The organism is Quadrisphaera granulorum, from assembly GCF_003149145.1.
GTDB classification, from domain to species: Bacteria; Actinomycetota; Actinomycetes; order Actinomycetales; family Quadrisphaeraceae; genus Quadrisphaera; species Quadrisphaera granulorum.
The window spans coordinates 1-115,343 of the sequence record NZ_QGDQ01000004.1 but is presented as its reverse complement, the minus strand read 5'-3'; the positions used below and the strand labels follow the sequence as shown (position 1 = coordinate 115,343).

104 protein-coding genes and 2 tRNA genes (1 of these 106 running past the window's edge) are annotated in these 115,343 nt (G+C 72.7%); 50 read left to right on the top strand and 56 right to left on the bottom strand.

Features of this window, described 5'->3' with window-relative positions:
* From ligD to BXY45_RS05210, 3 genes are all read right to left on the bottom strand, one after another.
* On the bottom strand, positions 1-108 hold the 5' portion of the coding sequence (ligD, locus tag BXY45_RS05220) for a non-homologous end-joining DNA ligase (RefSeq protein ID WP_211319241.1). 843 nt of this gene lie to the left of the window's left edge; the window shows 108 of its 951 coding nt (coding positions 1-108); it begins with the start codon at positions 106-108; its stop codon lies off the left edge, out of view.
* Between the two features lie 40 nt (positions 109-148).
* Positions 149-832, bottom strand: a complete 684-nt coding sequence (locus BXY45_RS05215) for a fasciclin domain-containing protein (RefSeq protein ID WP_109773264.1) — start codon at positions 830-832, stop codon at positions 149-151.
* A gap of 230 nt (positions 833-1,062) precedes the next feature.
* A complete protein-coding gene (locus BXY45_RS05210) occupies positions 1,063-2,646 on the bottom strand; it encodes a molybdopterin-dependent oxidoreductase (RefSeq protein WP_109773263.1) in 1,584 nt (527 codons plus the stop codon).
* An 81-nt stretch (positions 2,647-2,727) separates the two neighbouring features.
* Between BXY45_RS05210 and ku the strand changes: the two genes are divergently transcribed.
* From ku to BXY45_RS24475, 4 genes are all read left to right on the top strand, one after another.
* Positions 2,728-3,546: a non-homologous end joining protein Ku gene (ku, locus tag BXY45_RS05205; RefSeq protein WP_109773311.1), complete on the top strand. Its 819-nt coding sequence runs from the start codon at positions 2,728-2,730 to the stop codon at positions 3,544-3,546.
* A 78-nt stretch (positions 3,547-3,624) separates the two neighbouring features.
* Positions 3,625-4,758: a type III polyketide synthase gene (locus tag BXY45_RS05200; protein WP_109773262.1), complete on the top strand. Its 1,134-nt coding sequence runs from the start codon at positions 3,625-3,627 to the stop codon at positions 4,756-4,758.
* Positions 4,755-5,285, top strand: a complete 531-nt coding sequence (locus tag BXY45_RS05195) for an isoprenylcysteine carboxyl methyltransferase family protein (protein WP_109773261.1) — start codon at positions 4,755-4,757, stop codon at positions 5,283-5,285. The genes BXY45_RS05200 and BXY45_RS05195 overlap by 4 nt, the downstream gene beginning before the upstream one ends.
* A gap of 184 nt (positions 5,286-5,469) precedes the next feature.
* On the top strand, positions 5,470-5,595 hold the full coding sequence (locus BXY45_RS24475; RefSeq protein WP_281270553.1) for a hypothetical protein: 126 nt from the start codon (positions 5,470-5,472) through the stop codon (positions 5,593-5,595).
* 32 nt (positions 5,596-5,627) lie between these two features.
* On the opposite strand, the gene BXY45_RS05190 is transcribed toward BXY45_RS24475, so the two are convergent.
* Positions 5,628-6,338, bottom strand: a complete 711-nt coding sequence (locus tag BXY45_RS05190) for an IclR family transcriptional regulator (protein WP_146211090.1) — start codon at positions 6,336-6,338, stop codon at positions 5,628-5,630.
* Positions 6,339-6,483: 145 nt separating this feature from the next.
* Between BXY45_RS05190 and BXY45_RS05185 the strand changes: the two genes are divergently transcribed.
* Complete coding sequence (locus BXY45_RS05185) at positions 6,484-6,864, top strand: GlcG/HbpS family heme-binding protein (protein WP_109773259.1); 381 nt, start codon at positions 6,484-6,486, stop codon at positions 6,862-6,864.
* A 1-nt stretch (position 6,865) separates the two neighbouring features.
* Positions 6,866-8,041 (top strand): MFS transporter, encoded by a 1,176-nt coding sequence (locus BXY45_RS05180; RefSeq protein WP_109773258.1) that lies wholly within the window; start codon positions 6,866-6,868, stop codon positions 8,039-8,041.
* Positions 8,042-8,072: 31 nt separating this feature from the next.
* Here BXY45_RS05180 and BXY45_RS05175 read toward each other — a convergent pair.
* Positions 8,073-8,147 (bottom strand) — tRNA-Arg (locus BXY45_RS05175).
* A gap of 146 nt (positions 8,148-8,293) precedes the next feature.
* Here BXY45_RS05175 and BXY45_RS05170 point away from each other — a divergent pair.
* Entirely contained in the window at positions 8,294-12,106 is a 3,813-nt protein-coding gene (locus BXY45_RS05170) for a DUF4011 domain-containing protein (RefSeq protein ID WP_146211089.1), read from the top strand.
* Positions 12,099-12,305, top strand: coding sequence for a hypothetical protein (locus BXY45_RS05165; protein WP_109773256.1), 207 nt, complete (start codon positions 12,099-12,101; stop codon positions 12,303-12,305). The genes BXY45_RS05170 and BXY45_RS05165 overlap by 8 nt, the downstream gene beginning before the upstream one ends.
* 1 nt (position 12,306) lies before the next feature.
* Here the strand turns inward: BXY45_RS05165 and BXY45_RS05160 are convergent, their stop codons facing one another.
* The 4 genes from BXY45_RS05160 to BXY45_RS05145 form a co-directional block, all read right to left on the bottom strand.
* Positions 12,307-13,032: an SAF domain-containing protein gene (locus BXY45_RS05160; RefSeq protein WP_170131321.1), complete on the bottom strand. Its 726-nt coding sequence runs from the start codon at positions 13,030-13,032 to the stop codon at positions 12,307-12,309.
* 110 nt (positions 13,033-13,142) lie between these two features.
* Complete coding sequence (locus BXY45_RS05155) at positions 13,143-13,499, bottom strand: FmdB family zinc ribbon protein (protein ID WP_109773254.1); 357 nt, start codon at positions 13,497-13,499, stop codon at positions 13,143-13,145.
* 168 nt (positions 13,500-13,667) lie between these two features.
* Complete coding sequence (locus BXY45_RS05150) at positions 13,668-15,212, bottom strand: potassium/proton antiporter (RefSeq protein WP_109773253.1); 1,545 nt, start codon at positions 15,210-15,212, stop codon at positions 13,668-13,670.
* Between the two features lie 99 nt (positions 15,213-15,311).
* Positions 15,312-15,917 carry a 5-formyltetrahydrofolate cyclo-ligase gene (locus BXY45_RS05145; protein ID WP_211319240.1) on the bottom strand — a complete coding sequence of 202 codons (606 nt, stop codon included), beginning with the start codon at positions 15,915-15,917 and terminating at the stop codon, positions 15,312-15,314.
* 63 nt (positions 15,918-15,980) lie between these two features.
* On the opposite strand from BXY45_RS05145, the gene galU reads away from it, so the two are divergent.
* The 8 genes from galU to BXY45_RS05105 all read left to right on the top strand — a co-directional run bounded on the left by galU (position 15,981) and on the right by BXY45_RS05105 (position 22,568).
* Complete coding sequence (galU, locus tag BXY45_RS05140; RefSeq protein ID WP_109773252.1) at positions 15,981-16,949, top strand: UTP--glucose-1-phosphate uridylyltransferase GalU; 969 nt, start codon at positions 15,981-15,983, stop codon at positions 16,947-16,949.
* Positions 16,950-16,955: 6 nt separating this feature from the next.
* On the top strand, positions 16,956-18,188 hold the full coding sequence (glp, locus tag BXY45_RS05135) for a molybdotransferase-like divisome protein Glp (RefSeq protein WP_109773251.1): 1,233 nt from the start codon (positions 16,956-16,958) through the stop codon (positions 18,186-18,188).
* Positions 18,185-18,664 carry a cyclic pyranopterin monophosphate synthase MoaC gene (gene moaC / locus BXY45_RS05130; protein WP_109773250.1) on the top strand — a complete coding sequence of 160 codons (480 nt, stop codon included), beginning with the start codon at positions 18,185-18,187 and terminating at the stop codon, positions 18,662-18,664. Before glp ends, moaC begins: the two co-directional genes overlap by 4 nt.
* 25 nt (positions 18,665-18,689) lie before the next feature.
* Complete coding sequence (locus BXY45_RS05125; RefSeq protein WP_109773309.1) at positions 18,690-19,193, top strand: MogA/MoaB family molybdenum cofactor biosynthesis protein; 504 nt, start codon at positions 18,690-18,692, stop codon at positions 19,191-19,193.
* Positions 19,194-19,200: 7 nt separating this feature from the next.
* Complete coding sequence (locus BXY45_RS05120; RefSeq protein ID WP_109773308.1) at positions 19,201-19,794, top strand: GNAT family N-acetyltransferase; 594 nt, start codon at positions 19,201-19,203, stop codon at positions 19,792-19,794.
* 193 nt (positions 19,795-19,987) lie between these two features.
* Complete coding sequence (locus BXY45_RS05115; RefSeq protein WP_146211088.1) at positions 19,988-20,743, top strand: hypothetical protein; 756 nt, start codon at positions 19,988-19,990, stop codon at positions 20,741-20,743.
* Between the two features lie 34 nt (positions 20,744-20,777).
* Positions 20,778-20,850 (top strand) — tRNA-Ala (locus BXY45_RS05110).
* Between the two features lie 125 nt (positions 20,851-20,975).
* On the top strand, positions 20,976-22,568 hold the full coding sequence (locus tag BXY45_RS05105) for a GGDEF domain-containing protein (protein ID WP_109773248.1): 1,593 nt from the start codon (positions 20,976-20,978) through the stop codon (positions 22,566-22,568).
* Positions 22,569-22,575: 7 nt separating this feature from the next.
* Here BXY45_RS05105 and BXY45_RS05100 read toward each other — a convergent pair whose 3' ends face one another.
* The gene (locus tag BXY45_RS05100) at positions 22,576-23,604 is read right to left on the bottom strand and encodes an LLM class flavin-dependent oxidoreductase (RefSeq protein WP_109773247.1); all 1,029 of its coding nucleotides are present in this window, start codon (positions 23,602-23,604) and stop codon (positions 22,576-22,578) included.
* Positions 23,605-23,678: 74 nt separating this feature from the next.
* Between BXY45_RS05100 and BXY45_RS05095 the strand changes: the two genes are divergently transcribed.
* Both BXY45_RS05095 and BXY45_RS05090 read left to right on the top strand, forming a co-directional pair.
* On the top strand, positions 23,679-24,542 hold the full coding sequence (locus BXY45_RS05095) for an SGNH/GDSL hydrolase family protein (RefSeq protein ID WP_109773246.1): 864 nt from the start codon (positions 23,679-23,681) through the stop codon (positions 24,540-24,542).
* Positions 24,543-24,598: 56 nt separating this feature from the next.
* A complete protein-coding gene (locus BXY45_RS05090) occupies positions 24,599-25,084 on the top strand; it encodes a hypothetical protein (RefSeq protein WP_109773245.1) in 486 nt (161 codons plus the stop codon).
* A 12-nt stretch (positions 25,085-25,096) separates the two neighbouring features.
* Here BXY45_RS05090 and BXY45_RS05085 read toward each other — a convergent pair whose 3' ends face one another.
* The 3 genes from BXY45_RS05085 to BXY45_RS05075 form a co-directional block, all read right to left on the bottom strand.
* A complete protein-coding gene (locus tag BXY45_RS05085; RefSeq protein ID WP_109773244.1) occupies positions 25,097-26,746 on the bottom strand; it encodes a dolichyl-phosphate-mannose--protein mannosyltransferase in 1,650 nt (549 codons plus the stop codon).
* A gap of 164 nt (positions 26,747-26,910) precedes the next feature.
* Complete coding sequence (locus BXY45_RS05080; RefSeq protein WP_109773243.1) at positions 26,911-28,275, bottom strand: ammonium transporter; 1,365 nt, start codon at positions 28,273-28,275, stop codon at positions 26,911-26,913.
* Positions 28,276-28,388: 113 nt separating this feature from the next.
* A complete protein-coding gene (locus BXY45_RS05075; protein ID WP_109773307.1) occupies positions 28,389-29,537 on the bottom strand; it encodes a pyridoxal phosphate-dependent aminotransferase in 1,149 nt (382 codons plus the stop codon).
* A gap of 54 nt (positions 29,538-29,591) precedes the next feature.
* On the opposite strand from BXY45_RS05075, the gene rsmI reads away from it, so the two are divergent.
* A complete protein-coding gene (gene rsmI, locus BXY45_RS05070; protein WP_109773242.1) occupies positions 29,592-30,443 on the top strand; it encodes a 16S rRNA (cytidine(1402)-2'-O)-methyltransferase in 852 nt (283 codons plus the stop codon).
* On the opposite strand, the gene BXY45_RS05065 is transcribed toward rsmI, so the two are convergent.
* From BXY45_RS05065 to BXY45_RS05045, 5 genes are all read right to left on the bottom strand, one after another.
* Entirely contained in the window at positions 30,429-31,547 is a 1,119-nt protein-coding gene (locus BXY45_RS05065) for a hypothetical protein (RefSeq protein WP_146211087.1), read from the bottom strand. The genes rsmI and BXY45_RS05065 overlap by 15 nt on opposite strands.
* Positions 31,548-31,557: 10 nt before the next feature.
* On the bottom strand, positions 31,558-32,733 hold the full coding sequence (locus BXY45_RS05060; protein ID WP_109773240.1) for a sensor histidine kinase: 1,176 nt from the start codon (positions 32,731-32,733) through the stop codon (positions 31,558-31,560).
* A gap of 51 nt (positions 32,734-32,784) precedes the next feature.
* On the bottom strand, positions 32,785-33,435 hold the full coding sequence (locus BXY45_RS05055; RefSeq protein WP_170131320.1) for a LuxR C-terminal-related transcriptional regulator: 651 nt from the start codon (positions 33,433-33,435) through the stop codon (positions 32,785-32,787).
* A 284-nt stretch (positions 33,436-33,719) separates the two neighbouring features.
* Positions 33,720-34,091, bottom strand: coding sequence for a MerR family transcriptional regulator (locus BXY45_RS05050; protein WP_281270551.1), 372 nt, complete (start codon positions 34,089-34,091; stop codon positions 33,720-33,722).
* A gap of 148 nt (positions 34,092-34,239) precedes the next feature.
* Entirely contained in the window at positions 34,240-34,947 is a 708-nt protein-coding gene (locus BXY45_RS05045; RefSeq protein ID WP_170131319.1) for a DUF732 domain-containing protein, read from the bottom strand.
* Between the two features lie 147 nt (positions 34,948-35,094).
* Here BXY45_RS05045 and BXY45_RS05040 point away from each other — a divergent pair, with 147 nt between their 5' ends.
* Entirely contained in the window at positions 35,095-35,772 is a 678-nt protein-coding gene (locus BXY45_RS05040) for a GtrA family protein (RefSeq protein ID WP_109773236.1), read from the top strand.
* 22 nt (positions 35,773-35,794) lie between these two features.
* On the opposite strand, the gene BXY45_RS05035 is transcribed toward BXY45_RS05040, so the two are convergent.
* Both BXY45_RS05035 and BXY45_RS05030 read right to left on the bottom strand, forming a co-directional pair.
* Positions 35,795-38,011 (bottom strand): FHA domain-containing protein, encoded by a 2,217-nt coding sequence (locus tag BXY45_RS05035; RefSeq protein ID WP_109773235.1) that lies wholly within the window; start codon positions 38,009-38,011, stop codon positions 35,795-35,797.
* 136 nt (positions 38,012-38,147) lie between these two features.
* Positions 38,148-38,816 carry a helix-turn-helix transcriptional regulator gene (locus BXY45_RS05030; RefSeq protein ID WP_170131318.1) on the bottom strand — a complete coding sequence of 223 codons (669 nt, stop codon included), beginning with the start codon at positions 38,814-38,816 and terminating at the stop codon, positions 38,148-38,150.
* Positions 38,817-39,148: 332 nt separating this feature from the next.
* On the opposite strand from BXY45_RS05030, the gene BXY45_RS05025 reads away from it, so the two are divergent.
* Positions 39,149-40,411 (top strand): glycosyltransferase, encoded by a 1,263-nt coding sequence (locus tag BXY45_RS05025; RefSeq protein WP_109773233.1) that lies wholly within the window; start codon positions 39,149-39,151, stop codon positions 40,409-40,411.
* A 2-nt stretch (positions 40,412-40,413) separates the two neighbouring features.
* Here the strand turns inward: BXY45_RS05025 and BXY45_RS05020 are convergent, their stop codons facing one another.
* The 3 genes from BXY45_RS05020 to BXY45_RS05010 form a co-directional block, all read right to left on the bottom strand.
* Entirely contained in the window at positions 40,414-42,315 is a 1,902-nt protein-coding gene (locus BXY45_RS05020) for a glycosyltransferase family 2 protein (RefSeq protein ID WP_146211085.1), read from the bottom strand.
* 227 nt (positions 42,316-42,542) lie between these two features.
* Positions 42,543-43,532 (bottom strand): glycoside hydrolase family 16 protein, encoded by a 990-nt coding sequence (locus tag BXY45_RS05015; RefSeq protein WP_109773231.1) that lies wholly within the window; start codon positions 43,530-43,532, stop codon positions 42,543-42,545.
* The gene (locus BXY45_RS05010) at positions 43,529-43,777 is read right to left on the bottom strand and encodes a hypothetical protein (RefSeq protein ID WP_109773230.1); all 249 of its coding nucleotides are present in this window, start codon (positions 43,775-43,777) and stop codon (positions 43,529-43,531) included. The genes BXY45_RS05015 and BXY45_RS05010 overlap by 4 nt, the downstream gene beginning before the upstream one ends.
* A 14-nt stretch (positions 43,778-43,791) precedes the next feature.
* On the opposite strand from BXY45_RS05010, the gene BXY45_RS05005 reads away from it, so the two are divergent.
* The 8 genes from BXY45_RS05005 (at position 43,792) to BXY45_RS04970 (ending at position 53,179) form a co-directional block, all read left to right on the top strand.
* Positions 43,792-44,415: a hypothetical protein gene (locus BXY45_RS05005; protein WP_109773229.1), complete on the top strand. Its 624-nt coding sequence runs from the start codon at positions 43,792-43,794 to the stop codon at positions 44,413-44,415.
* Positions 44,416-44,456: 41 nt separating this feature from the next.
* Complete coding sequence (locus tag BXY45_RS05000) at positions 44,457-44,843, top strand: hypothetical protein (protein ID WP_109773228.1); 387 nt, start codon at positions 44,457-44,459, stop codon at positions 44,841-44,843.
* Complete coding sequence (locus BXY45_RS04995; protein ID WP_109773227.1) at positions 44,840-46,387, top strand: hypothetical protein; 1,548 nt, start codon at positions 44,840-44,842, stop codon at positions 46,385-46,387. The genes BXY45_RS05000 and BXY45_RS04995 overlap by 4 nt, the downstream gene beginning before the upstream one ends.
* On the top strand, positions 46,371-47,966 hold the full coding sequence (locus BXY45_RS04990) for an alginate O-acetyltransferase AlgX-related protein (RefSeq protein ID WP_109773226.1): 1,596 nt from the start codon (positions 46,371-46,373) through the stop codon (positions 47,964-47,966). The genes BXY45_RS04995 and BXY45_RS04990 overlap by 17 nt, the downstream gene beginning before the upstream one ends.
* Before the next feature lie 145 nt (positions 47,967-48,111).
* Positions 48,112-49,689, top strand: a complete 1,578-nt coding sequence (locus tag BXY45_RS04985; protein WP_146211084.1) for a hypothetical protein — start codon at positions 48,112-48,114, stop codon at positions 49,687-49,689.
* A 15-nt stretch (positions 49,690-49,704) separates the two neighbouring features.
* The gene (locus BXY45_RS04980; protein ID WP_109773224.1) at positions 49,705-50,730 is read left to right on the top strand and encodes a lytic transglycosylase domain-containing protein; all 1,026 of its coding nucleotides are present in this window, start codon (positions 49,705-49,707) and stop codon (positions 50,728-50,730) included.
* A 73-nt stretch (positions 50,731-50,803) separates the two neighbouring features.
* Positions 50,804-52,369 carry a hypothetical protein gene (locus BXY45_RS04975; RefSeq protein ID WP_146211083.1) on the top strand — a complete coding sequence of 522 codons (1,566 nt, stop codon included), beginning with the start codon at positions 50,804-50,806 and terminating at the stop codon, positions 52,367-52,369.
* A gap of 105 nt (positions 52,370-52,474) precedes the next feature.
* Entirely contained in the window at positions 52,475-53,179 is a 705-nt protein-coding gene (locus tag BXY45_RS04970) for a helix-turn-helix transcriptional regulator (protein WP_146211082.1), read from the top strand.
* Here BXY45_RS04970 and BXY45_RS04965 read toward each other — a convergent pair.
* A complete protein-coding gene (locus tag BXY45_RS04965; RefSeq protein WP_211319238.1) occupies positions 53,176-53,661 on the bottom strand; it encodes a helix-turn-helix domain-containing protein in 486 nt (161 codons plus the stop codon). The genes BXY45_RS04970 and BXY45_RS04965 overlap by 4 nt on opposite strands.
* Before the next feature lie 177 nt (positions 53,662-53,838).
* On the opposite strand from BXY45_RS04965, the gene BXY45_RS04960 reads away from it, so the two are divergent.
* Complete coding sequence (locus tag BXY45_RS04960; protein WP_109773220.1) at positions 53,839-54,447, top strand: helix-turn-helix transcriptional regulator; 609 nt, start codon at positions 53,839-53,841, stop codon at positions 54,445-54,447.
* Positions 54,448-54,484: 37 nt separating this feature from the next.
* On the opposite strand, the gene BXY45_RS04955 is transcribed toward BXY45_RS04960, so the two are convergent.
* Together BXY45_RS04955 and BXY45_RS04950 are read right to left on the bottom strand one after the other, a co-directional pair.
* Positions 54,485-55,507: an endonuclease/exonuclease/phosphatase family protein gene (locus BXY45_RS04955; protein ID WP_146211081.1), complete on the bottom strand. Its 1,023-nt coding sequence runs from the start codon at positions 55,505-55,507 to the stop codon at positions 54,485-54,487.
* A 52-nt stretch (positions 55,508-55,559) separates the two neighbouring features.
* The gene (locus BXY45_RS04950) at positions 55,560-56,603 is read right to left on the bottom strand and encodes an acyltransferase family protein (protein WP_109773218.1); all 1,044 of its coding nucleotides are present in this window, start codon (positions 56,601-56,603) and stop codon (positions 55,560-55,562) included.
* A 123-nt stretch (positions 56,604-56,726) separates the two neighbouring features.
* Here BXY45_RS04950 and BXY45_RS04945 point away from each other — a divergent pair, with 123 nt between their 5' ends.
* The 3 genes from BXY45_RS04945 (at position 56,727) to BXY45_RS04935 (ending at position 59,740) form a co-directional block, all read left to right on the top strand.
* A complete protein-coding gene (locus BXY45_RS04945; protein WP_109773217.1) occupies positions 56,727-57,644 on the top strand; it encodes a glycosyltransferase family 2 protein in 918 nt (305 codons plus the stop codon).
* Positions 57,645-57,646: 2 nt separating this feature from the next.
* Positions 57,647-58,624, top strand: coding sequence for a glycosyltransferase family 2 protein (locus tag BXY45_RS04940; RefSeq protein ID WP_109773216.1), 978 nt, complete (start codon positions 57,647-57,649; stop codon positions 58,622-58,624).
* 123 nt (positions 58,625-58,747) lie between these two features.
* Positions 58,748-59,740, top strand: coding sequence for a glycosyltransferase family 2 protein (locus BXY45_RS04935; RefSeq protein ID WP_109773215.1), 993 nt, complete (start codon positions 58,748-58,750; stop codon positions 59,738-59,740).
* A gap of 23 nt (positions 59,741-59,763) precedes the next feature.
* On the opposite strand, the gene BXY45_RS04930 is transcribed toward BXY45_RS04935, so the two are convergent.
* Positions 59,764-61,830 (bottom strand): DUF7402 domain-containing protein, encoded by a 2,067-nt coding sequence (locus BXY45_RS04930; RefSeq protein WP_146211080.1) that lies wholly within the window; start codon positions 61,828-61,830, stop codon positions 59,764-59,766.
* 219 nt (positions 61,831-62,049) lie between these two features.
* On the opposite strand from BXY45_RS04930, the gene BXY45_RS04925 reads away from it, so the two are divergent.
* Genes BXY45_RS04925 through BXY45_RS04915 form a run of 3 tightly spaced genes read left to right on the top strand, consistent with a single transcriptional unit; the run spans position 62,050 to position 66,016 of the window.
* Positions 62,050-63,450, top strand: a complete 1,401-nt coding sequence (locus BXY45_RS04925) for a hypothetical protein (protein ID WP_109773213.1) — start codon at positions 62,050-62,052, stop codon at positions 63,448-63,450.
* A 17-nt stretch (positions 63,451-63,467) separates the two neighbouring features.
* The gene (locus tag BXY45_RS04920; RefSeq protein ID WP_170131317.1) at positions 63,468-64,664 is read left to right on the top strand and encodes a glycosyltransferase; all 1,197 of its coding nucleotides are present in this window, start codon (positions 63,468-63,470) and stop codon (positions 64,662-64,664) included.
* On the top strand, positions 64,664-66,016 hold the full coding sequence (locus tag BXY45_RS04915) for a tyrosine-protein kinase domain-containing protein (RefSeq protein ID WP_109773211.1): 1,353 nt from the start codon (positions 64,664-64,666) through the stop codon (positions 66,014-66,016). Before BXY45_RS04920 ends, BXY45_RS04915 begins: the two co-directional genes overlap by 1 nt.
* A gap of 4 nt (positions 66,017-66,020) precedes the next feature.
* Here the strand turns inward: BXY45_RS04915 and BXY45_RS04910 are convergent, their stop codons facing one another.
* Positions 66,021-67,442, bottom strand: coding sequence for a lipopolysaccharide biosynthesis protein (locus tag BXY45_RS04910; protein WP_109773210.1), 1,422 nt, complete (start codon positions 67,440-67,442; stop codon positions 66,021-66,023).
* 200 nt (positions 67,443-67,642) lie between these two features.
* On the opposite strand from BXY45_RS04910, the gene BXY45_RS04905 reads away from it, so the two are divergent.
* Together BXY45_RS04905 and BXY45_RS04900 are read left to right on the top strand one after the other, a co-directional pair.
* The gene (locus BXY45_RS04905; RefSeq protein WP_146211079.1) at positions 67,643-68,473 is read left to right on the top strand and encodes a hypothetical protein; all 831 of its coding nucleotides are present in this window, start codon (positions 67,643-67,645) and stop codon (positions 68,471-68,473) included.
* Complete coding sequence (locus tag BXY45_RS04900) at positions 68,470-69,759, top strand: hypothetical protein (protein ID WP_109773208.1); 1,290 nt, start codon at positions 68,470-68,472, stop codon at positions 69,757-69,759. Before BXY45_RS04905 ends, BXY45_RS04900 begins: the two co-directional genes overlap by 4 nt.
* Here the strand turns inward: BXY45_RS04900 and BXY45_RS04895 are convergent.
* From BXY45_RS04895 to BXY45_RS04885, 3 genes are all read right to left on the bottom strand, one after another.
* Positions 69,717-70,790: a glycosyltransferase family 4 protein gene (locus tag BXY45_RS04895; protein WP_109773207.1), complete on the bottom strand. Its 1,074-nt coding sequence runs from the start codon at positions 70,788-70,790 to the stop codon at positions 69,717-69,719. The two genes, BXY45_RS04900 and BXY45_RS04895, sit on opposite strands and share 43 nt — an antisense overlap.
* A gap of 171 nt (positions 70,791-70,961) precedes the next feature.
* On the bottom strand, positions 70,962-71,864 hold the full coding sequence (locus BXY45_RS04890) for a hypothetical protein (RefSeq protein WP_146211078.1): 903 nt from the start codon (positions 71,862-71,864) through the stop codon (positions 70,962-70,964).
* A 20-nt stretch (positions 71,865-71,884) separates the two neighbouring features.
* On the bottom strand, positions 71,885-73,237 hold the full coding sequence (locus BXY45_RS04885; protein WP_109773205.1) for an FAD-dependent oxidoreductase: 1,353 nt from the start codon (positions 73,235-73,237) through the stop codon (positions 71,885-71,887).
* A 151-nt stretch (positions 73,238-73,388) separates the two neighbouring features.
* Between BXY45_RS04885 and BXY45_RS04880 the strand changes: the two genes are divergently transcribed.
* A complete protein-coding gene (locus BXY45_RS04880) occupies positions 73,389-76,037 on the top strand; it encodes a GMC oxidoreductase (protein ID WP_109773306.1) in 2,649 nt (882 codons plus the stop codon).
* A 111-nt stretch (positions 76,038-76,148) separates the two neighbouring features.
* Here the strand turns inward: BXY45_RS04880 and BXY45_RS04875 are convergent, their stop codons facing one another.
* From BXY45_RS04875 to BXY45_RS04865, 3 genes are all read right to left on the bottom strand, one after another.
* Complete coding sequence (locus BXY45_RS04875; RefSeq protein WP_109773204.1) at positions 76,149-77,564, bottom strand: acyltransferase family protein; 1,416 nt, start codon at positions 77,562-77,564, stop codon at positions 76,149-76,151.
* A complete protein-coding gene (locus BXY45_RS04870; protein WP_109773203.1) occupies positions 77,561-78,748 on the bottom strand; it encodes a glycosyltransferase in 1,188 nt (395 codons plus the stop codon). Before BXY45_RS04870 ends, BXY45_RS04875 begins: the two co-directional genes overlap by 4 nt.
* Positions 78,749-79,000: 252 nt before the next feature.
* Complete coding sequence (locus tag BXY45_RS04865) at positions 79,001-80,137, bottom strand: glycosyltransferase family 4 protein (RefSeq protein WP_211319237.1); 1,137 nt, start codon at positions 80,135-80,137, stop codon at positions 79,001-79,003.
* Positions 80,138-80,205: 68 nt separating this feature from the next.
* On the opposite strand from BXY45_RS04865, the gene BXY45_RS04860 reads away from it, so the two are divergent.
* From BXY45_RS04860 to BXY45_RS04845, 3 genes are all read left to right on the top strand, one after another.
* The gene (locus BXY45_RS04860) at positions 80,206-81,399 is read left to right on the top strand and encodes an aminotransferase class I/II-fold pyridoxal phosphate-dependent enzyme (RefSeq protein ID WP_109773202.1); all 1,194 of its coding nucleotides are present in this window, start codon (positions 80,206-80,208) and stop codon (positions 81,397-81,399) included.
* 163 nt (positions 81,400-81,562) lie between these two features.
* Complete coding sequence (locus BXY45_RS04850; RefSeq protein WP_170131316.1) at positions 81,563-83,293, top strand: glycoside hydrolase family 16 protein; 1,731 nt, start codon at positions 81,563-81,565, stop codon at positions 83,291-83,293.
* Between the two features lie 251 nt (positions 83,294-83,544).
* Complete coding sequence (locus BXY45_RS04845) at positions 83,545-87,099, top strand: protein kinase domain-containing protein (protein ID WP_109773199.1); 3,555 nt, start codon at positions 83,545-83,547, stop codon at positions 87,097-87,099.
* Between the two features lie 30 nt (positions 87,100-87,129).
* Here the strand turns inward: BXY45_RS04845 and BXY45_RS04840 are convergent, their stop codons facing one another.
* Both BXY45_RS04840 and BXY45_RS04835 read right to left on the bottom strand, forming a co-directional pair.
* Positions 87,130-87,918, bottom strand: coding sequence for a hypothetical protein (locus BXY45_RS04840; RefSeq protein WP_109773198.1), 789 nt, complete (start codon positions 87,916-87,918; stop codon positions 87,130-87,132).
* 31 nt (positions 87,919-87,949) lie between these two features.
* Complete coding sequence (locus BXY45_RS04835) at positions 87,950-88,684, bottom strand: PP2C family protein-serine/threonine phosphatase (protein WP_170131315.1); 735 nt, start codon at positions 88,682-88,684, stop codon at positions 87,950-87,952.
* 291 nt (positions 88,685-88,975) lie between these two features.
* Between BXY45_RS04835 and BXY45_RS04830 the strand changes: the two genes are divergently transcribed.
* Complete coding sequence (locus BXY45_RS04830) at positions 88,976-89,584, top strand: response regulator transcription factor (RefSeq protein ID WP_170131314.1); 609 nt, start codon at positions 88,976-88,978, stop codon at positions 89,582-89,584.
* A 209-nt stretch (positions 89,585-89,793) separates the two neighbouring features.
* On the opposite strand, the gene BXY45_RS04825 is transcribed toward BXY45_RS04830, so the two are convergent.
* The 3 genes from BXY45_RS04825 to BXY45_RS04815 all read right to left on the bottom strand — a co-directional run bounded on the left by BXY45_RS04825 (position 89,794) and on the right by BXY45_RS04815 (position 93,091).
* Positions 89,794-90,573, bottom strand: a complete 780-nt coding sequence (locus tag BXY45_RS04825; RefSeq protein ID WP_146211077.1) for a DUF3472 domain-containing protein — start codon at positions 90,571-90,573, stop codon at positions 89,794-89,796.
* Positions 90,574-90,677: 104 nt separating this feature from the next.
* The gene (locus BXY45_RS04820) at positions 90,678-91,502 is read right to left on the bottom strand and encodes a polysaccharide pyruvyl transferase family protein (RefSeq protein ID WP_109773194.1); all 825 of its coding nucleotides are present in this window, start codon (positions 91,500-91,502) and stop codon (positions 90,678-90,680) included.
* A gap of 440 nt (positions 91,503-91,942) precedes the next feature.
* Positions 91,943-93,091 carry an acyltransferase family protein gene (locus tag BXY45_RS04815; protein ID WP_170131313.1) on the bottom strand — a complete coding sequence of 383 codons (1,149 nt, stop codon included), beginning with the start codon at positions 93,089-93,091 and terminating at the stop codon, positions 91,943-91,945.
* A gap of 156 nt (positions 93,092-93,247) precedes the next feature.
* Here BXY45_RS04815 and BXY45_RS04810 point away from each other — a divergent pair, with 156 nt between their 5' ends.
* Complete coding sequence (locus BXY45_RS04810) at positions 93,248-94,195, top strand: hypothetical protein (RefSeq protein WP_109773192.1); 948 nt, start codon at positions 93,248-93,250, stop codon at positions 94,193-94,195.
* A 54-nt stretch (positions 94,196-94,249) separates the two neighbouring features.
* Entirely contained in the window at positions 94,250-95,680 is a 1,431-nt protein-coding gene (locus BXY45_RS04805) for an ATP-binding protein (RefSeq protein ID WP_211319236.1), read from the top strand.
* Between the two features lie 153 nt (positions 95,681-95,833).
* On the opposite strand, the gene BXY45_RS04800 is transcribed toward BXY45_RS04805, so the two are convergent.
* The 7 genes from BXY45_RS04800 to BXY45_RS04770 all read right to left on the bottom strand — a co-directional run bounded on the left by BXY45_RS04800 (position 95,834) and on the right by BXY45_RS04770 (position 102,186).
* On the bottom strand, positions 95,834-97,288 hold the full coding sequence (locus BXY45_RS04800; RefSeq protein ID WP_109773191.1) for a DUF2786 domain-containing protein: 1,455 nt from the start codon (positions 97,286-97,288) through the stop codon (positions 95,834-95,836).
* Positions 97,289-97,367: 79 nt separating this feature from the next.
* Entirely contained in the window at positions 97,368-97,943 is a 576-nt protein-coding gene (locus tag BXY45_RS04795) for a Uma2 family endonuclease (RefSeq protein ID WP_170131312.1), read from the bottom strand.
* A gap of 305 nt (positions 97,944-98,248) precedes the next feature.
* Positions 98,249-98,692 carry a type II toxin-antitoxin system RelE family toxin gene (locus tag BXY45_RS04790; RefSeq protein WP_109773189.1) on the bottom strand — a complete coding sequence of 148 codons (444 nt, stop codon included), beginning with the start codon at positions 98,690-98,692 and terminating at the stop codon, positions 98,249-98,251.
* A complete protein-coding gene (locus BXY45_RS04785) occupies positions 98,689-99,201 on the bottom strand; it encodes a hypothetical protein (RefSeq protein WP_109773188.1) in 513 nt (170 codons plus the stop codon). The genes BXY45_RS04790 and BXY45_RS04785 overlap by 4 nt, the downstream gene beginning before the upstream one ends.
* 130 nt (positions 99,202-99,331) lie before the next feature.
* A complete protein-coding gene (locus BXY45_RS04780) occupies positions 99,332-100,477 on the bottom strand; it encodes a hypothetical protein (RefSeq protein ID WP_146211076.1) in 1,146 nt (381 codons plus the stop codon).
* A gap of 393 nt (positions 100,478-100,870) precedes the next feature.
* The gene (locus BXY45_RS04775; protein WP_109773186.1) at positions 100,871-101,581 is read right to left on the bottom strand and encodes a hypothetical protein; all 711 of its coding nucleotides are present in this window, start codon (positions 101,579-101,581) and stop codon (positions 100,871-100,873) included.
* Positions 101,578-102,186, bottom strand: coding sequence for a hypothetical protein (locus tag BXY45_RS04770; RefSeq protein ID WP_146211075.1), 609 nt, complete (start codon positions 102,184-102,186; stop codon positions 101,578-101,580). The genes BXY45_RS04775 and BXY45_RS04770 overlap by 4 nt, the downstream gene beginning before the upstream one ends.
* 610 nt (positions 102,187-102,796) lie before the next feature.
* Here BXY45_RS04770 and BXY45_RS04765 point away from each other — a divergent pair.
* Both BXY45_RS04765 and BXY45_RS04760 read left to right on the top strand, forming a co-directional pair.
* Positions 102,797-104,020, top strand: a complete 1,224-nt coding sequence (locus tag BXY45_RS04765; RefSeq protein ID WP_109773303.1) for a hypothetical protein — start codon at positions 102,797-102,799, stop codon at positions 104,018-104,020.
* Between the two features lie 117 nt (positions 104,021-104,137).
* On the top strand, positions 104,138-104,335 hold the full coding sequence (locus BXY45_RS04760) for a PIN domain-containing protein (RefSeq protein WP_109773184.1): 198 nt from the start codon (positions 104,138-104,140) through the stop codon (positions 104,333-104,335).
* Positions 104,336-104,481: 146 nt separating this feature from the next.
* Here the strand turns inward: BXY45_RS04760 and BXY45_RS04755 are convergent, their stop codons facing one another.
* The 6 genes from BXY45_RS04755 to BXY45_RS04730 form a co-directional block, all read right to left on the bottom strand.
* Complete coding sequence (locus BXY45_RS04755) at positions 104,482-104,916, bottom strand: type II toxin-antitoxin system VapC family toxin (protein ID WP_109773183.1); 435 nt, start codon at positions 104,914-104,916, stop codon at positions 104,482-104,484.
* Positions 104,913-105,170 carry a type II toxin-antitoxin system Phd/YefM family antitoxin gene (locus BXY45_RS04750; protein ID WP_109773182.1) on the bottom strand — a complete coding sequence of 86 codons (258 nt, stop codon included), beginning with the start codon at positions 105,168-105,170 and terminating at the stop codon, positions 104,913-104,915. The genes BXY45_RS04755 and BXY45_RS04750 overlap by 4 nt, the downstream gene beginning before the upstream one ends.
* Positions 105,171-105,336: 166 nt before the next feature.
* Positions 105,337-105,570 carry a fibronectin type III domain-containing protein gene (locus BXY45_RS04745; RefSeq protein ID WP_109773181.1) on the bottom strand — a complete coding sequence of 78 codons (234 nt, stop codon included), beginning with the start codon at positions 105,568-105,570 and terminating at the stop codon, positions 105,337-105,339.
* A 339-nt stretch (positions 105,571-105,909) separates the two neighbouring features.
* On the bottom strand, positions 105,910-106,305 hold the full coding sequence (locus BXY45_RS04740) for a hypothetical protein (protein ID WP_109773180.1): 396 nt from the start codon (positions 106,303-106,305) through the stop codon (positions 105,910-105,912).
* Positions 106,306-106,487: 182 nt separating this feature from the next.
* Positions 106,488-108,089, bottom strand: a complete 1,602-nt coding sequence (locus BXY45_RS04735) for a hypothetical protein (protein WP_146211074.1) — start codon at positions 108,087-108,089, stop codon at positions 106,488-106,490.
* 197 nt (positions 108,090-108,286) lie between these two features.
* On the bottom strand, positions 108,287-109,396 hold the full coding sequence (locus tag BXY45_RS04730) for a hypothetical protein (RefSeq protein WP_109773178.1): 1,110 nt from the start codon (positions 109,394-109,396) through the stop codon (positions 108,287-108,289).
* A gap of 575 nt (positions 109,397-109,971) precedes the next feature.
* Here BXY45_RS04730 and BXY45_RS04725 point away from each other — a divergent pair.
* Positions 109,972-110,214: a hypothetical protein gene (locus tag BXY45_RS04725; protein WP_146211073.1), complete on the top strand. Its 243-nt coding sequence runs from the start codon at positions 109,972-109,974 to the stop codon at positions 110,212-110,214.
* Positions 110,215-110,235: 21 nt separating this feature from the next.
* Here BXY45_RS04725 and BXY45_RS04720 read toward each other — a convergent pair whose 3' ends face one another.
* On the bottom strand, positions 110,236-110,736 hold the full coding sequence (locus BXY45_RS04720; RefSeq protein ID WP_146211072.1) for a hypothetical protein: 501 nt from the start codon (positions 110,734-110,736) through the stop codon (positions 110,236-110,238).
* A gap of 364 nt (positions 110,737-111,100) precedes the next feature.
* Between BXY45_RS04720 and BXY45_RS04715 the strand changes: the two genes are divergently transcribed.
* Both BXY45_RS04715 and BXY45_RS04710 read left to right on the top strand, forming a co-directional pair.
* A complete protein-coding gene (locus tag BXY45_RS04715; RefSeq protein WP_109773175.1) occupies positions 111,101-111,322 on the top strand; it encodes a hypothetical protein in 222 nt (73 codons plus the stop codon).
* 104 nt (positions 111,323-111,426) lie between these two features.
* Positions 111,427-112,410: a curculin (mannose-binding) lectin gene (locus BXY45_RS04710; protein ID WP_109773174.1), complete on the top strand. Its 984-nt coding sequence runs from the start codon at positions 111,427-111,429 to the stop codon at positions 112,408-112,410.
* A gap of 274 nt (positions 112,411-112,684) precedes the next feature.
* Here BXY45_RS04710 and BXY45_RS04705 read toward each other — a convergent pair whose 3' ends face one another.
* From BXY45_RS04705 to BXY45_RS04695, 3 genes are all read right to left on the bottom strand, one after another.
* On the bottom strand, positions 112,685-113,122 hold the full coding sequence (locus BXY45_RS04705; RefSeq protein WP_211319235.1) for a phosphomannose isomerase type II C-terminal cupin domain: 438 nt from the start codon (positions 113,120-113,122) through the stop codon (positions 112,685-112,687).
* A gap of 60 nt (positions 113,123-113,182) precedes the next feature.
* Complete coding sequence (locus tag BXY45_RS04700; protein WP_109773172.1) at positions 113,183-113,731, bottom strand: hypothetical protein; 549 nt, start codon at positions 113,729-113,731, stop codon at positions 113,183-113,185.
* A 63-nt stretch (positions 113,732-113,794) separates the two neighbouring features.
* Entirely contained in the window at positions 113,795-115,021 is a 1,227-nt protein-coding gene (locus BXY45_RS04695) for an IS110 family RNA-guided transposase (protein WP_109773302.1), read from the bottom strand.
* Positions 115,022-115,343 lie beyond the last annotated feature (322 nt).

The following is a 115,343-nucleotide window of genomic DNA, read 5'->3' as shown; positions in this document are numbered from 1 at the left end:
GGTGGTCGCGCGCCTGCCGGGTCCGCCCGGCCACAGCTCGCGGTCGAGGTGCGTGAGCTTCACACGCCGCCCCGCGATCTGGACTACCTGCGCCGCCGCGTCCACCACGCGCCCAGCCTGCCCCAGGCCGGACGCGTGGTGGTGTGCATCAGCTGGCGGGCGGGGTGAGCACGCCGTCGATGAGGTAGACGGTGGCGTTGGCGGTCTTCACGCCGCCGCAGATGACCTGCGCGCCGTTGACCTTGAGGTTGTCCGGGGTGCCGGTCACGTCCACCTGCTGACCCTCGACGGTGGTCTGCATGCCGATGACCTGCTCGGGCGTGAGCTGGCCGGGCACCACGTGGTAGGTCAGCACCTTCTGCAGCAGCGCCGAGTCGGTCTTGAGGGTCTCGATGGTGGCCGGGTCGACCTTCGCGAAGGCGTCGTCCACGGGCGCGAAGACCGTGAACTGGCTGCCGTTCAGCGTGTCGACGAGGTTGACGTTCGGGTTGAGCTGGCCGGAGACGGCCGACACGAGCGTCTTGAGCAGCGGGTTGTTGCTCGCGGCGGTCGCGACGGGCGCGGTCGCCATGCCGGACACCGAGCCGGCGCCGCTCGGGACCGCCGCGGCGTAGTCGGCGCAGCCCGGGCCCACGGGGCCGGAGGCCATCGCGGCGTCGGAGCTCATCGAGTCCGATGGCGCGGCCGAGGTCATCGAGTCCGACGGCGCCGTCGAGCTCATGTCGCCGCCGGACGTCGAGCCGGGGTCTGCGGAGCCGCCGCACGCGGCCAGGCCGAGCACCAGGAAGGCGCTGGCGGAGACGGAGAACGCGGTGGTGAGGCTGCGCTTCATGGGGGTACCTCCGTGTCGGGCCGCCGGGTGGGCGGCTCGTTCGCTCTGACACGGGTGGTTCGCAGCCGGTGGGCAGATGGATGGGTCACGATCAGGTCACGAGTTGTTCAACGGCATCAGAGCGCAGTGAGGCCCCAGCCTCCCGCGCGGTGCGGGAGGCCGGGGCCTCGCGGTGCTGGTCAAGCTGTCGGTGCGAGTTCGGAGCTGGCGCCCGCCCGGACTGGTGCCGGCTACTGCACGGTGACGGAGACCGAGTGCCAGCCCGTCGCGCCGTCGGGGGCGGGAGCAGCACGCTCCCCGACCTGGACCGCTCCCGTCCCGTCGACGGCCCGGACCCGCAGCGTGTGCGCCCCCGGCCCGGCCGCCGCGGCGTCCCACGCGTACGACCACTGCCGCCACGTGTCCAGGCCGTCTTGCGCGGCGAGCGTCGCGGGCTGCCAGGGCCCGTCGTCCACCTGCACCTCGACCGCGCTGATGCCGCGGGTCTGCGCCCACGCCACCCCGCCGACCGGAACGGTGCCCTGCGCGACCTGCGCGAACCCCTTCGGCACGTCGATCCGCGATGCCGTCTTGATCGGGCCTTGGTCCGACCACCCACGGGTGGTCCAGTACGCCGTCGCGTCGGCGAACCGCGTGACCTCCAGGTCCACCACCCACTTCGTCGCCGAGACGAAGCCGTACAGCCCCGGCACCACCATCCGCACCGGGAAGCCGTGCTCCAGCGGTAGCGGCTCGCCGTTCATGCCGACGGCCAGCAGCGCCCCGCGGTCGCGGTCGGTGAGTGCGCTCAGCGGCGTGGAGGCGCTGAACCCGTCGCTGCTGCGCGAGAGCACCATGTCGGCACCCGCCTGCGGCCGCGCCCGCTCCAGCACCGCGGCGATCGGCACCCCCAGCCACGTCGCGTTACCCGCCAGCCCACCACCGACCTCGTTGGAGACGCACGTCAGCGTCACGCGCGACTCGGCCATCGGCAGGGCGAGCAGCTCCTCGAAGGAGATCTCCACCTCCTCCTCGACCAGGCCGTGCACCCGCAGCGACCACGTGGCCGGGTCGATCGACGGCACGGTCAGCGCGGTGTCGATCCGGTAGAAGTCGGCATTCGGCGTCAGGTATGGCGTGGTGCCCACCACCCCGTTCTCCACGCCGGCTGGCACCGCGCTCGCGGGGACGGCCGGGGCGGGCAGCCGCAGCCCGGCACGCGCCGCCACCGCATCACGGGCGGCGCCGCTCAGCGCCCGGCCCGCGGCCGCCGCCGAGGCAGCCGCGGCGGCCACCCACGCGGTCGCCGCGAGCACCGACCGCCGGGTGGGGGAGGACGACGACGGCGAACCGTTGGCACCGTCGACCGCGCGCAGGCGCTCGACGAGCAGCCGCAACGCCACTCCGCCCGCGGCGAACCCGATCACCGACGGCGCCGCATCGAAGGGCCCGGCGCCCGCTCGCGTCACCGCCGCGCCCACGGCCACCACCCCGAAGAGCACCACGAGCGCCAGCCCGACGCCGCGTCGCCACCGTTCGGCCACGCCCGCCAGCGCCGCGAGCAGGGTGACCACCAGCGCCATCGAGGCCAGCAGGACGAGCTTGTCGTTGGTCCCGAACAGCCGGATGGCCGTGTCCTTGAGCCACGGCGGCACCCTGTCGATGAACGCGGAGCCGATCGCCAGCACCGGTGCGGACTGCGGCCTCACGAAGGCCGCCACGAGCTGGGCAACCCCCAGCGCCAGCCCCGCGCTGACCACGCCCACCAGCGCGGCGATCCCGGTGGACGCACGGGGACGCGCCTGCGTCGCGGCGGGTGAGGAGATGCTGGTCATGACCGGTGTTCGTCCCTCGTGGGCGCTCGGATGGGTGAGCGGGGCTGGTGGCGTCCGATCGGCCGCCGCACCCTGACCAGCATGCGCGCCATCTGGAAGGGAGCGGTGTCGTTCGGGCTGGTCAACGTGCCCGTCCGCGTGTACGCCGCCACGGGCACCAAGGACGTGTCCTTCCACCAGGTGCATGCCGCCGACGGTGGGCGCATCAGGTACCAGCGCACCTGCAGTGTCGACGGTGAGCCCGTCGCGTACGGCGAGATCGCCAAAGGGTACGAGACCGACGACGGCGACCTCGTCGTCCTGTCCGACGCCGACCTGGCCGCCCTGCCGCTGACGACGGGCCGCGAGATCGAGGTGGTCGAGTTCGTGCCCGAGGCGCAGGTCGACCCGCTGCTGTACGACAAGGCCTACTACCTGGAGCCCGACCGCACCGCCGCCAAGCCGTACGCGCTGCTGCGCGAGGCGCTGGTGCAGACGGAGCGCGTGGCCGTGGTGAAGGTGGCCCTGCGCCAGCGCGAGACCCTCGCCGTGCTGCGCGTGCGCGGCCAGGTCATCTGCCTGCAGACGGTGCTGTGGCCCGACGAGGTCCGCGAGCCCGACTTCGAGGTCCTGAGCGCTGCCGTCACGCTCAAACCTGCCGAGCTGGCCATGGCGGCCTCCCTCGTGGAGTCGCTCGCGGCCGACTTCGACCCCACCCAGTACACCGACGGCTATCGCGAGGCGGTCCGTGTGCTCGTGGAGGAGAAGATCGCCTCCGGGGACGTGCGCCGCGCTCCCGCGATGACGGAGGGGGCCGGTGGCACTGACGACGACGGCGAGGTGGTCGACCTGCTCGCGGCGCTGCGTCGCAGCGTCGAGCGCGCCCAGGCCCGCCGCGGCGAGGCCCCCGAGTCCGCCTGACAGCGCAGATCACGCCCGCAGCGGGAGCGGGGTGGCGTCGTGGAGTGCCGCCCCGCAGGCTGAACGGGTGGAGAGCACGTGAGCCGGATCGTCGCCGTGGCGCCCGTGCTCCCCGAGCACAGCTACCCCCAGGAGCAGATCACCGAGGCCCTCGTCGACCTCGTCTGCCCGCCGGGCTCGCCCGCCGCCGCGAAGGCGCCGCTGCTGCGACGCCTGCACCGCTCCGCCGGAGTGCAGCGCCGCCACCTCGTGAGACCACCGCACGAGTACGCCCACCTCGACGGCTTCACCGGCGCCAACGAGGCCTGGCTGCACGACGGCGCCACGTTCGGCCTGCGCGCCGCTCGCGAAGCGCTCGAGGCGGCGCGACTCGCCCCCGACGACGTCGACCTCGTCCTGTTCACCACCGTCACCGGCATCGCCGCGCCGTCGCTGGACGCCCGGATCGCTGGCCCGCTCGGACTGCGCCCGGACGTCAAGCGCCTGCCGCTCTTCGGGTTGGGCTGCGTGGCCGGGGCGTCGGGGCTGGCCCGCCTGCACGACCACCTGCGTGGGCACCCCGACGACGTCGCCCTGCTCCTGTCCGTGGAGCTGTGCTCCCTGACGGTGCAGCGCGATGACCCCTCCACCGCCAACCTCGTCGCGTCGGGCCTGTTCGGCGACGGCGCGGCGGCCGTCGTCGTCGTGGGGGAGCGCCGAGCCGCGGCGATGGGCCTGGGGGCGCCGACCGCCCGCAGCCCCCGGATCGTCTCGAGCCGCAGTCACCTCTATCCGGGGACCACCGACGTGCTGGGCTGGGACGTCGGTGGGACCGGGTTCCGCATCGTGCTCTCGGCGTCGTTGGCCGACGTCGTCGAGACCCACCTCGCCGACGACGTCAAGGCCCTCCTGGCTCCGCTCGGGCTCGACGCCGGCGACGTCACCCGCTGGGTGGCCCACCCCGGCGGCCCGCGGGTGCTCGAGGCCGCCGCGCGTGCCCTGGCCCTGGAGGAGGGGGCGCTGGCGCCGTCGTGGGCGTCGCTGGCGCGGGTCGGCAACCTCAGTTCGGCGTCGGTGCTCCATGTGCTCGCCGACGTGCTCGCTCGTGAACAGGAGGGGGACCAGGACGACGACGGCGGCGGGGCGCTGCAGCGCTGCGTCCTCTTCGCCCTCGGGCCGGGCTTCAGTGCGGAGCTCGTGCTCCTGGAGTGGGCCGGGGACACGCAGCGGTGAGCAGCGTCGGGTGGTACGCGCTGCTGCTGCTCGCGGTGGGGCTGTGGCGCCTCGTCGAGCTCGTCATCAGCCAGCGCAACCGGGCCTGGGCGCTCGCGCGCGGCGGCGTGGAGACCGGCCAGGGGCACTTCCCCGCGATGGCGGCGCTGCACACGGCGCTGCTCCTGGGGTGCCTGGTCGAGGTGGTCGTCGCCGACCGGCCCTTCGTGCCGGTGCTCGGATGGACGCTGCTGGGGGTTCTGGCCCTTACGCAGGCGCTGCGGATGTGGTGCATGCGCGCCCTGGGGAGGCAGTGGAACACCCGCGTGGTGGTGGTGCCGGGCATGCCTCGCGTGACGAGCGGGCCGTACCGGCTGCGCTGGCTGCCGCACCCCAACTACCTCGTGGTGGCCGTCGAGGGGGTCGCGCTGCCGCTGGTGCACTCGGCCTGGGTGACCGCGGTGGTCTTCACGGTGCTGAACGGCGTGCTGCTGTTGCGCTACCGCATCCCGGCCGAGGAGGTGGCGCTGGCGCAGCTGGCGCGGTGAGCCGGAATCCGGTCTGGAGTTTTCGCGACGGAACTCTCAAGGCTATCCGGGTGGGTGTAGTGGGTCTGGTGTGAAAGTTGAGGCTGATGGGTTTTTGGTAACGATCCGATATCGATAGGTCACGAAACGGACACAGCGCGCATGACGGACGTCGGGACGGGGAACCTCCGCCACCATGATGTGGATGGCCCTGGCGCTTCCCCCGCTGCTCCTGCCGGCGCTCCTCGGCTTCTCGGTCTTCGAGTCGAAGGTCATGACGGGGCCGTCTCGCGTCGATCGCCAGGCGGCCCCCACCGTCAGTGCGGACTGACGGCGGCTCGACCCGCTGACCCGCTGCGCGGATCATCGCAGCCCTCGCGTCGCCTGCCGAAGTACTGCGGCGAACGCGAGCAGCCGAGAGTGATCCAGGCGGCTCGCGGGGCCGGCGACGCCCATTGCGGCTCCTCCGGGCAGCGACACGGCGACGCAAGACACCCCGGGATGGAACCCTTCCTCGTCGACGGCGAAGCCCTGCTCCCGCGCTTCCGACACGCGCTGCGCGTGATGTGACCAGCCCTTCGGGTCCGCCTCGGCGAGTCGTTCGGCAAGTCTGTCGTTGCCTGCCAGGAGGGCGTGCCCTATCGCGGTGCCCAGGAGCGGCTCGCGCTCCCCGGGGGTGACGGTCAAGTGCAGGGGTTCGGTCGACTGCACGGCATCTGAGCACAGGTAATGGTCACCGGCCGCAAAGGCCAGATAAACGGTCTCCCCGGTCCGGGTGGCGACCTCCTCGAGCACCGGGCGAGCGCGGGCGCGTAGCGCTAGCTCCGTCTCGACCCTCGGTGGCAGGAGCTGGTCCAGCTTGCCCGTGAGGCGGTAGGGAGCGCCGCGGTGTCGCTGCTCCACGTACCCCAGGACTTCGAGCGTGCCCAGCAGGTTGTGCGCCGTGCTGCGGTTGAGGCCGAGGCCGTCGGCCAGGTCGCTCAGGCGAAGTCCGTCAGGGGCGGCGGCAAGCCGCTCGATCAGCGCGAAGGCGCGCTGCACCGACTGGATCATTCGCTCGGCGCCATTGGCCACTGATTCCACGATGTCGAACTCTATCGAGTTGCGGCGTCAAAAGTTTGACAGCAAGGACCGTAAGCGCCACGCTATTCCGCGTCAGTGAACGTTGGTGAGCTCTCTGGGGGCTTCCGTTCAGTATGGAGGAATAGTGTCGCGGAGAGTGCGAGCCCAGCACGCGATCGGTGCCGTCGTCAGCGCAGCCGAAGAACAAGGACTCGGAGTAGCTGTCGCCGTGGTCGATCCCTCAGGCGTCCTCGTGGGATTCGCCCGCACCGATGCGGCCCTCGTCGGCCCGGTCGAGGTGGCGCTCAAGAAGGCGCGCACCGCGGCCCTCTTTGGCACCGACAGCGCTGACCTCGGTGCCCAGGCGCAGCCCGGTGGATCGATCTACTCGCTCGAGCACACCAACGGCGGCCTCATCTCCTTCGGCGGCGGCGTCGCCCTGCGCGACGCAGAGGTGGTGGTCGGGGCCATCGGCGTGGCCGGCGCGGACGTCACCACCGACGAGCAGCTCGCGCGGCTGGGCGCCGCGCGCTTCTGACATGACACGGCTGCTGTCGCTGACGCTGGCGGCGTTCGCCATCGGCATCAGCGAGTTCGTCCTCGTCGGGCTCCTCCCGACCATCGCTGCCGAGACGGGCGTCAGCGTCGGTGCGGCCGGACTGCTCGTCACGGCGTACGCGCTGGCCATCACCGTCCTCTCTCCGCTCCTGACAAGCTGGTTCAGCCGCTTCGACTCGCGCTGGGTGCTTGTCGCCCTCATGGGCGCCTTCGCCATCGGTAACACCCTCGTGGCCACGGCCGCGGGCTTCGCCGCCCTGCTGGCCGGCAGGGTCCTCGCCGGGGCCGCCCACGGCACCGTGTTCGCCATCGGCGCGCCCGCGGCCGCCGCCCTCGTGCCGCGGGAGAAGGCGTCCCGCGCGATCTCGCTGGTGTTTCTCGGGCTGACCGTGGCGATGGTCGTGGGGGTGCCGCTCGGCACGGTCCTCGGCAACGCGGTCGGCTGGCGCGCGACCTTCGTCGTCGTCGCGGTGCTCGGCGGGCTCTCCGCGGCGGCGATCGCGGCCCTTATCCCATCCACGGGAGCGGGGGAGGCGGTGAGCCTGCGCGGGCAGCTCGCGCTGCTGCGCGACCGGCCGCTCGCTCTCACCTACGTGGTCACCGGACTCGGCTTCGGCGCCACCTTCGCGGTGTTCACCTACCTGGAGCCTCTGCTCAGCGAGGGGGCCGGCTACAACGCCACGGGCGTGACCATCCTGCTGCTCCTGTTCGGCGCGGCTACCGTCGTCGGCAACCTCGCGGGCGGTGCGCTCGCCGATCGCCGGGGGACCGGTCCCGTCATCCACGTGGCCCTGGTGGGGCTCGCCGTCTGCTTCACCGGCGTGCTCCTGAGCGCGACCAGTGCCGTTGCCATCGCGATCACCGTGGCGGTCTGGGGCGTCTTCGCCTTCCTCATCTCACCGCCCCTGCAGGCCCACGCGGTGGCCCTGGCGAGAGGGCGTGGAGCGGGGGCGGAGAAGGCCGCCAGCGGCCTGAACATCGCCGCCTTCAACGCGGGGATCGCGCTGGCCTCCTGGGCAGGGGGCGTGGTGCTCGAGGCTGCCGGTGCCACCAGCACGCCGTGGGTGGCACTCGTGCTGGTGCTCCTCGCCCTGGCCGTCAGCCCGGGGATCATCAGCGCCCGAGCGCGAGGAGCGGTCCGCGAGGGCGTCAGCTGAGGTGTGGCACCGCACGTGGTGACCGCGTGCGTGGTGCCCCAGGCGGGACTCGAACCCGCGACCTACCGCTTAGGAGGCGGTTGCTCTTCCGCTGAGCTACCAGGGCGCGGTCCCAGGGTAGCCGGGACCGGGCCGCCACTGGGGCGACGGCGCGGCGCACCCGGCACCCCGTCCGACATCACGTCCGACACCACGCGGGGACCACACCGCGCGGCCGTGCTGACCACCATGGGAGCGCACTAGCCTTTCCGGGTGACTCAAGGGCTGATGGGCGTGGCGGGTGGCGCTGCTGGTGCCGGGGCGGCCGGAGCGGGGCAGCGGCCGCCGATGGCGTCCGAGAGGCCCACCGAGCCCGGTGCGGGCACCCAGCCCGGCGGTCAGCCGGCTCCTCAGCAGCCGGTCACCCCTCCCGGCGGGCGCGCCACGTCCGGGTCGCATCGTGCCGGTGGCCCGCGGCCCGTCCCGGCCTCCGCGCGCCGCCCCGCACCGAAGCCGTCCGTTCCCCGCGGTCTCGAGGCGGCGCTGTCGGGGTGGCGCACCGAGCTGGCCTCCCTTGGCGGCCCCGAGCCGCTCATGACCCCCGAAGACCTGCGCGACGGCTCCCTCGAGCTCGCCTCCGCGCACCCCTCGGGCGTGGCGCTGCTGCTGGCCGGCCGCCCCACCCGGCTGTCGCACCTGTTCCGGGAGGCCGGTGCCCTGGAGGAGGCCCGCCGCCGGGCCCGCACCATCCGCGGCGAGGCCTCCGCCCTGGCCGACGAGCACGGCCTGCAGGCGTGCGTGCTCGCCGTCGGCCTCGCGTCCTGGCACGACGAGACCACCGGCACCACGGTGAGCACGCCGCTGCTGCTGCGCCCGGCGGAGCTGCACGCCCGCGGCGCGGGCCCGGTCGACTACGAGATCGGCCTCGGCGGCCCGGTCCGCACCAACCCCGCCCTCGTCCGCGAGCTCCAGCGCCGCGGCGTCCCGGTCGACCCGGCAGGCCTGGCGGCGCTCGCGGTGCACGCGCACGGCTTCGACCCGGCACCCGCCCTGGAGCGGCTGCGGTCGCTGACCCGGGTCTCCGCGCCCGACATCCAGGTGAAGCCGGCGCTGCTCGTGACCGTCCTTGTCGACGTCGCGCGCTCGCTGGTGGCCGAACTCGACCGCGCCGCCGACGGGCTGGCCGGCTCCGACGTCGTCCTGGCCCTCTCCGGTGACCGGGGCGCCACCGAGCGCCTCCAGAGCCCCAGTACGGTCGCGGCGCTGCCCGAGACCGCGCGCGGCGTCGACCCGGACGACGTCCAGGTGCTCCCGCTCGACGCTTCCCAGCGCCGCGTGCTCGACAGCGTGCTCGCCGGCCGGTCGCTGCGCGTCGAGGCCGGTCCGGGTACCGGAGCCACGCAGGTGGCGGCCACCACCATCGCTGCGCTGGCGGCCACCGGCCGCAGCGTGCTGCTCGTGGCGGGCCAGCAGCAGGAGGCCGAGGACGTCGCCCGTCGGCTCGCGGCCCGCAACCTCGGCGACCTCCTCGTCGATGCCACCGGCTCGGTCGACCCGAACGCCACCGGGCCGCTGCCGGTGCTGCCCGTCGAGGCGCCTGCGCCCCCCAGCGGGCCCTCGATCTCGGGCGGGGCTGCGAGTGGCTCCGGCGGTGACGTGGTGGCGGCCCTCGGACGCCACCGCGCCGCCCTGCACACCCGCCGTGGCCCCTGGGGCGTCTCCGCCCTGGACGCCATGGCGGCCCTGGCCACGCTGCCCCCCGGTCCCGACCCGGTGCGTCTGGCACCCGCCGCGCTCCGTGCCATGGACGCCGACGAGCGGGAGAAGGCCGCCGTCGAGCTCCGCCAGGCCGTCGAGCTCGGCGCGCTGTCCGCGCGCGCCGGTGACACCGCCTGGTCCGGCGCGGCGCTGTCCAGCCGCGCCGAGGCCGCGGAGGCGCTCGACGAGGCCCGCGCCCTGCGCGACGACCTGCTGCCCGCCCTGCGCCGCCAGGCCACGGCGCTCGCGGGGGGCAGCGGCCTGCGCGTGCCCACCTGCGTCGCCGACGCCCAGGCCCAGCTCGACCTACTGGCCCGCGTGCGCGACTGCCTGGACTCCTTCCTCCCCGCGGTCTTCGAGCGACCGCTGACCCCCCTCATCGACGCGACCGCGCCGCCGGCGCTGCGCGCCACCGGGCCGCGCTACGGCGTCTTCGAGAGGCGCCGGCTGGAGCGCGCGGCCCGCGAGCTCGTGCGTCCCGGCGTCATCCTCGACGACCTCCACGGCGCCCTGGTCGACGCCGAGCGCTCCCGCCTGGACTGGGAGGCCTGGCGCGCCGAGGACGCCGCCGGAGCGCCCCCGCGCGTGCCGCAGGGCGTGCCGGCCGCCGAGGTCGTACTCGACCAGGTGACGGCCCAGACCAGCGCCCTGTCCGCGGTGCTGGCCCCCACCACCGGTGGCGGCGCCCTCGCCGACGAGCCGTGGCACGCGCTCGCCGAGCGGCTCAGCGCGCTGGTCGCTGATTCCGGCGCGCTCGAGGACCTCCCGCAGCGTGCGGCCCTGCTCGCGGTGCTCGACCAGCGCGGCCTGGTGCCGCTGCTGGAGGAGTCGCGCCGCCGTGGTCTCGACCCCGACCAGGCCGTGGTCGAGCTGCGCCGCTCCTGGTGGCGCTCGGTGCTCGACACCTTCCTCGAGGCCGACCCGGCCCTCGGGGCCTTGGACGCGCTCGGTCGCGCCGAGGCCGCCGCCGCGTTGGCCGCGCACGAGAAGCACCGTCGCGCCACCGCCGTTCACCGGGTGCGAGGTGCCACCGCCCTGTCCGCGTCCGCGCCCTGCCGCGTCAGCGGCCCGTTGGCGCTGTCCGTGGAGTTGGCCTCCGGGCGCCGGTACGACGTGGTGCTCGTGCTCGCGGCGCACCGCGTCGGCGTCCCCGAAGCGGTGCTGGCCGCCTCTGCGGGCCGCCAGCTCGTGGTGCTCGGAGACCCCGGCGGGCCCACGCCGGTGCGCGTCGCGCCCCGTCGTGCCGACGAGGCGCCCCTGCCGCGCGGCTCGCGCCGCAGCATCTTCGACGCCCTCGAGAAGGTGCTGCCCACGCAGCAGCTCACGTGGCAGCACCGGATGCCGCAGCAGCTCGCGGCCCTTGCGGGAGCAGTTCCGGGGACGACGACGGGCGAGCACGCCGTGCCCTGCCCTCCGGGCCGCCCGCCCGTACGCCTGCGCCGTGTCAGCGACGTCACTGGCCGTCCCGACGCCGACGGCGTGGTCAACAGCCCCGACGGTGAGGTGACCGCCGTCGTCGACCTCGTGCTGGCCCACGTGCGCGAGACCCCTCATGAATCGCTCGCGGTGGTCGCCCTGACCCGCCCGCACGCGCGGCGCATCGCCGACGCCGTCCGTGCCGCGCTGGCCACCCGCCCCGAGCTCGCGGCGTTCCTGCGGCGCCGGCGCCGGGAGAGCTTCGTCGTGACCGACGTCGAGAGGTGCGCCGACACCGTCCGTGACCACGTGGTCTTCTCCGTGGGCCTCGGCGTCACGCCGCTGGGCCGGTTCGTGCACCGATTCGGGCCGCTGGACGACGTCGACGGGCACCGCTGGCTGGCGTCCGTGCTCACCCGCGCCCGCAAGCGGCTGACCGTGGTGAGCTGCGTGGCGGGCGAGGTGCTGGAGGCGTCGCAGTGCACCTCCACGGGCGCCTCGTCGCTGCGGTCCCTGCTGCTCTCGCTGGAGGAGCCGCCGTCCGCCGACCCGCTCCAGGCACTGCGCCGCCAGGACGGCAACGCCGTGTCCGGTGCCGCGGTGGACCCCCTGCTCGCGCGGCTGTCGGACCGCCTCGCCGGGCGCGGTGCCCGGGCGCTCGTCACCGGCGGGGTGCCCGACGTCGTCGTCCTGCCCGCCAGCGGTGACGGCCCGGCGGTGGCGGTGCTCACGGACATCCCCGCGGGCACCGACGACGACCCCCTGGGCGACCTCGTGCAGCGCGAGCTCGTGGTGCCCGAGCAGCTGGGCCACCTCGGCTGGGGCGTGGTGCGGGTCGGGGCGCGGGAACTCTTCGAGGACCCGACCGTCGCCGTCACAGCAGTGCTGCGCGAGCTCGCCGGACGTGGCTGACACCGGCGGCTCTGCCGGCTCCGGCGTCTCGGGGGGCTCGGGCGGCCGGCGGCCGGGGCAGCGGGGCCGCCGCGTGGTGGCTCCGCCGACCGGCGCGCCGGGGGAGGAGCTGGAGGCCCCCGAGCTGCCCGAGGACGCCGGGCGCTGGGCCGCCGAGGCCGAGCGGCTGCGCAGCGAGCGCCCACCCCACTGGAGCTGAGTCAGGCCGCACGGGCGAGCACCACGCCGCCGTTCGCGGTGGCCGCGGCGACACGGGCGGCGTCCTCGTCGTCCAGGGCCAGCACCACCACGGTGCCCCCACCGCCGCCGCTGAGCAGACCCGTGGTGAGTGCGTCGGAGCTCACCACCAGCAGCATCGCGCTGGGGACGAGCACCCCCGTGCCGTCGTCGTCGATCGTGTCGGGGGAGGCCGCGAGCACCGCCACCCGCGCACCGGGGACGAGCAGGCCGTCTGGCGCCGGAGCGGTCACGCTGACGGGGACGGCCACCTGCCCGGGCGCCAGGGAGGCGAGGACGTCGTCTCCGCGCAACCGGACGTCGGTGATGACCTCGCCCTCGCGCACCGGAGCCGCGAGCCGCGCACCGTCCGCGCGGCCGCCGGCGGCGAGGTCTGCTGGGACGAGCGCGCCCTGCGGCACCGCTGACTCCGGCAGCGCCGCGGTGCGCGACCCACTGGCGACGGCCGCGCCCGCGGGCAGGTTGTCAGAGGCGACCACGACGGCGGTGCTGCCCGCCGCCGGACCCTCCCGGGGGACGAGCGCCGTCACGATCACGCAGACGGCGCCTGCGAGCAGCGCCGCCGCGAGCGGCCGACGGGACCGGCGCAGCGCCCGTCGCAGCCGGCGCGTCGACGCGCCATGTGAAGCGCCATGTGAAGCGGCGGTGCGCGGCCGAGGGGGCTGCCAAGGCGACGTGGTGGTGGTCACCGCCGCAGCCTGGCCATCTCGCGGCGCCGCCCGCTGGCGCGAGCTTCGCGCCTGTGGATAACCGAGCGCCGCAGGTCACCTGTGGGCGGACGACACCGCTCACAGGCGGGTCAGGATGAGGAAGAGCTGCTGCTCGCGGGCGTCGAGCTGCTGCTCGAGGAGCTGGAGCTGCCACTCGTGGAGGGGGTGGCGCTCGAGGTGCTGGAGCTGCTCGCCGCGGTGCTGTCGCTGGAGCTGGACCCTGAGCTGGAGGAGCCGGACCCAGCGCTGGAGGAGCCGCCCTTGCCGTCCGCGCGGGAGTCGGTGCGGTAGAAGCCGCTGCCCTTGAACACCACGCCCACGGCGTCGAACCGCTTGCGGAGCCGGCCCGCGCACTCCGGGCACTCGGTCAGCGCGGCGTCGGAGAACGACTGCTTGACCTCGAGGCTGTGGCCGCAGGCGGTGCAGGTGTAGGCGTACGTGGGCACGACGGGGCTCCTCGGTTCACGACGACGACCAGGCCGCCACGGTGCGCGCTCCTGCTGAGTTCTGGCACTCGGGCGGTCCGAGTGCCAATGCTAGCGCCGTGGGACCGCTGCTGACACGCTCACCGCTCGCCCGGCCCAGCGTTCAGGCCCAGCGTTCAGGCCCAGCGTTCAGGGGCCGGTGCGCTCCCGACCCGGCGCGGGGCGCAGCTCCGGCACCCGCGCGGCGCCCGGCGTCGTCCACTTGGCCAACCTGCCGCGCTCGGACAGCACGCGGAGGCGCTCTTCGGTGAGCTCGCGCACCCCGGAGACCGCGACGACGAGCAGGTTGTCACCGCGCTGCAGCGTGGTGGTGCGGGTGGGCACGCGAGCGCGCCCGTCGCGTACGAGCAGCGAGACCTCCGCCCCCTCGGGCAGGCGCAGCTCGAAGATCTCCAACCCGTGCAGCTTGGACGCGGGCCCCACCTTGACCTGCAGCACGTCGGCGCCGATCTCCTCCAGCGGGCTGGACTCGACCTCGAGGTCGCGCACGGTCGGCTCGCTGATGCCGAGGCGCCGCGCCACCCACGGCAGTGTCGGCGCCTGCACGAGGGTGAAGGCGACGACGAGCACGAACACCATCTCGACCACACCCTCGGTGCCGGGCACGCCGGCTGCGGCGGGCACGGTGGCCAGCACGATCGGCACGGCGCCCCGCAGGCCACCCCAGCTGAGCAGCACCTGGTCGCGCAGGGGCACGCGGAACCACGAGGTGGACACCAGCACCGACAGCGGACGCGCCACCAGCAGCAGCGCGAAACCGACCACGAGCGCGGGCACCACCTGCGCCGGGATCTGCGAGGGGGAGACGAGCAGCCCCAGCAGCACGAACAACCCGATCTGCGCGAGCCATCCGACGCCCTCGGCGAAGCCGCGCGTCGCGGGGCGGTGCGGCAGCTCGGCGTTGCCGAGCACCAGGCCCGCGAGGTAGACGGCAATGAAGCCCGACGTGTGCAGGTACGCACTGAGCCCGTAGGCGAGGGCGCACACGGCGAGCACGGTGATCGGGTACAGGCCGGAGGCGGGCAGCGCCACGCGCCGCAGCCCCAGCGCGCCGAGCCAGCCCAGCGCCAGGCCGATGACGGAGCCGCCGATGAGCTCGGCACCCGCTTCGAAGACCAGGAAGCCCCACCCGTGGGAGGCCTTCCCGCTGAGGACCGCGGTGAGGGAGACGACGGCGATGACGACGGGCGCGTCGTTGAACCCCGACTCAGCCTCCAGCAGACCGCCGAGACGGCTGGGCAGCGGTGCGCGGCGCAGCACGGAGAACACGGCCGCGGCGTCCGTGGAGGACACCACGGCGCCGAGGAGCATGCCGGTGGCCCAGTCGATGCCCAGGGCCCAGTGGGCCACGGCGCCGACGACGACGATCGACACCACCGTGCCCAGCGTCGCCAGGAGCGCCGCCGGGGCGATCGACGCCCGGATCGACGACCAGCGCGTGGTGAGGCCGCCTTCGGCGAGGATGAGCACCAGCGCTGCGTAGCCGAGCACCTGGGTGAGGTCGTAGTCGTCGAACTGGATGCCGAGGCCGTCCTCGCCGATGGCGACTCCGAGGGCCAGGTACAGCAGCAGCGACGGCGTGCCCGTGCCGACCGACAGGCGCACCGCGAAGATGGCGACCACCAGCACGAGTGCGCCGAGGAGCACGGCGACGTTGAGGTCGTCGACCGTCATGCGGGCCTCCCGTCGTGGTTCCGGCGGCGGCCGTACGGCGCGCGAGATGGGGTTGGGCGAACCGTACCGGCGCCGGAGTGCTCGCGGGGTGAGGCCAGCTCAGGCGAACGCGGTCCAGCCGGAGGGGGTCAGGGCCGCCTCCACGAGCACGTCGTGCGGCTCACGCGGCAGGGCGCCCGCGGGCAGCAGTTCCTCGTCGCGGACGACGGCGGCCAGCAGCGGCTGGGCGCGCAGCGCGGCGAGGGTCCTGTCGTAGTGACCCCCGCCCTGGCCGAGTCGCGTGCCGTCACGGGCCACCGCGAGCGCCGGCAGCAGGACGACGTCGACGCCGTGCACCCCGTGTGGCCAGGGGCCGCCGCCGCACGTGCTGTCGATCTCCCAGTCCAGGGCGGCGTCGCGGCCGACCACCACGGGCAGGATGACGACGAGCCCGCGAGCGGCCAGCGCCTCGCGCAGCGCGCGGGTGCCCGGTTCCGTGGGCAGGGAGTCGTACAGGGCGACGACGGCGCCGGCCGGTAGACCGGCCAGCGGAGAGCCGTCGGCGAGGGCTTCGCGCGCCAGCGCCGCGTCGAGGTGGGCGCGGGCGTCGTCGTCGAGGTCGCGGCGGGCGGCCCGCACGCCGGCGCGCAGCTGCGCCTTGGTCAGCGCCGCCGGCGCGGTGGACCCGGAGATTTCGGTGCTGCGTCCTGTCGGGTGGTGTTCCACGGGGGCCGATCCTCCTCGGGTACGCGAGGGTGGGGCCTCCCGGCACCCCGATAGCCTCCGGGCATGAGCCCTGCTGGCACGCCTGCTGGTCCGACGCGCCCGATCCGCAAGGCGGTGATCCCCGCCGCCGGCCTCGGTACGCGCTTCCTGCCCTACACGAAGTCGACGCCCAAGGAGATGCTCCCGGTCGTCGACAAGCCGGCCATCCAGTACGTCGTGGAGGAGGCCGTCTCGGCGGGCCTCACCGACGTGCTGCTGGTGGTGGGTCGCACCAAGCGCCCCCTGGAGGACCACTTCGACGTCGTTCCCGAGCTAGAGCAGAACCTGCGCGCCAAGGGCGACGACAAGAAGCTCGCCCTGGTGCACCACACCACCGAGCTCGCCGACGTGCACTACGTCCGCCAGCACGAGGCCAAGGGCCTCGGGCACGCGGTGCTCACCGCCAAGGCCCACGTGGGGCAGGAGCCGTTTGCCGTCCTCCTCGGTGACGACCTCATCGACGAGCGCGACCCGCTGCTCGCCCGCCTCGTGGAGGTCCAGCAGCAGTACGGCGGTTCCGTGGTGGCGCTGCTGGAGGTGCCGCGCGAGAACGTCGGCATGTACGGCTGCGCGGAGCTCCTGGACGACCCGTCCACCGCGACCGCTGACGACGTCGTGACCCTCAAGGGCATGGTCGAGAAGCCCGACCCGGCCGTGGCGCCCAGCAACCTCGCCGTGATCGGCCGGTACGTGCTGCACCCCGCCGTCTTCGAGGTGCTCGAGAAGACCGCGCCGGGCAAGGGTGGCGAGATCCAGCTGACCGACGCCCTGGAGACCCTCGCCGGGATGCCGGCGGAGGACGGCGGCGGGCTGCGCGGCGTGGTCTTCCGCGGGCGCCGCTACGACACCGGTGACAAGCTCGACTACCTCAAGGCCGTGGTGCGCCTGGCTTCTGGCCGTGACGACCTCGGCGGGGAGTTCAACGCCTGGCTGTCCGAGTGGGTCGCTTCCGGCTTCGACACCGAGCAGCCGACCCACAGCTCAGGAGGCTGATCCCGGATGCGCACGGTCGAGGAGCACCTGGCTGCGTGCCTGGCTGCTGTTTCCCCCCTCGCCCCCGTCGACCTGCCGCTGCTGGACGCACTCGACTGCGTGCTCGCCGAGGACGTCGTCGCGACGGGCTCGCTGCCCGCCTTCGACGGCTCCGCGATGGACGGCTACGCCGTCCGCCACGGTGACGTCGCCTCGGCAAGCGTGGACACCCCGGTGTCGCTGCCCGTCGTGGCTGACCTGCCGGCCGGGGTGCGCGAGGTCGCACCCCTGGCCGCGGGGGCGGCGGCCCGCATCATGACCGGCGCCCCGGTGCCCCCGGGCGCCACCGCCGTGGTGCCCGTGGAGGACACCGACGGCGGCGTGGCCACCGTGCTGGTGCGCCGGGCCGTCCGCGAGGGCTTGCACGTGCGCCGCGCCGGCGAGGACGTCAGGCCCGGCACCACGCTGGTCTCGGCGGGCACGCGACTGTCGGCGCGGCAGATCGCACTGCTCGCCGCCGTCGGACGCGAGCGCGCCCGGGTGCTGCCCGCGCCGCGCGTGGCGGTGCTCAGCACCGGCAGCGAACTGGTCGACCCGGGCCGTCCCGCCGGCTTCGGGCAGGTGGTCGACGCCAACTCCACGGCCCTGACCGCCGCCGCCCGCGACGTCGGCGCCCACGCCACCCGCGTCGGCATCGTCGACGACGACCCCCAGCGCCTCCTCGCGGTGCTGGAGGGGCAGCTGTCCGGCGCCGACGTGCTCATCACCTCCGGCGGCGTCAGCGCGGGCGCGTACGACGTCGTCAAGGAGGTGCTGAGCCGCCTCGGCACGGTGGAGTTCCACAGGGTGGCGATGCAACCCGGCATGCCGCAGGGCCTGGGCCTGCTCACCCGCGGCCCGCACAGCGTGCCGATCTTCACCCTCCCCGGGAACCCCGTCAGCGCCTACGTGTCCTTCGAGGTGTTCGTGCGGCCCGCGCTGCGCCGGATGCTCGGCGAGGCGGAGCTGCACCGGCCCACCGTCGTCGCGACCGCCACGCAGGGCTGGTCGAGCCCGCCCGGCAAGCGCCAGTTCACCCGCGCCGTGGTCAGCTCCGACGACGACGGCCGCCTCCGTGTCCGTCCCGCCAGCGGCCCCGGTTCCCACCTCGTCTTCGGGTTGGCCGGCGCCAATGCGCTCGCGGTGACGGGGGAGGACACCACATCGGTCGAGCCTGGCGACGTCGTGCGGTGCATGCTCCTCGAGCGCGGGCGACGATGACGCCGAGCCAGCGGGGCTTCCCCCACCTCGACGCCGGCGGGAACGCCCGCATGGTCGACGTCAGCGGCAAGGCCGTCACGGTCCGCGAGGCCCGTGCGGAGGGCTTCGTCGTCTGCTCCGCCGAGGTCGTCGCGGCGCTGCGCGACGGGACCGTGCCCAAGGGTGACGCGCTCGCCGTGGCGCGCATCGCCGGGATCCAGGCCGCCAAGCGCACGCCGGAGCTCGTGCCGCTGGCGCACCCGGTGGCGGTGCACGCCGTCGACGTCGTCGCCGAGGTCGGTGACGAGGGCGTGGCGCTGATGGCCACGGTCCGCACCGCGGACCGCACCGGCGTGGAGATGGAGGCGCTCACCGCGGTCGCGGTGGCGGGTCTGGCCCTCGTGGACATGGTCAAGGGTCTGGACAAGCGTGCCGAGATCACCGGGGTGCGTGTCGTGGCCAAGAGCGGAGGTCGCTCCGGTGACTGGCACCGCTGACCCCACCCCACCCCCCTCCGTGATCATGGGCAGTACGCCACCCCGGTCACTGGTTATCACTGTGAGCAACCGCGCGGCGGCGGGTGTCTACGAGGACACCGCCGGGCCCGTGCTGGTGGCCGGCCTGCGTGCCGCGGGCTTCGCGGTCGACGGGCCGCAGATCGTCCCCGACGGCGACCCGGTGGGCGCAGCCCTGCGCGCGGCCATCGCGGCCGGCTACGCCGTCGTCGTCACCACCGGAGGCACGGGCCTCAACCCGCACGACGCCACCCCCGAGCAGACCGCTCCGCTGCTCGACAGGCCCGTCCCCGGCATCGCCGAGGCGCTGCGGGCCACCGGCCTCGCGAAGGGCGTGGCGACGGCGATGCTCTCGCGCGGCGTGGCAGGGCTGGCGGGGAGCACGCTGGTGGTCAATGTCGCTGGGTCACCGGGGGCCTGCTGTGACGCCGTCGAGGTGCTCGCGGCGGTGCTCCCGCACGCCGTGGACCAGCGGCGCGGCGGTGACCACCCCCGCTCAGCCCCTGCGTGAGCCGGTCGTGAGCACTGCTGGCTGGCCCGTCGTCCTCGAGGACGGCGACGTCGTCCTGCGTCCCCTGCGCCTGCGTGACAGCGGGGCGTGGCGATCCGTGCGCGCCGCCAACCTGCAGTGGCTCCGCCCGTGGGAAGCCACCGACCCCAGTGGCGCGGCGCCGGTGCGCACGTTCGCGGGGCTCGTGTGGGAGCTGTCGCGCCAGGGCAGGTTGGGGACGGCGATGCCGTTCGCCCTCGAGGTGGAGGGCAGCTTCGCCGGGCAGGTGACGGTGGGCGGCATCACCTGGGGGGCGATGCGCTCCGCGCACGTCGGGTACTGGATCGACGGGCGCCTCGCCGGGCGAGGCATCGTGCCGCGGGCGGTGGCGCTCGTCGTCGACCACTGCCTGCGCATCGGGCTGCACCGGCTCGAGGTGAACATCCGCCCGGAGAACGCCGCGAGCCTGCGCGTGGTCGAGAAGCTCGGGCTGCGCGACGAGGGGCTGCGCGAGAAGTACCTGCATATCGACGGCGCCTGGCGAGACCACCGGACGTTCGCCGTGACCCGCGAAGAGCTGCCCCAGGGCCTGCTGGCGCGCTACCGCGCCACCCACCCCTGACCCCGTCTTTCTCGCGCTTTCCGCGGAAAGCGCGGTGGGGAAGAAGCTTGAGGGGGCGCGGGTTGCGATTCGGTCACGGCGGGCCGTGAGGGGCGCCCAGATCGGTGCAGAAGCGGACATCAGCCACTCTAGTCACACAAGAAACATCCGCCACGTGGTTCACGTCTGCCTCGTGAGCATCTACAGTATCGGCGTGGGCAGCAGCGGAATCCTCCTCCTGGGGATCGTCGCGCTGTGGGCGTTCGGGGCCGTACCCCACTGGGTGCAGCGGCGCGAGCAGCTCGCGGCGGCCTGGCGCGCCGAAGCCACCGAGGAGGAACTCCGCCTCCTCGAGCGGCGTGAGCTCTCCCGGACCTCCTCGGCGCTCCCACGCAGCTCGGGCCGCCTGCTCGCGGCGCCCCGGCCCGTGGCGCAGCCCGTCGCCGCGCCCTCTCCGGCAGCTGCCGGCCCGGCTCCCTCGGGGAAGGGGAGCCGGCCGGTGGCACCGGCCCAGCCCGCAGTTCAACCCGCAGCCCAGCCTGCAGCGGCCAGCCCTGCTGCCGCACTCCTCGTGCTGGGCGGAACCGGCCTCGTCGCCGCCGTCCCGGCGTTGCTCGCCGTGTTGGGCGTCGTGCCGCTTGCCGTGGCGCCCGTCGGTCTCGCCCTGCTGGGGCTGCTCGTCGCCGTCGGACGTCGCCGTGCCGCCGTCCGCCAGCGCGCTGCGGCGCGTGCCGCGGCGCTCGACGCCCAGGCCCGCACCCGAGACGCGCGCCGTCGTGCCGCCGAGCGCCACGCCGCACAGGGCCGCGCGGAGACGTCCGCCCGGGCTGCCGCAGCCAGCGCCGCCGCAGCCGCGGCGACCTTCGCCGCCGAGCGCGCAGCGGCCCGTGCCGCCGAGCAGCACGAGCGCGCCGCCCGCGCGCCGCAGCGCACCGCCACGGTTCCTCGTCGCCGCGCCGTCGGCGAGTAGCCGCACGTCGGGTGGTAACGTTCTTCCGTCCTACGGGGCTGTGGCGCAATTGGTAGCGCACCTCGGTCGCATCGAGGGGGTTAGGGGTTCGAGTCCCCTCAGCTCCACCCGTTCCACGAAGGGGCGGCACCTCACCGGTGCCGCCCCTTCGTGCGTCGTCCCCCTGCGTCGTCCCCTGGGGCGTGCCGCGCAGAACCTCTCCACGGCCGTCGATCACCGCCGATGGAGCGGCGTGACCTCTCGCGCCGCGACCCGGGGACGTCGCCGCTCCGGCGATCGCCGGTCCCTGCGGCCATGGCTGCTCGCGGCGCTGCCGGTGCTCCTCGTTGCCTTCACCCACCCCGGCGTGGCACTTCTCGGGCTGCCGACGACCCTCGGGACCGCACTCGTCGGGCTGACCGAGGCGGCGGTGGCGGCGACCGCAGCTGTTCTCAGCGGCCGCCGGGCCCGCCGCGAGCGCACGGGCGGGAAGCCTGGCCGGCATGCTGTGGGCTGGTGGCTGCTGGCGGCGGCCGCCGGCTCGTGGGCCGCAGGGCAGCTCACGTGGATCACCAGCACTTCGCTGCTGCAGCTCGAGCTCCCCGTGCCCTCGGTCGCCGACATCGGCTTCCTCAGCTTCGGCGTGCTCGCTCCCGTGGCCGTGATGATGGTCAGTGGTGGTGCGGTGCGCACCACCACCCGCGTGCGCGGCCTGCTCGACGGCGTGATCACCGCGGGGGCGCTGTTCCTGCTGAGCTGGACACTGGTGCTCGACGTGGTGCTCCGGCAGGGGTCGTCCTCGGTGTTCGCCCTGGTCACCACCGCTGCCTACCCGGTCGCCGACATCATCACGCTCACCACGGCGATCACCGTGCTCGCTCGCACCCGTTCCCATCGCGCTCTCGTGGGCATCGCCGCCGGTGTCGCGATCCTGGCCACTGGTGACTCGCTCTTCGTCTACCTCAGCGCTGTCGGTCAGGTGGAGACCGGCGGCGTGATCGACGTGCTGTGGACGGCGGCCTTCGCCGTCGTCGCCGCCTCCTGTGGGCTGGCGGGTCCCTCCGCTGCCTCGGACCCCCTCGAGGGCCGGTCGCTGCGGGGGGCCGTCGCGCTGCGGGTGCTGCCGTACCTGCCGTTCGCCGTCGCGACCGTCGTGGTGGTGATCGAAGCCACCCGGCGTCCGCTGTCCGGGCTCACGCTGGCGCTGCTCGTCGTCCTCATGGCCCTGGTCTTCCTCCGGCAGGCGCTGGTCGTGGTGGACAACGCCGGTCTCACCCGTGAGCTGCAGGACCGCACGGCGGCCCTTGCGCACATGGCGTATACCGACCCGCTCACTGGGGTGGCCAACCGAGCAGCCTTCACCGCGGCCCTCGAAGACGGCCTCAGCTCGGGGGCGCCCCTGGTCACGGCGTTCTGCGACCTCGACTCCTTCAAGGCCGTCAACGACGTCTGCGGCCACGCCACAGGAGACGCGCTCCTGGTTGCGGTGGCGGCGCGCCTGTGCGACGTGGTGCGTGACGGGGACATCGTCGCGCGCCTCGGCGGCGACGAGTTCGCCATCCTCGTGCGCAACAAGGACGACGAGCGCCCCAGCAGGGCCGCCGACGCGCTGCGGGCACGGCTGGCCACGGCGCTGTCGGTGCCGTTCTCCGTCGAGCCCGAGCTGGCGGTCGCCGCGGGGGACTCAAGAGCGCGCGAGGTGCTCGAGGCGGTGTCGGTGAGCCTGGGTGTGGTCTCCACCGCGGAGCTGGGCGATCCGACGGCCGAGAAGCTTCTCCACGCGGCTGACCAGCGCATGTACGCCGCCAAGCGCACGCGGCAGCCCACGCGCCAGACCACCCGCTGACCTCGCCTCAGGTGGCGGCCCGCACCGCGGGCGCCACTTCGGTGCCCAGCAGCTCGATGGCGCGCAGCACGTCGCGGTGCGGCATGGTGCCGGGGGAGACGTGGAGCATGAACCTGTCGATGCCCAGGACCTCGTGGTTGAACAGGATCTTCTCGGTGACCTCGGCCGGACTCCCCACGAACAGCGCGCCCCGCTTCGTGCGGCCTGCCTCGAACTGCGGCCGGTTCAGCGGCGGCCACCCGCGTTCACGGCCCAGGGTGTCCATGACCTGCTTGTAGGGGCCGTAGAACGTCTCCACCGCCGCCTGCGTGGTGTCCGCGACGAAGCCGTGGCTGTGGGAGGCCACGGGGATGCGCATCGGGTCGTGACCGCCTTCCACCGCGGCGCGGTGGAACAGGTCGACCAGGGGCGCGAACCGCTCCGGCTGCCCCCCGATAATCGCCAGCGCCAGCGGCAGGCCGCGCACGCCGGCGCGCACCACCGACTCGGGGTTGCCGCCCACGCCCACCCATACCGGCAGCGGCTGCTGCAGGGCCCGGGGCTGGACGACGACGCCGTCCAGGGCCGCCCGGTGCTTGCCGGTCCACGTCACGGGCTCCTCGCCGCGCAGCGCCAGCAGCAGGTCGAGCTTCTCGGTGAACAGCGTGTCGTAGTCGGCCAGGTCGTAGCCGAACAGCGGGAACGACTCGATGAACGAGCCCCGCCCCGCCAGCACCTCCGCCCGGCCGCTGGAGAGCAGATCCAACGTCGCGTACTGCTGGTACACGCGCACCGGGTCTTCGCTGGACAGCACCGTCACAGCGCTGGTCAGCCGGATCCGCTGCGTGCGCGCCGCCGCGGCCGCCAGCACCACCGCCGGCGCCGAGGACGCGTAGTCCGGGCGGTGGTGCTCCCCGAGGCCGTAGACGTCCAGGCCCACCTGGTCGGCCACCACCGCTTCCTCGACCACCTCCAGGAGCCGCTGGTGCGCGCTGGGCACGGCGCCGGTGGCCGGGTCGGGGGTGGTCTCTGCGAACGAGCTGATGCCGATTTCCACCCTCTGACGCTAGGTCACCGGTCGCTTGTGCACCGCGGGGCCGCGCGGTGCGCGAGGACCGGGAGGATGGGCCCGTGCTTCCCACCTCCCCTCTCCGCAGGGTCCAGATCGCGGCCACCGGCGTGCTGGCCCTGGCCGCCGTCGCCCTGGTCGGCTGGCTGCTGTTCAAGCCCGCGCCGGCGGTGGAGGGCGCCGGCACCGCGCCCGCGGGGTCCGTGGCCTCGGTGCCCGTGTCGGGGGCGTCCACCGCCCAGGAGAGCAATGCCGCCCCGGAGATCCTCCCGTCGGCGCTTCCCAGCCCCACCCTCACAGCAACGCTGCCGACCAGCGCGGCCGCCGGTCCGGAGGCGTCCGTGGCGGGGGGCGCGCCGGTCGTCTTCGTCGGTGACGGTCTGGACCCGGCCGGTACCGCCAACGACTGGTCGGCGCTGGCCGCCACCGCGCTCGCCGGCGCGGGTGCCCCGGTGGAGCGCAGTGTCGCCGCCGCCGACGGCGCCGGCTGGGCGGCCCGCTCCAGCGACGGCCGCACCTTCGCCGACCTGGTCGACCAGGTGGTCACCCCCCAGACCCGCGTGCTCGTGCTCCTCGGCAGCCGCAACGACCTGGCCGCCCCCACCGCGGTGGGCGAGGGCGCCGAGCGGGCGCTGCGCGTCGCGCGTGACAAGGCTCCGCAGGCTGAGGTGGTGATCGTGGGACCGCCGGCCCTGGGCGACACCACCTCCGCGGCGCTGGCCAGCACTCGGCGCGCGCTCAGCGCCGCCACCGCTCAAGCCGGCGTCGTCTACCTCGACCCGGTGGCCACCGGTGGCGAGCTCGACGCGGACGCCACCACCACCACCGACGGGTCGGTGAGGCTCACCGCCGCCGGGCAGGTTCAGCTCGCCAACCAGGTCCTCCCGGTGCTCCAGCGGCTGCTCACCGCCCCCGCTGGCTCCTAGCGAACTCTCAGCCGGGCGGGCTGAAGCGTCGAAGCGCCGGCGCCGATGAACATCGGGTGACCGACGAGAGCACGACGACGACCACCACGGAACCCGCTCGCCTGACCGTGACGTCCCGACCGGCCGCCGACCTGCCCCGGCGCACGCGCCCCGACACCTCTGGCCTGCGGGTTCCGGGAACGCAGGGAACGCCGGGTGCGCCGCGCGCCGTGCCGACCGGCGACGACTTCTCCTTCGCCGCGCGCCGCCCGCGCGCCGTTGCCGCGGCGGCCTCGGCTGCGGCCTCGGACCCGGCGGCGCCGTCCGCGAGCGCGGCCGCGCGGCTGCTGTGGACGGCCACGGCCGTCGCCGTCGTCGTCCTCAGTGCCTTCTTCGTGCTGATCGTCTCCGGTCGCGTGGTCACCGAAGGACCCGTGGTGATGGTGCTGACGCGCACCCACGGCATCCACGTGGGAGACCTGTTCGCCCTCGCCGGCTGGGGTGTGGCCGTGCTCGCGTTGGTCGCCTCCGCGATGACCAGCAGCCGGGCGGCCCGTCGCTGACGCCTTCCGGCGTCAGATCCAGGAGGCGAACCACATCCGGGCGCGCCACGCGTCGTAGGTGATGAGCTGCGCCGTCCACACCGGCCAGAAGTACGACGCCGCCACGACCGCCAGCACCACGACGGCGCCGCTGACGACGACGCCGGTCAGCCGCCGCCCCGTGAGCGGACCTGACAGCGGACCTGACAGTGGCCCTGCCACAGCGCCTGCCTGGACGGCCGGCGGCCCGATGAGCAGCCCGAAGCAGTACACGACCGCCATGACGACGAACGGCGCGAACACCACGGCGTAGAACTGGAAGATCGTCCGGTCGCCCACGGTGAACCACGGCAGCCAGCCCGCGGCGACGCCCGCGAGGATCGCGCCGGCGCGCCAGTCGCGGCGCAGCGCCCAGCAGAACAGCAGCACGAGCAGGGCCACGCAGCCGGTCCACCAGATGACGGGGTTGCCCAGCGACGTGATGGCCATCGTGCAGGAGTCGGCGCCGCAGCCGGTGACTCCCTGTGCCTGGCCCTGGTAGTAGAACGACGTCGGTCGGCCCTGCACCATCCACGCCCACGGCGAGGACTTGTAGGCGTGCGGGGAGTCCAGCCCGGTGTGGAACGCCCACATGTCCTGGTGGTACTTCCACAGCGAGCGCAGCGCCGGCGGCAGCCATTGCACCCCCTGGCCGGGGTTCTCGGAAGCCCAGTTCCGCAGGTGCCCGGTGCTGGAGGCGAACCAGCCCGCCCAGCTCGCCGTGTAGATGACCAGCACGGTCGGCAGGGCGACGACGGCGGCGGGCACGCCGTCGCGCAGCAGCCCGGTCCACCAGCGCGGCAGCCCGGCCCGGCGGCGCGCGGAGACGTCCCACAGCACGCTCATCAGCAGGAACGCCGCCACGAAGTACAGCCCCGACCACTTCACGCTGCACGCGAGCGCCAGCGCGACCGCCGCGGCCAGGCGCCAGGGCCGCCACCACAGCCGCGGCCAGCTGCCGCGTGCGGCGACGACGGCGCCGGCCAGGCGCCGGCGCATCCAGTCCCTGTCGAGCAGGAGCAGGCCGAACGCCACGAGCACCCAGAAACCCAGGAAGATGTCGAGGATGCCGGTGCGGCTCATCACCAGGTGCAGACCGTCGACGGCGAGCAGCAGCCCCGCGGTGGTGCCGAGCAGCGTCGAGCGGAGCAGCCGACGGGTGATCCGCGCCACGAGCAGCACCGACAGGGTGCCCACGAGCGCAGCGGAGAACCGCCAGCCGAAGGAGCTCTGCACCCCGAACAGCTGCTCGCCGATCGCGATCATCCACTTGCCCACCGACGGGTGGACCACGTAGTCACCGGTGGAGGAGTACACGTCGACGTCGCCCGCGACGAAGCTCTTGTCCGTGCCGTCGGGCCAGCGCATCTCGATGCCGGTGGCCAGCATCGTCCAGGCGTTACGGACGTAGTACGTCTCGTCGAACACGAGAGCGTGCGGCGTCGCGAGGTGCCAGAAGCGCAGCACCGCCGCCAGCGCCGTGACCAGCAGCGGTCCCGCCCAGCCCCACAGGCGGTCGCGTGCCGTGGTGGCCAGCGGTGGGCCGACGAGGCGCTCGACCTCGGCGGCCAGCGCCCGCGCGTCGCGGCGGGAGCGTCCCGCCGCCCTCGTGCGAGGGGTGGGCCGCTCGGTGGTGACGGTCACGCGCCCATCCTCACCCGAGCGCGCCGCTGCCTGTGACCCTGCGCCGATCTCCGCTGCCGCGGCGGGGCTTCGGCGGGCAGCACACGCGAGGTGCGGTCCAGGGGCAGGTGCCGGAGCGACCTGACCCTGGACCGCACGGTGCGACCACGAGGCCGCGGGGGCGGTCAGGCTCGTGCACCCCCGGCGCTGGCGGCGCCGACCTCCTCGCGGCTCGCGTCACCACCCGGCTCGACGGGGCCGGGCACCGCAGACGACAGCACCGGGGAGACGGGGGCGGAGCGCTCCAGGTCGTACGCGGTCTCGGCGTGAAGCACCAGGTCGAGGCCAGCGTGCTCGGCCTCCTCGTCAACCCGGATCGGGCTGACCTTGTTCATGCCCCAGGCGATCGCGTAGGTGACGCCGAACGAGTAGGCGACCGTCACGACGATGGCCACCAGCTCGCGCCACAGCAGGTCGAGACCACCGCCGGTGGCGATGCCGGCGATGCCTGCCGGAGCGGCGGCAGCAGCGAAGAAGACGACGAACAGGGCTCCGACAATGCCGCCGATGCCGTGCACGGAGAAGGCGTCCAGGGAGTCGTCGATCTTCAGCCTGTGCTTCCAGCCCATGATGAGCGCCACGATGCCGCCACCGAGGAAGCCCGTGGCGAGGGCGCCGAGCGGGCTGACGGCGTCGGCGGCGGGGGTGATGGCCACCAGACCACTGATCAGGCCGGTCGCCATGCCGAGGACGGTGGCGTGGCCTTCGCGGATCCGCTCGACGAGGAGGTACCCGATGACGCCGGTGAGGGCGGCGAGCAGCGTGGTGAGGGTGACGTAGCCGGCGAGGAAGTTGGCGCCGCCGGCCGTGCCGCCGTTGAAGCCGATCCAGCCGAAGAACAGCAGGCCTGCGCCCAGGAGCACCAGGGGCAGGTTGTGCGGCCGGCCGGTGTTGCCCCGGCGGGCCCCGAGCACCATCGCCAGGGCCACCGCCGAGGCTCCGGCGTTCATGTGGACCGCGGTGCCGCCGGCGTAGTCGTGCAGGCCCAGCTGGGTGCGCATCCAGCCACCCACGACGCCGTTCTCCTCGTCGCCGAAGGCGAAGACCCAGTGGGCCAGCGGGGCGTAGACCAGGACCACCCAGAGGGCGGAGAACACCAGCCACGCGCCGTAGCGCATGCGGCCCGCGGCGCCGGAGGCGACGATCGCGATGCTGATGGCCGCGAAGAGGATGTAGAAGGCTCCCCAGTAGGCGTCGGCGCCGATGGTGGTCTCGCCGTCGCCGGTGTCCTCCATGAACGACTGGAACCCGAGGTAGGCGGTGGGGTCGCCGATGATGCCGGCTCCGCCGACGGAGTTGCCGAGCACCAGGCCGTGCACGAAGAGCACGTAGATGACGGCCGTCACCGCCATGGACCCCATGATCATCATGAACATGTTCAGGACGCTGCGGCTGTTGAGCATGCCCCCGTAGAAGAGGGCGATCCCTGGGAACATGAGCAGCACGAGGCCGAATGCGGACAGCATCCAGGCGAGATCGGCGGCGGGCACGAGCGGCCTCCAGAGGTGAAGGGGGCTGGTCAACGGTCGCCGCACACCTCACACGATCTCCTTGACCATTTCATTACCTTCGTGTTTCAGGTGGTGGCGCGCCGCGCGGAACGTCAGGGCGCTGCCAGGCGCGGGCCCGCCGCGGCCAAGCGCTCGACCGCGGCGTGGAGCACCTCGTCGCGCTTGCAGAACGCGAACCGCAGCAGGGTGGGCGCCGCGGTCGGGTCGTCGCAGAACACCTGCACCGGGATCGCAGCCACGCCGACCTCCTCCGGCATCCGCCACGCCAGCGCCGAGGCGTCGGTGAGGCCCAGCGGGCGGACGTCGGCGGTGACGAAGTACGTGCCCTCGCAGCGGTTCACCGCGAACCCGGCGGCGGCCAGCCCCTGCGAGAGCAGGTCGCGCTTGGCCTCCAGCTGCGCGGCGAAGCCCGTGAACACCTCGTCCGGCAACCGCAGCGCGGCCGCCACGGCCGGCTGGAACGGCGCCCCGGAGACGTAGGTGAGGAACTGCTTGACCGCACGCACCGCCGCCACGAGCTCGCTCGGCCCGTGCACCCAGCCGATCTTCCAGCCAGTGACCGAGAACGTCTTGCCCGCCGAGGAGACCACGAGCGTCCGCTCCGCCATGCCCGGCAGCGACGCCACCGGCACGTGCTGCGCCCCGGAGAAGACGAGGTGCTCGTAGACCTCGTCGGAGACGACGACGGCGTCGTGCTCGACCGCCAGGCGTGCCACCAGCTCCAGCTCGGCGCGGGACAGGACGCGTCCGGTGGGGTTGTGCGGGGAGTTCAGCAGCACCAGGCGCGTGCGGTCGGAGAACGCCGCGCGCAGCGCCGCCTCGGTGACCTCGAAGTCCGGCGCCCGCAGCGGCACGGTGCGCCGGGTGGCGCCGGACAGCGCGACGGTGGCGGCGTAGGAGTCGTAGTACGGCTCGAGCACCACCACCTCGTCACCCGGGCCCGTCAGCGCCATGACGGCAGCGGCGATCGCCTCCGTGGCGCCGGTGGTCACGAGGACGTCGGCGGGGGAGACGTCCAGCCCCCAGAACCGCTGCTGGTGCTCGGCGACGGCCTCGCGCAGCTCCGGGATCCCCGGGCCCGGCGGGTACTGGTTACGCCCGCCGCGCAGCGCGGCGGCCGCGTCCTCCAGGAGCGAGGCGGGCCCGTCGGTGTCGGGGAAGCCCTGGCCGAGGTTCACTGCGCCCGTCCGGGTGGCCAGTGCGCTCATCTCGGCGAAGACGGTGGTGGTGAAGGGGCGCATGCGCTCGACCAGCCGGGTCACCACGCCGAGTCTGCCAGCCGCCACGATGGGGGGATGAGCGCACCGGAGCCCGGACGCGGGCGGGTCGTCCTCGCGGGCACGCCCATCGGCAACCCCGACGATGCCCCGCCCCGCCTCGTCACCGCGCTGCGCACGGCCGACGTCATCGCCGCCGAGGACACCCGCCGCCTGCGCCGGCTGTGCGCGGCGCTGGGCGTAGAGCTGACTGCGCGCGTCGTGAGCTCCCACGAGCACAACGAGGACTCCCGCGGAGAAGACCTCGTGGCTGCCGCCGCGGCCGGTGCGACCGTGCTCGTGGTCACCGACGCCGGCATGCCCACCGTCTCCGACCCCGGCTACCGCGTGGTGGTGGCCGCCGCAGCCGCCGGGGTGCCCGTCACCACCGTGCCCGGCCCGTCGGCGGTGCTCGCCGCGCTGGCCGTGTCCGGGCTGGCCACCGACAGGTTCTGCTTCGAGGGCTTCCTGCCGCGCAAGGCGGGGGAGCGCGCCTCCGCCTTGGCGGAGCTGGCCCGCGAGCGCCGCACGATGGTCTTCTTCGAAGCGCCCCACCGCCTGGCCGCCAGCCTGGAGGCGATGGCGCAGGCACTGGGAGCCGATCGGCGCGCCGCGGTGTGCCGCGAGCTCACCAAGACCCACGAGGAGGTCCGTCGCGGCACCCTCACCGAGCTCGCGCAGTGGACGTCGGGTCTGGCGAAGATCGGTGAGGTGACCCTCGTCGTCGCCGGTGCCCCTGCCACCGCCGCGGACCCTGCGCGGGCCCTGGAGGAGGTGCTGGCCCGGGTGGCCGCCGGCGAGCGGCTCAAGGACGCCGCGGCCGAGGTCGCCCGGGCCACCGGGGCCTCCAAGCGGGAGCTGTACGAGGCGGCGCTGTCAGCCCGCCGCTGAGCGGGGTGAGCGGCTGACGTCGACCACGAGGGCATCCTCGTCGGCCGTCACCTCGACGGTGACCTCGCCGGTGCCGGTCAAGCGCGGCGTGACATCACGGACCGCTCGCTCGACCGCCTCCATCGACGACCGCGATCCCACGTGCACCAGCGTCAGCACCATGTCGTGGGGAGGGCGGCGCGCGGTCAGCTCGCCGTCCGAGCACGCCAGCAGGGCAGCGGCCACCAGGGAGCGCAGGGGCTGCAGCACCTCCTGGTCGGCACCCGGCGGGGCATGGTCGACGACGTCGACACCCACGCCCCGCCCCCGGGCCGTGGAGGCGGCGCGGCGAACGGCAGGGTCCAGGAGATCGCGACCACGCAGCTCGGCCCGCAGGTCTTTCTCGACGGCCTTGAGCATCGTGCGCACCTCGTCGTCCTGCGGGGCGTCGGAGGTGGCGACGGTGCGCAGCAGCGGCACCGCGGCCACCTCCAGCAGCAACCGGCGCCGTTCACGGGCCTCGGCGCGCTCACGGGTGCGGCGTCGCTCCTCCCGGGCCAGCGCGTAGGCGCTGTCGCTGCGCATCAGGTCGAGCTGGGAGGTGCGGCGCAGGCTCTCGGTCACGGCGCCCCACACCCACCACATCACCACGGGCCCGCAGAAGTACAGGCCCTCCGGGGCCCACACCGGTCCGCTGGTCGCGACGGCCCGGAGCCATACCAGGCAGGCCAGCACGGCAACGACGGACACGGCGGCGGTTCGCGTCCGTCCCTGGAGCGCGAGCACCGCCATCACCGGGCTCAGGAGCACCGGGGCCATGGGGGTCGGGTAGAAGTCCGTCCCCGGTGCCATGGCGTAGGCGTTGACGAGCGTGGTCAGCGGCATCCCCGCCGCGACCGCGACCGCGACCGGCCGGGGGAGCGGCTTGCCGCGGCCGAGGCCGACCCGCAGGAGCACGGTGAAGGCAGCAGCGGCTCCCAGCGTGCTGAGCAGCGACAGGACGGGGTAGTTCGCCTCCGGAAGCGTGGAGATGACCAGCACCGCCTGCAGGCACACCCACACCACCACCGTGGCGAACAGCGGCGGGACGAACATCGCCGAGTTGCGGTGGCTCCGTCGGCTCACCACGGCCCCCTCACTGTGGCCACCTCAGCTCCACGGTGGTGCCGGCCGCGGGGGAGCTCCGCACGGTGGCGTCTCCGCCGACGCTGCGCAGCCGCCCCACCACGGAGACGCGGATGCCCAGGCGACCGGGCGGCAGGGTCTCGACGTCGAAGCCGCTGCCGTCGTCGCTGACCACGAGGTAGGCGCCGTCCGCGGCCAGACGTCCGCGGACGGTGGCGCGCACCCCGGGGGGGTTGTGCCGGAACGTGTTGCGCAGGAGCTCGGCCGTGGCGTCCGCCATCGCCTCGACCACCCGGCCGGGAAGGGTGCCCGCGCCGCTGTCGACCTGCACCTCGACGCTCTCGCGGACCCCTCGCGCGGCGGCATGCACCTGCTGAGCCGCCACGGCGGCGGCCACGGTGAGCGTGGCGGGCGGTGTGGCGATGTGGTCAAGTGCCGCGGCCGCCGCGGCCGCTGCGGCGCGCACCTCCTGCGGTGTCGTCGCCTGGGCGCCGGCGCGGAGGGCGCTGAGCACGTCGTCGTGGACGGCGGCCTCCCACCTGCCGCGCTCGGCCTCGGCCAGCGCCAGCGCTTCCGCCTGCGCTTCGGCGCGGAGCACCGCCATCCGCGCCGTGCTCCACCGGCCTGACGACTGCTCCATGGCGCGGATCACCAGGTAGACCGCGACGGCCATCGCGGCCATGCTCACCCCGTACCCCTCCCGTGCCAAGGGGGCGGTCAGCAGGGGCGGGGGCACCTGTCCCACCCCGGCGGCGACGACCGCCATGGCGGCACACGCGGCGAGGGCGGCCCGGGGGCGCCAGCGCCGCACCAGCGCGCCGAACGCGGGGGGAGTCGACCCCACGAGGTAGGTCTGCCAGCGGGTGAGGTCGCTCCCGGGTGCCATCGCGACGCCCGATGACGCCGCGAGGTGGGCGAACAGCGGGTACGCGCACAGCGCAGCCAGAGTGATCGCGACCAGGCAGGCCGTCGCCGGATCGGGAACCTGCCCCCGGACGACGACGACGGTGAGGGCGAGGAGCGTCACCGTGAAACCTGACAGCACCGCCACGGCCCACCAGGTGGGCCCGGCGGTGCCGTCGATGAGCGCGGAGGCGATGGCGGCCAGCAGCGGGAAGAAGCTCGTGGGGACGACGACGGCGCCCACCATGCGCCGCGCGGCGGTCTGCGCGGCCTGAGGACTCACGGGCGGCTCACCGGCAGTTGATGGGGCGAGGGGGGCGCGTGTCGCCCGAGATCAGCGGGACGAGGCTGACGAATCGTCGTCCTCGTCCAGCAACCCCATGGTCTCGGCGACGTTGCGCAGCTCCAGCTTGCTGGTCGCGCGGACGTCGACAGCGGCCAGCTTGCTGCGGATCCGCTTGAGGTACTCCTTGACCGTGCCCTCGCCGATGCCGAGGCGGCGCGCCACGGACTTGGCGGGCAGGTCTGCCGCGTACAGCCGCAGCACCTGTCGCTCCTGGGGGGACAGCAGGTCATCGAGGTGGGGGGCGGTCTCCAGGGCGCGCGCCATGCGCACCGAGACCACAGCCTCGCCGCGGTGAGCGCCGCGAACGGCCTCCACCAGCACCGGCAGCGGCTCGTCCTTGAGCACCACGCCGAGGGCGCCGCGCGCCACGGCCGAGTAGACCTGCGCCGGCTTGGCGCCGTCCGTGTAGACGACCACCTGGGCACCGGCCGCCAGCAGCCGACCCGTGTTGGTGCCGGGGGTGGACGCGTCGCCGAGGCGCAGGTCAAGCAGGACGACGTCGAGGTCGTCCCGTTCGGCGAGCAGCTCGTCGACCGTGGGGGCATGTGCCACGAAGCGGACCTCGGGCGCTGCCTCCTCGAGCACCGTCTTGAGCCCCGCGAGAACCACGGGGTGGTCGTCGACTGCTCCCACCAGCACCACTGCGCTTCTCCTCCACGCCGCTGCACGCGAGCCGCCGTGCGGCGGTCACCTAGGACTATCCCCCGTGATCCACGATGCTGCCTTACCGCATAAGGCGGGGTCTGCCGGAGTGGAGACGCCTCATGCCCCCGCAGGGGGGACAGCATGGACTGCTGGGCAAGTGACGGCGAGACAGTAACCGCTCTATCACTGATCATGCCTTCCCCTTACGTCAAGGGGAAGGTTTGGGTCCCCGTTGGGTTGGGCCCAGTCGGGTTCAGGGCGGGGCCGCCAGCTGATGCTCAGGGCAGCAGCGGTCGCAGCGAGGCGATGATCTCGTCGGCGCCTGCCACGTGCTCCTCGAGCTTCTCGCGCCGCTGCCGCACGTCGGCCTCCAGCTCCACGAGGCGCTCCAGCAGCTGCGGGCGGTCGGGATCGGTGGCCGAGCTCGGCGCGGAGGCGGCGTCGAGCAGCGCGAGCACCTTGCGCATCTCTTCCAGGGTGAACCCGAGCGGCTTCAGCCGCCGGATGGTCATCATCCGGGCCAGCGCGTCCTCGCCGTAGAGGCGGTAGTTGCCCGCGGAGCGCCGCGCTGGCAGGAGGCCTTCGTCGTCGTAGTAGCGCACCGTCCGGTGCGATATCTCGACGCGCTCAGCCATCTCACCGACGGTCATCAAGTCAGGTGCCGGCGTCGATGACTTGTCCTCCGGCGGCGCCGGCGGTCTCTCCTGCCCAGGAGGCGTGCTCACGGTGTCCCCCCTGCCGCGCGCTCGTCGGCACATCGTGCCACTGACCAGCCACTCGTCGGGATCAGGGTCCGCATCAGGCTCGGGATCGGTGGGCGATCTGCCTCGTCGTCGAGGTGGTCCCGGAGGCGCCGTCGGTGGTCGCCGGGTCCCACGAGCGGAACTCCTCAGCGTGATCGGGGCACAGCTCGGCGGTGGCCGAGTACTCCACGTCGTAGGCGGTGTCGAGGTCGAGCCCTTCGTCGGACCACCGCTTCACCAGTGTCGCGTCGGCCTCGGCGGGGGAGGCGCCGCCGTCCATCGAGGAGCAGAAGCCGTGGGCCATGGCCAGCAGCGTGGCGTCGTCGTAGGACTGGTACGTGTCCTCGTAGAGATCGTCGAGGAAGGCCCGCTCCGCTGCGGTCTCCGTGGCCACGGTCCCGTCGGGTTCCCGGCCGCTGCCCGCCAGACCGCTGCCCGCCAGGTCGCTGCTCACGCCGCTCATCGCCCCGGTGGCGACAGCGACGGCCACTGCCGCGCCGGCGAGCAGTGCCCCGGAGGAGGCGATCAGGACGACGACGGACAGCGTCGTCCCGACCACGGCGTGCGTCAGACCCGCGCCGCCCCGTTGCCGCGCACGCACCAACCCCACCACGCCGAGCGCGAGACCGAGCAGTGCGCACGGCACGGCGACCACCCAGGACCACACGGCCACAGCGTTGCCGGGGGTGCTTGTGTTGCCGGGGGTGCTTGTGTTGTCGGGGGTGCCGGGGTGGGGTGGCGCGACGTCGTTGCGAAGCTCCACTCCGACGACGCTAGGCGCGCCCGTGGGGGCACCGGTAGCCGAGGGCCGCGGCAGCACCCGTGAGGGTGCACCCGCGAGGTCTGCGAACTGCCTGCGCGAGCTGCGGCCAGACCCGATACTCGGGCTCATCCGGCTCCGGGAGGGACCATGGACGTGCAGCGCGCCGAGGCGCTGGGACCGCGTACGGCGCGCGACCTCGCAAGAGTCGCCAGCGCCCTCGCGCAGATCAGCCGTGACCCGCGGGCGCGCTTCCTCGTGGTCGGCGCCGGGTCCACCGCGGTGCACCTGGCCGTGATGAGCGCCGTCCTCCCGCTGGTGCTGGCCGAGGGCGCCAACGCCATCGCCTTCGTCGTCGCCACGCAGGTCAACTTCACCGCCAGCTACTGCTGGACGTGGGCCTCGCGCCGCACCGGCCGCGAGGGCCCCGCCCACCTCGCGCGTCGCCTGGCGCTGTTCAATGCGGCGGCCCTGCTGGGATTCGGGGTCAACTCCGCCTGCTTCAGCGCCGCCCACCGGTTGCTGGACGCGTCACCTGTGCTCAGCGCGCTCCTGGCCACGGCCGTGTCTGCCGTGGTGTCCTTCGCGGTGACCTCGCGGCTGGTGTTCGCCCAGCGCGCGCAGCGGTCGGTGGTCACCGGGGTCTCTCGTGTGCCGACGGGCGTCTCGGTGGGGGTCTCGTCGCGGGTCTCGGTGCCCGCGGATGCTCCGGTGCTGGTGCTGATCCCCGCGCCGCGGAGTGCCCACCGCAGCGAGCAGCTGCTGACAGCTCCCTCGTCCCTGCCGGTGTACGCGTGCGCCTCGGGGCAGGTCCTCACCGCCCCGTGACCTCCGTGAAGGGACCCGACGGTCAGTCGGCTTCCCGTCGCCGGAGCAGCAGGTAGGCCAGCCCGCTGGCGGCGATCGCGAGAGCGGTGTTGATCCCGGCCGCGAGCCACCAGGTGTGTGCCGACGGCGTCCACAGCGGGTCGAGGAAGCCGGCGCGGGGCTCGAGCGAGGGCAGGTGGACGGTGCCCGCGGTCATGACGAGCCCCCAGCGCGGTGGCGCCAACCACGCCAGCTGCTCCAGCGGAGCGTGGGCGCCGAGGGGGAACAGCCCTCCGCTGAGGACGAGCTGCCCTGCCAGGAGCAGCGCCAGCGTCGGCGCCGCCCACCGGATCGAGGGCGCGGCTGCCGAGACCGCCAGGCCCACGCACACCGACGCCACCGCGACCCCGGTCACCGCGAGCCCGATCTCGGGCAGCGCCCACGGCAGCACCACCCCGGTCTCGGGCAGGTCGTGGGCGGCGAGCGCCAGCGCGACGAGCAGCAGGCACTGCAGGGTGACGACGAGGCCCAGCGCCGCCGTCTTGGAGGCGAGGTAGGCGAACGGTGACAGTCCGACAGCCCGCTGGCGGGTGTAGTCGCGCCGCTCCACCACCACCTCTCGCACCGAGGTGACTGCCCCGAGCAGCGCTGCAGAGACCACGAGCACCACGAGGAGGCCCAAGGGCGTGTGCACGGTGCGCGCCAGCACGGCCAGCACGAGCGGCAGCGAGGCGAGCACAGCCAGGCGCTGGTGGTCAGCGGCGAGGACAGCCAGTGAGCGCCGAGCGAGCACGAGAACCTGGGTCCAGACGGGCAACCGCCCCGGGGGAAGCGCCGGGGAGTCCGGGGGCCTTTCGCCCGGCACCGGCCAGCCGGCCGGAGATCTTTCCAGGGTGCGGAAGAGGCTGGGAAGGTCGCGCTCGCCGACGTGCGTGAGCAGCTCCCCGGGGCGGCCGGCGTAGGTCACCGACCCTGAGGGCGAGAGCACCAGCACCCGGTCCCACGAGTCGAGCTCGAGGTCGGGGGTGGAGGAGGTGACGACGACGGTGCGCCCGCCGTCCGCGAGCGCGCGCAGCACCCGCACCACCGATCTCGCCTCGTCGGGCTCGAGTCCGGCGGTGGGCTCCTCCAGGACCAGCAGCGAGGGCCAGGTGAGCAGCTCCAGCCCCACCGAGGTGAGCGTGCGCTGGCCGTCGGAGAGGCTGCCGACCGGGACGTCGGTCTGCCCGGTGAGGCCCAGGTCGGCGATGACCTCGTCCACGCGCTGGGCGCGCTCGGCCCCGGAGGTGTCCGCGGGGAAGCGGAGCCGCGCCGCGTACGTCAGCGCGGTCCGCACTGTCAGGGGGGCGGGGAGCGGGGTGCGCCGTGGGTCGTCGCGGGGAACCCTGCCGATGCGGTGGCGCAGTTCCGCGTAGTCGCCGTAGAGGTCACGGCCGTCGAAGAGCACCTCGCCGCCCTCGGCGGGGCGGGCGCCCGACAGCGCGGCGGCCAGCGCTGAAGCGCCGCGGCGGGACGGGCTGAGGACGGCGAGCAGCGTCCCCTTTCCCAGGGTGAAGGAGACGTCGTCGAGGAGTGCCGTGCGGGCATCGCTCCCGCGCCGGGCTTTGGCGGTGGTCCGCAGGCCGCGGGCCTCCACGTACACCCCGCCGTCGTCAACGCGCTCGAGGAGGTCTCCGTCGCGCAGCGTGAAGTGCGTGCGCCCCACGGTGAGCAGGCCGTTCTCCGGCAGCCTCGCGGTGCCCCCACGGGGCACCGGCGCCCCGTCGACGAAGGTGCCGGTGGCGCTGCCGAGGTCGGTCACCAGGTACCCGGTGCAGCCGCGGTCGGCGTCGGGCACGAGTTCCGCGTGGTGTTGATCGACCTCCAGGTCGGCCACGACGATGGTGTTGTCCTCCGCACGCCCGATCCGCACCACGACGGTCGAGGGGGAGTGCACCGCGGTGGGGGCGCTGAGGTGCAGCGCAGCACCCGACTCCGGATCCCCCAGGCGCACCTCGACCTCGCCGTCGAGCAGCAGGTGGCTGACGCGGCGGCCGTGCACGTACGTGCCGTGGTGGCTGGACAGGTCGGTGAGCCACCAGCCCTCGGCGGTGAGTTCCAGCGTGGCGTGCTCGCGGGAGACCAGCGGGTGGTCGATGGGGACGTCGCTGTCGGTGGTTCTGCCGATGCTCAACCGCGCACCGTCGGAGGAGGTCGCGGCAGGGCGCCAGATCTTCCCCGCCTGCTCGACCAGCAGAGCGCGCGTCGCAGCGGAGCTCACCTCGTGGACTCTCCCGGTGCCAGTGCTGCCCCCGTCCCCACGCGGGCGCGCCCCGAGGCTAGCGCGGCAAGGCCTTCTCCGGGGCTCCCCGCCGACGTCTCTCGTGGAGGAGACGTCAGCTGATCAGGCCGGCGGATCAGACCAGCGGGTCGGGCCCTGTCGTGCCGCAGCGCCGGGCGGGGCTCAGGAGACCGAGCTCCTCGGCGAGGTCGCGCAGGTCGACCTTGGTGCTCACCGGAATGTCGCGGGCGACGAGCTTGGCGCGCAGCCGCTTGAGGTACTCCTTCGCGGTGCCCACGGTGATGCCCATGCGGCGCGCCACGGTCTTCACCGGCAGGTCGGCGCCGTAGAGGCGCAGCACCTCCTGCTCCTGCGGCGAGAGCAGCGCGCGCACCTCCCGGACCCGGGCGCTGGCGGTCCGCACGGCGAGCGTGGTGGAGGGCTCGCCCGCGGTCATGGCGCGCACGGTGCGGCGCAGCTCGGAGACGGGTTCCCAGGCGCCGACGGCGCCCACGGCGCCGCGGGACAGCGCTTCCTCGGCCAGTCCCACGGTCATCGCGCCCACGAGGAGCAGCAGCTGGTGGCGCTCGGCGAGCGCGGCGAGCTCTTCGACGCTGGGGGAGCAGCCGGCGCAGCTGAGGTCGGCGATCACCTGCTCGTGCAGCAGGCCGTGGGTGGCGGTGGGACGCGACAGCTGGTGGGTGCCCGCGAGGGCGCCGCACAAGCCGAGCAGACCGAGCGCGTGACCGCCGACCACCGACACCTGGTGCACCGCGGCGCCTCCGCGCGCCGTCGTCGCCGTCATGGGTGCCTCTCGCCTCTCGCGCGCACCGGGGAGGTGCGGTTCCGGTGCGGTGCTCCGGGCGCTCCTGCTCCTCATGCGCGTTTCGATCTCCTGTTCGACCCGCCTCTGCGAGCGTGCTGAGCGTGCTGGAGCGAGCCCCTGCGGAGCTACTTGTGAGCAGGACTTCCGCGAGCGTTCGAGGAGGTCGCGAACCCTCGGGGGGCGGTGCGTCCGGGTTCGCGGCGCTTTGTCCGGAACCCTCCGCAGTTCCCCGAAAGAGCCCGGCGGGCGGGTGTCCCGACCGACCATGGCCAGGGGGCGGCGCCGTCCTCGGAGCCCCACGGAAGGTGTCTATGAGCGGACCGCGCGTCACGATCGTCCACGAGCGGTTCACCGAGCACGGCGGCTCCGAGGCCGTGGTGGAGGCGCTGGCGCGGCACTGGGCGGAGGCGCCGGTGCTGGCACCGGTGGCGCGCGACGGGGTGGTCGCGGACGACGTCGCGCCCCGCGTCCGCTCGACCGCACTGTCGCGGCTGCTGCGCGGCAGCGGCTACGCCCACCTGCTGCCGCTGCTGCCGATCGCGATGCGCCGCCTGCACCTGCCGGAGTCCGACGTCGTCATCGCCTCCCACCACGCCTTCGCCACGCAGGTCGCCCTGACCAGCCAGGCTCCGGTGGTCGCCTACGTGCACACCCCCGCCCGCTGGGTGTGGGACCCGGCGTTGCGCGCCACCGAGGGGTCGGGGCTGGGCTCGAGGCTGGGGACGGCGGGGCTGGCGGCCTTCTCGGCGGCGTTCCGCCGGCACGACGTCGACGCGGCCCAGCGCGTGCACACCCTGGTGGCGAACTCCACGTGCGTGGCCGACCGGATCCGCACCTGGTGGGGGCGGGAAGCGCAGGTGGTGGCGCCCCCGGTGAACACGAACTACTTCAACCCTGACCCCAAGGTGCCCCGGGAGGACTTCTTCCTCCTGGCCGGCCGTTTGGTGCCCTACAAGCGCCCCGACCTGGCCGTGCGCGCCGCGGCTCGTGCGGGAGTCCGCCTGGTGGTGGCCGGCGAGGGCCGGGCCCGCCGCGACGTGGAGGCCCTCGCCGGGCCCCGGACGACCTTCCTGGGCCGGATCGGCGACGACGAGCTGCGGGGCCTGTTCCGCCGCTGCCGGGCGCTGCTCATGCCGGGCGTGGAGGACTTCGGGATCGTGCCGGTGGAGGCCATGGCCTGCGGCGCGCCGGTCATCGCTGCAGGCGAGGGTGGGGCACTGGACACCGTGGTGCCGGGCCTGTCCGGGGTGCTGGTGGATCAGGTGGGTAACGCCGGCGAGGTCGAGGCGTGGGCACAGGCACTGGCCGGTTTCGACGCCGCTGATCTCGACACGCACCGTGTCCGCCAGCACGCCGAGGGCTTCTCACGGGTGAGCTTCGCCCGCCGCATGAGCGACGTCGTGGAGTCCGTCACGAGGGGTGCCGGCGTGCCCCGACAGGACCCGCACGGCCTGCACGCACTCGACGAACTGCTGGCCCGCGGCGCTGCCGACCTGCGCGCCGGCGACCTGCGCGCCGGCCACGAGAGCGTCAGGCTCCCCGAGACCGTGTCCCGGGGAGCCCACGCCCGCTGACGTCAGCTCGCCAGGAGCCGGGCGGCCCGGCGCTCGCGGTGCTGGTGCTCCAGCTCCAGCACCCGCTCTGCGTCGGCGAGCTCCCGCACGGCTCTCACGGAGCTGTGCAGGGCGGGCGCCACCGTGACGCGCAGGTCCCGCAGGTCGATGACCACGGCCTCGCGGGCCGCCGCGCCGCCGGTGCCGGTGAGCGCGCGGCTGCGGCTGAGGGCGGGCACGGCGACGGCGGTGGCGTACAGCGCGGTCACCCAGTGCCGACCAGCCACGCGCAGCGCCAGCTGGGTGCGCGCGGGAGCCTCGGCGAGGAGGATCAGCAGCATCGCCAGGGTGGTGAACCCGCCCCACGCGAGCATCGCCCACGCGGTATGGCCCTCGAGAAGCCCGATCGCCATCGCGGCGGTCATGGCGAGGGCGAGGTAGAGGTGCGTGCGGTAGACGCCGACGGGCGTGATGGTGGCGGTGTGGTCGCCCTTGGGCGTCACGTGGAAGGTCAGGTGCCGGCCCAGGAGGGAACCGATCATGGCCACCGCGTACAGCGGCTGCACCACCACGCCGACGATGCGTCCCGGCCACAGCCAGCCGCGCTCCACACGGGGGCGGACGTTGTAGCGCTGCATGCCGAACCAGTGCAGCTGGCGCCACACGAGGTACGGGGCGTAGGCGGCGGCCAGGGGCAGCAGCGGCAGCTGGCCCGGCGCCCGCCCGGTGACGAAGTAGGCCGCGATGAGCGCGCCACCGACGACGAAGGCGACGCCGCTGAAGTAGTTGAGCTGCAGCCACAGGTACAGCAGGCCCCGCTCCCAGCCGAGGCGGCCCAGCAAGCGTGGGGTGGTGCGGAAGAGGATGGCGTAGCAGCCGTACGCCCAGCGGAACTGCTGCTTGAAGTACGCCTGCCAGGTGGTCGGCCCCTCGCCGATGGCGAGCGGCTCGGGTACGTAACGGCTCTTCCAGCCGGAGGCGTGCAGCTTGATGCCGGTGGCGAGGTCTTCGGTGAGGTGCCCTTCGTACCAACCGACGGACTCCAGCGCCGAGACCCGGATGACGTGGTTGGCGCCCAGCAGCAGCGCCGAGCCACGGCCCGACAGGCCGCGCAGCACCGGCCCGTAGAAGGAGAACTGCTGCTGCCCGGCGCCCGCGGCCACGAGGTGCACGTCGTCGTTGCCGTAGATCTGAGGTGTCACCACCCAGGCCACCTCGGGGTCGCGGAAGTGCCCGAGGGTGGCGGTGAGGAAGTCGCGGCGGACCACGAAGTCGGTGTCGATCTGAGCGACGACGTCGTAGGTGTGGCCGTGGGCGACGTACCAGGCGTTGTGGTTGCCGCCCTTGGTGCGTGCGGCGAACGTGCCCTCGGGGGTGTTCCACTCCGGGACGCCCTTGCGGGAGAAGTGACGCACGCCGAGGCGCAGGCACAGGGCCTGGGCGGCGGGGTCGTCGCCTTCGTCGAGCACCCACGTCTCGTGGGGGTAGTCGGCGGCGAGCATCGCCCGCAGGGTCCGCTCGAGCATGTCGAGGGGCTCGCTGCCGGGGACGTACGTGGTGATGAAGGCCACCGACAGGCCCGGCTCGGGCGGTGGCGGGGGAGCGTCGCGGCTGATCGAGGAGCTGAGCACGTGGGCGAGTACATCCATGGCGATCCGGTGCCACACCACGGCACTCAGGACGGCGAACAGCGCCAGGCCCAGCCACGAGGAGGTACCGCCGACCACGCGGGCGCTGGAGAACCAGAAGTGCGCGAAGATCGCCAGGAGCCCGGCTCCCAGGGTCACCGAGACCGCCCACGCGATCCTGTCCGTACGCCGCATGGCGATCGAGGAGGGGCGCTGCCGCAGGGTCTGGGTGGGAGAGAGAGGTTCGGTGCGGCGTCGGCGCGGTCGTAGGGCAGCAGCGACGGTGTCCGTGGGCAAGCCGGGGCCTCTCGGGTCGAGCGTGGGGCCACAGGCTCACGGCCCGCCCCGGCTCCCCCTCGAGCCGCCGGTCGTCTGCGCCGGTGTGATCACGCTACGCAGAGATCGCTACTCGGAGCAAGGAGTGAGGGGGTGCTTCTTGGTGTTTGCCGGTTTCGCGCCGCGTCACGTCGGGAGACTTGTCACGCAGAGTAATTGATTGATCACTGTGTTGGTGGCGCTGACGTTCAGCGAGGACGGAACAGGCGCACCCAGTCGACGAGCATCGTGGCCACCGGAGGCGTCGAGGCGTCGGTGGGGCCGGGCAGCTGCCCGCCGACCGCCACGTTGAGCAGCAGGTATTGGGGGCTGTCGAACGGCCACCGACGGTCCGGTGCGAGAGCCGACTTCTCCACGGTGCCCGTGATCGCGCCGTCCAGGGCGAACGTCACGCGGTCGCCGTTCCAGTCCGCCGCGAAGGTGTGGAAGTCGGCCGAGAGCGGCTCGGGCTGCGGTGTCGTGATCGTCTCGTACCAGCGCTGGCCCGCGGCGTCCGGGCCGTGGACGGTCTGCAGGCACTCGCCGGCGTCGTTGACTGCCTCGATGACGTCGATCTCGCCGCACGCCGGCCACCCGACGGTCTGGATGTCCTGGCCGAGCGTCCACGCCGCCGGCCAGATGCCCGCACCCGACGCCACGCGGGCCCGCACTTCGACGCGGCCCGCGGTGAGCGTGCGCAGCCCGAAGGTCGTGAGCCGGGCGGAGGTCCACCGCTGGTCGGCGGCCCCCGCCGTCCCCGACACCAACCGGGCGGTGATCGCGAGGTGCCCCTTCCCGTCGAGGGAGGCGTTGGCCGGGTCGTCGGTGTAGGTCTGCAGCTCGGCGTTGCCCCATCCGCCGCCGCCCAGGTCGTAGGCCCAGTCGGCGCGGTTCGGGAGGGTGCCGGCCGGGCCGTCGAAGTCGTCCGACCACACCAGCTCACCGGCTGGGGGCAACGGGGCGGCCGTCCGGGACGGGGAGCCCGTGCCCGTGGCGCTGCTGGTTGCGCTGCCGCTGCTGGTTGCGCTGCCGGTGCTGGTTGAGCTGCCGGTGCTGGTGGAGGGCGCGCTCGGCGTGGTGCTGCTCGTGTCGGCGGGCTCGGAGCAGGCCGCCGTACCGAGGATCACGGGGAGAGCGGCGGCGGCGCGCACCGCCGACGTCACGACCGCACGGCGCGAGGGTGTCGCCTCGCCGGTCATGCCCCACCGCTGTCCGGGGTGCGCTCCGCCTCGAGCGCGGCATAGCGCTCCTGCAGGCGACCCCGTACCTGGTCGGGCGTGAGCTGCTGGCGGCGGCGGGCGTCACGCGCCACCACGGCGCCGGTGGCCACCACGGAGGCGATCCCGGCCAGCCCCAGCGCCTTCCACAGCGACGCGCGCCGCGACGTGCGGTCGGCTCGTCGTCCTGCTCGTCCTCGTGAGGGGTCAGCTGCGTGCGGTGCCACGGCAGGATCATGCCGTGGCACCGCAATCGCACGGCCTGTCCCTCGACGAGGCGGTCGACCTGACCCGCACCGGAGACCTGTGGCTGTTCCGTGGCCGCAGCCCCGCCGACCACGCCATCCGCGCCCTCACCAACGCGCCCGTCAACCACGTGGGCATGGCCGTGGTGATCGACGACTTGCCGCCCCTCATGTGGCATGCCGAGCTCGGCCGTGGCCTCGTGGACGTCTGGACCGGCACCCAGCACCGCGGGGTCCAGCTGCACGACCTGCGGCAGGCCGTCGACCAGTGGCGTGGCCGCTACGCCCAGCGCGCCTGGCTGCGCCAGCTGGAGGTGCCCGGAGGGCTCGGACGGTTCGCCGAGGACGCGCTGCTCCAGGAGATCGCGCGGATGGACGGGACACCGTTCCCAGCGACGGCGAACCTCGCCAGCCGGTGGCTGCGCGGCCGCGCCCGCGTGCGGGCCAGTGCACAGACCGCCTACTGCGCCGAGGTGGTCGCGAGCGCCTACCAGGCGATGGGGCTGCTGCCGGCCCGCCGGCCGGTGAACTCCTACGACCCCGGAACCTTCTGGTCGGGCGACCGGCTGGAGCTGTTGCGCGGGGCGCGCCTCGGAGCGGAAGTCGCCATCGCGGAGTAGGCACCGCGGAGTAGGGCGTGTCCCTCCCATGGGTGGTACAAATGGGACTCATGGGACTCATGGGTTGGGTGATGACGGCGGCGACGCCCTCGCCCAGCCCCAGCCCGGGGTCTTCACCGACGGACGACACCGACTACGGCGGCACCCGGGAGTTCCTCCAGCGGATGCTCTCCGAGGCCTCCCCGACGCCCGGCCCGTTCAGCGGCTTCGCCGGGCCCGCCGGCCGGCTGCTCGGCGTCGTCCTGTTCCTCGTGCTCGTGGCCGCCGTCCTCGGACTCGCGGTCTCGCTCGTCGCGGCGGTCGGCAGCCTGCGCAAGGGCGGCCGCGCCACCGGGCACCTGCTCTCGGCCGTCGGCTGCGCGCTCGTCATCCTCATCGTCGGCACCTTCTCGACCTTCACCCTCGGCTGGTTCGACCTGCTCTCATGAGCGCCGGCCCCAGCAGCCCTGCCAGGACTGCCAGCCCGACCAGCCGGAGTAGCGCCGCGAGCGGGCTGTCGTCGCTGCTCCTCGCGGTCCTGCTCGTCGTGGTGCCCACGGGCGCGGCCCTGGCCGCCTCGTCGCTGCCCGCCCCAGCACTGCCGCAGCCGAGCCCCTCGGCCGGGCAGCAGCTGCCCGCGAACCCCGGTGACTCCATCCCGGTGCCCGCCCCGTCAACACCCGCCCCGTCAACACCCGCCCCGGCACCATCCGCTCCCGAGGGCTCGACGACGACGGCGAGCGCCTGCCCCAGCGGGCTGCTCGGCTGGCTCACCTCGCCCTCTGCCGCCGACGACTGCCTGGCGACCACCCTCACCGAGTCCGTGAGCTGGCTGTTCACCGACACGGTCACCGCGGTGACCACCTACGCCGCGTTCAACCCGCTGCGCGGGAACTACTGGCAGGTCTACCTGTGGCACTGGGCGCTGCTCAGCGTGGTCGCGCTCGTGGTCGCGCTCGTGCAGTGGCTCGTCTCGATGGTGGTCGAGGGGGCCGTCGAGGGCGTGAAGTCGGCGGGGCGCTCGTTCGCGCTGCTCACGGTCGGGCTGCCCGCGGCGTTCTCGGTGCCGTTCTTCGTGCTCCTCGTCGACGCGGGCGTGCTCGCCGTGACCGGTGCCTTCGCGGGGGTCTTCGCGGCGCGCGTCACCGAGCTGTCGGCGCAGCTGTCCGCGGGTCTGCTGCTCGGTGAGTCCCCGGGCGCCCTGCTCGCCGCGCTGCTCCTGGCGGCGTTCCTCTTCCCGCTGCTGCTCGTGGTGCTCTTCGCGTTCGTCATGCGGCAGATCGCCGTGTACGCCGTCCCCGTCTTCGGGCAGTTCGGGTTGCTGCCCGCCATCGCCGGCGACGGCGGTCAGGCGCTGCGCTCGTACGTCCGCGTGCTCGCCGGGACGCTGCTCTTCCCGCTGCAGTTCGTGGACCTGCTCGTCATCGGGGTGTCCTTCCTGGACTTCTCCACCCTCGGCGGCGGCTTCGTCACACTGCTCTACCTCATCGGGGTGGTGCTCTTCGCGCTCATCGGCGGCTCGCTGCTGTCGCTGCTGTTCGGCACCGCGGCCGGCAGCGCCGCGTACGCCGGGGCCCGCTCGCGTCGCCGCCGCAGTGGTGGGCTGCTGCGGCTGCGCCCCTCCCGTGCCGAGCGTCGCGAGCGCGCCTCCCGCCTGGACGGCACCCGCCTCGGTGCCCTCGTGGGAGACCGTTGGGACCAGCGCCGCGACGCCCGCGAGCGCGGCCGGGAGGAGCGCGCCGCGCGCCGCACGCCCGTCAACCCCCTCTACTGGGTGGGGCGTGCGCCCGGCGGCAACGACGCCGGTGCGGATCCCGACGGGCGCACCCCGCCAGAGCGCACTCCGCCGGACCGGACCCACGGAGACCGCGCCCGTGAGCGCCGCGGCCGCCGCCTCGGCGGCGCGGGCTCCGCCGCCGCCACACCCGCCCGCGGCAGGACCACGGCACAGCGGACGACGAGGGGGAGGAGCAACCGTGACCGGGGCACCTGATCAGCGAACACTCGACCGGCGAGCAGCGGACGAGCACGTCATCGGCGAGCGCACCGTCACCTACGGTGCGTTCGCCCGCGGCCGGACAGCCCCGGAGGCGTTGCTGCCGTGGTTCTTCGCCGGGGTCTTCGTGGTCAGCGTGCCGTTGGGCGTGCTGGCCCGCAGCCCCGAGCTGATGCTCACCGGCCTGCTGCTCGCGGTGGCGGGCGTGGCGCTGTTCGCCGGGCCGTTCGGTGTGCGACCCCTCTACCTCCGCCTGCTCGACGTCACCCGCTGGAGCGGCCTGGCGCGTGCGGGCGAGTTGCGCTACGCCTCCGCCAGCGGCTTCGCCGGCTTCGAAGCGGGTCGGCACGCCCCCGGACGGTTGCCCGCGGCCTTCGGGTCGATCACGTGGCGCGACGTCCCCTTCGACGGCGACGGCGACGACGAGGCCCGCGACACGGGCACGCGTGTCTGCGTCTACCTCCAGGACGGCGGCCACTACGGCGTGACGGTGCAGGTCGACGCCGCGTGGGGTGGCCTGCCCGACGTCCTGCGCCACGACAGGCTCCGCGGCGAGCTCGCCCGGGCGCTGGGGCAGCTCGCGGACTCCTTCGACAGGGTCGCGATGTACTCGGTGTGCTCCTACAGCGACGCCGCCGCCAGCGCGGCCCCCCGCGGCCCGAGCCCAGCCGAGGCCACGTCTCCAACAGCGCCCCGTCCGGTCCCCGAGACTTTCCGCGCGGTCGCCGGTGCCGCCCGCGAGGACGCCGCCTCCCGCCCCCGCTACGAGCACTTCCTCACCCTGTGGGCCACGTCCTCCCCGCAGCTGCGCGCCGCCGTCCGCTCCGCCCGCACCCGCGGGGAGTCCGACCCGCACCTGGTGGCGGCCCGCGTGGTCGCCGGGCGCCTGCGCGCCGCGGTGCCGCTGCTGGAGGCCGCATCCGTCACCGTCCGGCGCCCCCTCGACGCCCAGCAGCTGGCAGCGGTCAACCGCGGGCTGCTCGACAGGTCCGTCCCGCTGTGGGACCCCACGCCCACCGACCCCTCCCGCTTCGTCCCCTCCCTGGACGTGCGGCCCACCCACGTCGGCGTCCACGGCCGCCACGGCGACAGCTTCCTGCGGGGCTATGAGGTGGTCGGCTTCACCGACGAGGCCAAGTCCTCCCTCGACCTTCTGCCGCTGCACACCCTCGGCGGCGCTGTGCGCGGGCGGACGCTGGAGCACGTCGTCGCCGTCGTCGTCGACCTGCGCGACCGGGTCTCCACCCTCGCCGAGGCCCGCCGCCACGACCAGGGCGAGGAGCTGCGCCGTCAGGTCCGTGAGTCCACCGCCCACCTGCACGCCACCCTCGACCGCCCCGCCGACGAGCGCCGCCTCAACGTCTCCGCCGCCGGCGGCGGCTGGCACGGCGGCTACGGCGCGGCGTTCTTCGTGCTCAACGCCGCGTCCCTGGAGGACCTCGACGACGACGGCGACGCCCTCGTCGCGGCCGCCCGCGCCTGCGGCGTGCACGTGGCGCCCGTCGCGGCGCTGCGGCAGGACCAGGCGGTGGTCGCCGGCACGCTGCTCGGTCGGGGGCTCGCCCGTGTCCTCTGACGTGGCCGCTGATGGGGAGCTGTGCCGCGTTGGCCCCTTGGGAGTGACCGCCCCGTCACGCCCAAGGGGCCAACAGACCACAGCTCCCCCCGAACCGACCTGGGAGGAGCTGCTGCGGGGGACGGCGGGAACGGCGGCGACGGCGGTGGCGACGAACGCGCCGCCCGCGCGCGGCGAGGTCGCGCGACACGCCCGTCGTCGTCCGGGCTCCGTGACGAGAGCCGCGCGGGCACTCGACGCCGCCTGGGACAGCCTGGCCAGCGCGCTGGCGGCCGCGGCCTTCCGGCGTCGCGAACCCGCCGACGGCGTGCCACCCCGCGCCCCGCTGCCCACCACGTCGGCGGAGGGAGGTGCCTCGCTGCGGCCGGCGGCCGAAGAGCACCCACGGAGCCGGCGCGTCGGCGGGCTCGTCGGGTACTCCCGCGACGCGGTGCCGCCGATCCGCAGCGACCTCTACGCCCTCAAACCGCTGTTCCCGTACGCCCATGCTCGGGCGTGGGACTCCCCGCGGGGTGTGCCCGTCGGGCACGACGCCGTCACGGGCGAGCCGGTCCGGCACAGCGGACGGGCGTGGTTCGACCAGGGCAGGTCGGGCTCGTCGACGCTAGTCATGGGCTCGAAGTTCGCGGGAAAGAGCGCGCTGCTCAAGAGCTACCTCGTGCGCGCGGTCGCCGAGCACGGGTTCCGCGCCTGGGTCTACGACACGCGCGCCGTGACCGTCCCCGCCGCTCCGGGAACCCCAGCCGTCACCGAGGGGGAGTTCTGCGCCTTCGGACGTGAGGCCGGTGGCGCGGTGCACCGGTTCACCCCCGGAGGTCCACTGCGCCTCAACCTCCTCGACGAGCGCCTGCACGGCGGCGACCCCGCCGGGCGCGAGGGCCTCGTGAGATCGGTGCTGCAGTTCCTCGCCGGGCGACGCCTCACCCCGCAGGAGGGGTTCGCGCTGCGGGTCCAGCTCGAGCGGCTGCAGTCGGGGCAGCCACCCGAGGGCGGCCAGCCGACCGTCGTCGACCTGCGGGCGCTGCTGCTCAGCGCCCCCGCTGACCCTGCCCAGCCGTTCGAGGGGACGGCCGTGGCGGGGCGGTCGGCCACGATCACCGAGGGCGACCTGCACGCGTGGGGCCGCGACCTCGGCCTCCTCCTCGACAGGCTCGTCCGCGGAGACCTCGCCGGCTTCGTCGACGGCCCGACGTCGCCCGAGCTCGACCTCGACGCCGACGTCGTGGTCTGGGACCTCTCCGGCGTGCAGGGCTCCCACCCCGACGTCGTCCCCGTCCTCATGGCGGCCTCCTCCGCCCTCGTCCTCAGCGCGTGGACGGCGGCCGGTCGGGGGTGGGGCGTGGTGGTGGTCGACGAGCTGTGGAACGCCGTCCGGGTGCCCGAGCTCGGCGCGGTGGTGCAGGAGGTGGTGAAGAAGGCCCGCACGCTCGGCGTGGAGTTCCTCGGGGCCACCCAGCACCTCACCGACGTGCTGGGGGCGCAGGGGCCGGGGCGGGCGTTCGTGCACGACGCCGACGTCGTCGTCTCCTTCCGGCAGGAGCCCGTCAACGCCCGTGTTCTCGGTGAGCAGCTCGGGTTCTCCGACGTCGAGGTGTCCGCGCTGCAGCGGCTCGGCGCCCACCAGGCATTGTGGAAGGTGCCCGGAGAGCCGGCCCGTGCGGTGCAGCACGTGCTGCACGGCGCCGAGCGGCGCCTCACCGACACCGCCCAGCGCCTGACCTGACGTGCTGGGCGTGAGGTGCTGAGCCGTCGGGCGCTGTGGTGGTTCGCGGGCGCCGTCGCTGCTGTCCTGGGCGCCGTGGCGGTGGTGGCCGTGGTGCTCGTCGCGACCGTCGTCGTGGTCGCGGTGACGGCGGGCCGCCAGGGCGAGCGGTGGACCGCGCCGACGTCGTCGTCCGTGGCGGTCTCCGACGGCGCGGTGCCGGACCGCTACCGGGAGGCCTTCGACTACGCCCTCACGCTGTGCCCGCAGCTGCCCGCGCCCGTGCTCGCGGCGCAGATCACGCAGGAGTCGGGGTGGCGGCCCGACGCGGTGAGCCACGCCGGAGCCCGAGGTCTGGGGCAGTTCATGCCCGGCACGTGGGCCGAGCACGCGGTGGACGCCAACGGGGGCGGCGCGGACATCTTCGACCCGGCAGACTCCCTCGCCTCCGCTGCCTCCTACGACTGCTACCTGCTCGAGCAGGTCACCGGCCGCGGGTACGAGGGAGACCCGATCTCCCTCATGCTCGCCGCGTACAACGCCGGGCCGGGCGCGGTGCAGCGCTACCGCGGGGTGCCCCCGCCCTCGTTCTCCCGCGGCGAGACCCACGGCTACGTCGAATCGATCACCGCGATGGTCTCCCGCTTCACCGTGCCCACCACACCGGGTCTCGTCGTGGCGGGCTCGGTGCCCTCCGAGCCGCTGCCCGCGTGGCCGATCGGCGCAGATGGCGTGGCGCCCAACGCGGAGTTCGCCCGCCGTTGGGCAGACGCCACGTTCGGCACTCGTACGCCGGTCTCGGCGTGCGCGCACGGCGGTGGTCACACGTGCGAGATCGCCGTCACCGCGGACGGCGAGCCCCCCGACGCGTCGCAGGTCCAGCTGGGCTGGGCGGTGGCGAACGCGCTGGTGGAAGGGCATGCCGGGTTGGGTGTGCGAGAGGTCAGCTGGCAGGGGCGGACCTGGACGACGACGACGGCGCAGTGGCTCCCCGAGGGCGGGCCGCCTCCGGCTGAGGGCGCTGCGGGAGTCGTCCGGGTGACCTTCGACAGCCGTCGATAGGCCGAAAGACCCCCTGCGATGACCACCGAATGAGGACTACGCCGGGCTGATCACCCCTGCACACGATGAAAGGATGCCGCGACGCCTGAGACATCCGGGGTCGTCCACGCGGCGGACCCCCGCGGCGCGCGAGCGCCTCGTCCACCACCCCATGACCGCGGCCTTCCTCGACGCGGGCATGCGCCTGCTGCTCGCCGAGCTCGAACCCCAGCCGCCGACGGCGGCCCCCTCGGCGACACCTCCGGTGTTCTTCGGCGCGCTCTCCGCGGCGCGCGTCACCGCCGCCGCGACGCGCATCGGTCCGCTGCGGGTCACGGCCGCCCACCTGCGCGACCGGTGGCCCCGCCAGGACCACTACGCCGAAGATCTCATCCGGTACGCCCTGTGGGCGGAGCACCACAACGGCGACATGGTCTCCAGCGCGCCGCTGTTCGCGGCGCGCCTCCCCCCGGGGACGACCCTGGAGCAGATCGGGGAGCGTCTCGGCGTCATGAACCTCTACCCGGCGCGGATCCCCGTGACCTCCCGGGTGGAGCTGCTCGCCTCGGCGCTGGCCGCCTCCCGGCCGTGGCTGCGCGAGCTGCGCCGGTTCAACGTGGCCTTCTACGACGCCGCCTGGCTGGCGCTGCTCCTGCCGACCCTGCGGCGACTCGGGCTGCGCCTGCGCGATGACGTCTCCACCGATCAGCTGGCACGCGGCGTCCACAGCCTCAGCGAGGGCGTCCTCTTGCGGTTCATGTCCTTCGAAAGCAACGAGGCGGCCCGCGCGACCGCCTCCGGCGACTTCGCGTTCGGGTTCACCGCGCTCGTGCGGGCGTGGACCGAACCCCTCTCCGGCCCGTTCGCCGACGCTGTGCCTGTCGACGCCGTGCCTGAGCACGGCAATCCCGTGGCGGCCATCCCTCCGCGGACCTCGCTCGCTGAGGTGCTGCCGCACCTCATGGACCCCGAGACTGGCACGCGCACCACCGCGGCCGCCCAGCGCCGCCTCGTGGACGACGGCATCACCCTCCAGCTGCTCCGCGGCGGCCTGGCAGTGCTCGCCGAGGAGTTCGGGCTGGCAGAGTCCGCCACCGAGCCGCGTTTCTTCGCCTCGATCTCCACGGCGCGGGTGGTCGCCGAGGCCCGCGCCGCCGGCCATCGCGCGACCGCCGCGCAGATGCGGGACCGGTGGGCCCTGCACGAGCACTACATCGACGACCTGGTCCGCTGGTGCGTGGCACGGTCCGACCTGGTGCCGGTGGAGCTCGACCCGCCGCGCTCGGAGACCGTGCAGGAGCGGATCGCGCGGGTGACGAGGGAGATCCGGGAGGGATGGAGCCATCCCGACGTCACCGCGCGCTTCCGGATGCGTCTGCTGCTCACGACGATGGCGACCCGCTCGGGCATCGTCGATGTCCTTGCCGAGCACTTCGCCGTCGCCGACGCGGCAGCGCTCGCGCACGGTGAGGCCGTCATCGAGGCCGCCGGGTGGAGGTTCCGCACCGGTGTCTCACGTGAGACGTACGCCCGCACCAGCCTGGCGATCTTCCAGGGCGAGCTGTCCCGCACGGTGGCCACCGGCGACGACGGCGCCCGCGACGGCGAGCTGGCGTTCACCCGGACCGCCACGGCACTCCTGCGGGCTGCCGTCGAGTGACCTGCCTCACTCCCACGCCGGCGGAGCCGCCCGGGCTGGCCCGCGGGCCGCGCCGGTGCGACTCTCTGCGGATCAGTCGACCACCACTGCGCTGAGGGGGGCTTCGTGGAGGGCATCGACGACACGTCCGTGCTGCAACGACGGGCCGAGGGAGCTATCGCGCTCGAGGAGCGCACAGCATCACCATCATCACCACTGCCATCACCACGGGCCGTGGTCGGCGCCTCGCCAGTGCCGCCGCCCGTGCTCGCCACGGTCCTCGACGCCCGCCCCGTCGTGGCCCTCGGCCTGCAGGTCAGCCTCGCGAGCGTGCCCGAGGCAGCCGGCGTCGTGGTGGTGGGTCACGTGTCGGGGGCCCTTGAGGCGGTCCGCGTCGCGGCCGAGCGCGGTCTCACCGTGGTGGTGGTCCTCGACGACGCCGACGGGCCGGGCGCTGCCGTCGCCGCCGTCGAGGCCGGCGCTCGCGGGGTGGCTCTGACCAGCGAAGGCGTGCCCGAGCTGGTCCGCGTGGTGCTAGGCGCCACACGCGGCCGTCTGACCGTCGCTGCCTCGACCGCCGAGCGGGTGCGGGAGCTGCGGGAGCTGCGCGCCTGCTTCAGTGCTCGGGAGCTGGAGGCGCTGCGGTGGTACGCCACGGGCATGCCGGCCAAGTCGGTGGCGCGGCGGATGGACGTGGGCCTCGAGACGGTGAAGACCTACGTCAAGAGGCTCCGGGAAAAGGCCCGCGCCGCGGGCGTCCCCACCGAGACCCGGCTGGAGCTGGAGGCCCTCGCGCGCCGCCTCGACCTCCTGGATCGCGGGGCGCCCTAGCGGGCGCGCCCCGACCTGGCCAGCGCCCCGCCGAGGGCGAGACCCACGCCGAGGCCGAGCCCCAGGAACGCGGCGGCGACCACCACCAGCACCCACCACCAGCGCGGGGCCCTGGGGCGCCGCTCCGCAATTGCCGCGCCGCGGTCGTCCACGGGCGCCGACGCGGGCTCCGGAGCAGGTGCGGGAGGCGACACTGTGGCGGCCGGAGCAGGCGCTGCGCGCCGTGCGGCGGCCTCCCACCGCTCCCGCCAGTCGTCAGGGGAGCCCCCGCACGCCGTGACATAGGCGTGGACGGTGTCCCACGTCGGCTGCCGCTCGCCGCCGGCGGCTTCCGACAGCGTGGTGGGGGACCGGTGGACGCGCTGCCCCATCTCGCGGTAGCTGGGGCTCCCGGCGGTGCGCCGCAGCTCGCGCAGAGCCAGGGCAAGGGCCACCAGTGCGGAGCCGTCGTCGAGGAGCTCACGCTCCGGGCGTCCGACCACGCGGGCCTCCATTGATCAGTTGATTCCGAGTGGTGCCTCTGGCGAGCACATCAATTGTTGGGATGTTTACGTTCCAGGTCAGAGCCCTGGCCACGCAACGTGAGCGCCGTCAGCGCCCCAGATGTGGGGACAGGGTGTCCGCGCGGAGACACCAGCGCGGCGAGGAGGACCCGACCCGTGCCCCACCCGCGTGATGACACGCGCCTGCCCGTACCCGTCGACGGGCGCTCGTCCGCCCTCGCCACCGTGCTCGATGCCAGGCCCCTCGTAGCGCTCGGCCTGCAGACCGCGCTGGCCGGCGTTCCCGAGGCCGCCGGCGTGCTCGTGGTCGGGGCGGTGCCCCAGGCGCTGGAGCTCGTGGAGGCCGCCGTGCAGCGGGGACGGGCCGTCGTCGTCGTCGTCGACGACGCCGACCACCCCGCCCGCGCAGCAGCGGCCCTGGCTGCCGGCGCGCGCGGCGTCGCGCTCTCGACGGGCACGGTGGCCGAGCTCGTGGAGGTGGTCCGCCGTGCCACCGCGGGTCAGCGGACCGTCGCCAGCAGCCTCGCGGTGCGGTTGGAGGAGCTGGAACGCCTACGCGCCCTCTTCACGCCCCGCGAGCTGGAGGTGCTGCGCCTCTACGCCACGGGGATGGCCGCCAAGTCGGTGGCCCGCCGCATGGACGTGGGGGTGGAGACCGTCAAGACCTACCTCAAGCGGCTACGGGAGAAGGCCCGCCCGGCCGGGGTCCCCACCGGCACGCGGTTGGAGCTGGCGGCCCTGGCGCGCCGCCTCGACCTGCTCTGACCGGCGTGCTGCTCTCGCATGCGTGCTGAGCCAACGGTCAGCGGCCCCGCTGCACCACGGCCATCACGGGCCGGTGCCGGGTGCCGGAGTCGTCCTCGCTCCTGAGGACGGAGAAGCTCACCACGCGTCCTGCCTCCGGCGTGGAGAGCACGTGGTCGATGGGCATCGACAGCACCGGTGGCGCCCACGTCGGCCAGGATCCGACAGCCGCGCCGTCGCGCTGGTGCGCGGCGTCGACGCAGCGGCCGAGCGACGGCCCGCCGAAGACGTCGATGCTGGCGTTGAAGTCGCCGGCCACCACCACGGGAACCTCGGTCGAGCACAGCTCGGTCACCCAGGCGATGTCGCGCTTCCAGCCGCTGAGGGTCGGGCCGACGGGCCAGGGTGCATGCAGGGCGACGATGGTCGGAAGCGGGGCTCCGTCGACCTGCGCGTCGGGGTCGGCGGGCAGGAGGGCAACGGACTTCCAGGGGTCGGGTCCGGAGCGGTAGCGGTACAGCGGGGCCAGGTCGGGGGTGAGCCAGACGGCGGTCTGGATGCGGTAGCCGGGAGTGCTCGCTCGCTCCATGGGGTGCCCGGCGTCGGCGAAGGCTGTCCGGTACCGGTCCTTCGGATCCTTCAGCGCCCGCTGGGGGAGCACGACGACGTCAGCGTCCTGGTCGGCCGCGAGGCGTGCGATGACGTCGGGCGTGACCAGGGCGCCGTTGGTGTTCCAGGACAGCACCCGCAGCTGACCGGGGCCGGGGGCCGCCACCGGGTCGGTGCTCAGGCCGTGGGAGACCAGCACGGGCGCGTGGAGGCCCACGGCCAGTGCGAGCGCCACCACCAGCGGCAGGGCCGCCGCCCGGGTACGCCGCACGGCGAGCGCGACGAGCGCGAGCACCAGGGCGACGGAGGCTGCCGCGGTGAGGGCGCTCCGGGCAGGCAGCGCCGGGGCGATGACCTGCTGACGCTCCCAGCCGACCAGCGGCGCGAGAGACAGCACGAGCGCACCGAGGACGATCGCCGCGGCGAGCACGAGGGCCCCGAGGGGGGCGGAGGCTTGCCGCGGTGCTCGCATCCGCGTGATCGTGCCATCCCGGCTTGTGGGGACCAGGGATCACGCGGGCGAGTCAGTCGGCGGGCAGGGGAGATCTCGGGCGAGGCGCCCGCTCCGCGTACGGCGCGAGCCGGCGGACGAGAGGAGCAGGCAGGTCGAAGAACCCGCTGGCCCTGACGAGCACTCGCCGCAGCAGCAGGGGGACCACGACCGCGACGGCGGTGAGGACGACGACGGCGACCACAGCCGGTGTGGACCCGACGGGCAACGCCGGCACGAGCGCGGCCAGCAGCAGCGGGTGCACGACGTACACGGCGATGGTGCGCTCACCCACGTACCGCAGGGGCCGGGCCAGAGGAGTCCATCGGGCGACGACAGCGGCGACGATCAGGCAGGCGATCACGCACAGCAGGGACAGGCTCGTGCGCCCGATGCCCCGCAACGGAACGGGCAGCAGCGTGAACGCGACCACGCTCAGGGGCACCACGAGGGCCGCGCCCACAGCCTTCATCAGCGTCGCGCGGGCGGCTAGTGACGTCCACACCTGCGACAGCCGCGCCCCCAGGAGGAAGAAGAAGGCGTACATGGCCACCGAGCGCCACACGCCGTTGCCCCCCGTGGGCACGACGTCGTATGCAGCCGCGACGGACAGGGCACCGGTGAGCGCGAGCGGCGCCCAGGTGGGCCACGTCGCTGTCGCCTTGGCGAGCAGCAGGTAGAGCACGAGGGCGTAGAGGAACCACAGGCCCGCGGTGGGCCACACCGGCGCGATGAGCAGCGCCACCCACGGCGGGGTCTCGTTCAGGGGCCAGGGCACCACGGAGAACCACAGCGCCCGCACCACGCTCCAGAGCAGGTACAGGTAGATGAGCAGGGCCAGGCGAGAGGCGAACAGCCCGCGCCACGTCCGCTGGATGGCGGTGGCGGCGAAGATCCCCGAGACGAGGAAGAACAGCGGCATCCGGAGCACGGTCAGGTAAAGGTTCACCGTGTCGAGGGCGCCGGTGCGCCATCCGTAGGCGTCCATGAGCTGGAGCGCGTGCGCGAACACGACGAGCACCATGGCGGCGCCCCGCGCCACGTCAGCCCATGTCAGACGGGTTTTCTGCACGACCATGCGCCGGACCGTGCCACGTCGGTGCCCGCTGCGGCTGACCCGCGGGTCAGATTCCCCTGCTCCGCAGGTGGCCTCGGGCCGCTACAGTCCAAGCGCCGCGCAGCCGCCGACGGGAGAGCCTCCGTGACGACCTCCAGCGTCTCCAGCACTCCGACGTCGGCCCCGCGGGTCGCCGTCGTCCTAGCCAGCGCGGGGCGTCCCGCCCTCCTGGCCGAGGTGCTGGCCGATCTCAGGCGCCAGACCTACACCGACCTGACCACCGTGGTGTCGGTGCCGGACGCCAAGAGCCTCCCCGACGAGCCGCTGCCCGAGGGCGTGCTGCTCGTGCACGCGCGCGGCCTGACGTCGCAGCGCAACGCCGGGATGGATGCGGTGCCCGATGCCACGCACGTCTTCTTCTTCGACGACGACGCCGTGGTCCGCCCCGACTTCATCGAGCGCGCGATGAACTTCTTCAAGACCCACCCGGAGGTGGTCGCCCTGACCGGGCGGGTGCTGCTCGACGGAGCTGTGGGGACGTCTCAGCAGGAGATCTCCCTGGAGGAGGCATCGAGGGCCCTCGAGGCGTCCTCCCGCGAGCCCCTCACGAAGGCGTGGCGGCGCAGCCGCACCCTGTACGGCTGCAACTTCGCGGTGACCCGCGCTGCGGGGGAGCGATTCGATGATCGCCTGCCCCTGTACGGCTGGCTCGAAGACCACGACTACGCCCGCCGCATGATGCGTCACGGTGTGCTCGCCAAGGTCGACGACTGCGTCATCGTCCACCGAGGCGTCCGCTCCGGTGGACGCACCGCGCACGAGCGCCTCGGGTACTTCCAGGTCATGAACCCTGCCTACCTCCACCACGTCGGGTCGTTCCCGCTGTGGCTCCTAGCCGACGAGATGGGCCGACGCGTGGTCAAGAACGCCGTCTTCTCCATCGCCCATCCCGAGCGCTCCTGGCGGCGCCGGCGCCTGGTCGGCAACCTCCGCGCCTTCGGAGACGTGGCACGTGGCCGGTTTACCCCGGAGAGGGCACTCGAGATCCCCGCCGAGAGGTGAGCGTGCACCGCCTCAGCGTGGTCATCGCCAACTACAACTACGCGCGCTTCCTGTCTGCGGCGATCGACAGCGCCCTGGCGATCGACTGGCCGGACGTGGAGGTCGTCGTCGTCGACGATGGCTCCACGGACGACTCCGTCGAGGTCATCAAGGGTTACGGCTCCACCGTCACGGCGATCTTCACCGAGAACGGCGGCCAGCGCGCCGCGTGCAACCACGGCTTCGCCGCAAGCAGCGGTGACGTGGTGGTCTTCCTCGACGCCGACGACGTGCTCCCACCCGCGGTCGCCCGCCGCGTCGACGCCGTCATGACGCCCAGGACCTCCAAGGTGCAGCTGCAGATGCAGCGCATCACCGAGGACGGTCAGCCCGTGGGGGAGCCCTTCCCTGATTTCGCGCCGCCGCCGACGCCCGCGCAGGTGCGCCACTGGGCGACGACGACGACCGCCTACCCCACCCCGCCAGGCTCGGGCAACGCGTACGCCCGCTGGTTCCTCGAGCGGATCTTCCCCGTCGGTCCCGAGGTGGGCGCCGCAGCGGACTCCGCCTGCCTGGCCGCGGCCCCGCTGCTCGGTGACGTGGTGTCGCTGCCCGGCGTGCTGGTCGGGTATCGCCAGCACTCCGCCCAGGACTCCTCCCTGCTGGGTGACCTCTCCCGCTTCGCCCGCGAGGTGGGCCGCGCCCGGGCGCGCTGGCGCTTCGCGCTCGCGGCGAGCGGTGCCGCCCTCGATGACACTCCGCTGTTCCGCAGCCGCGAGCTGCTGCAGTTCCGCGCAGCCGCCTCACGGGTCGCTTCCGCGCCCAGCCCGCTCCCGGGTGACGGCACCTCCCGGCGTGTCCTCGACGCGTTCCGCTCGCCCACCTGGCCCGGCCCGGAGCCGGTGAAAGTTCGCCTGCTGATCGCCGGGTGGACCCTCGCGGTGCTGCTGGCACCCTCTACCGCCGTGCCGCGGCTGTTGCGCCTGCGCTATTCGCGCTGAACGGCGCGCGGGGCACTCCGCACGGAACGCTGTCCCCTGTCCGGGGACATCGACACCCGATCAGCTGCCCGTTCAGCCCTGCCCCGGTCATCGGCGGAACACGACCTTGCTTGGGTGTGCTCTGTGCGGCTCAGCGTGGTCATCGCCAACTACAACTACGCGCACTTCCTCGCGGAGGCCATCGACAGCGCCTTGGCGCTGGAGTGGCCGGACGTGGAGGTCGTCGTCGTCGACAACGGCTCGACCGACGACTCCCGGGACGTCGTCTCCCGCTACTCGGGCCGCGTGACGGCCCTGCACCTCGAGCACGGCCAGCAGCGCGAGGCCGCGAACGCGGGTTTCCTCAAGTCCACCGGCGACGTCGTGATCTTCCTGGACGCCGACGACGTGCTCCCGCCCGAGGCGGCCCGCCGCATCGCTGAGGCCATGGGTCCGCGGACCAGCAAGGTCCAGCTGCAGATGCAGCGCGTCGACCCCGCCGGCCGCCCACTCGGGGAGCCCTTCCCCAGCTATGCGCCGGCCCCGCCCACACCCGAGCAGGTGCGCCGCTGGGTGCTCCAGACCTCCGCCTACCCCACCCCACCCGGATCGGGCAACGCCTACGCCCGCTGGTACCTGGAGCGCATCTTGCCCGCAGGGCCGGACGCGGGTGACTTCCTCGACTCGGTGTGCCTGGCCGCCGCGCCGCTCCTGGGAGACGTGGTCTCGCTGCCCGGAGTGTGCGTCGGGTACCGCCAGCACCCCGGTCAGGACAGCGCCCTGCTCACCGACCCCACCCGCTTCTCCCGCGAGGTGCAACGGGCGCGGGTGCGGTGGACGTACGCGCAGCGCGCCGCTGGTCTGGGGCCATGGAGCGGGCCCGTCGCCGAGGCGCCCCTGTTCCGCAGCCGTGAGCTGCTGCAGTTCCGCTGCGCGGCCGCCCGGCTCGCCCCCCGGCTGCCGGGGCTCCCGGGTGACTCCGCGATGCGACGACTGGCCGACGTGCTGCGCTCGCCGGGCTGGCCCGGACCGGAGCCCCTCGGCAAGCGGCTGTCGATTGCCGCCTGGTCGCTGCTGATGCAGCTGGCGCCCCGCCCGCTGCTGCCGCCGCTACTGCGGATGCGCTACGGCCGTTGAGTCCTGGGGGCGACAGCTGACGCTCACGTGTAGATGCGCACCCAGTCGACGTAGGTGTCGGTGAGGCCCGACGTGGGGGACAGGTCGACCGGCCAGCCGCCGCCCAGCGCCTGGTCGAGCAAGAAGAAGTACGGCTCCTGCGAGCGCCCCAGCTTGGGCTGCTCCGCGACCTGCGTGCCGTCGATGAAGTAGGTCACGGTGTCGGGCGTGATCCGCATGCCGTAGGTGTGCCACGTCAGCGACCAGTCGGGGAAGCCGTTGTTGTCGAGGCACGTGAAGGTGCCCGCGTCTCGCTGGGCTGGGTCGGGGGAGTAGTCGTGCGTGCTGTGGCAGCTGCCCGTGGTGTTGTGCCCGTACAGCTCCACCGCGTCGGCTTCTCCGGCCTCGTCGCTGTCGGCCGTGGCGCTCTGGGTGTTCAGCGCCCAGAAGGCCGGCCACGAGCCCAGACCCGGTCCCCCGAGCATCCGCGCCTCGAAGTAGCCGTACTGGGCCGCGAAGCCGCCGGCACCCACGCGCAGCGAGGAGAGCAGCGATGCGTACCGCTCGCCCCCGCCGGAGCCGTCGTCCGCGCGCATCCGCAGGTATCCGCCCTGCACCGCCGCCGGGTCGAGGGTCGCCAGGGGGGATGCCGGGTCGCCCGGGTCTCCGAAGCCCGCGTCGCCGAAGGTCTCCCCGCCCTTGATCGTCGGCTTGCGAGCCGCGTACACGGCGCCGTCGCCGTCGATCGTGGCCGACAGCGGGGTGTCGAAGTCGTCGCTCCACTGCAGGGTCATGCCGCGGGGGGCATCGGACGGTGCCGTGAGCTCGCGCCCGCCGAGGTTGACCAGCGGCACCCGTAGCGGGTTCCGCGCGCCGAAGGCGCCCGACGCATCGACCTGTACGCCGATCGGCCCGGACGGCAGCTCATCGGTGGCGAACTCCAGCACCGCTCGCCCCTGAGCGTCGGCTACCGCCGTCGCCAGCTGCGTCACCGGGCCCTGGCGCCCGCCGGAGCCGGCTGTGGCCGCCGAGGCGCTCACGGTGGTACCCGTCGCGGCGCCGACGACGATGCGTGCCCGCCCGGAGATCGCTGACCCCACCGTCGGGCACAGCAGCACCACCGGGTGGTCGGCGTCCGGCGTCGGAGCGCCCGTGGCGGCGCCCTGGCCGTCGACGGCGCAGGTGGTGGCCGTGGGCTCCACGGTGTGCGTCGGCCCGGAGCTGGGCCACACCGGCGGCGTCGTGCCCTCGCCCTGCAGCGACACCTCCCGCAGGCCCAGCGGGGCGCCGGACGCCACGCGCTGCAGCTCCAGCACCGCGCGGCTGGCCACGCGAGGCGAGAACGCGACGGTGGTCGGCTGGTCGGACCCGCCCTCGATGCCGGAGACCACCACGCTGCTGCCGTCATCGAAGCGCAGCACACCTGACAGCTGCGCCGCGGCGGGCTGCTTCGGGTCGGGCACTGCCGTGGCCGGTCCCATGACCTGCAGGCCCGTGACCACGCGCGGAGCACCCCAGGCGAGCGTCACGGACGGATTGCTGTCGTCCGGGCCCGCGGTCCACGCGGCGCCGGCGTCGCCCTTTGCGGGATCACCGTCGGTGAGGGCCGCGCCGCCGTCCCCGCTCGACGTCGTGACCTGCACCCGGTCACCCGGGCCCAGGGGCTTGGGCGCGGAGTCGGCACTGTCGTCGAGGCGCAGGCCAGCGAGGGCCACGGCGCCGTCGTCGGAGGCGGCCTCGGCCACCACCACCCGCACCGTCGTCGCGCTGCGGGCCGGGAAGGACACGTCGACGACGCCGTCCGTACCGGCGTGGACCAGCAGCGAGGCGCCCGAGTCGAACACCACGAGCGCCGCCCGCAGCGCCTCGTCCGCCGTGGCCGGAGCCATCCGCACCCTGTCGAACTCCTGGGGCCGTGCGTACGTGAGCTGGACCCACTGGCCCACGCCCGGAGCCTCGCTGCGCCACGCGGCAGCGCGGCCGTCCGCCGGAGCGCCGCCGTCGACGTCGCCCTTCAGCAGGGCCGCAGGATCCGTGCCACCGGCCGACGCGGACGCCGTCACCTCCAGCGGGCCTGCCGGGCGCTGCCACCACCACACGCCGGTGGCCACGACGCCGACCACGAGGGCGGCGGCGAGGGCGGTGATCGCGGTGCGGCGAATGGTGGTTCCTCCACGGGCTGGACGGGTGGCAGCAGCCTGGCTGCAGCCGACGCACGTCCGTGGGCGCTGAGGGCGCCCTACTATCCCACGCGGCGGGTGTTCCGGGTCGCCCGCGAGCGCGGGCGTGAAGTCCGACAGTCCGCTGGCCAGCGGCTGGAAGGGGCCCGCATGACCACCCTGACCCTGGTGACCGTCGCGGTCATCGTCTACGGCGTGATGGGACGCCGCGGCTACGGGCGCGCGCTGGCCCTGGGGGGTGCCACGCCCGTGGGCGCGGCGGCCGTGGCCGGTGCCATCGCTGTCCCCACCTTCTACGCCGTGGCCGTGGGGGCGGCCGTGGGCGTGATGCTGCGCTTCCTCCGTCGCGCCCAGGAGCCCGAGCGCGAGCTCCCGCCCATTCCCGGCGTGCAGCCGCTCGTGCTGCTCGTGCCGGTCGCGCTCATGGTCACCCTGCTGGCGCCGCTGTTCTTCAACGGCCTGCCGGTGCTGCTGCCCAGTGGCGCCGACGCACAGCTGTCCGCGGGCCTGCTCACCAAGTCGAACATCGCGCAGATCGGCTACCTCGCCCTGTCGGTGTGCGTGGTGGTCTACCTGGCCCGTTCGCGGTACACCGGGCCCGAGGTGGTGGGTATCGCGGTCTGCCTGTGCACGGTCTTCTCGTTCTGGGCCTACCTCGGAACCCTCGGGGCGCCGTTCCCCCGGGGCTTCTTCGACAACTCCCCGGCCTTCACCTTCCAGGAGACGCTGCCCGGCGGTCAGCCGCGCGTCCGCGGGATCATGTCCGAGCCCTCGGGGCTGGCCGCCTCCTCGCTCATGACGATGGCGTACACCGCCTCGCGCGTGAGGTCCGTGCGCGGGTGGCACCGCACGGGCCTGGTCTTCTGCTTCGCCATGGCGCTCTACCTAGGTCTCATCGCCACGTCAGCCACGTTCTTCGTGGCGGGTGTCGTGGTGGCCGGTCTGGCTGTCGCGATCGCCGCGGTCCAGTTCGTCCTGCGGCGCGGGCCGCTGAGCCAGGTCACCGCCACCGTGCTGTGCCTGGCGGCCATCGCCTCGCTGTGGGTGCTGCCGGCGCTGTCCAACTTCCTCGGCCTCATCGTCAGCGACAAGGTCGACTCTTCCTCCTACGAGGAGCGATCCGGAGCCGATTCCTACTCCTACGAGCTGGTGTGGAACACGTACGGCTTCGGGGTGGGCCTGGGGGCCAACCGGGCTTCGTCGTTCGCGGCGTCGCTGCTCAGCACCGTCGGTGTGGTGGGCGCCTTGCTGCTCGTGGCCACCCTGTGGATCGTCATCCGTGAGGCGTGGCCCAACAAGCGGTACCGCCCCGTCGTATGGACTCTGCTGGCGCTCCTGGTGGCCAAGGTGATCGCCGGACCGGACCTCGCCGACACCAGCGGCGTCATGTGGATGTCGCTGGGGGTGCTCGCCCACGCAGCGCTCCAGCGCAGCCAGCGGGCTCGCACCCTGCCACGGGTGGCTCGTGATGCGTCACTACGCCGACCAGCCGAACCGGCTCGTGTGGAGGCGCCCGTGCGGCTCTCACCACGACCGCAGGCAGGGCTTTGATGACTACTCTCCCGCGCATGGCCCGCGGCGACCAGGTGACGGTGGCGTACTTCGTCTCTCCGTCCGAGCACTTCGCAGGCATCGAGCGTGTGGTGCACGAGGTGGCGTCGGGCTTGGCCGGCGAGCACGGTGACGAGCTCGACGTGCACGTGATCTTCTCCAACGCCTTTGACGAGCCCGTGCTGCGCGACACCCCGTACACCCAGCACGTGCTCGGCGCCGACCGGCTCCGCACCTTGCCGCGGGCGGTGCGAGCCGCCGTCGCCCGGATCCGCCCCGACGTTCTCGTGGTGCCCCAGGTGGAGGCCGCCGTCACCGTGTGGCTGGCCACGCGGGGCCTGGGCAACCCGGCGTTCGTCACGCACCTGCACGGTAATCCCCGCGTGGAAGAGGGTGACGGCACCCGCCGCACCAAGGTGGCCTACTGGCTCTACCGGCACCTCGTGGGGCCCCGCGCCGCCACGGTCCTCGCCGTCTCGCCGTCGCTGGCGCGGGCCGCCGAGACGCTCGTCGGGTGCGGGCGTCCCGTGCGCTACGTCCCGAACCCGGTCCGCGGCTTCGGAGGGCTGCAGGCCACCGGCAGCGGGACGTCGGGGACGGGGACGACGGACGACGGCGTCCTGCGGCTCGTCTGCGTGGCGCGCCTGTCCTATCAGAAGGGGCAGGACCTCCTGCTCGAAGCGCTCGCGCTGGCCCGCCCCGACCTGCCGCCCGTCCACCTTTCCCTGGTCGGCAGCGGAGACACCGAGCCCGAGCTGCGGCGGCGATGCACCGAACTGGGCCTCGACGACGTCGTGACGTTCGAGGGCTACGCCACCGACCCGGTGCGCCACCTCGTGGCCGCTGATGCCTTCGTGCTCGCCTCCCGCTGGGAAGGGTTCGGCGTGGCCCTCGTGGAGGCTCTCGACCTGGGACTGCCGCTCGTGGCCACCGACTGCGAGTTCGGCCCCGCCGACATCATCACGAGCCCCGAGATCGGCGAGCTGGCCGCCCCGGAAGACCCGGCCTCCCTCGCCGCCGCGCTCGTCCGCCTGGCCGGCCGCGCGCCGGACCTGGCCCGCCCGGAGGCCGTGAGCGCACGCCGCGCCGTCGCCGCCGGGTTCTCCCGCTCCGAGGTGACAGCGTCGCACCTCAGCGTCCTGCGCGAAGCACTCGCGCATCGACAGCCCGCGCGCCGGCGACTCGCCGTCCTGCCCACCCGAGGAGTTCGCTGATGACGCTGTCCGACTACCTGCGCATGCTCAGGCGGGGCTGGCTGATCATCGTGGCCACCACGCTGGTCGGGCTGGGGCTCGCCAACCTCGCCACCGCCTTCATGACGCCGGTCTACGGCGCCACCGCCCAGGTGGTGGTCACCACCACCAACGACGGCACCGCCACCGGCCTCGCGGCGGGCAACGCCTTCGCCACCGAGCGGACCGGCACCTACGCCCAGCTCGCCACCTCCACCGCGGTGCTGCAGAACGCCGCCGCGGCGCTGGGGCAGGACGTCGAGACGCTGCGCAGCAATGCCTCGGCCAACGCCATCACCGGCACGGCGATCCTCAACGTCGTGGGCTCGGGAGACTCCGGCACGCTGGCGGCGGACCGCGCCAACGCGGTGGCCGACGCCCTCATCGACCAGGCCCGCACCATCGACGGCGGTGGCTCCTCACCGCTGCGGCTCGACGTGGTGACCCCGGCCGTGGCCGCGGCCACCCCCGACACCCCACGGCCGAAGAACAACCTGCTCATCGGCGCCGTCGTCGGTCTCGCCCTGGGCGTCGGCGCGCTGGTGGTGGCGCAGGCGCTCGACACGCGTATCCGCAGTCTCGCCGACCTCCCGCGCGGTACCCGGTTGGCCACCACCACCTCCCTGCCTGCGCCCGGCAGTCGCCTCGGTCGCGGCGGACGGCCCGGCGCCGCGACGGACCTGCGGCTGGAGTCCTTCCGCCACCTGCGCGCCAATCTCCAGTTCAGCGCCCAGGTGGGCGGAGCCATCGCCATCGCCGGCGTCACCAGCGCCTCCGACACTGCCGGGGTGGCCCGGCAGCTGTCGGGCGTGCTGGGAGAGATCGGGCTGAACGTCGTCGTCGTCGACACCGACCTGCGGCCCGTGCAGACGCGCCGGCGTCGCCCGCAGGACACCGGCGCCAATGCCCCGGGTGTGGCAGACGTCCTCGGCGGCAGCGCCACTCTCGACGAGGTCCTCGCTCCCGGTGCCTCCGAGGGTGTGTGGACGATCGGCGCAGGGCACGTCAAGGAGTCGTCCGCGCAGATGCTGAGCACGCAGTCGATGCGCCAGCTCATCGACAGCCTCGTCGACAGGTTCGACTACGTGCTCCTGACCTGCCCGCCGCTGGTCGAGCGGTCGGAGTCGTCAGTGGTGGCAGCGCTCTCGCACAGCACCCTCCTCGTGGTCGAGTCCGGCGCCACCACCCGAGCCGACCTCCTCTACGCCCTCGAGCTCCTGGCCGGCGTCGGCGTCGAGAACGCCAGCCTCGCGCTGGACCGGGTGCGCAGTATCGACCTGGGCCGGACGAAGCCGGTGCAGGTCGCCCAGCCGCTGCCCCAGCTCGGGGAGTAGCCGCTCAGGCGGCCGCGCGGCGGCCGGGCAGCACCCGGTTCACCAGGCGCAGGCCCTCGGTCCAGGCGAGGGACACGTCGCTGCCGCGCGGTACGAGGAACATCGTCGGGGGAAGCCCCATGACCTTCGACGCGGCGATGACGTTCCAGCTGGTGAGCACCACGTTGCTGATGATCGACGTCCAGCAGGCGCCGTAGACGCCCAGCAGCGGTACCAGCGTCACGAACGCGGTGACGTTCACCACCACGGTCACCACCAGGCCGGTGCTGCGCAGACCAGGCCGCCCGAACGCCGACAGGCTCGCGCCGGTCATGAGGCCCGGCACGCAGATGAGCGCTGACGCGATGAGCATCAACGTCGGTATGAGCGCGGCGGCGAACTGTTCGGTGAACAGCGGCACGATCCAGAACGGCAGGGTCACCGCCAGGCCCCCGCAGCCCACCGCGCCCAGCAGCACGCCCAGGCGTGTGGTGGTGGCCACCTGCACCGGGTCGTTGGAGCGGGCGTTGACGCCCATGAGCGCACCGGCGACAGCGAGCGCCACGAGCAGTGGCAGGTCGGAGATGGTGGACGCCACGGCGTAGAGGCCGAGGTCGTAGGTGCTGCTCAGCGGCACCATGAGCACCTGGCTCACGCGGGAGAGCAGCATGCTGGCCACCGATCCGAACCACACCCGCGCCCCAAAGGACAGCAGCGGTCTGAGCACGCCGTTCGGTTGCTCCTCGGTGGCCTCCGGGTGATGCGCCGAGCTGCGCAGCAGCGGCAGGTAGACCAGGCCCGCCAGGAGCGGCGTCACGGAGGTGACGACGACGGCGGCCAGCGGCGTCAGGTGGCCCATGACGAACAGCACGACCAGGCTGCCGACCCGCAGGGTGATGTTGACGAACGACTCCAGCGCCACCCGGCGCCACAGCTGGTGCCCCATGGCAGCGCCCCGCAGGGCACCGACCGCGAGCAGCGGGATCGCCAGGACCATCCCGACCAGGATGTACTCGCCCAGCTGGGCGTCACCCTTGCTCAACCACGGCAGCAGCCCCCACACCACGGCCAGGCACACGACGCCGACGAGCAGCGACAGCGTGCCGGCCCACGCCAGTGCCACCCGCGTGATGCGCGGGTTGCGCGCGGTGAAGTACGTCAGTGCGTCGGGCAGGCCGAGGGTAGCCACCGCGGTGGCCAGCGCCGCCGGCGCGAGCGCCGCCTGCAGCTCACCGCGGCCGTCGACACCGAGGGCACGCGCGAACAGCGGCTGCGTGAGCAGCCCGGCCAGCGGCACGAGGAAGCTCGAGACGGTCATGAACCCCACGGCGCGCCGCAGGTTCGCGGCGGGCGGAGCCGGCTGCGAGGGCTCCGCGTCGATCTTCGCGCCGCCGCGGGGGTGGCCTCCTTCCGGAGGGTTCGTGGTCTCTCCCGCGGCGTTCGTCACAAATGTGGAGGGTAGGTGCTGTAAGGGACGGCGAGCGTCGCTCTTCAGGAACCTCTCAGCTGGCCCGGCCAGGCGGGTGACGGGGTGCTGAACCCTGTGTGACCAGCGTGTCACCGCCTCATCCCCACGGGACCGCTTGTGCTCCGACCACCTGACCGGGGGCTGCCCGACCTGTCCGGTCTGTGCCAGGCTCGCCGCTCGTGAGCAGGGTGGACGGGATCAGGAGCCGGGTCGGCCGGGCGCTGCACCAGCGCGAGCGGCTCGCGCAGCTGGAGCGCGAGGTGCTGCGCGGCGACGTGCAGCTGCTCACCACGGACGTCTTCGACACCGTGCTGCTGCGAGACCACACCACCGAGGCCCAGCGTCTGGCGGCGGCGGCGCGCCGCGCCGCCCCCGAGCTGGGGGTCGACCCGGGCGCCTTGGCGCGGCTGCGCTGGGAGGCGCACGCGTCGGGGTACCGGGCCGTGTCGATGGAGCGGCCGGACGGCGAGGCGTCGCTGACGATGATGTGCGCCGCGGTGGCCGCCTCCCTCGGGCTGGGAGACGGCGCGGCGAAGACCCTGCACGACGCCGAGCTCGCCGTCGATGCCGAGCACCTGCGGCCCAACCGCCCGCTGCTGGCGGTCTTCCGCCGCGTGCGTGCCGCCGGCGTGCGCGTCGTGGCGGTCTCGGACACCTACTACAGCGAGGACGACGTCCGCTGGCTGCTCGCTACTGTCACCGGCGCCGACCGGACCGGGGGATCCTCCGGTGGCCTCGGCTCGCGTGAGCTCCCGATCGACAGGGTGTACTCCAGCGCCGACGAGGGCGCCACCAAGCACCGCGGCGGGCTGTACCCGCTGGTCGCGCAGCGCGAGAGTGTCGACCCGGCCCGCGCCGTGCACGTCGGTGACCACCCGAGCGCCGACGTGCAGAGGTCACGCGAGGCCGGTTGGACGGCGGTGCACCTACCGCGCGAGGGCGCGTTCCGCGCGGCCAAGATCCTCGGCGGCGCCGCGGCGCTGCCCTCCGCCCTGAGGAGGGCTCGATGAGCACGACGACGACGAGCGCCACGCGCGAGCTGGGCGGGGCGCCCCGGTCCGCCGAGGTGACGCCGGAGTCCTTCGGGCGTGACGTGCTGGGCCCGGTGGTCGCCGAGTTCTGTCTGCGGCTGTGGACGCTCGGCACCCAGCTGGAGCGTCCCGAGGACACGGCCATGCTCTTCTGCGCCCGCGGCGGGCTGCGGATGCAGCTGGCCCACGAGCGCTTCCTTGCCTCCTCGGGGCTACCGACCGCCGTGTCCCTGCGCCCCCTGATGGTCTCCCGGCTCGCGGCGGTGCGCCCCGTGCTGGTCCGCACCCCGCGCGAGGGCCTGGACCACCTGCTGCCCTCGGCCGCCGCTGCGCTGGCCAAGGAGTTCGCCGTCCTCGACCTGGGGGCGGCCGTGAAGGCCCTCAGCGGCGTCGGGCCGGAGCAGCTGCCTGCCGGTGCGGCCGCGCCGCTATCCCAGCCGTTCACGCCGGACGGCCTCGCCGCACTGCTGCGTTCGCCCGACGGCGCGCTCGTGACTGAGGCGCTGGAGGAGCAGGCGGATCTCTTCGTGGAGCACCTGCGCCAGCAGCTCGACGGGCGCCAGCACGCGCTGCTCGTCGACACCGGCCTCTACGGCACCACGCGCGACCTACTCGCGGAGGCCGGGCTGCGGGAGCAGACGAGCTGCGCGCTCATCGCGCGCTCCTTCCGCCCCGGCACCGCCGCCGACCACCGCACCTACGGGCTCTCGGTCACCGCCCACGACTATTCACTGCTGCAGCGGCGCAGCGTGCTGCTGCGCTACTGGCACTTCGTGGAGTGGCTGTTCGAGCCGCCGCTGCGCAGCACGAGCCGCTTCGAGCGCCGCGCCGACGGCCGCGTCGTGGCCGATACCGAGGTGGACGGCTGGGAGGACCTCGTGGTGCCGGCACCGGGCACCCCGTTCGCCGGGGTGCTCGCCTACCTCGACGCCCTGCCGCCCGCACCCGCCGAGAAGGTGGTGCTCGACGCCGACCGTGCCTGGGGGCAGTTGCACCGCGCCGTCGTCCTGCCCACGCCCGACCACGGTTGGGCGATGTCGGTGGAGGCGCGGTCCCACGGTTTCGGCCGCGAGGAGACCTGGACCCAGCCCGAGCAGCGGGGGCTCCTCGAGGTGCTTCGCAGCGACGGCATGTGGCGCGAGGGCGAGGTGGCCAGGTCGGCCACCCCGCTGCGGCTGCCGGTGCTGCTGGCCGTGGAGGCGCTGTACGGCCTGCGCAACGGTTACCGGGCGGTTCGCCGCCGCGCACCCATCGCCAAGCGGTAGACGTCCTCGTGGTCGCGAGCCACCCGCGCGACCGTGAAGTGCTCCGCGCCCGTACGCGAGCGTTCTCGCCACGCCGCCAGCTCGGCGGGGTCGGCCATGAGGCGACGCATCGCCTGAGCCAGCGCCGCCGGATCGCGCGGGGGCACCAGCTGGCCGGCCTTGCCGTGCTCGAGCACCTCGGGCACGCCGCCGACCGTGGTACCGATGAGCGCGCAGCCGGAGCCGCGCGCCTCGGTGGTGGTCAGCGGGCACGGGTCGGCCAGGGACGCGGACGCGAAGATGTCCGCCTGGTCGAGCAGGTAGCGCGGCGTCAGCGTCGTGCCCAGGAAGTGCACGGACTCGGCCAAGCCCAGCTCACGCGCCTGTGCCTCGAGCTTCTCGCGGTCCGGACCCCACCCCACGATGTTGAGGTGCCACTCGGGGTGCTCAGGGTGGACCAGGGCGAACGCGCTGATGATGTCGTCGACGGCCTTGCGGGCGTGCAGCCCTGACAGGGACAGGACGGCGGGTCGGCGGAGATCGCCGATGTCGTCCCGCGGCAGCTCCTCACGAGGGGAGGCATCCGCGCCGTTGAGCACGGTCACGACCCGGTCGGGCTTGAACCCCCGCTGGATGAGCTGCTGGCGCTCGGCCTCGCTCACCGCGATGACCATCCTGCCCAGGCGCATGAGCTTCGAGTGCCCGTCGAAGCTGTTGTGCACGGTGGTCACCAGCGTCGCGCCGATCACCTTGGACACCGGGAAGGCCACCAGCGCCGAGCTCATCATGTGTGCGTGCATGATGTCCGGCCGCGTGCGGGCGGCGAGCGACAGCATCGCCTTGGCGTTGCGGACGATCTCCTTCTTGCCCGTGGGCTCGGGGAGGTCGGTGACATGCACGCCGTGCTTGCGCAGCAGCTCGTCGTAGGAGCCGCGCGCACTGGCGAACCACACCTGGTGCCCCGCGTCGGCCTGCGCGCACGCCAGGTCGACGGCGACGTGCACGTGCCCATTTCCCCGAACCGCGTGCTTGAGCAGGTGCATGATCCTCATGGCGGTTCCTGTCTGGGTTGGGTGCAGGTCGACGCGCGGTCGCCATGATGCCCGCGCGTCCACGGCTGGCACCCCGCCGAGAGGCAGCGCGTGCCGAAGTTCCCCCAAGAGAGGGGGCACCGCGCCCGATCACGTCACCCTCGGTGGATCCCGGAGTGACCTGCAGTGACATCACCCGGCGCGGACCACCCACGGGGGCGAGACCTGCCCGGGGCGCCACGTCGCCACGGTCGTCATCATGGCGCGCTGGTCGGCCTGGAAGTCGTCCACGCCGAGGCTCTGGGCGAACTCCACCCCCCGCTCGTACTCGGCCTCGGCGTCGTACCCGGTGCCCATCGGCGTGAGGTGGCGCACCGTGACGGCGTCGATGAGTCCGCAGCGCAGGTCGGGGCGGCGGAGCGAGGACCAGTACGACTCCAGCCCCCACCCGGTCACCGAGGCGGTGGGCAGCGGCAGGAGCGCCGCGCGGGCGCGCGGCGAGAGCACCACGATCGGCCCGATCTCCACGAAGTGGGTCAGCCGCGCGATGCTCAGGGGCCGCTTCAGGGTGAAACGGTGGCTCCAGAAGCTCGTGTACGAGTGCGACGGGCCGCTGACGTCCAGGCCCGCCGCTGCGGCCACGCGCAGCAGCAGCTGCATCCCGCCCGCAGGCAGGCGCACGTCGTCGTCGGTGATCACCCAGTAGTCGTCCTCGCGCGGGACGGCCCGCTCGAGCATTGCCTCGTGCAGCTCCAGACGCGCTCCGGGGCCGGTGCCCACCGTGCTGGCCGCCAGCTCAGGGGCGCTCTCGTCGAGTGCCCAGCTGCTCCAGCGGGTGCCGGAGGCCAGGCGCTCGTGCTCGGGGCCGGCCAGGGCGGTCACGAGGTCGGCGTTGCGCCGCCGGTAGACACACGTGACGACTGCCGGCGGCGTGGAGGACCGCCGCAGGGCCAGCGGCAGGGACATCGCGCTCGGGTCGAGACGCTCGACCAGACCCGCCGTGGTCACCACGGCGCGGCCCGCGGCGCTGTCGCGGCGCGGCAACAGGGGGAAGGCTCGAGTACCGCTCGGATTCAGGGCGAGAGAGGTAGCCACATGATTCAGAGTGCCCGCCCTCAGCGTCGAAGCGCTGCTTCTGCCTCCAGCGTGGAGTGTCGCGCCGTCGGCTGGTACTGGAACGCGCCCTGGCGGCCCAGGGACTCCACGCCGTAGGCGCGCAGCGCAGCCATCGCCTCGCGTGCTCGTTCGCCGCTGCCGAGTGTGTAGATGGGGTAGGCGTGCTCGAGCACGTGGCTGCCCTCCAGGCGCAGGTCACCGCGCAGCAGACCGTTGGCGGCCACGTGCTCGCGGAAGGCGGCGTCGGCCTGTTCAGCGGTCTGCGCGCCGCGGGAGGAGACCACCTCCACCGCGAAGAACTCCCGCTCCTGCGCGGGGCCGTAGAAGTCGGAGTACACCGTCAGGCGCTTCCAGGTGCCCTCGTGGGAGAAGTTGTAGAACACCGAGGAGTCGAAGCCGCGCTTCCCGGCGAAGCTGTAGAAGAGGGTGACCAGGCGCACCGTGGGCAGCGGCTCTCGCCCTTCTCGCAGGTCGCACAGGTCGAGTGCTACGTCCACGGGAACCGTCGACACCACCCGCGGGGCGCTGAACGCTCCCGCGCCGGTGTGCAGCGTGAACATGCGGTCGCCGTCGTCGTCCCCATGGCCCTGGTCCGTGCGCTCCAGAGCCTTCAGCTCGGTCCCGACGGTGAACGTCACCCCTCGGGCCTCCAGACCGGCGACGACGGGGGCGTACAGCTCCGCGAAGCCCGAGCGGGGCCGCGCCAGCTGCTGGTTGGTGGGGCCCGCCGCGGGGCGGCGACGCAGCGGCTCCAGCACGCGGTTGATGAGGTTGCGCACCTGCGCGTGCTCGGCGATCCACATCATCCGGCTCTGCGCGAACTCGGTGTCGATCTGGTCGGTCGGCACCCCGCAGAACCGCTCCATGTAGCTGCCCAGGCCGCTGCGGTGCACGAAGCGCGGGCCCAGCCAGTGCTCGGCGAAGTCGCGCGCGTTGCGCTGCGGAGCGCGCTTGAGCCGCGCGGACACCGCTGACGCGAGCAGCCGCACGACCTCCACCGGGCCGGCGCGGAGGATGTCGTCACGAGGGGAGAACGGGTACGTGGTCACGGTGCCCTGGGGGTTCAGGCGCAACCACGACGGGTCGATCGGCACGTACAGCGGCAGCAGCTCGGGGAAGTGACGCAGCAGGGGGGAGTCGTCCTGGAACACCAGGCTGCCGATGTCGAACGTGTACGGCCCGATCTCCACATCGAGGTGGTTGCCGCCCGCGCGGGGGTAGACGTCGACGACGGCGATGCGCCGCGCGCCCTGCTCCAGCAGCACCGATGCGGACACCAGGCCGCTGATCCCCGCTCCGAGGACCAACGCGTCGTAGTGGTCGCTTGCCGGCGGTGAGGGCATCGAAGGCATGCGGCGGAGTATGGGCTACTCGCCCCCTGACGGGGGGACCCTTGCCATCAGCCCCGGCGCCAGTCCCCCCAAGAAGGTCAGGGGCACCGCTAGGGTCGCCGCGCCAAGACGTACCGGCAGACCGACCGGTAGACCCACCAGGGGAGTGGCCATGCCCGTGATCGACCTTGCCGACCGTGGCGCCACCGACTCGACCGCTCTCGCGGGTGCTGACGTGGTGGTGGTGGGCTCCGGTCCGTCCGGCACCTCGCTGGCCTCCGAGCTGGCCGGAAGCGGGTTAAGGGTGCTCCTGCTGGAGAGCGGCGCCACCGACCGCACCGACCTCGCAGACGCCCTCGACGTCGTGGAGAGCGTCGGGCGTCCCCGCGCGGAAGACCAGTGGTCGGTGCGCAACCGCGTGCTCGGCGGCTCCTCCCACACCTGGGGTGGGCGCTGCGGCACCTTCGACGAGATCGACTTCGAGCACCGCCCCTGGGTGCCCCACTCCGGCTGGCCGATCGACCCCGCCACCCTGAAGCCCTACTACGACCGCAGCGCCGCCCACCTGGGCCTGGCCGTCGGCTCCGGGTACACCGGCGAGGAGTTCTGGGCGCTCGCGGGCCGCCGCAAGCCACCGGCCGAGGCCGAGCCCGACCCCTCCCAGCTGCTCAGCTACTTCTGGCAGTTCTCCCGCGACCCGCGCGAGAGCTACCCCTTCGAGTACGCGCGCTTCGGGCGCACCGTCACCGAGCGCGTCGGGCCGGAGACCACCGTCGTCCTAAGCGCCACGGTGACCTCCGTGCTCGTGGAGCCGCACGGTGGCGCGGTGCGGGGCGTGCGCGTCACCCCGCCGTCCGGGCAGCCCTTCGAGGTGCTGGCGCGCACCGTCGTCCTGGCCACCGGCGGTGTGGAGAACGCGCGGCTGCTCCTCGCCTCTCGTGAGACCGCTCAGCACGGCGTCGGCAACGACCGTGACCTCGTCGGCAGGTTCCTCATGGACCACCCGCGCGGTCCCGTCGGTGACTTCGACGTCACCACCACCGCCCAGCTCACCAAGCGGTTGGGCCGTTACAACGTGCAGGGCCGCTTCTTCCGCGGCGGGCTGCGGCTCAGCCCCGAGCTGCAGCGCGCGGAGCAGCTGCTCAACGTCAGCGCCTACGTCAACGAGCAGTGGTCCGACGACGACCCGTGGGCCGCCCTGCGCCGTATCGCCGGTGGCCACCCCAGCCCCCGCGAGGTGGCTGCCGTGGCGCGCAACGCGCCGCTGCTCGCCCGCGGTGTCAAGGACTACCTCGTGGAGCGCAACGGCGTGCCCCGCAAGCTCGACGGCCTGGTGTTGCTGGTCATGGCCGAGCAGCGGCCCGACCCCGACTCCCGCATCACGCTGTCGGACGCGCTCGACCCGTTCGGCAACCCGCTGCCGCGCCTGGACTGGCGCATCCACGACGACGAGACTCGCTCCATGAAGCGGATGGCGCAGGTGGTGGCCGAGCAGCTGCCCCGTATGGGCTTGCCCGCGCCGCGCCTGGAGCCGTGGGTCTACGAGGACGGCGAGCTGCCGCCGAGCTTCGTCGACGTCGCCCACCCCACGGGCACGACGCGCATGTCGTCCGACCCGTCCACCGGCGTCGTCGACGTCGACGGCCAGGTCCACGGCGTGGCCGGGCTGTACGTGGTGGGCAGTTCCACGTTCCCCACCGCGGGCCACTGCAACCCCACGCAGCTGGCCGTGGCGATGAGCGTGCGCCTGGCCGACCACCTACGTGCGAGCGTGGCCGTGGCGCCCGAGCTGGCGCCGGCTGAGCATCGCCCGGCGCGCCCCGACGAGACCACGGTGCTCCTCACCGGCGCCACGGGGCGCATCGGCAGGGTGGTGCGCGAAGACCTGCTCGCGCGCGGGTACCGCGTGCGCGCCACGACGTCGCGCCCGGTCGCCGAGGTCAGCGGCGCAGCTGACGGGGCAGGGGGATCGCTCGAGTGGCGCCAGGTCGACCTGCGCACCCTCGACGACGCCACCGCTGACAGCCTGCTCGCAGGCGTGCACGGCGTGCTGCACCTCGCCGCGGAGATCGGCGACCAGGAGGTCATGGAGGCGGTGAACCACCGCGCTACCGGCACCCTCGCACGGGCCGCTGAGCGGGCGGGGGTCGCGTCCTTCGTCTACACGAGCACGGTGTCGGTGTACGGCAGCGCCCGTCGCCGCACCGTCACGGAAGACTCACCGACCCTCACGCCCGACCGTGACGTGCCCGCGGAGTACCTCGCGCTGGCCTATGTGCGCGCCTACGGCCGCACCAAGCTGCTCGGCGAACTCGCGGTCCGCGAGGCAGCCTCGCAGACGCGCTACGCCGTGCTGCGGCCCACCGTGGTGGTCGACGTCCACCAGGTGGCCGAGGTGGCGCGCTGGGGCATCGGCAAGCGCGTCATCGGCGGACACCGCCACGCGCACCACGTGTACGTGCGCGACGTCTCCGACGCAGCCATCTGGTGCCTGGCCCGCGGCCTGGCCGGCCACGGGGCGCCGGGCTCGGTGGAGGTGTTCAACGTCTCCGAGGACGACGCCCCCGGTGCCACCCACGCGTCGTTCCTGCGGGACGCCGCGGGCGTCACCGGTGACCGCAAGCTCCTCCTGCCTCCGGCCCCGGGGGTCCTGGACTGGGCCAACGACCTGCGGCGCTTCAAGGTGCCCGCGCTGGGCAACCCGCTGTGGCGCCTGCGGTTCTCCGGCGACAAGCTGCGCGCCGCCGGGTGGCGCCCGCCGTACGGGATGTCTCGCGCGCGGGCGCTCGCGCTCGCCGAGCTGGCCGCCGAGGCCTCCTGACGGACAGTCGGGCAACGGCGAGCAACGGCGAAGGGCCGGAAGCATCAGCTCCCGGCCCTTCGCTGCGTGTCGGTGTCTCTTGGCGTGACGCGGTGTTGTCACTCGGTGTCGTTACGCGGTGTCGCTGGTGACGGGCTCTCCCGCCGACGAGACCGAAGTCGCCGGGGCTGGATGGTGCTGCGCTTGCGGATGCGGATGCGGCGGCACGATGGGGCCCGTCTGCGGGGCTGGTCCGCGCTGGGCGAGGACCGCGGGTACTCCACGCGGTGGCGTGAGCGGCCGGGTGGCCAGGCGTGCGGCCACCGGCTGTGCGTCCGGCCGTTCGCTGCGCGGCGCCGGCGGCGTCATGTCGCGGTCGGCCCAGGTGAGCTGCGGGGTCTCCGGCAGCACCAGGGGACGGTGGAGGAACCTGTCGTAGAGGTCTCCCACCGCTCTGCCCGCCCGCAGCGACAGCCGGTGCGAGGGAGACTCGCAGACGCGGTGGAACCCTGCCGCCAGCAGCAGGCTCAGCGGGAGGCCCACCACGACAGCGAGGGCCGCTGCCGCGGGGGCCCCGAGCATGGTCGCTACCTGTCCGATGCTCACCAGCACCGGCACGTGGACGAGGTAGAGGCTGAAGGAGATCTTGCCGAGCCACGCCACGGGCCGGCTGGCGCCGAAGCGGACCACCGGACCCGCCCCGAGGAACAGCAGGAACACCCCGACGGCGGCGACGAGCCCCGCGAACTTCGTGAGGTGCACCTGCGGCGCGAGGTAGGTCACTTCAAGCAGGGCCACGGCGACGACGGCCACCGTGATCCAGCCGACGCGACCCCACGACTCCACACGCTGGCGCAGTGCCTCTGAGTGGACGGCCGCTACGGCACCGATCGCGAACATCGACAGGTAGAACAGCGCCTGCACGTCCAAGTGGGCGAACGCCGCGGTGGCGAGCGCCAGCAGACCTGCGGCCAGCCACCAGACACGGCGCGTGATCCGGGCGAACAGCACGTACGCCGGTAGGGCGAGGGAGAAGAGCACTTCCCATCGCAGCGACCACAGCGGGCTGTTGAGCCAGGTGTTGCCCGCTACCAGCGTGAGGTCTTTCACCAGGCCCGCGGCCGTGACCGGCTCCGCGTGCCCGTTGAGCCACCAGCTGGCGCCCTCGTGCACGGTGCGTGGCACCAGCGTGACCGCGAGGAGAGCGAGCACGAGGCTGGCCGCCACCGGCAGGTAGAGCCGCACGAGCCGCCGCGGGTAGTAGACGACCCAGGTGCGCAGTGCCGGACGTGCCCCGTTGACCAGGGGCAGGGCGAGGACGAAGCCCGAGAGGACGAAGAAGACGTAGACCGCTTCTTCGCCGGACCACAGCACGTGCAGCGGCGTCTGTGCGAGCACCCAGGGGGTGCCTGGGGCCGGGTCAGGGCCGTAGGGGCGTCCCAGCGAGGGGACGATGACGGCTGCGTGGAACAGCACCACCACGAGGGCGGCGAGGCCACGCAGTCCGTCGAGCGCCGGCAGTCGGGGAGTTCTGCCGGCGGGGTTCATCCGGCGGCGGCCAGCTGGCCGGGAGCGGCGGCGGTGGGGATGCCCAGCGGGTGACGGCGAGGACGGGGCACTGCCGGGCCCTGCAGCACCCGGTCGACGACGGCGCCCATGCGGGCGCTGAAGCTGGCGCGGGAGAAGGTCTCGGCGTGGGCGCGGATCTTCGTAGAGTCGTACGCAGAGGGCTCGAAGTCGACCAGGGCCTGCGCCCACGCATCGACCTCGGCGGTGGCGTCGTCCATCACCGGGGTGACGAGCTCACCGGTGACCCCCGGACGGATGGTGTCGAGCGTGCCGCCCTCGCCGATGCCGATGACGGGAGCGCCGCAGGCCTGAGCCTCCACCGGCACGATGCCGAAGTCCTCCACGCCGGGCATGAGCAGGGCGCGGCAGCGGCGGAAGAGGCTGCGCAGCTCGTCGTCGCTGACACGCCCGACGAACGTGGTCTCCGGGCCGGCCAGCGCTTTGACGTGCTCCATCGCTCGGCCCTCGCCGGCCACGATCAGCTTGACGCCGGCACGGGCCGCTGCCTGGATGGCCAGGTCGGGGCGCTTGTAGGGCACGAGACGCCCGGCGAGGAGGAAGAAGTCCTCACGGGGCGTGCGGTGGTCGGGGCGGTAGTAGTCGGTGTTCACCGGGGGAGCGACCACCTCGGCCTCACGGCCCCACCAGCGGCGGATGCGGTCGGCCACGAACGAGGAGTTGGCCAGCATCGTGTGCACGTGCTGGGCGGCCTCACGGTCGAACGGCTTGAACGCTGCCGAGAACGCCGCCAGGCCGGCGGCGCCCAGGCCACCGCCCTCGGCATTGCGCATCGAGGACTCCCAGATCCAGCGCGCCGGGGTGTGGACGTACGCCACGACGGGTGTGGAGGTGCTCATCGCTACCTGGGTGGCGAAGGCGTGGTGGGAGGCAATGACGACGTCGGACTCGGGCAGGCGCAGGGTGCGCATGGCCACGGGCAGCGCCGGCAGGAGGTGGGCGTAGGTGCTGCCGCGCAGGAGGCGACTCAGCGGCGTGGTGGTCAGCCGGAGCTCGAGGTCGGACGGGAGCACCCCGCGACGCCCCACAGGAGCCAGCAGCGGAGCGGAGGTCCAGCGACGGGCAAGCGCTTCGACGACGGCCTCGGAGCCGGCGTACTCGGTGAACCGTTCATGGACGATCGTGGCGCGCGGCTGCTGCGACATGCGAGCACCTTCCGGGGTAGACAGGTGGGACCTGACCTCGAGGCGCGCAGCCCTCCCCCCTGGCGCGAAGGCCCCCCGGGGAGCTTCTTCGCGCCAGCCCACGGACCCTAGGAGGGAAGTGGACGGTCCCACTATGGCGTAACTCCAGGGGCAGCGGGAATGCCCACAACGAGTGAACGTCCGTTTTGCCCCTTTGGTATCAGCGTCTGGTATTAGCGCTCTGCGCGGAGAAACACAACATTCACCTGCGGTTCACGCGCGGTGCAAGACCACCTTCACGGTGTCCTCGGCGACCTCGTCCCAGGTGCGGACGGCGTCGGCGGGTCGCCCGCGACGCGCGGTCCCCGGGGCGAGGTGGGAGGCGATCGCCGTCGCCCAGCCGGCCACGTCGAGCGCCGGGACGTGCAGCGCGCGGTCACCGCTGACCTCGACGAGTGCCGGGTCGGTGCTGGTCACCAGCGAGGCGCCCAGGTCCAGGGCCTCGACGGCGGGCAGCCCGAAGCCCTCGACGAGGCTCGGGGCGAGCACCACCGCGGCGTTCTCATAGCACCAGCGGAGGGCGGCGTCGTCGATGCCCTGCAGCTGCACCAGGTGCCCGGAGGCGACCAGGGCGGCGCGGTCGGGTCCGTAGGCCTCGGTGCCCCACGCGGGCGGACCGACCAGCGCGAGCACGGCGTCGGAGTGTTCCGGGTGCTCGCGCAGCGTCCGCGCCCACGCGGACACCGCGGTGGCGACGTTCTTGCGCTGCGTGGTGTCACCCACGATCAGCCCGAAGCGCTTGCCGGCGAGCTGGTCCACCGGCGTGGGGTCGGCCTCGAGCAGGGTGGGGCTGGTGGCCGAGAGCACGACGGCGGCGCGGTCGGCGACCTGCGGGTGGTGCGCGAGCAACCGGTCGCGTGTGGCGCCGCTGACGCAGATGAGCGAGTCGGCCTGGCGGATGGACGCCGCGTAGGGGCGTTGCAGCAGCACGCGCTTGGCCGGCGGGAAGTCGGCGGGCCGGTCGGCGAGGATCATGTCGTGCACCGTGAGCACCGTCTTGGCGGTGAAGCCGGGGGCGCGGGAGGGCACGAGGTGCTTGGAGCCGTGGACCACGTCGAAGGAGTCGCGCAGGGTCCAGCCCAGCAGGTACCTCTCGTACGGGGGCAGCAGTGGGCCGGCGCGACCGTCGAGGACGGCGGGGACGGCGTGCACTCGCGCCGGCCCGCCCACGAGCTCGGCGAGGGGCTCGGCAGCGGCGGCGGAGGTCAGCAGGTGCACCTCGACGTCGTCGCGACGCTGCAGTGCCCGCGCCACCTCCACGGTGTACCTCACGATGCCGCCCAGGCGGCCCGACGCCGGCACGTGGGTGGCCATGACGAGCCAGCGGGGTCGGGACGCGGAGACGGTCACGGGGGCAGTGCCTACCACGCCGACTTGGCCCGGGACCGCCGCGCGGCGCAGAAGTAGGCTCACGGCCCATGGAGTTCCGGCGCATCCAGGGCCTGCCCCCGTACGTGTTCACCATCATCGACGGACTGAAGCAGCAGGCGCGCCGGGCCGGTCGTGACGTCGTCGACCTGGGCTTCGGCAACCCCGACCTGCCCTCCCCGGCCACCGCCGTGGAGAAGCTCGCCGAGGCCGCGCACAACTCCCGCAACCACCGCTACTCCTCCTCACGCGGGCTGCCAAAGCTGCGCGAGGCCGTGGCCGCCCTCTACCAGCGGCGGTTCGGCGTCCACCTCGACCCGGACACCGAGGTCATCAGCACCATCGGCGCCAAGGAGGGCTTCTCCCACCTCATGTGGGTGCTGCTCCAGGCGGGAGACGCCGCGCTGGTGCCGTCGCCGTCGTACCCGATCCACATCTGGGGGCCGTACTTCGCCGGGGCCGACGCCCGGCAGGTGCCCATCGGCCCGAAGGGCCCGGACGGCGAGGCGCACGACTACGTCGACAACGTCATGCAGGCGTGGGAGTACGGCTGGCCGAAGCCGCGCGTCGTCGTCCTGTCGTTCCCGCACAACCCCACGACGGCCGTCGTGTCCAAGGCCGACCTGCAGCGCCTTGTCGACTGGGCGCGCGAGCGCGACGTGGTGCTCGTGCACGACTTCGCCTACGCCGACACCACCTTCGACGGATGGAAGCCCCCGTCGATCATGGAGTGCGAGGGCGCGAAGGAGGTGGCCGTCGAGCTGTACTCGATGACGAAGTCGTACTCGATGGCCGGCTGGCGCGTGGCGTTCCTCGTGGGCAACCGCGAGGTGGTCGCGGCGCTCGCCAAGCTCAAGAGCTACCTCGACTACGGCACGTTCCAGCCGATCCAGATCGCGGCGACCGTGACCCTCAACGAGGAGCTCGACTACCCGCAGTGGACCTCGTCGGTGTACGAGTCGCGCCGCAACGCGCTGGTCGAGGGGCTGGATCGGGCGGGTTGGCCGCTACCCAAGCCCAAGGGAACGATGTTCGCCTGGGCGCGCATCCCCGAGCCGTACGCGGAGCTGAAGTCCATCGAGTTCGCCAAGCTCATCGTCAACGAGTGCGACGTGGCGGTCTCGCCCGGTGTCGGCTTCGGGCCGCAGGGTGATGACTACGTCCGGTTCGCGCTCATCGAGAACGAGCAGCGCATCGCGCAGGCCGCCCGCCAGCTCAAGCGAGGCCTCGTCAAGCTCGACTGACCCTCCGTGATCATGGGCGTTCGCCACCCTGGTGACGCGCCGGGTCCGGCGAAGCCGCCCGCACGGGGGCCTTGCCGGACAGACTCGTCAGGTGCCCCGCTCCGCTTCCGCGCATCCTGCACGCGCCCGTGCAGGGGTGCGATCCCGCCTGAGGAGCGCCGCGGTGGCGCTCGGCGCGCTCGCCCTGGTGGGCCCCAGCGCGATCGGTGCGACCGCCGCCACGGAAGCCCCCGCCTCCACCCGCGGCGCCCTCACCAGCAGCTCTTCCGCCGCACCCGGGGCGTCCGCCGCGGCTCTCCTCGACGGCGACGTCCCGCACCGTGCCCTGGGCGCCGAATGGTCGGCCGCGGCCGGTGACGGCGCCCCGTGGGTGCAGCTGAGCTGGCCGGAGGCCCGCCGCATCGCGAGCGTGCAGGTCTTCGGCTCCACCGCCGACGCCACCGACCCCACCCAGCCGAACGCCGCAGCGCTGTACGGCGTGATCCGCTTCTCCGACGGCTCCTCGCTACCGGTCTCCGGCATCGCCGCTGGCGGTGCCATGCCCACCACGGTGGCGTTCGCGCCGCGCGCCACCACTTCGGTGCGCCTGGAGCTGCGCCGCCAGGTGTCCGGCGCGCCGGTCGCCCTGCGTGAGCTCACGGCGTATGCCGTCGGCAGTACGCCGCCCCGCTGGGACGCGCCCGCGAGCTCGCCGACCTACGCGGTCACGCCGCCGCGCGCCGGCTGCTCGTCGTCGTCCTCGGAATCAGGGAGGGGGACGACGACGGCGAGCGTCGCGCCCGTGCTGCCGGACCGGCTCAGCCTCGCCTGCCCCACGCCGGGGTCGAGCACCGGCGTCACCGCCACGGTGGTGCTCAACGCCCCGGCGGGTGCCGCGGTGTCGGTGTGGGCCGCGACCGCCGCCAGCTCGTCGCTGCAGGCGCCGCTGCGGCGGGTGGCCACCGCCACCGCCGACGCCTCCGGGCACGCGGTGCTCACCGCCGACGTCAGTGCCCTGCCGCGCGGTCCGTATGCCCTCAAGGCCACCGCCACCAGCTCCGCCGGCCGGCCCCTGCAGCCGCTGTACGTGCAACTGCTCAAGGACACCGGCGCTGCCGCCCCGCACGGCACCGACGACCACGCCCCCGCGGGCATGACCCTGCAGTACAGCGACGAGTTCACCGGTCCGCTGTCGGCCACGCAGAGCGGCTGGGGGGCGCAGTACGCCGCCATCAAGCCCGAGCCGGGCGGCGGGTCGCAGTTCGGCAGCGCGCTGTTCGCCGACCCGGCCGACGGCGCCAACACCCTGGCCACCGTGCCCGGCGGCTTCCTGCGGGTGCGCGCCCAGCCCATCGGCTCGCTGGCCCCGAAGGCCACGTGGGGCCAGCCGCACGCCGCGGGGATCCTCTCCTCGCAGCGGTACGGCGGCAGTGGGTTCAGCGCCCAGCAGGGCTACTTCGAGGCGCGGATGCTCGGCGCACCCGGTGCCGGCGCGTGGCCGGCGTTCTGGATGCTCAACTCCGAGAGCGGTACCCCGCGCTCGGACGGCAAGACCTCCGGCGAGCTCGACGCCATCGAGATGTACGGCCACAACCCCACCGGCGGCTGCCACACCACGCACGCCTTCGGTGCCCCGAAGGGCAGCGACGGCAAGCTCGACTGTCGCTGGGACTACGGCCGCGGCTTCGACTGGGCAGCGCAGTGGCACACCTACGGCGTGCAGGTGATGCCCGACGGCTCGGCGAGGTTCTTCGTCGACGGGAGGCAGACCGCCCACCTCGACCAGCTCGGCCTGGCCGACCAGCCGTTCTTCTTCCTCCTCGATCTTGCGACCGGGGGCGGCTACGACGTCGACCTGGCAGCCACCGGGCAGGTCAGCGACCTCTACGTCGACTGGGTCCGCGTCTACACCTGAGTCCAGTTGCCCGGCCTCGCTACGTCAGCCCTCCCCGCCGGCCGGGCGGCTAGATCTGTGGTGACAACGGACGTGCAGAAGTCGGCCGAGGCCGGCTCTGCGTGGCGTGTCGCGAGGTTGTGCACGTCCGTCGTCACGGAGGCAGGTGGCGGTCGGGCAGCCGGAGGCACAGGGGAGCAGCACCACAGGCGCCCCAGCGCGCGTGATCATTCGCTAACCTCTGCCTCCGCCCGGACCAGAGGGGGCCATGCGTGGACGTCGGTGACCACTTCGCGTCGTACCGGCTGGAGTCTGTGCTGGGCCGCGGTGGCATGGGCGTGGTGTACGCCGCCCACGACACCGTCCGCGGACGGCGGGTGGCGCTCAAGGTGCTGGCCCCCGAGCTCTCCGCCGACGACGAGTTCCGCCGTCGGTTCCGGGACGAGGTGCGCACGGTCACCTCGCTGACCCACCCGCACGTGGTGCCGGTGCACACCTTCGGCGAGGTCGACGGCCGGCTGTACCTGGACATGGCCCTCGTCGAGGGTCCGACCCTGTCGTCCGTGCTGGCCGCGGGCCCGCTCACGCTGTCGCAGACCGTCGACGTCGTCGAGCAGATCGCCGAGGCACTGTCCGCCGCCCACGCCCGGGGCCTGGTGCACCGCGACGTCAAGCCCGGCAACGTGCTCATGGCCCGGGGACGACGTGACCACCTCTACCTGTGCGACTTCGGCCTTGCGCTGCCCGTCGCCCCGGGCCAACGCAGCGGCATGCGGGTGGGCACGGTGGCGTACATGCCGCCCGAGCAGGCGGCCGGTGGCCCGATCGACGCCACCGCCGACGTCTACACCCTCGGCGCGCTGCTCTTCCACTGCCTGACCGGCCACCCTCCGTTCCAGGGCGCCACGCGGGCCGACGTGCTCGACGCGCACCGCCTGACCCCGGTGCCGCCCCTGCCGGCCCCCAGCGCCGACACCACCCCTCACGAGCGCGACGACCTCTCCGACCCCGCCGTCCGCCACGCCCTCGATGCGGTCGTCGCCACCGCCATGCACAAGGACCCGGCCCACCGCTTCCGCACGGTGAGACGCCTGGCCGACGCCGTCCGCGCCGCAGCCGCCGGCATCGTGCTGGATGAAACAGAGCAGGACGACGACGGCGACGGCCGCGCCCGTGCGGCTGCGCCGAGCATCCGGTTCTTGCAGGCAGGCCCCGCCCACCGGTCGGCCAGCGGGGCCGGCGAGCCCACCGAAGCCACCGAGCCCACCGAAGCCACCGAAGCCACCGAGCTCAGCGAGGTTTCGCCCGCCCCGCAGCCCCTGACTACCCCGCAGCCCCCGAACACCCCGCCCGCGTCGGCACGTTCCCTGCTTGGCCGCGCCGAGGCCGTCAGCGAGGTCACCGAGCTCCTGCTCAGCGAGCGCCTGGTGACGCTCGTCGGTCCGGGTGGTGTCGGCAAGACGCGTCTCGCGCAGGAGGTGGTGGCCCGCGCTGAAGGTGGCGCGGCGTGGTTCGTCGACCTCACCGCGGAGACCTCGGCAGAGCGCGTGCCCGGGCTGATCGCGGCCGCCGTCGGGCTGGAGGTCTCCGGCGCCGACGTGACGGCAGCGCTTGCCGGCTGGGCCGCCTCCCAGCGTGGCCTGCTCGTGCTCGACAACCTGGAGCAGTTGCTCCCGCAGGTGGTCGCCGTCGTCGACGTCCTCCGCGGCGGACCGGAGCTGCGAGTCCTCAGCACCTCCCGTGAGCCGTTGGGCCTGCGCGGTGAGGTGGTGCACGCGGTCGAGCCGCTGCCCGTGCCCGCGCGGCAGCGATCCGCGATGCAGGGCGACGCGAGTGCAGCCGACGTCGAGGCGCTGGCCCGCGTGCCGTCGGTGGCCCTGTTCGTGCAGCGAGCGCGGGCGGCGCGCAGCACGTTCCGGCTGACGGAGCGCAACGCCCGCGCTGTCGCCGAGATCTGCTCCCGGGTCGACGGGTTGCCTCTCGCGCTGGAGCTGGTGGCGGGGCACAGCCGGGTGCTGTCGCCGCAGGCGTTGCTGCTGCGGCTCTCCTGGGCGCTGGGCACGCCGCCGCTGGCGGCGCGGACGTCGGCGGAGCGTCAGCAGACCCTGGCCGCCACGTTCGCGTGGTCGTACGACCTGCTCGGCGAGTCCGAGCGCCAGCTGCTGCGCGTGCTGTCCGTCTTCCCGGGCACCTTCACGCTGGACGCCGCCGAGGCTGTCGCGTCGATGGGGGAGCCCGGGCGCGTGGTCGACGTGCTCGCCTGGCTCGTCGAGCGCAACCTCGTGCGCGCCCACCTCAGCGGGGAAGACGACGACGGCGACGGCGCCGCCGATGCAGCGGAAGACCGCTACAGCCTGCTCGTGACCACCCGCGAGTTCGCTGCGGAGCGGCTCGAGGCTGCCGGCGAGGCCGCGGCCGTCCGCGCGCAGTTTGCCGCGCACTACGTGCGCGCGGTGACGTTGCCCGAGGGGCGCACGCGGGAGCAGGCCCTGCGGGTGCGAGGCCTGGCCAGTCGCGAGCTGCACAACCTCCTCGCGGCCCTGGCGGTGGCGCGAGACGCGGATGACCGTGACGCCGAGTTGATGCTGCTGCAACCGATCATCATCGAGCTGCTCCAGCAGTGGCGTCCGCTCGACGTGCTGTCCCTGGTCACCGACGTGCTGAGCCGGCCCGGTGGCCCGCTCGCGGCGCGCCTGTGGTGCTTGACCGCGGCGGAGGCGGCCGCCTTCAACGCCGGGCTGTGGGAGCACGCCGCCAGCTGGCTGGAACGCGCCGACACCGAGCTCACCGCTGCGCTGGCTCAGGCGGACGGCGAGGAGGTGGACGCCAGCGCCGTCGTCGACCTGCGCATCGCCCAGCTCGGGTACGCGACCACCGTCGGCGACGCGCGGGCAGCCCTCGCCGACGTGCGCCGCCTTCTCGACGGGCCTGCCGAGCGGTTCCGGCACACGCCGCTGTGGGCGCTGGAGGGACAGCTGGTGGTGATCAGCGGGATGGTCGCCCCCGCTGACCCCGACTGGGTCGTCACGTTCCTGCGTCGTCAGCTGCGGACGTCGCAGGACCCGCGCGCCCGTGGGTGGATCTTCATCAACCTCGCCGAGGTGCTGCTCAGGGCGGGGAACCCGCGCGAAGCGCTGACCGTGCTCGACAGCTTCGACGCGCTGGACGGCGCCGATGCGCCGGCGGAGTCGCTGCGCGTCTACCGGACCACGCTCGCCGCCCAGGCACACATGGACCTCCGCGACTGGGCGACGGCCCACCGGCTCCTCGACGAGGGCGAGGCGCGCGCAGCGCAGGCACAGGTGCAGTCGCAGGTGGAGTCGTGCCAGTTGCGGCGGGCCCGTGCCCTGCGCGCACAGGGTGAGCTTGACGCCGCCCGCGGGGCGCTCGAGCGGGTGCAGCTCCCGCCGGACGGCGATGACGGCGTCGCTGGGCACGCCATGGTCCGCCACCTCGAGCGGGCCCGGATCGCCCGGCTCACCGGAGATACCGAGAGCGCCGCCGCAGCTCACGGCCGTGCCTGGAAGGAGGCCGTGACGCTGACCATCTCCTCCCACGACGAGTACGTCGAGGCGTGGATGGAGGGGGTGGCGCAGGCGGTCGGCTCGCGGCCCGAGGTCGCCGCGGTGCTGCTGGGCTCGGTGCTCGGCTACACCGAGGACTTCATGCCGCAGGAGGAGCCGGTCCCGCCGCTGGTCGACGCACTGGAGCAGGAGCTGGGCGCAGAGCGCGCGCAGCGCCTCATCGCCGCAGGTCGGCAGGTGAACGCGCCGCGCGAGCCCGACTGGCAGGACGTCGTCGCGCGGGCGGCCGGCGCCGTCGTCTAGCGCACCCGGTTGACGAGTGCGCCCGGGTGTCTAGTGGGCGAGGTCGTCGAAGGCGGCCAGCTCGTCGTCGGTGACGGTGCCGGAGACGAGCACCCACTGCGCGAAGGCGGGCAGGTAAGAGCTGGGCGGTTCGGGGGAGCTGCAGGGGCCGTCGCTGTGGATGTCGTCGACGTGGTGGTCGAGCGCTGTCCGCAGGCGGATCTCGTCAAGGGTGTTGCGCACGTGCTTGGCACTGAGGTGGATGCCGCGTTCGGCGAGGATCTCCACCACCTGCGCGTACGTGGGCACCGCCGCCAGGTCCCGCCAGCCGAAGCGCAGCGGCAGCACGAGCGCGCACAGCAGCTGGCGTTGGCGGTCGGTGACCCACGTCAGGCGCTCGTAGCCGATGGTGCGCTGGTCGGCGTCGTCGTCGCCCTCGTCCCACCCGCTGGGATTGCCGCTGAGGTGGGCCGAGGCTCCGGGGAGGCGGGTGGAGTCGACGGTGATGGTGTGGCGGGCACCGGCGGTGCCATGGATGACGAGGGTCACCGTCGCGTGCGGGGCGCTGCCGGCCAGCGAGAGCGGGGGCACGGCGAACCCGGGCCCGGGCCACACCTCGGCGGTGATGGTGCGCTTGTCGGAGGTGTTGAAGATGAGCACGCCGTCGCGGCGGCACTCGAGGCGCACCGCCAGGCGGGGCACGCGCAGGTCAGTGGGGGAGTGCCCGATCTGCAGGTCGGTGCTGCTGCTGCGGCCGGCGGTGATCGCCGCCCCGACGGGCAGGCGGACGCGTTGCCGGCCGGCGCTGATGACGGCGTACCCCTCGTGCTGCTGCGGCACCGGCGCAGCGTCCCACTCAGCGCCCGTGCTGTCAGCGTTCTCCCACGACTTCGGCGACGGCGAGGGTCAGGTCATCGGTGGTTCCCAGTTGCAGCGCGAGCAGCTGCAGGCGCTCCACCACCTGCTCCAGGGTCCGGTCCGCGCGGAGCACCGCCGCGAGCACCTCATCGGGGACGGCGCCGTGGAGCCCGTCCGTGCACACGAGAAAGCGCGTGCCGGGCTCGGCGGGCATCGCGGTGAGGTGCGCGTCGACGTCACCGGTGGGAGCTGCGGTGCCGCCGATGACCTGCGTGAGCACGGTGCGCGACCGGGCGTCGTCGGTGCTGACCTGCTCCATTCCGGTTCGGGTCGAGCGGTAGCAGCGGCTGTCGCCCACGTTGAAGGTGATCGCCTGGCCGTCGGTGGTGAAGGCCAGGCCGGCCACCGTCGTCGCCATCCCGCGTCGCTCCTCGCACCCCCAGGAGTCGGCGCGTACGGCGCTGCCCGCCTCGGTGAGCGCCGCGGTGAACTGCTCGGTGAGTTGCGCGGTGGTGCGGGTGCCGTCGAGCTCAGCGAGCGGCCATCGCGAGAGGGCCAGCAGCGCTGCCCTGCTGGCGCGGTCACCGGCGGGACGTCCGCCGAGCCCGTCCGCCACAGCGACCAGCCCACCAGCTTCGGGCAGGACGACGCGGGTGGGCGTGCCCACGTCCGTCTGGCTGATCCGGCCCCCGAGCAGCAGCGCGTCTTCGTTGCGCTCGCGCGTGCTGCCGCGGTGGGTCAGGCCCACCACTGCCACCTCACTGCGGTGACATCGCCCCCCACTCGTAGCCTGCGCGCTCCTGACTTGCCGCATCGGTGACCTCCGGGAAGGGCGCGGCTCCGCTGTCGCGGTGCCCCCCGAGCATCGCGGCGGGGGCGGGGTGAGGCGGGGGCACCCCTGCCCCCGCGGGTCGCCGTCTGCCCTTAGCCCATGACCTCGGTCGGGCGCAAGGGGTGGCCTGTCCTGACGCCGCGGGCAGCGCACCGGTTCTCTTCCGCCAGGGCTGGTGATCAGCCGCCCCCGGTGCGAGGAGGAGCGGTGGAGCAGGACGACGACGTTGCGGGCGGCGGTCCCGCAGTGCGCGCCGTGGCCGTCGTCGTCCTCGATGACCGTCCGGTGGTGAAGCTGGGGTTGCAGGTGGCCCTCGAGGAGCTGCCGGAGGGGACGAGGCTCGGCGAACTCGTGGTGGTGGGCAAGGTGCTCGACGCCGTCGGGGAGATCCGCTCCGCGGTGGAGCGGGGACTGGTTGCGGTGGTGGCGCTGGACGGTGTCGACCGTCCGGGGGAGGCGGTCGCCGCGCTCGAGGCGGGCGCTCGCGGAGTGGTGCTGTGCGAGAGCTCTCTGGCCGAACTCGTCGACGTGGTGCACCGAGCTGGCCGCGGTGAACTGGCGGTGGCCGCGGCGATGGCCGAGCGGTTGGAGCAGGTCATGGAGCTGCGCCGTCTGTTCACCCAGCGGGAGCTGGAGGTGCTCACGCTGTACGCGACGGGTCTCCCGGCGAAGTCGGTGGCGCGGCGGATGGACGTGGGCCTGGAGACGGTGAAGACCTACCTGAAGCGGCTGCGGCAGAAGTCTGCGGCGGCGGGCCTGCGCCTGGACTCGCGGCTGGAGTTCGCGGAGCTGGGCCGCCGGATGGATCTGTCGTGATTGCCGGGCACACAGCACTGCTCGCCGTCGTCCCGAGTGCTGGATCAGCAGTGTCGTGGTGGCGCAGCTCCCGTGACAGGGCGTGTTCGGTCCATGGAGCTGGGAAGGATTGGCCCCTTGAGCGTGACGGGCTGGTGACGCTCAAGGGGCCACTGTCGGACAGCACGGCGCATCGACTCCCTGCCCGTTTCAGGACAGGGGCCGTCGGGTCAGGCTCCCGCGGAGCCTCCGAGCACCACGGTCACCTTGTTGACTCCGGACACGGTGGTTGCCTTGGCGCTACCTCCGGTGCAGGCACCCTTGTCGCCGGGCTGGGCGGCGTAGGTCCCGCGCTGGGCATAGCCCCCCTTGCCGTCGCTGTTGAAGCTGGGCCTGGTCCACGTGGCGCTCGACTTGGGCACCGCCGAGCATGCCTTGGCGGGCCCGAAGTACTCGACGAAGTTCTGGACGTTGGTCATCGCTGTTGCCTGGGGGGCCACGCGCAGGGAGCCGACGTAGACCTCCTTGCCGGTCGACTGGTTCTTGATCCACGCGCCCCACCACTGCCCGGAGGCGTCGGCGTCCAGCCTCCAGACGCGCAGCCGGTAGGCGGTGCCGGTGGTGATCGTGTACGGCAGGCGGCAGGACATGCCCGAACCCTCGCCGCCGAAAGTCCCGCAGGAGGGCCCAGAGGCGGCGGTGGCGTTCCACAGGGAGAAGATCGCGGTGTCTCCGGTGGTGCCATTGAAGCGGTTGCCGTTGGTCTGCAGGCCGACGTACCCGCCGTCGGGGGCCGCGGTCCAGGTCCACATCTGCGCCCAGAAGGTGTAGGCGGCCTTGCTGTTCACAGTGACGAGCTGGTCGGTGTTCCAGAATCCGACGTCGGCGCCGTTCACCGACCAGTGCGAGTAGTAGTAGGCGTTCTGGTGCTGCTGGTAGGCCATTGCCGGCGAGGCCCCTACGAGGAGGAGCGCAGCAGTCAGAACCGCGATGAGCGGGCGTTTGATCACGGTGTCGAGGCTTGCTGTTCCTGGCGCCTGCCGGGCATCCCTTCTAGAGGGGAGCGACCGCGGGTGCGGCGCTGTGCTTCCGCGCTGCGGCTGCGAGGGCTCGATCAGGTTTGCCAGAGATCGACGGGAAAAGCGGCGAGAAGGGGCTTGGAGTCCCACGTGGTGGGTTCCTCGCCTCCCAGCCGGCGGGCGTGCTCCGGGGTGTCGGCGACTCGCCAGTCCGTGCGGCCCGTTCCCAGGAAGTAGTCCTCGTACTTGAACATGGGCTCTTCTTGTGATCTCACAAGCTGTGAAGGGATGCCGTAGCTGTCCGCCAAGACGATGGCGTGCAGAGACGATGCGATGACAAGTTCGGCATTGGCGATCGACGCCGCGATCCTCTTCAGGGGCATCTGCGGTGACAGGCAACCCGGGAGGTGCGTCCACTTTGGTGCGTCATGCATGTTCGGCATGTAGACCACCGAAGACGGTTTCTTGGGAAGCGGCAGGTGGCGCCGTGGCGCGATGTGCGACACGAGCAGTCCTGGATCGCCGTACACGTCAGGGACGTCCAGGCCGCGCTTGCGCAGGAAATCGGCCGTCAGTGGCCCGCGAACAGCGCGGATGTCAAGTTCTGTGAACTTGTACTCGGCCTGCAAGCTCTTCCCGTTGACCCCCGTTCCCCACACGGTGTCACCGTTCCTGGCCAGCAGCATGACGGATCCCACCGTCAGAAGCCTTCGCTTCGTGGTGGCTGCCTTGCGGCAGATTCCCTGCTCGGCGAGAAGTTTCTTGACCAGGAGTGGTCCGAGGAGGTCGCCGAAGTTGCTCACTCGAAACTTGAAGGTCCGATACTTTCCGAACGAGACGCGTTGCGGCCGCCACGGATTCCAGTGGACAAGCTCGACATTCGCCATCACATTCCCCGTTGCCTCGAAGGACTCCGTCACGCGAGGACGTGATCGCCGCGAAGCGATGCGAGAAGCAGTCAAGGCGGAGAGCCAAGGTGCTCCCGCCTGCGGCAGTCGAAAAGGAATCGGCTGCCACAGTTCACCGGGGCGATCGCACCCTTGCTCGCGCAGCGTAGCCGTGTCCCCCTTGAGTGGGAGCCCGCGATCCGTACTTGCTCACGAATGAGGGCATCTCTGCAGGTGGGAACCCGCTGGCACCCCGAAGGCCAGCAGGAGGTGGTGACGAAGAGTCGCGGATGTTCACGATGAGGAAGCTGTGTCGAGAGCCCAGTCGGAAGTGCTTGCGTGGAGCACCTTTGGGCGGGTGCACCGCCCGGTCCTCTGGGGGGTGAGCCATCGGGTTGCGGCGCGGGGAGGCCTACAGCGCCTGGAGGGCGGTGACGTGCGCGAGGTCGGCGGGAGTAGTGCGTGCGGTCCGCTCACCCTGCGGCCGGCTCTTCGGCCGGCTTCGCCGGTGATTCCGACGTGACGCCGCTGAGCTGCGGCGTCACGGAACTCTCCCCGACGCGGCTGAGCTGCTTGCGCCTACGTGCAAGGGGCTTCTCGACCCATGCACGCATAGCCCACGAGAGAAGGACTGCGCAAACGATCGCGCAGACGGCGCCAAGGGCTCCGAGGTCGGGTGCCCAGAACTCTGCTGCCTCGAGCAGCCAGCGGTGAAAAAGGTAGAGGGAGTACGAAATTACCCCGATCCAGGCGATGGGTTTCCAGTTGAGAAGACGACCAAGCCGGCTCTTCGGGGCAAGGATCAAGGGGACGAAGATGCCGAAGGCGGCAATACTTTGTATGGTGAATCCGATCACAAATTGCCCCGGAATCTTCGAGCTGGCATAGAAGGCGGCAGCCGAAGCGATGACGATGGCGGTTCCGGCCCAGGGGCGCGACGGAAGCCGCGCCTCGCCGTAGACCGGATTGAAGCCAATGGCGAGGATGGCTCCCCATAAAAGGGCGTCCATGCGCGTATCGGTTGCGTAGTACAACCTGGGCCCGCTGGCGCCATTCATCCACAGAAATATTCGCCATGCCAGGACGATGAAGCACAGGCCCAGTAGCAGCGATACCTGATGCGCTCGCTTGGGGAGCCACTTCCTCATGGCGACGTACATGAGCGGGAACACAAGGTAGAAGTGCTCCTCCACGGCAAGGGACCAGAAGATGCCGAGGCCCGCGGGCACCCCTTCGTGCCCGTGAGTGATGATCCAATAGTTCGTCAAGAAGAGGGCCGTCGATGCTGCGCCACCTGCGGTCATCGTGTTCGGCAAGAAGCCCACGAGCGACAGGAGAATGACCATCGCGATGACGATATACATAGGCGGGAAGATGCGAAGCGCGCGCCGCTTGTAGAAGTCACTGAACGAGATCTTCTCGTACCGATCGTACTCGGCGCGCAGGAGGGTGGTGATGAGATACCCACTCAAGAAGAAGAAGAGGCTGACTCCCAGTCCGCCTGCAAGATGGCCCGGAAAATGTGCGTGCGCCCATACGACGATGCCAATTGCTATGGCGCGCAGTCCATTGAGCGAAGGAATGTGGCCAATTTTCGGCGCTTTTGTCGCGATGGACGACATCAGTCTCCTCATGATGTGGATCCGTCAGAGAACTATCGTCATGCAGTTTCGGTGGCGTTACGCGTGATGTCCGTCGCCGTGTGGGCGACGCCTTGGCCTTGAGCTGCGGCTCGCAGCCGAGGAGGCGGCGGCATCTTCGCAGGCTGTGCACCGTTGGTGGCGACCCTGCAAACGTTCCGAGCACGCTGCGGCGGCCCTGATCTTGAGCTGCGGCTCTTCGCGGAGGAGGTGGCGGCCTCGTCGTTGCCCGGCGGTGAGCTGTTCGCCGAGGTGACCCCCGGGTCGTGGGGAGCGGCGCTCGGACTGGCGGCCAGTGCGTTGCCGACGGACGGCCGCGCCCGCGCAGCGCGTCGCGAGGTTCTGCCCATCTCCCCTGTGCAGGCGGCGGTCCTGTTCGCGCTGTGGAGCCGTCCGGTGCCCTTGACGGGACGTGCGGTGCACCTGCAGGCGGGTGTGGGGTCGTACCCCGGGACGCTCAGCGCGCTCGCGAGGCTCGTGGAGCAGGGTGTCGTCTCGGCGCGTCGGGTAGGGAGCGCCACGGAGTACGTCCTGAACACCGAGCACGTCCTCTACCCGGTGGTCGATGCGGCGACGGGGGCCAACCGGCCGCGGGCCGAGCTGGACCGCGGGCTCCTCGGGAAGCGTCCGCGAGGTCAGGACCACGGTCAGGCGGCTGACGTCCTCGAGACCATCCGTGGGGCCGAGGAGAGCGCGAGAGCGCTCAAGCGGCTCCTCGAGGACAAGGACACCGCGCAGTACGGCACGACCTACCTCACGCGCGAGAAGGGTGCGTCAGATGCTGAGACGCGTCTCGGTGATGCTCGACGTGTTGGACGCCGTCCTCGGTCGATGAGGTCGTGGCGCAGCGTGTGCGTCGTCACCGACGTCTCGGGCCCGTCCCGTCGAGCATGCAGAAGTCGGCAAAGGGTGGCTCGGAGGGCCGAGGCGACGACTTCTGCATGCTGGAGCGGACGCCTCCGGACGTCGTGGCACCGCGTATGGACCTCCCGGGGTAGAACTCCGACGATGACGACGAGCCGGTCATCAGCAGGCTTGCGGTTGGCCGTCGTCACCGAGGCCGCCGCGGCACCCCTCGAGACCTAGCGGCACCCATGAAACTATCATCCACGTAACTATCACTTGGGATAGTATTTTGTCGTGGGTCAGGCAGGGGCGTTCATCGGTCGGCGGGGGCAGCTCGAGGAGCTGCAGCGTCTCCTCGACGTCGTCAGGGCCGGCGGGGAGCGGCCCGGGCGAGCGTTGCTGGTGCGGGGTCGTCGTCGTGTGGGCAAGTCGCGGCTGGTGGAGGAGTTCCTCCAGCGGACCGGGGTGCCTCACGTCTACTTCACCGCCTCTCGGCAGCGCCCTGACCTTGAGCTGCGGCTCTTCGCGGAGGAGGTGGCGTCGTCGTCGTTGCCCGGCGCTGAGCTGTTCGCCGAGGTGACCCCTGGGTCGTGGGAAGCCGCGCTCGGCTTGGTGGCCAGTGCGTTGCCGGCTGATGGCCCCGCCGTCGTCGTCCTCGATGAGCTGCCGTACCTGACCGGCGAGGAGCCGGCACTGGAGGGCACGCTGCAGAAGGTCTTCGACAGGGTGCTGTCCAGGCGGCAGCTGTTGCTCGTGGGGATCGGGTCCGACTTGGCGATGATGGAGGCGCTCAACGCCTACGGGCGTCCCTTCCACCAGCGGGCCACGGAGCTGGTGGTGCCGCCGCTGAGTCCGGCGGAGGTCGGCGAGATGGTCGGCCTCGAGGCCGCCGACGCGATCGATGCGCAGCTGGTGACGGGTGGACTGCCGATGGTCTGCGAGGAGTGGCGACCGGGTCTGACGCTGTGGGAGCACCTGGAGGAGGTGCTGGGCAGGTCGACGTCGGCTTTGGTGGTCAGTGGCGAGAGGTCGCTGGCGGCGGAGTTCCCCTCCGACGTCCAGGCGCGCCGGGTTCTCGGCACGATCGGTGCGGGGGAGCGGACCTTCTCGGCGATCGGCCAGAAGGCGGGAGGACTGCAGGCCGCGTCGCTGCAGCGCTCTCTGGAGCTGCTGCAGGACAAGCGCGTGGTCGCTGCTGACGTGCCGCTGTCCACCAGGGCGTCGCGCGAGAAGCGCTATCGCGTGGCCGATCCCCACCTGCGGTTCTGGCTCGCCTTCCTCGGGCCCCACCTCGCGGAGGTCGAGAGGGGCAGGGGAGACCGGGTGCTGGAACGCATCAAGGCTTCGTGGCCCTCGTGGCGTGGCCGGGCGGTGGAGCCGCTGGTCAGGGAGTCACTGGCGCGTTTGGACGTCGAGCACCGTGGGGGCGCTGACGGCGTGGTCGGCGGCTACTGGACGCGCAGCAACGACGTCGAGGTGGACCTGGTGGTAGCTGACCGAGCTCCGGTCGCCGACCGCGTCACGGCCGTGGGGTCGGTGAAGTGGCTGGAGCGTCAGCCCTTCGACGAGCACGACCTCTCTGAGCTGGTCCGCGCGCGCGACCGCGTGCCGGGAGCATCCAGCGCTACCCCGCTGCTCGTGGTGAGCCGGGCGGGCAGCCGGGTCGGCGGAGGTGTCGCCCTCACAGTGATTGGCCCCGAGCAGCTGGTCGACGCCTGGCGCTGACGCGCGACCGCTTGCATGCGGGCCGCCCCTTTCCGGATGGATGAGGACGACGACGGACGGCCGCGCCCGCGCGGCACCACGCTGTCGCGTGACCTCCGCGCCACCGTCCGCCGTGCACAACGTCCTTGATCGTCACGTCGGGGTGGGGCACGCTCAGCGTCCCGCGGTGCTTCCGTCGCCGACTTCGGCGCCGGGGGCCAGGGAGGCGAGGTCAGCGGCTGCTCGCCCGGACGCCCACCCGGCGGGGTCGACCGTCGAGGTGGCCTTGCGCTGGACGTGGGGGAACAGCTCCTCCACCGTGTCCTCCACGGCCTTGCTGCGTGCGGCGAGCACCGGCAGCAGAGCTTGTGACGTGCCGGCGGCGACCTCGTTGGTGGTGGTCTCGGAGGCCAGCGTGAGGCGCTCACCGATCCGCTGGGCGTAGGAGTGCAGGTAGGAGCGCCGGAACGTCGCGGACCGGCTGCGGGCTCCGGCCTCCGCGCTGCGACCTGCGGCGGTGAGGGAGGTGAGGGCCTGGACGAGCAGCGACGTGTAGAGGACCTCCACCGCGAGCAGGTCGCTGGGGTAGCCGATGACGTTGGAGAAGCCGGCGTCTGAGGCCCATACCGCGCGGCACCGGTTAGCGTCGGCGATGCACTGCAGCAGCAGCGCCTTGGCGTTCTCGTACGGGGCTTCGACGTCGAGACGCAGGCAGCGGACCCCGTCGCCCTGTCCGCTGTCGGGCTGGCTGGCTGCCAACAGGGCTGCGTCGATGCTGTGACGGGCCATCAGGCTCTGCGCGGCGGCGGTGAACGTCTCCGCCTCGGCAGGGTAGTCGGTGGACTCCGCCTTGGCGAGCAGGGCGCGCACCTTGGCGAGGACCTTGGCGTCGACGTCGGCAGCACGATCAGCTGACGACCTGGCCGCGCGTGCCTTCTGCGCCAGGCCCCCGGGCGCTGCGCTGACGGGCGGGAGCGTGCCCTGGGCGGCGAGCATGCCGATCAGCTCGACGGTGGGCCGCGCCAGCGCCGGCCACCCGCCGGGCCAGCTGCCCATGGCGTCGGCCAGTGCCGAGGCGCCCTCTGCGCGGGAGCGCCACCCCGCTGCCTGGAGCTGGTCGTCCCAGCGGACCTCCACGGAGTCTGCCGGGTAGCGGGAGAGCTGCTCGGCCACTGCCGCCCCCAGCAGGTAGACGTGAACGCGGCTGAGGCGGCGCCGCGCCAGGCGCAGGACGTCTGCGGGTTCCCAGCCCTGCTGCCACCGCTGCTCCACCACCGCCAGCAGCATGGCGCGCACGTGCGCCATGGCGGCGGCCTGCACGCGGGGGAGTCGCGCCACCGGCGCCGACGCGTCCACCAGAGGGGGCATCACCGCGTCGAGCTGACCTGAGTGGTCACGTGAGCAGCGGCAGCCGGCGGCGTTGGCCGCCTGGGCGATGGCGTCGTCGATGGCGTCGCGGACAGCGACGGCCGGGTCGAGCGGTGCTCCGGACTCCCCACCGCCCAGGCCGAAGGCCGCGCCGGATCCGAACCCGGCATCGGCGCGTTGGCCCCTGCCATCGAGGCGCTTGGCGCGGCGTTCGAGGGAGGCACGCTGCGTGCGCTGCCGGGTCTTCTTGTTCTTCGCCACAGGGTCTCTCTTGTCGTGTCTCGTGATGGTGCTGTCTCTCGCCGGCAGCAACGGGGCGACGCTGGGCGGCCTGCTGGGCTCAGCCCTCGGGCCAGGCCAGCTGCTCGGCCACGGAGGTGGCGGTGAGGCCGAGCAGGTCGCTGGAGCCGGTCTCGCGGTAGTCGACCGTGGTCGGATCGAGCTGCCAGATACGTACCGACCGGGTCAGCGGGTCGACCACCCACACCTCCTCGACGCCGCGGGCGGCGTAGAAGCCGAACTTGGCAAAGGTCTCATCGCGGGGACTGAGCACCTCGATCACCAGCGCCGCTGAGGCGTAGTAGAGCTGAGACGGCTCCCCGGCGCGGTGGAAGCCGAGGTCGGGGACGCGGAAGTCACCGGGCTCACCGAGGTTGAACGAGCCGCCTGGCTGGAGTCCGGCGCGGCGAGCTGTGGCGTTCAGGTGCTCGACCAGCGCCATGGCCGTGACGCCGTTGCGGCCGTGTTCGTGCGGCGCCACGTGGTAGACCCCCTCCCAGACCTCGTCCTTGCCGTCCAGCCCGAGCTCGCGACGTCGGGCGAGCAGGGCTTCTACGACTGGGTCGTTCTCTACGAAGAGCGTGCTCATCGGTGTCCTTCCCTCCTGCGCGTTGTCGGCGTCGTGGGTGTCGACCATGGCAGAACCCTCGGACAGCCCGCTCGCGCTGTCCACAGGTCCGGCAGTTGCTCGCTCAGTCCTCGTCGTCCCAGTGGGCTTCGCCGGTGGCCTCCTCGAGCAGGTTGAGGGGATGGCCAGAGGACTCTGAGTGTTCGGTTCTCCGAGGGGCCGGACGTCTCCCGAAAAGGTCCGGTCCATGTGGAGTTTCATGGGGACGACGACGGCGACAACGTGGCGTCCGGCGCTGCCCGGTTCCCGGGCCCAGCGCATGGCCCGCGGGCGTGGGCGTCGGTGCGAGACGCCGTGTCCGTGCTCAGGAATCGCTACGAACGTCGTCTGCCTCGACGGGCGGCTCCACGAACCCGCCGCGAGACCGCATCCACGAGCTCTCCGCTGACCGCAGGGTCGGAACCGTCCGGCTCGCAGCACGAGGGCTTGTCCCGCCGGCCCGGCGGCTCTTCGATCCCCATCGCGGCGTAGAGGCTGTCGTAGACGTCGTCGGGCTTGCCGTCCCGATGCTCTCCGACAGCGACCACCACCACGAGAGTTGCCTCAGGGAAGGCCGCGATGACACGCCACCTTCCACGCAGGTGACTGCAGCACAGCCCGGCGAGATCCTCGCCGGTGAGCGCGTACTCCATGGCCGCACAGCCCTGCCTGCGGACCTCGCGCACCCACTGCTCGAACGCGTCCTTGTTCTCGTTGGTCAGCGCGCTGATCTGCGAAGCTGCCCTCGGTGTAGGCCTGACCTGTCTGACCTGCGTCACGCTGAAGCGGGCTCCCCGGCAGCGTCGTCGGCGTCGTCCTCAGGGAGCACGATCGGGTCGGCGAGGAGCCCTGCGCGCCACTGTGCGATGCCCTCCGCGAACTCGGGATCCGCGGCCAGGTCATCGTCGCGCAAACGCCGCATCACGGCCTCAGCTAGCCCGCGAGTCTGCCCTGCCTCGCGCAGTGCGCTCAGCGCATCCATGACGAGCCACACCGACGGCGCCGTCACGAGCATCCGTGATGTCGAGGCCGACGATGCGCGCTCCAAGAGCCCGCGCTCCATCCATGCCCGCACCGTCTTGACGTCGACTCCTAGTACCGAGGCTGCGACGCTGAGCCGCATCGGGGGAATTGCCTCCCATTGTGAGGACACCGCGTCCCGGAGGCGCCGCGCCAGGGGCTGGAGCGCCTCGTCGCGTCCCTCCAGATCCTCGGCGACTTCCACCAAGGTCGTGACGCGGCTCAGGTCACGGAGCGCTGCTGTCGCCTCGGTGTCGATGACGCTCATGGTGACCTCCTCCACGGTCTCCCAAAAAAGTAGGGGCAAACAGGGAGACGGTCAACTCTTGGTGCGTCGACCATGGCAGAACCCTCGGACAGCCCGCTCGCGCTGTCCACAGGTCCGGCAGTTTGCTCGCTCAGTCCTCGTCGTCGTCCCAGTCCTCGTCGTCCCAGGTCTCTTCGCCGGTGGCCTCCTCGAGCAGCTGGAGCGTTGGCCTGGCCAGCAGGTGCTCCAGCCCAGGCGTGACGACCAGGCCGCCCGGCTGGCTGCCGTCGCGGAGCACGCCGAGGTCACGCAGCTCGGCGATGAGTATCGAGCTGCCTGCCATCTGGTCGGACTGCCGGAGCATCTCGGCGGTCACCTCGCCGCCGATGGCCGCGGTAGACAGCAGTGGCAGAGCGGCGAGCATGAGCGCGCTCGTCCGCGGCGGGCCCACCTCGTCGTCGTTGTCGGCGTCGCTGGCCTCCTCGAGGAGCAGTTTCAGGGCCCCGGCCGCGGCGACCACCAGCTGCTCGGCGTTCAGCGGCGTCTCGCTGGCCAGGGCGTCCGCGCTGACCACGGGCACGGCACGTCCGCTGGAGCGGTCGAGCAGTTCGGCGGCTTCCAGGCCCGCCAGCAGGTGGAGCAGGCGCGGTGCGTCGCGGATGCTCTCCAGCGGACCGGTGGGTTCCAGGCCGACGGCGACAGCCGCAGCGGCGACGTCCGTGGGGAGGAGGAGGCCGTTCTGGTCGATGTCGCGGTGCGGGGAGTGCCACCGCAGCAGCGACACCAGGTGCTGGCCCAACGGTGTCTGCGCGAGCGCTGCGGCGGTGGCCTCGCGGTCTTCCGGGCGATCGAGCACCTCGGTCAGCGCCCGCGCGTCGACGCTCGTGGGGGAGACCTGGTCGAGGATGGCGCGCACCTCGATGAAGTCGTCCCGGGTGCCCGTCCACCGGCCCGTGCTCATGAGGAAGACCGTCAACGGGCTGAGGGCTGCGGCGACACGGTTGCCGAAGTCTGCGACCGACGGGTCCACGCCCTCGGGGCCTGCCTGCTCGTGCAGTCGTTTCTGCACCGTCGCCGCCGCGACCAGCACGCCTTCCACGTGGGCACCTGTCCACGCCCCAAGGTGCTGCAGCCCGGCGGCCTCCTGCGCGAGGCGCACCGCGAGTTCCATGTCCGTGAGCACGGGCACGACAGCCTCTTCCGGCATGCCGGGCACCGTCTGCCGCAGCCAGTCGGCCACCTCCTCGTGCAGCGACCTGAACTTCTCCAGTGGTGTGGTGCGAGAAGAGGCGCGCACGGGTGGGATCCGGCGGCGGTTCGGGGGACGGTGGGCAGGACGCTTCGCGGGCACGGATTCACTCTGCCGCAGCCCGCTGACATCGTCGCTGCCGAGCCCGTCCGGTCGGCGTGACCGTCCCGGGTCCCTCCAGAGGGCGCCCGTCGGTGACCAGGGGACCCTGCGTGTTCGGTCCGTCGAGCTCGGAGAAGTGGCCCTTTGAGAGTGACCAGGCGATCACTCTCAAAGGGCCACTTCTCCGAGGGGCCGAACGATCTCTCCCGAACAGGTCCGGTCCGCATGGACTGCCATGGGGACGACGACGGCGATCTTGCGTCGTTCGGGGCGAAGCCCCCTGGCCGCCGCAGATCACCGTGCGGTGGCGTCCGGGTCACCACGAACGTCCCGGTCGGGTCAGGGCACCAGTGCCAGCCGAGCCTCGTGGCAGATACGTTCGATGTCCGCGCGCAAGATTGGGTGCGCCAGGGGGACCTCCACCTCAGCTGTTGCAGGTAGCGCGCTGAGCCCTGACTCGAAGAACATCAGCGACCGGGCTCGCGGGAGGTTCGAGCACTGGTAGAAGACCCCGTCCAGAGCCCCTGTTCTCTGGACGTCGTAGCGGTTGTAGATGGCTCGAGACCACTCACGGGAGCGGCCGTGTGCCCCGCTGCTGATCGCGGCGTTGCCGCCGGCTCGGGTGATCCAGTCCGAGTCGCTCAGGTCGAGGAGTCGGACATCGCGATCCAGGACGTACTGCGCGTACCAGGGCTCGTTGAGCACGACGTCGACGGTTCTGGTGCTGCGGTACACCTCGAGCAGACACACCTGGAGCATGGGGACGGTCACGCTGGCGCCAGCAGTGTTGACGACCGTCCAGCCGGGAGCGGCGTACTGGACGGCGCGGACGGAGTGGTGGCCTGGCGGAGGCGGGTGGTGGTCGAAGCGGTTGGACGTCGGGCCGAAGTGGCGGAAGGTCCTCCAAGCCGATGGGTGGGGGCCACCCTTCATGAAAATGCGCCCGACGCGGTGGCCAGCCGTCAGAACGCGGACGAAGGGAGGCCCGGAGGTGGGCTCCGCGAGGTCAGGGAAGTTGGCGCTCTGCGGTCGGGGGAGGCGTTCGCTCACTGCCCGAGGGCGAGGTCGTTTGCGAACTCGACCACCGGGAGGGGATCAAGGCCACGGCTGAGCCACTCGACCGGACTCAAAGGCTGGCCCGCAACCTCCAGGTCGGGGTGCGGCATGGTGAGGAAGCGCATGGCGGCCACGGGGTGGAGGCCCTCGGGTAGCGCAGTCGTCACTCTGTCGAGTCCCGCCAGTGGAGCGCCGTCTTCCCGGAACTGGTAGCCGGGCAGGCGAACTTCTCCGTTCAACGTCATCGACAGAAGGCGCCGCTCCGCCACTGCACGCAGTAGCTCGTCCACGGCGACCCCCGTGTGACGTGCGACCTGTTCTAGCGAGACGCTCTCGCGGAAGAGCTTGCGGCCCTCGAGGTCAGTCCACGTGGAGGCTTGTTCGGTGGGAGGCGGCATCGCTCCGAGTGCCAGTCCACCAGCGCGCAGGGCGCGAAGGGCGGCTTCGTCGAGATCGCTGTAGACCTTCGGAGCTAACGGGACATGAGCCACGGCGGCGCGAACGTCGTCGACGAGGTCGTGGACGTCGACGTGGATCTCTCGGGCCAGGTCGTCTAAGCGATGAGGCGTGCCGTGTTGGGCAGAGGGTGAAGAGACCACGTTGACGATGGTGAAGTGCCGTTTCGTGCCGCGGATGCTGGAGCTCCGCCGCACCAGGATCGTCTGTCCCTCCGTCACGATCAACGACCCCAGGGGGACGCGGGAGATCGAGCTCGACTGTCCTAGCCGGACGAGAGCGGAGCGCGGTCGCTTCGGCTGATCGATGACCTTGAGCACCACAGCGGCGATCAGCCTGGAGTGTGCTCCGCTTCGGGAACTCCGCTTGCGGAGGGTCCCGGCAGGCATCGAGACGAGGCGCTTGTTCACCTCGTTCTGGGCAAACGCCACAGCACCTCCTGCGATAGGTGCAGACCGAGTAGCCCAAACTACTCTGGCCTTTCCGCTGGTGGAGCAGCAAGGTGTCTCTTTCGGCTGGTCGAGCAGCGTGGCGGCTGAGCGTGTCCGGTGGGGTGAGGGTGACTCAAGGCTCGCTGAGGCCGTGCACTGCGTGACCGCCTCGTGACGCTCAAGGGGCCACATCTCCGAGGTGCCGGACGACGTCTCCCGACCGCTCCGGTCGAGTCGGAGGGCCATGAGGACGATGACGACGGCCGCCGCGCCGGCCGAGCCTCACGCAGCCGCCGCGCGCAGCGCACGGCAGGCTTGCACGGTGAGCGAGTATCAGTACCTGGAGTTCGTCGCCGTCGACAGGCCGCTGACGCCCGCCCAGCAGGCGGAGGTGCGGAGCCTGTCGACGCGGGCGCGGATCACGGCGACGTCGTTCACGAACGTCTACCACTGGAGCGGCTTCCGGGGTGACCCGCTGTCGCTGGTGCGCCGCTACTATGACGCCCACCTCTACCTGACCAACTGGGGGAGCCGGCACCTGTTCCTGCGGGTGCCAGCGAGCGCGCTCGATGAAGACGCGGCTGCCGTCGTCGGCGAGACCGACCTGGCCAGGGTCATCGTCGCGGGGGAGCACCGCATCCTCAGCGTCATCGTCGACTCGGTCACCAGCAGCGAGCTCGCCGAGGAGCTCATCGACTCCTTCAACGACGACCTGGGCGAGGATGACGCGCCCGGAGGCGGCGGGTGGCTGGGGCAGATCCTGCCGGCGCGGGCGTTGCTGCTGGAGGGGGATCAGCGGCTGCTGTACCTGGTGTGGTTGCTGTCGGTGCAGGCCGGGCATATGGACGACGACGACGTCGAGCCGCCCGTCCCCGCCGGCCTGGGTGACCTGCCGGGGTGCCTGGTGGCGTTCGCGCACTTCTTCGGCCTCAGTGAAGACCTGATGGACGTCGCCGCGCAGGCCAGTCCGGACCTCGGTGCCCAACCGTCGACGGCGGCGCTGCGCGCCTACGTGGCGGACCTGCCGGCGCAGACGAAGGACGACGTTGTGGTGCGTCTCCTTGCAGGTCAGGGCGGCGCGGCGCGCGCCGAGCTGCTGCGCGGTTTCCGGGGTGCCGCCGCCGCAGCTGCGGCTGCCGCCGCGGCCGGGGGAGCGCCCGACAACGCTGGTCAGCGCCGCACCGCGGGGGAGCTGCTGGGAGCCGAGGCGGCCGTGCAGCTGGAGCGCCAGCGCGCCGAGCAGGCAGCGCGCGAGCGCCAGCGGGCGGAACGCGAGGAGCGTCTGGCCGCGCAGACCCGCGCCCGGCGGGAGGCCCTCGCGTCCCAGGGCGAGGGGGCCTGGCAGCGGGTGGAGGCGCTCATCGCCCAGACCAAGCCGGAGGCCTACGACGAGGCGGTCGCGGTCCTGGCGGACCTGCAGGTGATCGCCGTGGCGAACGGCACCTCGGCAGAGTTCGCCCGTCGGGTGGCCCAACTGCGCGATGACCATGCCCGCAAACCGAGCCTGGTCAGCCGCCTCGTGGGGGCTGGACTGGTGCCGCGCTAAGTCCCTCCTCGGCGACCGGATGCTCGCTAGCGTTGCCAGCGCGCTGCCCCTGCGGTCCCGGTCGAGCGCTGGGCCGGGGCCCAGGAGCCCGGGAACGTCTTCACCACCGCTCTCACCGTGGCGGAGGTCGGGTACGGCATCGCTCGCCTGCCCGCTGGTGGACGGCGCGAGGCGCTGACGCCCGCGGCGGGCCGGGTGTTCCACGCCCTGGCGGACAAGGTGCCCCCCTTCGACGAGGCCGCTGCTGGCGCCTACCCCGAGGTGGTGACCGAGCGTGAGCGTCAGGGGGCCAGATCAGCGCCCTCGACGCGCTGATCGCGGCGGTGGTGAGGTCGCGGGGAGCGACTCTGGCCACGCGGAACACCGCTGACTTCGATCTGTTGCACCTCAGCCTCGTCGACCCGTGGACGAGGCCCGGGGAGTAGTGGGCGGCGCGGGGCGCCGTCCTGTTCGTGCGAGCGTTACGTGGCTGCGCTGGTGTTGACGGTCACCAGTCCGATCCGTTGCCATGCGGCCAGCATGGTCCGGTCTCCGGAGACAGCCACGATGTCGTCGTCGCTGCCCAGGCGAACGGCGGCGGCGGCGTGGACGGCGTCGTAGCCCCGCAGTCCGTGGTTACGGGTGAGCTGTGAGGCGGCCCGCATCAGGGTCTCGTCCAGCTCGAGGACGACGACGCTGGCCCACAGCGTTTCCAGCAGCGCACGGGCGGCGCTCTCCTGGGATGCGTCGATGCGCCCGGCCCGCTCGGCGGCGGCGAGAGCTGCCGAGGCCTCGACGTGGGCTAGGCGGGTGACCACCACCACCTCGGCGCCGTCCCAGAGCCGGCGCGCCATGGCACTTCCGGCCTCGGTGACCAGCAGCGGAACCAGTGAGGAGGTGTCGAAGTAGGCGATCACCGGCGCTGGTTGCTGACTAGGTCGCTGACGGTGGATGAGATCGTGACGGGCTCGGGGGAAGCTTGTTTGGCTCTGTGGGGACGACGCGCGACTCCCTCGGCGATCAGCTCTTCCAGCACGCTGCGGCGCGTGAAGGGCACCAGTCGGGCGATCGGGTGGCCATGGTCTGTCACTGTCAGCGTCGCGCCCTCGCGTACCTGTGCCAGGTGTCGGCTCAGTCCGTCGCGCAGCTCACGGACCCCGATCTCGGTCATGGCTCCTCCAGCTGATGTGGCGCTCTTTTGGCACTGCAAAGTTACCACTATGTGGTCACAAATAGGTGGAATGTGTGTTCCATATGGTGGGAGGGGGGCGGTCAGGTAGCCGGGGCCTCACCAAGGACGACGACGGCCGCGTCAAGCCGATCCGGTACGGGCCGCGTCAGGGCGGGATGGTGACCGTCACGGTGGCGACATTCCCCTTGCCCTGGCCGGTAACGGCGGCCACCGAGAGCACGTACGTGCTCTCGGTCCTGATGTTGGTGAACGTCTGCGACCTCGACGTGGACGACTTCGTGGTGGACCAGGGGCTGCTGCCCTTGCTGTCGAACCCGTTCCGCCCGACCGAGTAGCCGGTCACCGTCGATCCGATGAGCGCCGGGGGAGTCCCGGACATCCGCCCCCTGCCAGAGGAAGGAGCGTTGGAAGCTCGGGATCTCCAGCCGGCCCGCCTCGGCCCGCCCCACCAGCTCAGCGATCGAGAAGGTCGTCGATGACGAGGTAGACGTGCTCAGGAGTGTCGGCGCTTCGGTCATGGTCCTCGTTCGGCCCTGCGCCGTCAGACGCTGTCAGCTCGCCGCATCGTATGAGCCGGCTCCCCGACGCCAGACCTGCAGCCGGTACCTCGGGGGGTGGCTGACGAGCGTCGCCTGGCGGTGCGGTCCAGGCGGGGGGAGATGAGGACGACGACCGTGGCCCCGTACTGCTCACGCTGATGGACGCCCGTGCGTGCCGGTCACACCTCGTCGTCGACCTCGTCGAAGGTGATCTCCTCCAGGAGGTTGAGCGCCGGGCCTGCCAGCACTTTTTCCAGGCCTGGTGTGACCGCCAGGCTGCCCGGGGTGGTGCCTTCCCGGAGCACGCCGAGGTCGGTCAGCTCGGCGAGCGCGCGTGCTTGCATCGCGGTGGGAGAGAGGCAGTCGAGCAGGGAGTGCACGTCGTCGAGGTCTTGCTGGGTGCCGGTCCACCGGTCGGTGCTCACGAGAAACGCCGTGAGCGGGCCCAGCGATGCCACGGTGAGGTCGGTGAGCAAGGGGTCAACGTCGGCGGTGCCAGCGGGGCTGGCGTCTTCGGTCAGCCAGGTCTCCACCGTGTCGTGCAGCGACGTGACCTTCGCCAGCGGGGTGACCACCGATGAGACACACGACGGGGGCGGTGGTTCGGGACCCGGCGATGGAAGCGCCGCCTAGGCACGGCTCCCCCCTGACCGACGGCTGGAGGTGACGCGATGACGCTCCCTGCCGAAGGCCGAGCGGCCGTCCCTCGCGGAGGTAGCGGTGGACGACGACGGCGATCACGGAGCATGCGGAAGCCTCACGCCGGGCCCGGCAGCACTGGTGGCTGTGGGGAGAACCAGAGCGAGCCGAGGTCTCCGGGCTTGCCTGAGAGCTGAGGGAAGGCGGCGTCGCGGAACGAGCCGTCAGCCTGCTGGATCCCCGCGCTCGACGTCCTCCAGAAGACGATCGGGTGTCCGTCCATGAGGGACTCGTCGTTGACGAGCGCATCGACCGACTGCGGCTGCGTCTCGTCCCGGTCAAGGTGCTCCCGCACCACGGTGATGCTTGCCTTCTGCGGGGACCCTCGCAGGACGGCCGGCCTGCCGTTGGTGAAGTTTGTGAGACCGAACCCCCCATTACTGCGCACCGCGCCCGCGTTGGTCACGAGTGACCAGCGCCAGTGCATGTGGATGCATTCCGGGCACCCAGCTGCCCCGGTGTTTCCGGGCATGTCCACCATGATCTTTGAGGTCTGGTGGTAGTTGTCCCAGTTCCTCTCGTTGCTGCCGATCGCCGAGACCGTGAACTCCTTCGTCCCGGGGTAGTGAAGGAGGCCGACGTTCTTTCCTGCGTGGACCTTGTCCTGTCCGACCATCCACGCCCCGAGCTCAGCATCGTCCGGCCGGAAGTCGAATCGCTGGGCGGTGCTGACGGAGAGCAGCGTGATATGCCTCGGATTGCCCACCATCGGAGACGTCTTCCACTCGAGCGTCGGCCAGAACCTGGCGCACGTCACCTTCCCGGAGGGCTCGCACCTGTCGCCGCTCTTCACGGGGTCGAAGCGGTAGGTCTGCCTGACCGTGAGCGTCATGCCCCCGGGCAGACCCCGGACGAGGTAACTGGCGGTGGTGCGCGTCGCGTCGCACCCTACGGTTCCGGCGATGAGCTCAGTCGTGATGCCGTTGGCCTGTGGCGTGGGAGTTGGGCGGAGCTCTGCGCGGTAGGTGGCCCGTGCCGAGCGCTCGCTGAGGGCGATGTTGAGGTAAGGCACCTGCAGGGCGCGCACCGCCTTGCGCCCCTTCAGTGCGGCGTTGTCCACCACGAGGCCGTCGGAGTCGCTCACGTACGAGTGGAAGCGCCAGTTCCCCTCGGTGCCGCCCTTGCACTCGTGCAGAACGCCAGGAGTGACCTGGGTGTAGGTGCCGGCACCCGTGATGTAGATGTCGCTGTTGCCCTCGCCGCCGCCTCCGCAGTAGTCGGAGAGCGCGATGGTCATCGTGGTCTTGCCCGGCTTGAGGTAGAGCGACAGGTCCAGCTCGGGGACTGGGCGGATGCCTGAGCAGAACCCGTCGCCGTTGAAGTTGTGGTCGAGGGTTTCGGTGGAGCCGTCCTCGTACGTGAAAGTGATCTTCAGGACGTCATCGACGAAGAGGTCCTGGCTCCCGTCCAGGGAGCCGACGAGGGAGGTGGCGATGTTCTTGCCTTCCACCGCCGTCCACGTCGAGGTGAAGAACGTCTCTCCGACGGCCTTGGGCTCCTGGAACAGCTTCGGCGCGATGAGGCTCCCGGTGGCTGCCGTGGCGGGGGCAGCTACTCCGAGCATCCCCGCCATCAGCGCGACCAGGGCGAGCATGGCCGTCGCCGCGCGCCGCCGCAGCCTTCTGGGGGTGAGGAGACGCCGCTGCGAGGGGGAGATCACGGGCGATTCCTAGCGTGGGTCAAGGGCGGCGTGAGTCGTCGATGCCCGATGTCCCCATCAAAGGGGATGGAGGCCCACGGCAACCCTTCACCATTCGCCTCCTCCGTGTTGTGGCGGACGGATGATGCTCGGGAGCATCCGGCTGGAGGTGGGCCATGGGCGTCCTCGTCGTCGACGCCTCGGACCTCCCCAGATCGTCAACCGGGCGAGTGTTGAGCGTCTCGCTGGTTGCCGACGGGGCGAATGGGTGACGTCACGGGGGGTGACGATCTGGCGGTGAGTCGCGTCATCGCCCACTCGCGCGGACTCTCGCCGATCGCCGCAAGGAGCCGTCGACCGGCGGCGGTGTGCTCGGGATCCAGAAAGAGCGGCACCGCGGCGACCAATGACGCGGTGCGCAGTTGCGACGAGCCGGGTCTGGCGAAGAGGGCGAAGCCGTGAGCGGTGAAGGCGTCCGCGAGGTGGTCGGCGGGCACGCTGGCGTCAGGATCCCAGCGGCCGATCCGCGTGAGGGCGCCCAGTCCGACCAGGTCGCGGGCCAGGTCTCGGGCCGAGCACAGCGCATCGGGAGACGCGTCGAAGCAGCGGCGCGTGCGGTCGGGCGGAGCGAGCAGCTCGGCGGCCAACCTCAGTCGGTGGTCGGTGCCCTCCAACGCTGTGAAGGAGGTGTCTGGTCGGCTGAGTCGCAGCGCGTCGACGAGCGCCTCGTAGCCGGTCTCCTCGGCGCCGGCGATGCTGATGGCCACGGCCTGGACCAGCGCCGTTCGAGCGGCCCGGCGGCGGTTGCGGCTGGGGCGGATGGGCAGTCCCTCCAGGAGATGCAACCGCATCAACTCGCCGGACTGGGGGTCCTTCACCTCGATCTGCTGAACGATCTCCTCGGCTGCCGCGAAGGCCTGGTCCAGCCGCTCGTCGGCGTCCACGGCGGTCAGCTGGCGGGCCACCTTTGCGGCCACGTTGCGGTACTCGGCGTGCCGGAGTGCCTGTCGGACGGGTCGGATCGGTGGTTCGGGCAGGACGACGCCGCGGTGCGTCCCGAGGGACGCCCGCAGGAACCACTCGAGCACTGCCTGGTGGCGGGAGCGCCCGGCGCGGGTGTGGACAGCCATGGCGATCGTGGCCGCGACCGCCTCAGGCGGCACCGAAGACGAGGACCCCAGACCGCGCCCCAGGCCGGTGTGGTCGTTGCGAGGCACCAGGCCGGCGGAGCGCCATCGCTCGAGCTGCGCCGGAGAGACCTGGAGCCCAGCGTTGCTGACAGCCTCCAGCAGTTCCTGGTCCGCGGTACTCGGGCCGCTTCGTGGCACGTCTCAGCGTCCCGGTTGCAACCCCGCGAGGTCCAGCCCTGAGCGGTGCCGGGTCCGTGGCTGACTGGTCATCACGACGACCAAACGAGAGGGGACCAGGCATGGCTCAGGGGCAGCGACGCCGACGTGATCGGTGGACGCAGGTGAATGCCAGTGTGCTGGCCGCTGCCGCTCTGCTCGCGGCCATAGCGGGCTTCGTGCGTGCGCTGCATGAGGCAGGGCTGCTGGGGTAGGTGCGCGACCTCGGGCCCGCCTGTCGCCGCGGGTTGTGGTCCCGCGGCAGGGAGGGGCCAGCGGTGGTGTTGGGTGGGTGGCCCACTCTGCCTGCAATGTGCGTTCGTCGGCGATTCAGCCTCCACCAAACCCAGGGCGCTGCAGCGCCAAGCAATCTCACCGCGCGCCGCGATCGGCTGACCTCGGAGCGTCGTTCTGGTTCATATGGCCGTGGTGAGTACTGTTGGGGCTCGCCGAGTTACGGGGCTCGCTCAGGAGGGTCGTCCTACATGATCGGTCTGCAGCTTCCGCGCCTGTTCGGCACTCGAGCGGCCGTCGCTGAGCTGATGCACCGTGCGGACGTGCCTGACCAGTTCGATGGCTCGGACGTCGTGGTCGATGCCTCTGAACTTGCAGCCGGTACCTCCTCAGCGGCTGATGAGCTTGTACGTGAACTCGTGGTGATCCGCGGCGCTGCCAAGCTCGTCCTCATCGGAGGGCCCGACGCCTTCCTCGGCTTCCTCCGGGAGTCGGGCGAGCGATACGGGGTCGCCGACAGGCTGCAGGAGACCGAGCTTGACGTGCCGGACGTCCACTACGTCTGACGCAGACCGAGCAGGGGCTTTTCAGTGCCCCCGTCGGCTCTCGCGCTCCAGGCGCCGATCTCCGCTGTAGCGCTTTCCGGCGAGGCGCAGGGCGGAGGAGAGGTCTTCGTGAGCCTCGGCCTCTTGGGCGAAGCCCGGTGACTTGGCGCCTGCGGCGAACAGGTCGCCGACGATGACGTATCGGCGGCCCGCATCGGTGATGCCGTCATCGAGGCACCGGGCGCAGGCGGCGACGAATCTCCGCCGGGCAGCGTCGAGGGTGTCGTCGTCCACGGACTGCTGACGCCGCTTCGCGTAGGCGTCCCGAAGGTCGTCAAGGCTGTCGTGAACCAGGGCGAGCTGGTCGCGCATCCGGGTGTCCGAGGCGGTGGACGCCGCCGCACGGCTGTTCACGAAGGCCGCGATGACCGAGCTGCCGAGGACACTGGCGACGACGGCGGCCGCCTGGATGACCAGGAAGGAGAGCCACGTCGGCCCCGACGTCAGGGAGACCGTGTCGCCGGCCGTCAGAAGACCCTCCACGGGTTGACTCTGGCAGAGCTGGCGCATCCGCGTGAGAGCCGCCCTCCCCGTCATCGGACAGACGCCATGGGCTAGGTCAGGTGCGTCTGCCTGGACACCGTGACCGCGTGTTCCGACCGCTGGTCCCAGAACTCCGCTCCCATCGACCTTCCTTTACGGCATAGGTCACCGGAAGCGATCAAGGTGTCGCATGCCGTCGCCGCACCCGACCTCGGGACGGGGCCGTGCTGGGTGTCGAGACGTGGACACGCCGTGATCGTGTCCACATCCCTCAGACTCGCGGCTTCACGGCGTGAGGGGGCTCAGGTGCTGCTGCGAAGGACTCTGGTGACGGTGGGTACGGCGGCGACCCTGGCGGTCTGAGGTGGTAGGAATCCCGTCGGTCGGTGCCGACACCTCGGATTGCAGTGCGCTCGCGGACACCTACACGGACGCGGCGCTCGCGGGCTTCCGGCAGCTGGAACTTGAGCAGCGCCAGACCCCCGAAGGCCTCGTGTGCGTGGTCAAGCTCCGCTCGAAGAACGTCCTCACCGGCTCGATCCGTCGGCTCGGTGACGAACTGCCACCCGTATCGACTCGGGCGTAGGGGCGTCTTCAGCGCGAGTGGGGACCGCGTTCAAAGGCGCCACCGCGGCCGCCCGCGCCCGTTAGCGTCGCCGTCGTTCCACCGCTTCCGCCCGAGGAATCTCCATGACCGCGCTGGTGCGTCTGATCTGCTCCCTCGCCCTCGGCTGCCTGGTGGCCTTCGCCGCCGCAGCGCCCGCTTCGGCGGCGCCCAGCCCCGCGGGCGGCGACCGGATGTCCGGTGGCCAGGAGCTGTCAGGGGGCCAGTGGCTGATGAGCCCGAACCGCACCCACGGCCTGGCCTTCCAAACCGATGGTGACCTGGTGGCCTACGCCCCTCACGACCGCGCCACCTGGCGCTCGGGCACCGGCGGCAACCCCGGGGCGCGCTTCGTGCTGCAGCCCGACGGCAACGCCGTCATCTACGCCGCCGACGGCCGGGTGCTGTGGCACGCCGGCAGCTATGGCAACCCTGGTGCTGTGCTGCGGGTGCAGGACGACGGCAACGTCGTCGTCTACCGGACCAACGGCTCCGCTGCCTGGTACTCCGGGTGGGACCGCACGGGCCTGGCGTCGGGGCAGGCCCTCTACCGCGGGCAGCAGGTCACCTCGGCGAACGGCACGTACCGGCTGCTGCTGCAGGACGACGGCAACGCCGTCATCTATGGCGCGAAGGACCTCTACAGCCCCCAGGGGCGCCCGCTGTACTTCTCGGGCTCCTACGGCGCGGATCGCCTGGTCCTCCAGGGCGACGGCAACCTCGTCGCCTACGCGGGCTCGCGGGCGGTGTGGAACTCGGGCACCTGGCGCGCCTCCCGGGCCACCTTCGTGCTGCAGGACGACGGCAGCGCCGTCGTCGCCCGCCGCGACGGCACCGCGGCGTGGGCGACCACCCGCGACATCGGCCAGCACTCCTTCAAGCCCAACCAGCGCTGGACGAGCAGCGGTCAGACCAGCGCGCCCGGTTTCGTGGGGTGCTCGGCCTTCCAGCAGCGGTCGGTCGCGCAGGCCGAGTACGACAAGTACCTGCTCGACTTCGGCGACCCGCTGGGCCTGGACCCCTACGACGCCGGTGTGGCCTGCTGGGACCAGACGGTCCGCATCGACTGAGTGCTGTCGTCCCCGTCGCAGCTGTCGACCGCCGCGACTGGACTCTGGTGCCTCGTGCCTCCGGCGGCCCCAGGCATTGGGGTCGGCAACAGCACTGACGACGACGGCGAGCGGGGCCACCACCGGCGCCGCGGGTCGTCTGCTCGCGAACCGGTAGCCGCGAGAGCAGCTCCAGGGTTGGGGTGGTTGCCGCAGTTGCGGGCGGGGCGACGACGCATGCGCGCGTCTGCAGCCACGGGCAGGTGGCTACGGACGGCGTTCTGGGAGAAGCGGGTCAGCCCCGGTCAGTCTCGGGGCGGGCGTAGTCGTCCTGGAGGCGCACTATGTCTTGCTCGTCGAAGTGGCCGAAGGCGACCTCGAGGATGCGACCGGGCTGGGTTCCGGAGTTGCCCAGGCGGTGCAGGGACCCGGCGGGGGTGTAGATGCGCTCGCCGACCTGCGCTGTCCACTGGCGTTCGCCGACCTGCACGTCCAGGGGGACGTCGAGCACCTGCCACAGCTCGTCGCGCAGGGCGTGCTTCTGCAGGGACAGGCGCCGGCCGGGTTCCACGGTGATGAGCTTGACCGTGCAGTGCTGGTTGAGCACGAACTGCTGGAACTGCCCCCAGGGCCGCTCGGCGACGAAGACCGCGCTGCGGCGCTGGTCCTCCGGAAGCTGGGCCTCTACGTGCTGGGCCTCGGGGGACTGGTCGGTCGAGAGCTGTGCCGTCACCGAGTTAACGATAGTGGTTCTCATTGAAGCGTGGTGTGGTCTCGCCCCGACCCGTGCCGGTCACACCTCGTCGTCGTCCTCCCAGTGGTCATCGCCGGTGACGTCGTCGAGCAGGTCCAGCGTGATCCCGGCGAGCATCTGCTCCAGACCCGGCCTCACCGTGACGCTGCCCGGCTGGGAGCCGGCGATGAGCACGCCGAGGTCGAGCAGCTCCTGGACGAGCGCGCCGGTACTGGCTATGCCGTCGGCGTTGGCGAGGACGTCGCTGGGGACGTCGTGGCCGGTGGCGGTCATCGACAGCACCGGGAGCACGGCGATGGCCATGGGGCTGGGGGCGTCGTCTTCCGCGTCGATGTCGAGGCAGGCGTCGTCGATGGTGCCGCGCAGTGCTGTCTCGACGACGATGGCCCGATGCTCCGCGGTGAGCGGCTGGTCGCTGGCGAGGACGTCGGCGTCCACGGCCGGGAAGACCTGCGTCGTGGAGGAGTCGAGCAGGTCCGCGTCGCCGATGGCGATCCACAGCGTGAGCAGCCGTGGGACGTCGGCGAGGTGTGTCGGGGGTGAGTCGAGGTCGACGTCGATGCCGACGGCGGCTGCTGCGGCGGGCATGTCGGTGGGCAGGGGTTCGTCGTCATGGGTGACCGTGCGATGGGGGGTGTCCCTATGTCGTTGTCAAGCCGCCACGGCCACCTCTGCGCTGCTCGCGGACGTCTGCGGTCGGTAGGGCTGACGATCACGCAGCATCGCGAACAGGACGTCGATGCGGCGACGTGCCAGGCAGATCAGGGCGGCGTTGTGCAGCTTGCCCTGGGCGCGCTTGCGGTCGTAGTAGGCCCGGCTGGCCGGGTCGCCCAGCGCCGCGAACGCCGACAGGAACAGCGCTGACTTCAGCGCGTGGTGCCCGCGTTGGGAGTGGCTCTCACCCCTGATCGAGGAGCCTGACCTGCGGGTCACCGGCGCCAGCCCGGCGTAGGAGGCCAGGTGGGCGGCGCTGGTGAACGCGCTGCCGTCACCGATGATCGTGAGGATCTTGATGGCGGTCCTGACCCCGACGCCGGGCATCGAGGTCAGGACCTCGGCAAGAGGGTGGGCCTCCAGGCGCGCCTCGAGCTCGACTGCGAGAGCGGCGCGTTCGTCGCGGACCTCGCGCAGCTGAGCTGCGACTCCGGTGATGACCCGGCTGAAGGCGGCGGTGCCGGCGATGGTGACGCTCTGCTGGGTCAGGGTGGTGATGATCAGTGCTGGCAGGGTTCGTGCCAGGCGCGGCGAGCGGGGCCGCAGCAGGTCGGCGATGCCGTGCTCACCCAGGGTTGCCAGGGCCGTGGGGGTGCCGGCGGCAGCGAGCAGGTCCAGGACTCCACCGCGGTCCATGTGCTTGCTGAGCAGGCGTTCTAGGGCGGGGTGGACGTGGGTGAGGGCGTCGCGCAGGCGGTTGGTCAGGCGGGTGGCCTGCTGGGCGAGGTCGTCGTCGTAGCCGGCGAGCACGCCCAGGTCGGCGAGGGTCTCATCGTCGGTGCCGACCCGTCGCAGGGTGTGGGGGTGGGAGCGGGCGGCGTCGGCGATGACGTAGGCGTCGCGAGCGTCGGTCTTGGCCTGTCCGGGCTGCAGGTCGGCCAGGCGCCGCATCGTCAGGCCGGGCAGGTAGGCGATGTCGATACCCATGTCGCGGGCTACGGCGATGGCCAGGGCGCCGATGGCGGCGGGCTGGTCGACGACGGCCAGGACCCGGCCGCGGGTGAGGAGCTTGGTGAAGACCGCGCGCAGGGCGGCTTCGTCGTTGGCGAGGGCCTTGTCGTGGATCTTGCGGCCGGCGGGGTCCAGGGCGCAGGCGTGGTGGTCGGACTTGCCCACGTCCAGTCCGCAGTAGACCTCGTAGTCGTGGGGTCTGTGCAGGTCCATCGCGCGCTCCTGGTCGTCGTCGGCGTCGTGACGGCAGACCAGCCGGAGCACCCGCGTCACAGCCACGTTACGGACAGCGATGGAGGTCACGGGTCCCTATCAGCGATCACTGGTGCCCGCCGCCGCCGGTGACAACACCCCCCAGATCATCGGTTCACAGGGGCAGTTAGTCATGCCGGCGGCGGTGGCCTGCCACCCCTTGAGGGGGTGATCAAGAAGGTAACGGGGGGGGGTGTCCCTATGTCGTTGTCAAGCGGCCAGGGCCACCTCAGAGCTCGTCGGCGTCGTCCGTGGGCGGTAGGGCTGACGGTCACGCAGCATC

Excerpts from the sequence above, each read along its gene's own strand:
- rsmI (WP_109773242.1), top strand. The coding sequence starts at position 29,592 with ATGAGCGCACCGGAGCCCGGACGCGGGCGGGTCGTCCTCGCGGGCACG.
- BXY45_RS04815 (WP_170131313.1), bottom strand. The coding sequence starts at position 93,091 with ATGTCGTCCATCGCGACAAAAGCGCCGAAAATTGGCCACATTCCTTCG.
- BXY45_RS05025 (WP_109773233.1), top strand. The coding sequence starts at position 39,149 with ATGAGCGGACCGCGCGTCACGATCGTCCACGAGCGGTTCACCGAGCAC.
- BXY45_RS04745 (WP_109773181.1), bottom strand. The coding sequence starts at position 105,570 with ATGTCCGGGACTCCCCCGGCGCTCATCGGATCGACGGTGACCGGCTAC.
- BXY45_RS04950 (WP_109773218.1), bottom strand. The coding sequence starts at position 56,603 with ATGGTCGTGCAGAAAACCCGTCTGACATGGGCTGACGTGGCGCGGGGC.
- BXY45_RS05180 (WP_109773258.1), top strand. The coding sequence starts at position 6,866 with ATGACACGGCTGCTGTCGCTGACGCTGGCGGCGTTCGCCATCGGCATC.
- BXY45_RS05215 (WP_109773264.1), bottom strand. The coding sequence starts at position 832 with ATGAAGCGCAGCCTCACCACCGCGTTCTCCGTCTCCGCCAGCGCCTTC.
- BXY45_RS05075 (WP_109773307.1), bottom strand. The coding sequence starts at position 29,537 with ATGCGCCCCTTCACCACCACCGTCTTCGCCGAGATGAGCGCACTGGCC.
- BXY45_RS05150 (WP_109773253.1), bottom strand. The coding sequence starts at position 15,212 with ATGACGGTCGACGACCTCAACGTCGCCGTGCTCCTCGGCGCACTCGTG.
- BXY45_RS04785 (WP_109773188.1), bottom strand. The coding sequence starts at position 99,201 with ATGAGCGTCATCGACACCGAGGCGACAGCAGCGCTCCGTGACCTGAGC.
- glp (WP_109773251.1), top strand. The coding sequence starts at position 16,956 with ATGCGCACGGTCGAGGAGCACCTGGCTGCGTGCCTGGCTGCTGTTTCC.
- BXY45_RS05040 (WP_109773236.1), top strand. The coding sequence starts at position 35,095 with ATGGACGTGCAGCGCGCCGAGGCGCTGGGACCGCGTACGGCGCGCGAC.
- BXY45_RS04900 (WP_109773208.1), top strand. The coding sequence starts at position 68,470 with ATGAGCACGACGACGACGAGCGCCACGCGCGAGCTGGGCGGGGCGCCC.
- BXY45_RS05210 (WP_109773263.1), bottom strand. The coding sequence starts at position 2,646 with ATGACCAGCATCTCCTCACCCGCCGCGACGCAGGCGCGTCCCCGTGCG.
- BXY45_RS04875 (WP_109773204.1), bottom strand. The coding sequence starts at position 77,564 with ATGAACCCCGCCGGCAGAACTCCCCGACTGCCGGCGCTCGACGGACTG.
- BXY45_RS05030 (WP_170131318.1), bottom strand. The coding sequence starts at position 38,816 with ATGACGGCGACGACGGCGCGCGGAGGCGCCGCGGTGCACCAGGTGTCG.
- BXY45_RS04955 (WP_146211081.1), bottom strand. The coding sequence starts at position 55,507 with ATGCGAGCACCGCGGCAAGCCTCCGCCCCCCTCGGGGCCCTCGTGCTC.
- BXY45_RS04925 (WP_109773213.1), top strand. The coding sequence starts at position 62,050 with ATGACCACCCTGACCCTGGTGACCGTCGCGGTCATCGTCTACGGCGTG.
- BXY45_RS04700 (WP_109773172.1), bottom strand. The coding sequence starts at position 113,731 with ATGCCCGCCGCAGCAGCCGCCGTCGGCATCGACGTCGACCTCGACTCA.
- galU (WP_109773252.1), top strand. The coding sequence starts at position 15,981 with ATGAGCCCTGCTGGCACGCCTGCTGGTCCGACGCGCCCGATCCGCAAG.
- BXY45_RS04795 (WP_170131312.1), bottom strand. The coding sequence starts at position 97,943 with ATGGTCGACACCCACGACGCCGACAACGCGCAGGAGGGAAGGACACCG.
- BXY45_RS04885 (WP_109773205.1), bottom strand. The coding sequence starts at position 73,237 with ATGCCTTCGATGCCCTCACCGCCGGCAAGCGACCACTACGACGCGTTG.
- BXY45_RS04975 (WP_146211083.1), top strand. The coding sequence starts at position 50,804 with ATGCCGCGACGCCTGAGACATCCGGGGTCGTCCACGCGGCGGACCCCC.
- BXY45_RS05050 (WP_281270551.1), bottom strand. The coding sequence starts at position 34,091 with ATGACCGTCGGTGAGATGGCTGAGCGCGTCGAGATATCGCACCGGACG.
- BXY45_RS04915 (WP_109773211.1), top strand. The coding sequence starts at position 64,664 with ATGACGCTGTCCGACTACCTGCGCATGCTCAGGCGGGGCTGGCTGATC.
- BXY45_RS04870 (WP_109773203.1), bottom strand. The coding sequence starts at position 78,748 with ATGTCGCAGCAGCCGCGCGCCACGATCGTCCATGAACGGTTCACCGAG.
- BXY45_RS04995 (WP_109773227.1), top strand. The coding sequence starts at position 44,840 with ATGAGCGCCGGCCCCAGCAGCCCTGCCAGGACTGCCAGCCCGACCAGC.
- BXY45_RS04695 (WP_109773302.1), bottom strand. The coding sequence starts at position 115,021 with ATGGACCTGCACAGACCCCACGACTACGAGGTCTACTGCGGACTGGAC.
- BXY45_RS05015 (WP_109773231.1), bottom strand. The coding sequence starts at position 43,532 with ATGACCGGCGAGGCGACACCCTCGCGCCGTGCGGTCGTGACGTCGGCG.
- BXY45_RS24475 (WP_281270553.1), top strand. The coding sequence starts at position 5,470 with ATGGCCCTGGCGCTTCCCCCGCTGCTCCTGCCGGCGCTCCTCGGCTTC.
- BXY45_RS04895 (WP_109773207.1), bottom strand. The coding sequence starts at position 70,790 with ATGAGGATCATGCACCTGCTCAAGCACGCGGTTCGGGGAAATGGGCAC.
- BXY45_RS04880 (WP_109773306.1), top strand. The coding sequence starts at position 73,389 with ATGCCCGTGATCGACCTTGCCGACCGTGGCGCCACCGACTCGACCGCT.
- BXY45_RS04750 (WP_109773182.1), bottom strand. The coding sequence starts at position 105,170 with ATGACCGAGATCGGGGTCCGTGAGCTGCGCGACGGACTGAGCCGACAC.
- ku (WP_109773311.1), top strand. The coding sequence starts at position 2,728 with ATGCGCGCCATCTGGAAGGGAGCGGTGTCGTTCGGGCTGGTCAACGTG.
- BXY45_RS05125 (WP_109773309.1), top strand. The coding sequence starts at position 18,690 with ATGGGCAGTACGCCACCCCGGTCACTGGTTATCACTGTGAGCAACCGC.
- BXY45_RS05000 (WP_109773228.1), top strand. The coding sequence starts at position 44,457 with ATGGGACTCATGGGACTCATGGGTTGGGTGATGACGGCGGCGACGCCC.
- BXY45_RS04860 (WP_109773202.1), top strand. The coding sequence starts at position 80,206 with ATGGAGTTCCGGCGCATCCAGGGCCTGCCCCCGTACGTGTTCACCATC.
- moaC (WP_109773250.1), top strand. The coding sequence starts at position 18,185 with ATGACGCCGAGCCAGCGGGGCTTCCCCCACCTCGACGCCGGCGGGAAC.
- BXY45_RS04920 (WP_170131317.1), top strand. The coding sequence starts at position 63,468 with ATGGCCCGCGGCGACCAGGTGACGGTGGCGTACTTCGTCTCTCCGTCC.
- BXY45_RS04710 (WP_109773174.1), top strand. The coding sequence starts at position 111,427 with ATGACCGCGCTGGTGCGTCTGATCTGCTCCCTCGCCCTCGGCTGCCTG.